The sequence below is a fragment of the Rubritepida flocculans DSM 14296 genome, assembly GCF_000425365.1.
GTDB classification, from domain to species: Bacteria; Pseudomonadota; Alphaproteobacteria; order Acetobacterales; family Acetobacteraceae; genus Roseococcus; species Roseococcus flocculans.
The window spans coordinates 1-95,665 of the sequence record NZ_AUDH01000011.1; the positions used below are offsets into that span (position 1 = coordinate 1).

87 protein-coding genes and 2 riboswitches are annotated in these 95,665 nt (G+C 73.8%); of the genes, 43 read left to right on the plus strand and 44 right to left on the minus strand.

Annotated features, from left to right (window positions below):
* Positions 1-321 (plus strand): transposase (locus H596_RS0111020; protein WP_027284943.1); only part of this gene is annotated, 321 nt, incomplete at its 5' end.
* Positions 322-328: 7 nt separating this feature from the next.
* Here the strand turns inward: H596_RS0111020 and H596_RS0111025 are convergent.
* On the minus strand, positions 329-1,303 hold the full coding sequence (locus tag H596_RS0111025; RefSeq protein ID WP_027284944.1) for a Bug family tripartite tricarboxylate transporter substrate binding protein: 975 nt from the start codon (positions 1,301-1,303) through the stop codon (positions 329-331).
* An 83-nt stretch (positions 1,304-1,386) separates the two neighbouring features.
* Positions 1,387-2,556, minus strand: a complete 1,170-nt coding sequence (locus H596_RS0111030) for an MFS transporter (protein ID WP_027284945.1) — start codon at positions 2,554-2,556, stop codon at positions 1,387-1,389.
* 280 nt (positions 2,557-2,836) lie between these two features.
* Here H596_RS0111030 and H596_RS0111035 point away from each other — a divergent pair, with 280 nt between their 5' ends.
* The 9 genes from H596_RS0111035 to H596_RS0111075 all read left to right on the plus strand — a co-directional run bounded on the left by H596_RS0111035 (position 2,837) and on the right by H596_RS0111075 (position 12,081).
* Complete coding sequence (locus tag H596_RS0111035) at positions 2,837-3,658, plus strand: universal stress protein (protein WP_027284946.1); 822 nt, start codon at positions 2,837-2,839, stop codon at positions 3,656-3,658.
* Between the two features lie 204 nt (positions 3,659-3,862).
* A complete protein-coding gene (locus H596_RS0111040) occupies positions 3,863-5,050 on the plus strand; it encodes a hypothetical protein (RefSeq protein WP_027284947.1) in 1,188 nt (395 codons plus the stop codon).
* A 15-nt stretch (positions 5,051-5,065) separates the two neighbouring features.
* Positions 5,066-5,650 (plus strand): protein-S-isoprenylcysteine O-methyltransferase, encoded by a 585-nt coding sequence (locus tag H596_RS0111045; protein ID WP_027284948.1) that lies wholly within the window; start codon positions 5,066-5,068, stop codon positions 5,648-5,650.
* A 10-nt stretch (positions 5,651-5,660) separates the two neighbouring features.
* On the plus strand, positions 5,661-6,299 hold the full coding sequence (locus tag H596_RS21130) for a hypothetical protein (RefSeq protein ID WP_051212813.1): 639 nt from the start codon (positions 5,661-5,663) through the stop codon (positions 6,297-6,299).
* A 193-nt stretch (positions 6,300-6,492) separates the two neighbouring features.
* Positions 6,493-7,377: an FAD binding domain-containing protein gene (locus tag H596_RS0111055; protein WP_027284949.1), complete on the plus strand. Its 885-nt coding sequence runs from the start codon at positions 6,493-6,495 to the stop codon at positions 7,375-7,377.
* A gap of 17 nt (positions 7,378-7,394) precedes the next feature.
* Positions 7,395-7,889, plus strand: coding sequence for a (2Fe-2S)-binding protein (locus H596_RS0111060; protein ID WP_027284950.1), 495 nt, complete (start codon positions 7,395-7,397; stop codon positions 7,887-7,889).
* Positions 7,882-10,308, plus strand: a complete 2,427-nt coding sequence (locus H596_RS21135) for a xanthine dehydrogenase family protein molybdopterin-binding subunit (RefSeq protein ID WP_051212815.1) — start codon at positions 7,882-7,884, stop codon at positions 10,306-10,308. The genes H596_RS0111060 and H596_RS21135 overlap by 8 nt, the downstream gene beginning before the upstream one ends.
* A 19-nt stretch (positions 10,309-10,327) precedes the next feature.
* Positions 10,328-11,056: an enoyl-CoA hydratase/isomerase family protein gene (locus H596_RS21140; protein ID WP_051212816.1), complete on the plus strand. Its 729-nt coding sequence runs from the start codon at positions 10,328-10,330 to the stop codon at positions 11,054-11,056.
* A 35-nt stretch (positions 11,057-11,091) separates the two neighbouring features.
* The gene (locus tag H596_RS0111075; RefSeq protein ID WP_051212819.1) at positions 11,092-12,081 is read left to right on the plus strand and encodes a Bug family tripartite tricarboxylate transporter substrate binding protein; all 990 of its coding nucleotides are present in this window, start codon (positions 11,092-11,094) and stop codon (positions 12,079-12,081) included.
* 77 nt (positions 12,082-12,158) lie between these two features.
* Here the strand turns inward: H596_RS0111075 and H596_RS21145 are convergent, their stop codons facing one another.
* The 9 genes from H596_RS21145 to H596_RS22940 form a co-directional block, all read right to left on the minus strand.
* Positions 12,159-13,091, minus strand: coding sequence for a LysR substrate-binding domain-containing protein (locus H596_RS21145; protein WP_051212821.1), 933 nt, complete (start codon positions 13,089-13,091; stop codon positions 12,159-12,161).
* A gap of 147 nt (positions 13,092-13,238) precedes the next feature.
* On the minus strand, positions 13,239-14,009 hold the full coding sequence (locus H596_RS0111085; RefSeq protein WP_027284952.1) for a response regulator: 771 nt from the start codon (positions 14,007-14,009) through the stop codon (positions 13,239-13,241).
* Positions 13,996-14,409 carry a hypothetical protein gene (locus H596_RS24145; protein ID WP_027284953.1) on the minus strand — a complete coding sequence of 138 codons (414 nt, stop codon included), beginning with the start codon at positions 14,407-14,409 and terminating at the stop codon, positions 13,996-13,998. Before H596_RS24145 ends, H596_RS0111085 begins: the two co-directional genes overlap by 14 nt.
* Positions 14,406-15,161, minus strand: coding sequence for an HD-GYP domain-containing protein (locus H596_RS22930; RefSeq protein WP_051212823.1), 756 nt, complete (start codon positions 15,159-15,161; stop codon positions 14,406-14,408). Before H596_RS22930 ends, H596_RS24145 begins: the two co-directional genes overlap by 4 nt.
* A 122-nt stretch (positions 15,162-15,283) precedes the next feature.
* On the minus strand, positions 15,284-15,976 hold the full coding sequence (locus H596_RS0111100; protein ID WP_027284954.1) for a response regulator transcription factor: 693 nt from the start codon (positions 15,974-15,976) through the stop codon (positions 15,284-15,286).
* Positions 15,964-18,963 (minus strand): ATP-binding protein, encoded by a 3,000-nt coding sequence (locus H596_RS22935; protein WP_169579865.1) that lies wholly within the window; start codon positions 18,961-18,963, stop codon positions 15,964-15,966. Before H596_RS22935 ends, H596_RS0111100 begins: the two co-directional genes overlap by 13 nt.
* Positions 18,964-19,000: 37 nt before the next feature.
* Positions 19,001-19,450, minus strand: a complete 450-nt coding sequence (locus H596_RS24150; RefSeq protein WP_027284955.1) for a hypothetical protein — start codon at positions 19,448-19,450, stop codon at positions 19,001-19,003.
* A gap of 48 nt (positions 19,451-19,498) precedes the next feature.
* Entirely contained in the window at positions 19,499-20,575 is a 1,077-nt protein-coding gene (locus tag H596_RS0111115; RefSeq protein WP_027284956.1) for a glycosyl hydrolase family 8, read from the minus strand.
* Positions 20,576-20,757: 182 nt separating this feature from the next.
* Positions 20,758-22,584 (minus strand): hybrid sensor histidine kinase/response regulator, encoded by a 1,827-nt coding sequence (locus H596_RS22940; RefSeq protein WP_051212828.1) that lies wholly within the window; start codon positions 22,582-22,584, stop codon positions 20,758-20,760.
* Positions 22,585-22,896: 312 nt separating this feature from the next.
* Here H596_RS22940 and H596_RS21165 point away from each other — a divergent pair, with 312 nt between their 5' ends.
* Positions 22,897-24,897 (plus strand): amidohydrolase, encoded by a 2,001-nt coding sequence (locus H596_RS21165; protein WP_051212830.1) that lies wholly within the window; start codon positions 22,897-22,899, stop codon positions 24,895-24,897.
* Positions 24,898-24,943: 46 nt separating this feature from the next.
* Here H596_RS21165 and gshB read toward each other — a convergent pair whose 3' ends face one another.
* Genes gshB through H596_RS0111140 form a run of 3 tightly spaced genes read right to left on the minus strand, consistent with a single transcriptional unit; the run spans position 24,944 to position 27,991 of the window.
* Positions 24,944-25,903 (minus strand): glutathione synthase, encoded by a 960-nt coding sequence (gshB, locus tag H596_RS0111130; protein WP_037301013.1) that lies wholly within the window; start codon positions 25,901-25,903, stop codon positions 24,944-24,946.
* Positions 25,904-25,933: 30 nt separating this feature from the next.
* Positions 25,934-27,454: a 2,3-bisphosphoglycerate-independent phosphoglycerate mutase gene (gene gpmI, locus H596_RS0111135; RefSeq protein WP_027284958.1), complete on the minus strand. Its 1,521-nt coding sequence runs from the start codon at positions 27,452-27,454 to the stop codon at positions 25,934-25,936.
* Positions 27,455-27,481: 27 nt separating this feature from the next.
* Positions 27,482-27,991 carry a TetR-like C-terminal domain-containing protein gene (locus tag H596_RS0111140; protein ID WP_027284959.1) on the minus strand — a complete coding sequence of 170 codons (510 nt, stop codon included), beginning with the start codon at positions 27,989-27,991 and terminating at the stop codon, positions 27,482-27,484.
* A gap of 51 nt (positions 27,992-28,042) precedes the next feature.
* Between H596_RS0111140 and H596_RS0111145 the strand changes: the two genes are divergently transcribed.
* A complete protein-coding gene (locus H596_RS0111145; RefSeq protein WP_037301015.1) occupies positions 28,043-28,399 on the plus strand; it encodes a DUF2306 domain-containing protein in 357 nt (118 codons plus the stop codon).
* 155 nt (positions 28,400-28,554) lie between these two features.
* On the opposite strand, the gene H596_RS0111150 is transcribed toward H596_RS0111145, so the two are convergent.
* On the minus strand, positions 28,555-30,096 hold the full coding sequence (locus tag H596_RS0111150) for an MmgE/PrpD family protein (RefSeq protein ID WP_027284961.1): 1,542 nt from the start codon (positions 30,094-30,096) through the stop codon (positions 28,555-28,557).
* A 128-nt stretch (positions 30,097-30,224) separates the two neighbouring features.
* On the opposite strand from H596_RS0111150, the gene H596_RS0111155 reads away from it, so the two are divergent.
* The 6 genes from H596_RS0111155 to H596_RS0111180 all read left to right on the plus strand — a co-directional run bounded on the left by H596_RS0111155 (position 30,225) and on the right by H596_RS0111180 (position 35,307).
* Positions 30,225-31,598 carry a dihydroorotase gene (locus tag H596_RS0111155; protein ID WP_027284962.1) on the plus strand — a complete coding sequence of 458 codons (1,374 nt, stop codon included), beginning with the start codon at positions 30,225-30,227 and terminating at the stop codon, positions 31,596-31,598.
* Positions 31,598-32,221, plus strand: a complete 624-nt coding sequence (locus H596_RS24845; protein WP_027284963.1) for a CatB-related O-acetyltransferase — start codon at positions 31,598-31,600, stop codon at positions 32,219-32,221. Before H596_RS0111155 ends, H596_RS24845 begins: the two co-directional genes overlap by 1 nt.
* Before the next feature lie 90 nt (positions 32,222-32,311).
* On the plus strand, positions 32,312-33,280 hold the full coding sequence (locus H596_RS0111165; protein WP_027284964.1) for an MBL fold metallo-hydrolase: 969 nt from the start codon (positions 32,312-32,314) through the stop codon (positions 33,278-33,280).
* A 202-nt stretch (positions 33,281-33,482) separates the two neighbouring features.
* Positions 33,483-33,989: a YcgN family cysteine cluster protein gene (locus H596_RS0111170; protein WP_027284965.1), complete on the plus strand. Its 507-nt coding sequence runs from the start codon at positions 33,483-33,485 to the stop codon at positions 33,987-33,989.
* Entirely contained in the window at positions 33,986-34,921 is a 936-nt protein-coding gene (locus tag H596_RS0111175; protein WP_027284966.1) for a dihydrodipicolinate synthase family protein, read from the plus strand. Before H596_RS0111170 ends, H596_RS0111175 begins: the two co-directional genes overlap by 4 nt.
* Positions 34,921-35,307 (plus strand): cupin domain-containing protein, encoded by a 387-nt coding sequence (locus H596_RS0111180; RefSeq protein ID WP_156910095.1) that lies wholly within the window; start codon positions 34,921-34,923, stop codon positions 35,305-35,307. The genes H596_RS0111175 and H596_RS0111180 overlap by 1 nt, the downstream gene beginning before the upstream one ends.
* 169 nt (positions 35,308-35,476) lie before the next feature.
* Here the strand turns inward: H596_RS0111180 and H596_RS0111185 are convergent, their stop codons facing one another.
* From H596_RS0111185 to H596_RS21175, 12 genes are all read right to left on the minus strand, one after another.
* Complete coding sequence (locus H596_RS0111185) at positions 35,477-36,805, minus strand: TldD/PmbA family protein (protein ID WP_027284968.1); 1,329 nt, start codon at positions 36,803-36,805, stop codon at positions 35,477-35,479.
* Positions 36,802-38,067 (minus strand): M16 family metallopeptidase, encoded by a 1,266-nt coding sequence (locus tag H596_RS0111190; RefSeq protein ID WP_027284969.1) that lies wholly within the window; start codon positions 38,065-38,067, stop codon positions 36,802-36,804. Before H596_RS0111190 ends, H596_RS0111185 begins: the two co-directional genes overlap by 4 nt.
* A gap of 16 nt (positions 38,068-38,083) precedes the next feature.
* Positions 38,084-39,490 (minus strand): threonine synthase, encoded by a 1,407-nt coding sequence (thrC, locus tag H596_RS0111195; protein WP_027284970.1) that lies wholly within the window; start codon positions 39,488-39,490, stop codon positions 38,084-38,086.
* A 34-nt stretch (positions 39,491-39,524) separates the two neighbouring features.
* Positions 39,525-42,413, minus strand: coding sequence for an aminomethyl-transferring glycine dehydrogenase (gene gcvP, locus H596_RS0111200; RefSeq protein WP_027284971.1), 2,889 nt, complete (start codon positions 42,411-42,413; stop codon positions 39,525-39,527).
* Positions 42,410-42,784, minus strand: coding sequence for a glycine cleavage system protein GcvH (gcvH, locus tag H596_RS0111205; protein ID WP_027284972.1), 375 nt, complete (start codon positions 42,782-42,784; stop codon positions 42,410-42,412). The genes gcvP and gcvH overlap by 4 nt, the downstream gene beginning before the upstream one ends.
* Before the next feature lie 12 nt (positions 42,785-42,796).
* Entirely contained in the window at positions 42,797-43,882 is a 1,086-nt protein-coding gene (gene gcvT / locus H596_RS0111210; RefSeq protein ID WP_027284973.1) for a glycine cleavage system aminomethyltransferase GcvT, read from the minus strand.
* 35 nt (positions 43,883-43,917) lie between these two features.
* A riboswitch (glycine riboswitch) is annotated at positions 43,918-44,033 on the minus strand.
* Positions 44,034-44,136, minus strand: a riboswitch (glycine riboswitch).
* 109 nt (positions 44,137-44,245) lie between these two features.
* Complete coding sequence (locus H596_RS0111215; RefSeq protein WP_027284974.1) at positions 44,246-45,301, minus strand: calcium:proton antiporter; 1,056 nt, start codon at positions 45,299-45,301, stop codon at positions 44,246-44,248.
* A gap of 42 nt (positions 45,302-45,343) precedes the next feature.
* Positions 45,344-46,501 (minus strand): MFS transporter, encoded by a 1,158-nt coding sequence (locus tag H596_RS21170; RefSeq protein WP_037301017.1) that lies wholly within the window; start codon positions 46,499-46,501, stop codon positions 45,344-45,346.
* A 30-nt stretch (positions 46,502-46,531) separates the two neighbouring features.
* Positions 46,532-47,323, minus strand: coding sequence for a competence/damage-inducible protein A (locus tag H596_RS0111225; protein WP_027284975.1), 792 nt, complete (start codon positions 47,321-47,323; stop codon positions 46,532-46,534).
* Between the two features lie 11 nt (positions 47,324-47,334).
* Positions 47,335-48,282, minus strand: a complete 948-nt coding sequence (locus H596_RS0111230) for a bifunctional GNAT family N-acetyltransferase/(deoxy)nucleoside triphosphate pyrophosphohydrolase (protein ID WP_037301019.1) — start codon at positions 48,280-48,282, stop codon at positions 47,335-47,337.
* Complete coding sequence (gene argJ / locus H596_RS0111235) at positions 48,263-49,495, minus strand: bifunctional glutamate N-acetyltransferase/amino-acid acetyltransferase ArgJ (protein ID WP_027284977.1); 1,233 nt, start codon at positions 49,493-49,495, stop codon at positions 48,263-48,265. Before argJ ends, H596_RS0111230 begins: the two co-directional genes overlap by 20 nt.
* Before the next feature lie 21 nt (positions 49,496-49,516).
* A complete protein-coding gene (locus H596_RS21175) occupies positions 49,517-50,464 on the minus strand; it encodes a peptidylprolyl isomerase (RefSeq protein WP_037301021.1) in 948 nt (315 codons plus the stop codon).
* Between the two features lie 101 nt (positions 50,465-50,565).
* Here H596_RS21175 and cnbZ point away from each other — a divergent pair, with 101 nt between their 5' ends.
* Together cnbZ and secA are read left to right on the plus strand one after the other, a co-directional pair.
* Positions 50,566-51,333 (plus strand): 2-amino-5-chloromuconate deaminase CnbZ, encoded by a 768-nt coding sequence (cnbZ, locus tag H596_RS0111245; RefSeq protein WP_027284978.1) that lies wholly within the window; start codon positions 50,566-50,568, stop codon positions 51,331-51,333.
* A gap of 95 nt (positions 51,334-51,428) precedes the next feature.
* Positions 51,429-54,152, plus strand: coding sequence for a preprotein translocase subunit SecA (gene secA, locus H596_RS0111250; RefSeq protein WP_027284979.1), 2,724 nt, complete (start codon positions 51,429-51,431; stop codon positions 54,150-54,152).
* Positions 54,153-54,159: 7 nt separating this feature from the next.
* Here secA and H596_RS0111255 read toward each other — a convergent pair whose 3' ends face one another.
* Together H596_RS0111255 and H596_RS0111260 are read right to left on the minus strand one after the other, a co-directional pair.
* Entirely contained in the window at positions 54,160-54,783 is a 624-nt protein-coding gene (locus tag H596_RS0111255) for a GNAT family N-acetyltransferase (RefSeq protein WP_027284980.1), read from the minus strand.
* On the minus strand, positions 54,780-55,568 hold the full coding sequence (locus H596_RS0111260; protein WP_027284981.1) for a cyclase family protein: 789 nt from the start codon (positions 55,566-55,568) through the stop codon (positions 54,780-54,782). Before H596_RS0111260 ends, H596_RS0111255 begins: the two co-directional genes overlap by 4 nt.
* A gap of 249 nt (positions 55,569-55,817) precedes the next feature.
* On the opposite strand from H596_RS0111260, the gene H596_RS22945 reads away from it, so the two are divergent.
* The 10 genes from H596_RS22945 to H596_RS0111310 all read left to right on the plus strand — a co-directional run bounded on the left by H596_RS22945 (position 55,818) and on the right by H596_RS0111310 (position 67,075).
* Positions 55,818-56,786 (plus strand): class I SAM-dependent methyltransferase, encoded by a 969-nt coding sequence (locus H596_RS22945; RefSeq protein ID WP_051212832.1) that lies wholly within the window; start codon positions 55,818-55,820, stop codon positions 56,784-56,786.
* Positions 56,776-58,155, plus strand: coding sequence for a glutathione-disulfide reductase (gene gorA / locus H596_RS0111270; protein WP_027284982.1), 1,380 nt, complete (start codon positions 56,776-56,778; stop codon positions 58,153-58,155). Before H596_RS22945 ends, gorA begins: the two co-directional genes overlap by 11 nt.
* 56 nt (positions 58,156-58,211) lie before the next feature.
* Positions 58,212-59,597, plus strand: coding sequence for a class II 3-deoxy-7-phosphoheptulonate synthase (locus H596_RS0111275; RefSeq protein ID WP_027284983.1), 1,386 nt, complete (start codon positions 58,212-58,214; stop codon positions 59,595-59,597).
* A gap of 4 nt (positions 59,598-59,601) precedes the next feature.
* Complete coding sequence (locus H596_RS0111280; RefSeq protein ID WP_037301023.1) at positions 59,602-60,741, plus strand: beta/alpha barrel domain-containing protein; 1,140 nt, start codon at positions 59,602-59,604, stop codon at positions 60,739-60,741.
* A 174-nt stretch (positions 60,742-60,915) separates the two neighbouring features.
* Complete coding sequence (locus H596_RS0111285; protein ID WP_027284985.1) at positions 60,916-62,580, plus strand: NAD+ synthase; 1,665 nt, start codon at positions 60,916-60,918, stop codon at positions 62,578-62,580.
* On the plus strand, positions 62,577-62,972 hold the full coding sequence (locus H596_RS0111290) for a hypothetical protein (RefSeq protein WP_245583996.1): 396 nt from the start codon (positions 62,577-62,579) through the stop codon (positions 62,970-62,972). Before H596_RS0111285 ends, H596_RS0111290 begins: the two co-directional genes overlap by 4 nt.
* Positions 62,969-64,303 carry a glutamate--tRNA ligase gene (locus H596_RS0111295; RefSeq protein WP_027284987.1) on the plus strand — a complete coding sequence of 445 codons (1,335 nt, stop codon included), beginning with the start codon at positions 62,969-62,971 and terminating at the stop codon, positions 64,301-64,303. The genes H596_RS0111290 and H596_RS0111295 overlap by 4 nt, the downstream gene beginning before the upstream one ends.
* Before the next feature lie 119 nt (positions 64,304-64,422).
* Positions 64,423-65,838, plus strand: a complete 1,416-nt coding sequence (gene cysS, locus H596_RS0111300; protein WP_027284988.1) for a cysteine--tRNA ligase — start codon at positions 64,423-64,425, stop codon at positions 65,836-65,838.
* A gap of 63 nt (positions 65,839-65,901) precedes the next feature.
* On the plus strand, positions 65,902-66,273 hold the full coding sequence (gene copM / locus H596_RS0111305; RefSeq protein WP_027284989.1) for a CopM family metallochaperone: 372 nt from the start codon (positions 65,902-65,904) through the stop codon (positions 66,271-66,273).
* A gap of 10 nt (positions 66,274-66,283) precedes the next feature.
* Entirely contained in the window at positions 66,284-67,075 is a 792-nt protein-coding gene (locus H596_RS0111310) for an RNA methyltransferase (protein ID WP_027284990.1), read from the plus strand.
* 6 nt (positions 67,076-67,081) lie between these two features.
* Here the strand turns inward: H596_RS0111310 and mltG are convergent, their stop codons facing one another.
* The 8 genes from mltG to H596_RS21195 form a co-directional block, all read right to left on the minus strand.
* On the minus strand, positions 67,082-68,044 hold the full coding sequence (mltG, locus tag H596_RS0111315) for an endolytic transglycosylase MltG (RefSeq protein WP_027284991.1): 963 nt from the start codon (positions 68,042-68,044) through the stop codon (positions 67,082-67,084).
* A 12-nt stretch (positions 68,045-68,056) separates the two neighbouring features.
* Positions 68,057-69,340 carry a beta-ketoacyl-ACP synthase II gene (gene fabF / locus H596_RS0111320; RefSeq protein ID WP_027284992.1) on the minus strand — a complete coding sequence of 428 codons (1,284 nt, stop codon included), beginning with the start codon at positions 69,338-69,340 and terminating at the stop codon, positions 68,057-68,059.
* Between the two features lie 25 nt (positions 69,341-69,365).
* Entirely contained in the window at positions 69,366-69,608 is a 243-nt protein-coding gene (locus H596_RS0111325; RefSeq protein WP_027284993.1) for an acyl carrier protein, read from the minus strand.
* Between the two features lie 192 nt (positions 69,609-69,800).
* Positions 69,801-70,985 carry a TolC family protein gene (locus tag H596_RS21185; protein WP_051212834.1) on the minus strand — a complete coding sequence of 395 codons (1,185 nt, stop codon included), beginning with the start codon at positions 70,983-70,985 and terminating at the stop codon, positions 69,801-69,803.
* Positions 70,986-70,990: 5 nt separating this feature from the next.
* A complete protein-coding gene (locus tag H596_RS0111335) occupies positions 70,991-74,113 on the minus strand; it encodes an efflux RND transporter permease subunit (protein WP_027284994.1) in 3,123 nt (1,040 codons plus the stop codon).
* A 4-nt stretch (positions 74,114-74,117) separates the two neighbouring features.
* Positions 74,118-75,239 (minus strand): efflux RND transporter periplasmic adaptor subunit, encoded by a 1,122-nt coding sequence (locus H596_RS21190; protein WP_051212836.1) that lies wholly within the window; start codon positions 75,237-75,239, stop codon positions 74,118-74,120.
* Positions 75,240-75,492: 253 nt separating this feature from the next.
* Complete coding sequence (locus tag H596_RS0111345; protein ID WP_027284995.1) at positions 75,493-76,386, minus strand: NAD(P)-dependent oxidoreductase; 894 nt, start codon at positions 76,384-76,386, stop codon at positions 75,493-75,495.
* A 5-nt stretch (positions 76,387-76,391) separates the two neighbouring features.
* Complete coding sequence (locus H596_RS21195; protein WP_051212838.1) at positions 76,392-76,841, minus strand: carboxymuconolactone decarboxylase family protein; 450 nt, start codon at positions 76,839-76,841, stop codon at positions 76,392-76,394.
* Between the two features lie 111 nt (positions 76,842-76,952).
* Between H596_RS21195 and H596_RS0111355 the strand changes: the two genes are divergently transcribed.
* From H596_RS0111355 to H596_RS0111365, 3 genes are read left to right on the plus strand one after another with little or no spacing between them, the layout of a single operon-like run.
* Positions 76,953-77,831 (plus strand): alpha/beta fold hydrolase, encoded by an 879-nt coding sequence (locus tag H596_RS0111355; RefSeq protein WP_027284996.1) that lies wholly within the window; start codon positions 76,953-76,955, stop codon positions 77,829-77,831.
* A gap of 51 nt (positions 77,832-77,882) precedes the next feature.
* Positions 77,883-78,404 (plus strand): NUDIX hydrolase, encoded by a 522-nt coding sequence (locus H596_RS0111360; protein ID WP_027284997.1) that lies wholly within the window; start codon positions 77,883-77,885, stop codon positions 78,402-78,404.
* Entirely contained in the window at positions 78,401-78,853 is a 453-nt protein-coding gene (locus tag H596_RS0111365; RefSeq protein ID WP_027284998.1) for a hypothetical protein, read from the plus strand. The genes H596_RS0111360 and H596_RS0111365 overlap by 4 nt, the downstream gene beginning before the upstream one ends.
* Here H596_RS0111365 and H596_RS0111370 read toward each other — a convergent pair.
* From H596_RS0111370 to phnC, 6 genes are all read right to left on the minus strand, one after another.
* Complete coding sequence (locus tag H596_RS0111370; protein WP_084602705.1) at positions 78,831-79,841, minus strand: glucokinase; 1,011 nt, start codon at positions 79,839-79,841, stop codon at positions 78,831-78,833. The two genes, H596_RS0111365 and H596_RS0111370, sit on opposite strands and share 23 nt — an antisense overlap.
* The gene (locus H596_RS0111375) at positions 79,751-80,701 is read right to left on the minus strand and encodes an acetamidase/formamidase family protein (protein WP_027285000.1); all 951 of its coding nucleotides are present in this window, start codon (positions 80,699-80,701) and stop codon (positions 79,751-79,753) included. The genes H596_RS0111370 and H596_RS0111375 overlap by 91 nt, the downstream gene beginning before the upstream one ends.
* Positions 80,702-80,807: 106 nt before the next feature.
* A complete protein-coding gene (gene phnE / locus H596_RS0111380; RefSeq protein WP_027285001.1) occupies positions 80,808-81,674 on the minus strand; it encodes a phosphonate ABC transporter, permease protein PhnE in 867 nt (288 codons plus the stop codon).
* A complete protein-coding gene (gene phnE, locus H596_RS0111385) occupies positions 81,671-82,576 on the minus strand; it encodes a phosphonate ABC transporter, permease protein PhnE (protein ID WP_027285002.1) in 906 nt (301 codons plus the stop codon). Before phnE (H596_RS0111385) ends, phnE (H596_RS0111380) begins: the two co-directional genes overlap by 4 nt.
* Before the next feature lie 7 nt (positions 82,577-82,583).
* Positions 82,584-83,510 (minus strand): phosphonate ABC transporter substrate-binding protein, encoded by a 927-nt coding sequence (phnD, locus tag H596_RS0111390; RefSeq protein ID WP_027285003.1) that lies wholly within the window; start codon positions 83,508-83,510, stop codon positions 82,584-82,586.
* A gap of 20 nt (positions 83,511-83,530) precedes the next feature.
* Positions 83,531-84,337 carry a phosphonate ABC transporter ATP-binding protein gene (gene phnC, locus H596_RS0111395; RefSeq protein ID WP_027285004.1) on the minus strand — a complete coding sequence of 269 codons (807 nt, stop codon included), beginning with the start codon at positions 84,335-84,337 and terminating at the stop codon, positions 83,531-83,533.
* A gap of 323 nt (positions 84,338-84,660) precedes the next feature.
* On the opposite strand from phnC, the gene H596_RS0111405 reads away from it, so the two are divergent.
* The 10 genes from H596_RS0111405 to H596_RS21200 all read left to right on the plus strand — a co-directional run bounded on the left by H596_RS0111405 (position 84,661) and on the right by H596_RS21200 (position 95,291).
* Positions 84,661-84,855: a hypothetical protein gene (locus H596_RS0111405; protein WP_027285005.1), complete on the plus strand. Its 195-nt coding sequence runs from the start codon at positions 84,661-84,663 to the stop codon at positions 84,853-84,855.
* A gap of 75 nt (positions 84,856-84,930) precedes the next feature.
* Entirely contained in the window at positions 84,931-86,559 is a 1,629-nt protein-coding gene (locus tag H596_RS0111410) for a long-chain-fatty-acid--CoA ligase (protein WP_027285006.1), read from the plus strand.
* Positions 86,560-86,681: 122 nt separating this feature from the next.
* Positions 86,682-88,295 (plus strand): ABC transporter substrate-binding protein, encoded by a 1,614-nt coding sequence (locus tag H596_RS0111415; RefSeq protein WP_027285007.1) that lies wholly within the window; start codon positions 86,682-86,684, stop codon positions 88,293-88,295.
* 108 nt (positions 88,296-88,403) lie between these two features.
* Positions 88,404-89,375, plus strand: coding sequence for a tripartite tricarboxylate transporter substrate-binding protein (locus H596_RS0111420; RefSeq protein ID WP_027285008.1), 972 nt, complete (start codon positions 88,404-88,406; stop codon positions 89,373-89,375).
* A gap of 69 nt (positions 89,376-89,444) precedes the next feature.
* Positions 89,445-89,780, plus strand: coding sequence for an NIPSNAP family protein (locus H596_RS0111425; protein WP_027285009.1), 336 nt, complete (start codon positions 89,445-89,447; stop codon positions 89,778-89,780).
* Positions 89,781-89,787: 7 nt separating this feature from the next.
* Positions 89,788-90,123: a CidA/LrgA family protein gene (locus H596_RS0111430; protein ID WP_027285010.1), complete on the plus strand. Its 336-nt coding sequence runs from the start codon at positions 89,788-89,790 to the stop codon at positions 90,121-90,123.
* Positions 90,120-90,836, plus strand: a complete 717-nt coding sequence (locus H596_RS0111435) for an LrgB family protein (protein ID WP_027285011.1) — start codon at positions 90,120-90,122, stop codon at positions 90,834-90,836. The genes H596_RS0111430 and H596_RS0111435 overlap by 4 nt, the downstream gene beginning before the upstream one ends.
* 21 nt (positions 90,837-90,857) lie before the next feature.
* Positions 90,858-91,757: an NAD(P)-dependent oxidoreductase gene (locus H596_RS0111440; RefSeq protein WP_027285012.1), complete on the plus strand. Its 900-nt coding sequence runs from the start codon at positions 90,858-90,860 to the stop codon at positions 91,755-91,757.
* Positions 91,758-92,120: 363 nt separating this feature from the next.
* Complete coding sequence (locus H596_RS24850; protein WP_037301026.1) at positions 92,121-93,326, plus strand: HlyD family efflux transporter periplasmic adaptor subunit; 1,206 nt, start codon at positions 92,121-92,123, stop codon at positions 93,324-93,326.
* Positions 93,327-93,329: 3 nt separating this feature from the next.
* A complete protein-coding gene (locus H596_RS21200; protein WP_051212842.1) occupies positions 93,330-95,291 on the plus strand; it encodes a glycosyltransferase in 1,962 nt (653 codons plus the stop codon).
* Between the two features lie 38 nt (positions 95,292-95,329).
* On the opposite strand, the gene H596_RS0111455 is transcribed toward H596_RS21200, so the two are convergent.
* Positions 95,330-95,665 (minus strand): transposase (locus H596_RS0111455; protein WP_027285014.1); only part of this gene is annotated, 336 nt, incomplete at its 5' end.

A 95,665-nucleotide genomic window follows, 5' to 3' on the forward strand; every position in this document is an offset into this window, starting at 1 on the left:
CGGGCCTATGTCGAGCAGCACCTAGCGCCCGCGCTTGCGCCCGGCGACATAGTGATCTGCGACAATCTGCGATGCCACAAGTCACCGGGCGTGCGCGCCGCCATCGAGGCGCGCGGTGCCGAACTGCGCCACCTGCCGCCCTATTCGCCCGACATGAACCCCATCGAGCAGGTCTTCGCCAAGCTCAAGAACCTCGTCCGCGCCGCCGCGCCCAGGGACATCGAGGCCTTGTGGAACACCATCGGCCAGAGCCTCGAAGCCTTCACACCGAAAGAGTGCGCAAACTACTTCGCCCACTCAGGTTATCCACGGATGATGTGAAAATGGTCTAGTCCACCGTGATGCCGCCGCGCTGCACCACCTCGCGCCAGCGGGCGATCTCGCGCTCCTGGAAGGCGGCGAACTCGGCCGGGCGGCTCGCCACCACGTCGAAGCCGAGCTCGACGAGGCGCGTCTCGATGCCGGGGCTGCGCAGCGCCGCGGTCAGCGCGGCGTGGATGCGCTCCACCAGCGGCTCGGCCATGCCTGGCGGGCCGCCATAGGCCTGCCAGGAATAGACGACGAAATCCCCGAGCCCCGCCTCGGCCGCCGTCGGCACGTCGGGCAGCATGGGCACGCGCGCCTCGCTGGTGATCATGAGCGGCCGCAGCCGGCCCGCCTGGATGTGCGGCAGCACCGCGCCGAGATTCTGGAAGGTGAGCTGCGTGGTGCCCGCCACCGCGCTGGTCATCGCCGGCCCGCCGCCGGAATAGGGGATGTGCGTGATGTCCGTCCCCGTGCGCAGCTTGAACATCTCCATGGTGAGATGATCGGAGGAACCGGCGCCGGAGGTGCTGTAGCTCGCCTGCCGCCCCGGCGCCCTGAGCCAGGCGAGCAGACCCGCGAGGTCCGTCGCCGGCACCGAGGCCGGGTGCACCACCAGCACATTGGGCGTGCGCACCGTCTGCATGATGCGGGTGAGTTGGCGCACCGGGTCGTAGTCGAGGTTCGGCCGCAGCGCGACGTTGATGGCCCAGGTGCTGATGGGCGCATGCATCAGCGTGTAGCCGTCGGGCGCGGAGCGGATGACATGGCGCGCGCCGATGCCGCCCGTGGCGCCCGGGCGGTTCTCCACGACGAAGGGCCGGCCGAAGGCCTGCTGCATGTGCTGCGCGGTGAGCCGGCCGATGATGTCGGATGGCCCGCCCGTGGCGAAGGGAACGATGATGGTGACGTTGCGGCTCGGCCAGTCGCTCTGGGCGCGGGCGGCGGCCACGAGGGCGGGGGCGGCGAGTGCCCCGCCCAGAAGGGCGCGACGATGCATGGGCGTTTCCTCCTTCCGGAAACTCTAGGCGGTTCCGCCCCGCCTGTCATAGCAGCGGCCGCTGGTATTAACCCGGTTCTCCCTCAGCGCGGATCGCGCAGCGCGGCGCGCGCCAGCGCCACCCCGCCCGCGAGTGCGAGCAGCGCCAGCGCCACCGGCAGCCCGAAGCCGGGCAGCCCGTCGAGCAGCAGCCCGGCGACCGGCGCCCCCGCCGCCCCGCCCAGCAGATAGGCGGTGTTCAGCCCCGCCATGCCCAGCGCCCGCGCCGGCCCGGCGAAGCGCTGCACGGCCCGGACCATCCCGAGCGTGTAGATCGCCCCCGCCGCCCCGCCCCAGACCGCCAGCACCGGCCAGACGCCGATGCCGGGCGCGAGCAGCGGCCAGAGCAGCGAGGCCCCCGCCACCGCCAGCGCGCAGCCCAGCAGGGCGCGGTGCGCGCCCAGCCGGTCGGCCGCCCAGCCGGCCGGATACTGCGCCAGCACATTGCCGAAGCCCGAGGCGATGACGATGGCCGCGGCCGCCCCTGCCGTCATGCCCAGCGCCAGCCCCTGCACCGGAAACACGGCGCCCGCCGCCGCCTCCAGCGCCCCGCACAGCGCCGCCGCCCCCGCCGGTGCGGCCATCACCCGCAGCACCGGCCGCGCGCGCTCCAGCGTCAGCCGCATCCGGCGCGGCATGGCGCCCGCCGGGTCGCGCAGGGGCAGACCGAGCAGCACGCCGAGGGCGAGGATCATCGCCGAGACGAAGAAGGCCTCCTGCGTCACCCCGGTCAGCAGCAGGATGGCCGGCCCGCCGCCGATCGCGGCCGAGACGAAGGTCTGATAGAGGCCGAGCGCCCTGCCCTCCTGCCCCTCCGGCGCCATGGCCGCGGCGATGGCGTCGCTCGTCGTCCAGGTCAGGCAGGAGCCGACGCCCAGCATCGCCCCGCAGAGGAACCACAGCCACAGCGGCGGCCCGAAGCCGAGCCCGAGCAGCCCCAGCACGCCGATGCCGGCGGCCAGCCGGTGCAGCGCGAAGGCCCCCCCCGCCGCCTGGGCGAGCCAGGGGGTGAGCGGGGCCGAGGCCAGGGCCGCGCCCCACACCACGGCGGCATAGAGCCCGACCAGCGCGGGCGAGGCGCCCCGCTCGGTCAGCAGGATGGCGGCGAGCGGCGTGGTCATCCACACGCCCGCGAAGGCGCAGGTGGCCGCGCCCAGGAAAAGCGCGAAGGAGGTGCGGCGCGCGCGCGGCGCCGCGAGGGTGGTGGCGGACATGGTCTCTCGGGCATGGCCGGCGGGCTCGCCGGGCGATGCCCCCTCGATCGGTGGCGGGTGGGGCGAAGGCGGCCTGCTCAGCCGCGTGTCGCCCCGCCTGGATCGGGCGCGATCCGGGCCGGGGGCAGGGCGCTGAACAGCAGGCGCGCATGCGGCGCCCCGCCTTTCCGCCCGTGTTTGCGAAGACCCGCGACCATGGCTCCAGGCTGGCGAGGCGCGCGGCGGAAGTCAAACCAGGGCTGGGTTGCGGGCCGCGCATGACGCGGGCATCGTCCGCGCCATGCTGCGCTCCATCCTCCTCGCGCTCGACGACACGCCCGGCGCGCTCGCGGCGCGCGACCTCGCCTTCGCCCTGGCGCGGGAGACCGGCGCGGCGCTGACCGCCGCCATCGTGCTCGACGCGCCCCACACGCGGGACCTGGCCGAGCCGGTGCCGCTCGGCGCCGGCGCCTTCGCCAGCCACCGCAACGCGAAGCTCGCGCAAGCCGTGGAGCAGGAGGCGGAGCAGGTGCTCGCCGCCGCCCGCGCGGCCGGGCAGGATCTGCGCTTCGAGGTGGTGCGCCGCGAGGAAGCCCCCGAGGAGGCGCTGCTCGCCGAAGGCGCGCGGCACGACCTGATCGTGATCGGGCGCGACAGCACGCTCGGCCGCGAGGCCTGCGAGGACGGGCTCTCCCCCTGCATCGAGGCGCTGATCGCCGATGGCGTGCGCCCGCTGCTGGTGGTGCCCCCCGGCTTCGCGCCGGACGCCGCCGGCCCGGTGCTGCTCGGCTACCGCGCGACGGCGGCGGCGATGCGCACGGTGCAGCTTTTCGCCCTGCTCGGCCTCGGCCGGGCGGGCGAGGTGAAGCTGCTCGACTTCAGCCCGGAAGGCCGCGCGGGCCCCGGCATCGCCGGCTACCTCGCGCGGCACGGCTGCGCCGCCAGCGCCGCGGCCGCGGAGGGCGACGAGCACGACATCCTGCTGGCCGAGGCGCGCAGCCTGCCCGCCCGCCTGCTGGTGCTGGGCGCGGAGGAGGAGGGGCGGCTCGCGCGCCTGATCCTGGGCAGCGCCACGGCGCGGCTGCTGCGCGCCGCCCCCTGCCCGGTCTTCATCCACGGCTGATACGGGCGGCATGCCGTGCCGCCCGCATCGCGCGCCGGGTTGCGCCACCCGACGCGGCAAGCCGCGTCGGGGCCCGGCGTGGCGGCTGCGCGCCACGACACGGCCTTCCAGCGGCCGCTGGCATGAGCCCCGCGACCTGATGGACGGGGCCGCCCCGCGGGGCTAGCCTTGCGTCGTTTCGCCGCCGCAGCGGCTTCATCCGCCATGAGCGCCCCGCCGCCGCCCATCCGCCGCCGCCTCCTGCTCCACGCCCCGGGGTTCGAGCCGCTGCAACCCGCCCAGCACCGCGACCGCTTCGCGCGCGCGCTCGAGCGCACGGCGCGGCTGTGGTCGCTCGCGGCCGGCTGCGGGCCGCTGCGGGAGGGCGAAACGCCCGGCGCCGCGCCGCGCTTCGCCGCCTGGGCGGAGGGGCCGGACTGGCGCTGCGAGTCCGAGATCCGGCTGCTCGCCTGGGACCACCTCATCCGCGCCGAGCTGGATCGCGGCGGGGCGGCGCTGCTGGCGCGCGGCGGGGCGGCGCTGCTCGATCTGCTGGCCAGCGGCACCCTCGCCCGCTACGCGCGCGTGCATTGGCGCTATGCGCTGTTCGCCCTCTACCCCATGGCGCTGCTCGCCTCCGGCTTCGGCGCGGCGGTGGGGACTGCCGCGGCGCTCGGCGGCGCGGGCGGGCTGATCGCGGGGGGCGCGGTGCTGGCCGGCGGCCTCGCCTGGGCGCGGCGGCGGGCCATGCTCGACGTCATGCTCGCCGACTGGCGCTTCGCCTGGGATGCGGCGCGCGGCCGGCATCCGGGCTTCCAGGCGGCCGTGGAGGGCGCGGCCCGGGAGATCGCCGCCGCCATCGGCGAGCGGCGCTGCGAGGAGGTGGTGCTCCTCGGCCACAGCCTGGGCGCGGTGTTCGCCGCGCAGGGGCTGGCGCTGGCGCTGCGCCGCGATCCCGGACTGCTGGAGCGCCCCGGCGCGCCGCGCTTCGCGCTGATCGGCCTCGGCTCCTCGGTGCTGAAGATCGCCCTGCACCCGGCGGCGGAGGCGCTGCGGCGGGACGTGGCGCAGCTCGCCGCCACGCCCGGCCTCGTCTGGCGTGAGCACGCCTCGCGGCGCGACGCGCTCTCCTTCGAGCGGGCGGAGCCGGTGGCCACGCTCGGCCTGCCGGGCCGCGGGCCGCGGCTGCGGGGCGTGCATCCGCGCGACATGGTTGACACGCCCACCTGGCGACGCATCTGCTGGCAGCCGCTGCGGATCCACAGGCAGTACGTGATGGGCAACGGGCGCCGCCATTTCCTCGACATCGGGATGATCGCCTGCGGGCCGCTGCCCGTCTCCTCCGGGCTCGACCCCGACCGCGCACTCGGCGCGGAGGGCGCGCTCGGCCGCGCGCCCGCGCCGGCGGGGTGAGGGAGGCCGCCGCGCGTGACGCCGCTCGCCGCGAAGCTGCTGCATCTCGCCTGCATGGTGGCGTGGTGGGTCATCCGCCGCCCCTTCGAGCGGAAGGTGAAGCGCAACGTCATCGCGCGCGACGGGCTGGACCTGCGCGAGCGGCTGCTGCTCTGCGTCTCCTTCACCGGGCTCGGGGTGATCCCCTTCCTCTACGTCGCGACGGGGTTTCCCGCGGCGCTGGACCAGCCCTTCTCGCCGCTGCGGGCCTGGCTCGGGGCGGCGCTCTTCCTTGGCGCGCTGGCGCTGTTCCGCGCCACGCACAAGACGCTGGGGCGCAACTGGTCGGTCACGCTCAAGCTGCGCGAGGGGCATGAGCTGATCACCTCGGGCGTGTACCGGCGCATCCGCCACCCGATGTATGCGGCCTTCTGGCTCTGGGCCCTGGCGCAGGCGCTGCTGCTGCAGAACTGGCTGGCCGGGCCGGCGGGGCTGATCGGCTTCGGCACGCTCTACGCCTTCCGCATCGGGCGGGAGGAGGCGCTGATGCGCGGCCGCTTCGGGGAGAGATGGGATGCCTATGCCGCGCGCACCCGGCGCGTGGTGCCCTTCCTGCACTGAGACGGGCCGCATGTCTTGCCGCCCGTATCGCGGCCGCTGGCCCGAGCGCCCCACGCGGCGCGCCCTGCTGCGCGCGGGCGGGCCGCTCGCCGCCGCCGCGCTGGGCGGCTGCGGCGCGCGCGTCGCCGCGCCCCCCGGCCCGCCGCGCGGCCATGCGCTGCTGCTGCGGGGCATCGCCAACCTCTCGACGGGCATGGACGATCTGGCCGAGCGCCTGGCCGCCGCGGGCTGCCTCGCCGAGGTCCACAACCACCTCGCCGCCGATGAACTGGCCGACCGCAGCCTCGCCGAGCACCGCGCGGGCCGGCTGCTGCGCCCCTTCGCCGCGATCGGCCATTCCCTCGGGGCCGATGCGGCCCTCGCGCTGGCCGGCGCGCTGGGGGCGGAGGGGGTGGAGACCGATCTCGTCGTCACCTTCGATCCGGTCTGGACGGGCACGGTCCCGCCCGGGCCGCGGCGGGTGCTGAACTTCTTCCAGGGCGCGGATGTCTGGGGCAGGCCGCTCTCGCCCGCGCCCGGCTTCGCCGGCCGGCTGGACAATGTGGATCTGCGCGCGCTGCGTGCGGTGCACCACTTCAACATCGACAAGGATCCCTCGCTGCATGCCGAGGTGCTGGCCGCGCTGCTGGCGCCCGGGCGGGGCGGCTGAGGAGCGGCGGCGCGCCGAAGCAAGGGCATCCCGGCGTTTCCGCAGCCAGGGCGCGCGGCCGTCAGCGTGAGTTTTCCTCACGCCGCGTGAGCATTACTCGTTTGCGGCGGCCCGCTCGGCCGCCTACTCCCCTGCCTCGCCGTTGGGGGAGGAAAGCGTCCATGCCACGCATCGCGCCGAGGCGCCGGGCCGCATGAAGGCGGCGCCCTTCGCCTATGTCCGGGCCGAGAGCCTGGATCACGCGCTCGATCTCCTCGCCGAGCATGGCGGCGAGGCGAAGCCCATCGCCGGCGGGCAGAGCCTCGTGCCGATGATGGCGATGCGCCTCGCCCGCCCCGCCCTGCTCGTGGACATCAACCGCCTGGGCGCGCTGAAGGGCGTCGCCATCGGCCCGCGGCGCGTCGTCATCGGCGCGGCCACCCGCCAGCGCGACGCGGAGCAGGATGCGGCGCTGCACCGCGCCGTGCCGCTGCTGCGCGCCGCGCTGGCCTGGGTGGGCCATGTGCAGACGCGCAACCGCGGCACGCTGGGCGGCAGCCTCGCCCATGCCGACCCCTCGGCCGAGCTGCCGCTCGCCGCCGCGGTGCTGGACGCCACGCTCGTCCTGGCCAGCCGCGCCGGCGGGGAGCGCCGCCTGCCCGCCGCCGGGTTCTTCCTGGCCCCGATGACCACAGCGGTCGGGGAGGAGGAGTGCCTGACCGCCATCGAGTGGCCGGTCTGGGAAGGGCCCGGCGTGGCCTGCGCCTTCGAGGAGGTCGCCATCCGTCATGGCGATTTCGCCATGGCCTCGGCCGCCTGCCAGATCCAGCGCGACGCCGAGGGGCTGTGCCGCCGCGCCGCGCTCGGCCTCGGCGGGGTGGCGGGCACGCCGCTCGCCTTCCCCGATCTCGCCGCGCGCCTCGAAGGCCGGCGCATCACCGAGGCGCTGGCGCGCGAGGTGGCGGAGGAGGCGGCGGCGCGCGCCGAGCCAGGCTCCGACACCCACGCCGATGCCGAGTACCGCCGCCACCTGGCCGCCGTTCTGCTGCGCCGCGCCCTGCTGCGGGCCGGCGCCGCGCCGGCCCGCGCCGCGGCCTGAGAAAAGGGAGCACCCGCATGCCGGCCCCGCCGCCCCCCGTCCTCGTCGAGATCACCGTGAACGGCGCGCCGCGCCGCGCCATGGTCGAGCCGCGCACCACGCTGCTCGACATGCTGCGCGAGCATCTCGGCCTCACCGGCACCCATGCGGGCTGCGAGCACGGCATCTGCGGCGCCTGCTCCGTGCTGCTGGAGGGCGAGCCGGTGCGCGCCTGCTGCATCTTCGCCGTGCAGGCGGAGGGGATGTCGGTCACCACCGTCGAGGGGCTGGCGCCCGCGCGCGGCGCGCTCTCGCGTCTGCAGGACGCCTTCTGCGAGGCGCATGCGCTGCAGTGCGGCTACTGCACGCCCGGCATGCTCATCGCCTGCCATGACCTGCTGGCGCGCAACCCGCGCCCCAGCGAGGAGGAGATCCGCGAGGCCATCGGCGGCAACCTCTGCCGCTGCACCGGCTACCAGCAGATCGTGGACGCGGTGAAGCTCGCCTCGGGGCAGGAGGCGGCGCATGGCTGAGGCGCCGCGCTTCCGCTACATCGGCCGCCGCCGGCGGGCGGTGGAGCACCGCCGCTTCGTCACCGGCCAGGGCCGCTTCGCCGCCGACATCGCGCTGCCCGGCCTGCTGCACGTCGCCATCGTCGCCAGCCCGCACGCCAGCGCGCGCATCGCGCGCCTCGACGCCTCGGCCGCCCTGGCCCTGCCCGGCGTGCACGCGGTGCTGACCGGGGAGGAGCTGCAGCCCGAGATCGAGCCCATGCTGCCCGGTGTGGACGCGCCCGAGGTGCGCCGCTTCCCCCTGGCGCGCGGCGTCGTCCGCTACGCCGGCGAATGGGTGGCGGCGGTGGTGGCCGAGAGCCGGGCGCTGGCCGAGGACGCGGCGGAGCTCGTCGAGGTGGACTACGCGCCCACCCCGCATGTGGTGGACCCCGAGGCCGCCCTCGCGCCCGGGGCGCCTCTCGTGCATCCCGCGCACGGCTCCAACGCGATCTTCCGGCGCGAGTTCCTCTGGGGCCCGGTCGAAGAGGATCTGGCGGCCTCGCCGCACCGCCTCTCCTACCGCGTGCGCTGGAGCCGCTCGGCCACCGTGCCCATCGAGACCTTCGTCTGCACCGCCTCGTGGAACGACGCGACGGGGCTGCTGGACGTCTGGGCCTCCATCCAGATGCCGAAGTTCCCCGACCTTCTGGCGCGCTGCCTGCGCCTGCCGGGCAATGCGGTGCGCGTGCATTTCGACGTGGATGTGGGCGGCTCCTACGGCGTGAAGCGCGGGCTCAAGCACGCCATCCTCGTCGGCCATCTCGCGCGCAGGCTCGGCCGGCCCGTCCGCTTCCTCGAGGACCGGCTCGAGAACATGCGCGGCGGCGACATGCAGGGGCCGGACCGCATCTTCGACGTCACCCTCGGCTTCGACGGGCAGGGCGTGATCCGCGCCATGCGCATGCGCGCGCTGGACGATGTGGGGGCCTATGCCGGGCGCTCGCCCTTCCAGCTCGGCAAGCCGGTCGGCGCCATCGTGGGGCCCTACACCATCGGCAGCGTCGCCTACGAGGCGATCTCGGTGCTGACCAACAAGACGCCGCAGGAGGCGGTGCGCGGCTTCGGCCAGGCGCCCACCAACTACGCCATCGAGACCGGGCTCGACCGCGTCGCGCGCGCGCTCGGCCTCGACCGCATCGAGGTGCGCCGGCGCAACCTGATCCCGCCCGAGCGCTTCCCCTATCTCATCCCCTCGGGAACGCTCTACGATTCGGGCGACTACGCGCGGGTGCTCGACAAGGCGCTCGCCGCCGCCCCCTTTGAGGCGCTGCTGCGCCAGCGCGAGGCGCTGCGGGCCGAGGGGAAGCTCGCCGGCATCGGCATCTCCACCTGCCTCGAACCCTCGGGCGGCAACTCCTCCTTCGAGCCGCTGTTCAACCCGAAGAACACCACCACGACCTGGATGGATTCCTGCCTGCTCCGGGTGGACCTGAACGGGGCGGTGACGGCGGTCATGGCCACCTCCTCCTCCGGCCAGGCGCACGAGACGCTGGTCTCCACCGTGGTGGGCGAGGTGCTGCAGCGCGATCCCGATTCCATCCGCGTGATCCACGCCGATTCCCTCTCCGCCCTCCCCTCCAACAGCCCGGTGGGCAGCCGCATGGCGATCATGCTGGGCGGCGCGGCCGCGGGCGCCGCCAAGCGCATCCGCGACAGGCTGCTGCGCATCGCCGCCCACAACCTCGACCTGCCGGAAGAGGCGCTGGAGTGGCGCGACGGCGCGGCCGTGCCGCGCGCGGCGCCGGAGCGCGCCCTCTCCTGGGCGCGGCTGGTGGAGATCGCGCATCGCGAGTTCCACAACCTGCCCCCCGGCATGGAGCCCGGGCTGCAGGAGGCCTTCGTGTGGGAGGTGCCCGGCGGCGGCGGGCTGCCCACCCCCGATGGCCGCATCCAGATGTATCCCTGCCACTCCTTCGAGGCGCATGTGGTGCTGGCCAGCGTCGATCCCGAGACGGGAAAGGTCGCGCTGCACCGCTACGTGGTGGGCCACGACTGCGGCGTGATGATCAGCCCCGACGTGGTGCACGGCATGACCTATGGCGGCGTCGCGCACGGGCTCGGCGCGGCGCTGATGGAGAAGTTCGCCTATTCGCCCGATGGCCAGCTCCTCTCCGGCTCCTTCATGGACTACCTGCTGCCCTCGGCGCAGGAGGTTCCGCCCATCCTCATCGTGGACCACTGCACGCCCTCGCCGCTGACGGAGTTCGGGCAGAAGGGCTCTGGCGAGGCCGGCTATCTCGGCGGGCCGGCGGCCATCGCGAGCGCGGTGAACGATGCGCTGGCGCCGCTGGGCGCCGCCCTCGATGCGCTGCCCATGACGCCCGCCGCCATCTGGCGCGCGCTGCGCGCCGCCCGCGCGGCGCAGTCCGCGCCCGTCCCCGCGCGCGAAACCGCCTGAGGAGAAGGAGAACCGAGGAATGAGCGAAGCCCTCCGCATCGTGCAGGACGGCCGGCTGCTGCGCGTCACCTTCGCGCGCGAGGATGGCGGCGTCACCGACAGCATGGCCGCCGCGCTGGCCGAGGCGCTGCTGCGCGCGCACGACACCTCCGACGCCGTGCTGCTGACCGCCGCGGGCCCGGATTTCTGCACCGGGCGCGTGCGCGACGTCCCCGGCCCGCCCGCGGCCGAGGCCTATGCGCGCCGGCCCGAATACGACGGCGTGTTCAACAGCTACCGCGCCATCCGCAACGCGCAGGTGCCGGTGATCGGCGCCATCGCCGGCCGCGCCATGGGCTACGGCACCGCGGTGGCCGCGCTCTGCGACGTCTCCTTCGCCGCCGACACGGCGCGCTTCAACATCCCCGAGATCACGCACAACGTGATGCCGACCATGGTCATGTCGGCGCTGTACGACCGGGTGAACCGCAACGCCATCCTCTGGATGGCCTATGGCGCGGAGTTCATCGGCGCGCAGCGCGCGCTGGAATACGGCATCGTCAGCCAGGTGGTCCCCGCCGCACGGCTCATGGAGGAGACGGAGCGCTTCTGCGCGACGCTTCTGGGCCGGCCGCGCCCGGCCATCCTCGGCCTCAAGGAGTATCTGCGCGTCGCCCCGCGCATGGATGACCAGGGCGCGACCGACTACGCGCGCAGCCTGCACTCCATTGTGAACACCGCGGCCGCGATGAAGCGGCCCGCGCATTGAGCGGCCCCGCCGCGATGACGGAAAGGGAGAGGAACATGTCCGGAACAAGGCTCGAGCGGCGCGGCCTTCTCGCCGCCTCCGCGGGCGCGCTGCTCGCGCCCCGCCTCGCGCGGGCGCAGGGCGCGGGCGGGCGCACCATCCGCATCGTCGTCGGCTTTCCCGCCGGCCAGGCGACCGACATCGTGGCCCGTCTCTGGGCCGAGCGCATGGCGGAAGGCGCGCGCGACGTCTTCATCGTGGACAACCGGCCCGGCCAGGGCGGCAGCATGGCGCTCGGCCAGGTGGCGCGCGCCGCGCCCGACGGCACGACCATGATGCTCGCGCACATGTCGGCGCTGGCGACCAACCCGCACCTCTACCGCAACGTGGCCTACGACACCTTGCGCGACTTCGACGCGGCGGGGCTGATGGCCGACCTTCCCTTCGTGCTGGTCTGCAACCCGCAGCTTCCGGTGCGCAACCTGGAGGAGCTGGTCCGCTACGCCCGCGCCAACCCGGACAGGCTGAGCAACGCCTCCTCCGGCAACGGCACCGTCTCCCACCTCGCGATGGAGGAGTTCAAGCGCCTGGCGGGCGGGCTCTCCATCACCCATGTGCCCTATCGCGGCAGCGCGCTGGGCGTGACCGACGTGATGACCGGCACGGTGCAGCTCGCGCTGGAGACGGCGGCCTCCACCATCCCGCACATCCAGTCCGGCCGGCTGCGCGCGCTGGCCGCGGGCACGAGCCGCCGCCTGGAGAGGCTGCCCGATCTGCCCACCTTCCAGGAACAGGGCTTCCCGGGCTTCACCGCCGTGACCTGGCTGATGGTGATCTATCCCGCCGGCGTCCCGCGCGAGCTGCTGACGCAGACCCATGCGGCCATCGAGCGCACCATGCGCGTGCCCGAGATCGAGCGGAGGCTCCTCGCCATCGGCGCCATCCCCCGCTACAGCGCGAGCCCGGACGAGGCCGCGGCCTATATGCGCGAGGAGTTCCGCCGCTGGGGCGAGGTGGTGCGCCGCAGCGGCGTGACGCTCGATTAGACCGGCTCGCGCATGGCTGGAACCGGCCATCGCGCGACGACGCGGCCGGCGGGGTTTCCCGTCGTCGCGAGGCCGCGCTATCGGGCCTCGGGCGCGGGTGCGCCCTCCGCCCAGGCCTCCATCGCGGCCTCGGTGGCGCGCCCCTCGCGCAGCAGCCAGCCGACCAGCGCCTCCACCGGCGGGGTGCGGCGCGCGGCGTGCGCCCAGTACCGCCGGCGCCGCGCGGCCAGCGCGCCGAAGGGGGCGCAGAGCCGACCGGCCAGAATGTCGTCTATCGCGAGGAAGACCGGCACCAGCACCACGCCCAGCCCCTCGGCCGCGGCCTGCAGGGCGAAGAACATCTGCTCGAAGCGCAGCGCCCCGGCGGGGCGCAGCCCCGGAACGCCGGCCGCGGCCAGCCAGTCGGCCCAGGGGTAGGGCTCGGTCGCGTAGCTGATCAGCGTCTGCCCCGCGAGGTCGGCGGGGCTGCGCAGCCGGCCGCGTTCCGCCAGCGCCGCATCGCAGACGGGCAGGATCAGCTCGGTCATGAAGGGCACGGAGACGCAGCCGGCCAGCGGCGCCTGCGCCCCGCGGATGGCCACGTCATAGCCCCCGGCCTCGAAGCGCACGGCGTCGAGGCCGGTGGTCATGCGCACCTCCACACCCGGCCGCTCGCGCTGGAAGCCCGACAGGCGCGGGATCATCCAGCGCATGGTGAAGGTGGGCGGCGCGTTCACCTGCAGGGTGCTGGGAGGGGCCGTCTCGCGCAGATGCAGCGAGGCGAGGGCGAGGCGATCGAGCGCCGCCGTCACCTCGGCCAGATAGCCCTGCCCGGCCGGGGTCAGGGAGAGCTGGGAGGGCCGGCGCAGGAAGAGCTCGGCGCCGAGCCAGGCCTCGAGCTGCGCCACCTGCCGGCTGACCGCCCCATGCGTGACGTTGAGCTCGGCCGCGGCCTTGGTGAAGCTCACATGCCGCCCGGCCGCCTCGAAGGCGCGCAGCGCGTTGAGCGGCGGCAGCTTGCGGCGCGGCACGGGCGGCGGGCCCTCCCTGCGGGGATCGGCCGGGCGCGACGGGGCGTTCGCGCCGGCCGGGCTGCGTCAAGCAAAGACCCGGACGCGCGCGCGACGCAAGCCGGCGGGGCCTTCCGGATCATGGGTGCGGCGACACCGCCGCCCGTTTCAGCCGCTCTCGCCGGGCAGCGCGAGGGACCGCATGCGCCGGGTCGCCGCGCAGGCGGCGAAGATGTCCTGCCGCCCCGCCGCGCGCTCGGCGACGCGCGCGAGGGCCGAGAGCCGGCTCGCCCCGAAGGAGGCCGCGCAGCCCGCCAGCGCATGGGCCGCCGCGCGCGCCGCGGCGTGATCCGCGGCGAGGCAGGCCGCCTCCAGCCGCTGCAGCAGCGCCGGAAGCTCCCGGGCGAAGGCGGCGCGGATCTCGGCGCGCAGTTCGTCCGGCAGGGCGTCCAGCTCGGCGCGGATGGCCTCGTCCCAGACGGGCAGTTCCTCCGCCCGGCCGATCGCCCGGCCGGCCTCGAGCACCTCGCGCACCGCCTCGCGCAGCCGCTCGGGGCGGAAGGGCGGGGCCAGCCAGCCCTCCACCCCCTCGCGCAGGAGGCAGGCCCGCTCGAGCGCCGTCCCCGATCCCGTGAGCGCCAGCACGGGCAGCCCCGCGCCCCCGGCCTGCGGCGCGCGCAGCCGGCGCAGCGCCTCCAGCCCCTCCCCGCCCTCTCTGCCGAGGCCGAGCAGCAGGGCGTCGAGCCCGCCCTCCTCCGCGGCCAGGATCGCGAGGCCGGATGCGGCGTCGCCCGCGGGCAGGGCCTCGCAGCCGGCCTGCTCCAGCAGGGAGAGCATCGCCCCGCGGCTGGCGGGGCAGGGATCCAGCAGCAGCAGGCGCGCCGTGCGCTCGGTGCGCCCGGCGCGTTCGATGGCCGCTTCGGGGTCAGCGAGGAACATCGGAGAGAACTCCCTGAGGGGGATGCCGGGCCGGGCGCGGGGGCGGAGGCGCCCAGGCCGGCGCCGCATCGGCGCGCGCCGGGGCGGCGCGCCCGGCCTCGAGCACATCGGCCAGAACCCGGCTGAACGCCTCCAGACGGCGCAGCGCCTCCGGCATCCGGGCGGGCCCCAGCGCATGCAGGGCGGCGCTGTGGCCCGGCACCGGCACGCGCAGCCCCTCCCCGACCCACCCCATGCCGCAGGCCGGCGAAGCCCCTCCGGGCCGCCACCAGCAGGCCCTGCCATCCTCCTCCCGCCACAACAGGCCGATGGCCAAGCCCGTCGCCGTCTCGGCGGCCTCCAGCAGGGTGCGGATTTGCGTGTTCAGGGCGGCCATGACGGCCTCGCGCGCCGGGCTCATGCCCAGATGGCCCGGGGTATGCCCGCGAGCACCGCGGCCAGCGCCTCGCCCTCGCCATCCTCCGGCCTCGGGGCGTCGCGCACGGCGCAGGGGTCGCCGAGGGCCGCCCGCAGCAGCCGCACGGCCTCCGGGTCGAATTGCCGGCCCGAGCAGCGGGCGATCTCCTCCAGCGCCTCCTTCGCCCGGCGCGGGGCCCGGTAGCGGCGGCCGGGCTCGATCATCGCCACGAAACTGTCCGCCACGGCGGTGAGCCGGCCGATCCAGGGGATCTCCGTCCCGGCGAGCCCGAGCGGGTAGCCCGCGCCGTCCCAGCGCTCGTGGTGGGTCAGCGCCGCATCGCAGACCGCGCCCGGAAAGCCCAGCGCGCGCAGCAGCGAGGCCCCGGCCTGCGGGTGGCGCGCCACCTCCTGGCGCTCGGCCGCCTCCAGGGGCCGCTGGCCGTCGAGGATGGCCAGCGGAAGGTTCAGCTTCCCCGCATCGTGCAGCAGCCCCGCGGCGGCCACCGTCTCGGCGTCGAGGCGGCGGTCGGGATCGAGCCGCCAGGCGGCGAGGAGGATGGTCGCCACGCGCAGCGAATGGTCTGCGGTGGGGGCGTGATGCCGGCGCAGCGCGTCCACGAGGCGCATCGCGCGGGCGGGAAGCCCCCCCGCCGGCCGCGGCCGCGGCGTGGCGAGCCTGCGCGTCCAGGCGAAGGGCGGCGGCTCCTCCGCCCCCCTCTCGCCGTCCAGACCGGAAGTGCCGAACCCGTCCATGGCCAGAGGATGGGGTGCCGCGCGCGGCAGGGCACGTTCGGAAATGTGCGGTCTTGTTCGGCGTGCGCGATGCCTGCGGCGCCCAGGCAGGCCGCGTCACTCGCCCCGCGGAGCGGCCCCCGTCATCCGATCACCAGCCGGTAGCCCCGGCCGCGGACGGAGGCGATCTCGATGCGGTCCGCGCTCAACTGCGCGAGCTTCTGGCGCAGCGAGGAGGCGAGCTGATCCACCCCGCGCTGCTGCGGCAGCAGCCGCCGGCCCAGCACGAGCTCATAGACCTCCTCGCGCTCCACCACCTGGCCGGGGCGGCGCAGCAGAAGCTCCAGCAGCCCCGCCTCGGCCGCCGTCAGCCGCAGCTCGGGGCCATCCTCCCGGGCGATGCGCAGCCGGGCCGGATCGAGCCGCACCCCGGCCACCACAAGCGGCTCGGGCGGGCCCTCCGCCGCCCGCTGGGGGCGCGGCTCCCCGCGCCGGAGCAGCGCGCGCACCCGGGCCACCAGCTCGCGCGCCGAGAAGGGCTTGCAGACGAAATCATCCGCGCCGAGCTCGAGCGCGAGCACGCGGTCCACCTCGTCGCCCTGGCCGCTGACCACCATGATGAAGGGCCCCTGCCCCGCCATCTCGCGCACGAGCTGGAGCCCCGAGCCGTCGGCGAGGCCGAGATCCACCAGAAGCACGGCCGGCTGCCGCTCGGCGATGGCGCGGCGGGCCTCGGCGAGGTTGGGCGCCTGCCGCGCGGCCAGCACCTCGCGCTGAAGCGCCCGGGCGATCAGCGTCGCGATGTCCGGCTCATCCTCGACGATCAGGATGTCCATGAGCTTCCCATTGCCGCAGCCTTCCCCGAAGGGATTACCCCTTCAGGCTCGGCATGGGCAGGGGGAAGATCGCCCGGCCGCGCGCGCCGCCCGGCGAGGAGCTGCAGCCGCCGGGCGAGATCCTGTCGCCGGAAGGGCTTCTCGAGCAGGCGCAGCCCCTCGGGCAGCGCGCCCGAGGCGTCGTAGAGCTGCGCCGCGAAGCCCGACATCAGGATGGCCGGCAGCCCCGGCAGCAGGGCCTGCGCCTCGCGCATCACCGCCGCCCCGTCCATGCCGCCGGGCAGCACCACGTCGCTGAGCAGGACATCGGGGCGCAAGCCCCCGCGCAGCAGGGCAAGCGCCGCCTCGCCCTCGGCGGCGAGGGTCGCGGAATGGCCGAGCTCGCGCAGCATGGCCGCGATCTGCTCGCGCAGCGCCGCCTGGTCCTCCACCACCAGCACATGCAGGGGCGACAGGGCCTCCGCGGCGGGCGCGTCCGGCTCGGCCGGCGCCGGCTCGGGCAGGGCGGGCGCGGCCTCGCCCGGCGCCGCGACCGCGGCCGGAAGATGCAGGATGACGCTGGTTCCACGCCCCGGGGCCGTGTCGAGCCCGATGCAGCCGCGCGACTGGCGGACGAAGCCATAGACGGTGGCCAGCCCCAGCCCCGAGCCGGCGCCGGGCGGCTTCGTGGTGAAGAAGGGCTCGAAGGCCCGTCGCGCCACCTCCGGGGGCATGCCCTGCCCGTCATCGGTCACGCTCAGCCGCAGGAACTCGCCCGGGGCGGCCTCGCTGAACTCGGCGAGCGCGGCGGCGTCGAGCGTCTCCGCCTCCAGCTCGATCCGCAGCGTGCCGCCCGCGGGCATGGCGTCGCGCGCGTTGAGGGCGAGGTTGAGCAGCGCGTTCTCGAGCTGCACGGGGTCCACCAGCGCGGGCGGCAGGCCGGGCTGCAGCCGCAGCAGCAGCCGCACGCGCTCTCCCAGGCTCTGGCGCAGCAGGGGCAGCAGATCCTCCACCAGCGCGGCCACGTCGGTGGGGACGGGCGAGAGGGGCTGACGCCGGGCGAAGGCCATCATGCGCCGGATCAGCCCGGCCGCGCGTTCGGCCGCGCCCAGGATCAGCCCGGCGGAATGGGCGAGCGGCGGCTGGTCCTCCAGCGCCTCGGCCAGCGCCTCGGCGTTGCCGATCACCACGGTCAGCAGGTTGTTGAAGTCGTGCGCCACGCCGCCCGTCAGCGCGCCCAGCGCCTCCAGCCGCTCGGCGGTGCGGCGGAGCTGCTCGGCCTCGCGCGCGATGGTCACGTCGCGCAGGAACAGGGCGAAGCCGCCGCCGCTGGGCACCAGGCGGAGCTGCGCATAGCGCCCGATGGGCAGGGCGATCTCGCGCTCCTGCCTGGCGGGGCGGGCCAGGGCGGCGGCCAGGGCCGGCCCCGCCTCGGGCAGCAGCTCCGGCAGGGCCCGGCCGAGAAGCTGGCGCGCCTCGACGCCGAGCAGCCGGGCCGCGGCGGGGTTGGCGTAGGTGAAGCGCCCGGCCCGGTCCAGGGCGCAGAACCCGTCATGGATGGTGTCGCAGATGCGCTCCAGCTCCGAGCGCGCCGCCTCGGCCTCGGCGGCGGCCGCCGAGAGGTGGGTAAGCAGCCGCCCGCGCCGCAGCGCCGCCTCGCCCAGGGCCACCACCTGCTGCAGCGCCGAACGGTCCTCCGCGCCGATGGCCCGGGCGTCGGGGCCGAACACCTCGAGCACCCCGAGATACTCCCCCGCATCGTCGCGCAGCGGCAGGCTGAGCCAGGCGGGGGGGTGCGGGCCGGCGTCCCGGCCCTCGGGCGCGCCCGTGGCGGGCTTCTCGCCATGGACGATCACATCGCCCCCGTCGCCGGGGATGAGCAGCGCGCGCACCTCCGAGGCCGGCAGCAGCCGCCGCGCGCCGCGCACGATCCGCCGCAGCGCCTCCTGCGGCTCGATCACGTCCTGCAGCCCGGCGGAGACCTCGACCAGGGTGGAGAGCCGCCGCGCCGATTGGCCCTCCGCCGCCTCGCGCCCCCTCGCCTCGGCGCGCAGCAGCCGCGCCCCCGCCAGCAGCACGACGCAGAGCAGCGCGGCGAAGGCGACGACCGCGAGGCCATTGCGCGAGAGGCCGAGCCAGAGGGCGCGGCTCGGCATGGCCACGCGCACCAGCACGGGCAGCTCCGCCACCCTCTGCCAGGCGACCAGGATCCGCCGCCCCTCGGGGCCGCCCGCGACGCTGCTCCACCCATGCGCCGGGGCGGCCGCCCAGGAGGAACCCGCCGCGGCCGGCGGCGGCACCCGCCCCGTCGGCACCACCGCGGGATCGCCGGCGTGGAGGGAGCTGGCGAGCAGGGTTCCATCGAGCCCGAGCAGCTCCGCGCTCCCTTGGCCGAGCGCGGCGATCACCCCCAGCGCATCGGCGATGTAGGCGACGGAGATGTTGGCGCCGATCACGCCCCGCGCCTCGCCGGCCGGATCGGCGAAGCGCTGCACCAGGGCGAAGATGGGCTTGCCGCGCGCGCCGCCGAGGCGGCCGAGCGCGGGCGGGGCGATCGCGAGTTCGCCCAGGGGGGCGGCCTGCGCGGCCTGGAAGAAGGGGCGCGCCGCCACGCTCGTGCCCGGCGGCACCTGCGCCGCGGAACTCGCGATCACCCGTCCCTCCGGGTCGAGAAGCCCGTAGCTGTTCACCACGTGATAATCGTCCGCGGCGCGGCGGAGCAGGGCGGCCATGTGCTTCTGCAGGGCCTCCCCCGTCGCCGCGGAGGCCAGGAACTCGTCGCGCGCTTCCGCCATGGCGGCGATGGCGGGCCGGAGGGCCCGCTCCATCTGGCGGGCGAGGGTCTGCGCCGTGCCGGCCGCGAATTCGGCCTGGCGTTCCGTCTGCCGCAGGTCGAGGGCGAGAACCAGCGCGGCCCCCGCCAGCACGGTGACGAGCAGGCACAGCGTCACCAGCAGGATGGGGCGACGCAGCCCGTTGCGGGCCGGGGGCGCGGGCGCGGGCGCCAAGCCCGGGGGCGGCGGCGCCCGGCGCGGCGGCGCCCCGTCAGGCGCCATGGCGCGGGCGCCCGCCGCCGCGCCGCCTTGCGGCCGCGCGGGAGAGGAAGCCGCGCAGCTCGCGCGCATGGAGCGGCAGCGCCAGCGCCTCGGCATGGTCCACGCCGAGCGGCGGGCCCAGGCGCCGCGCGAGCTCGAGCTCGCTCGCCGGCGCGCCGGAGACGAGCAGCACGCTGGCGCGCGCGCCGCTGCCGCCCACGAGCAGGAGCGCCTCCGCCGCGCCGCCGGTCCAGCGGCTGATCCCGGTGATGACGGCCATCGCCCCACCCTCCTCCAGAGCCGCGCCCAGCTCGCCCGGGCGAAGCTGGCGGACCCCATACCCCGCGCCGCGCACCATGACGCCGAGCGGCTGGCAGATCGTCTCGCGGTCGTCGGCGATCAGAACGAGGCCGCAGGGATCCTCCGGCGCGTCTTCCGCGAGGCGGTCACTCTGGCGCACGACAGCTCCATCCGAAGGATCGGATTTGTGAGGAAAGGTGAGGAAGGGTCAGGCGTCTTCAAGCGGGAGCCGGCGGGCCGCGGCCGCCTCGCGCGCCAGCAGGCCGAGCGCGGCGGCGTAGTAGTTCTCCGCCGCCTGCGGGCCGCGCAGCGCCACGGCCCGGCCGCTGCGCAGCCCATGGACGAGGCGGGCGATGCCCAGCGTGCCGCTCGGGGCCGGATAGGGCGCGACCTCGTCGGTGCGCAGGTCGGTCCAGGCGGGCAGCAGCCGCAGCGCGGGGTCGAGCCAGAAGCGATGCGCGGCGGCGAGCGCGGGGGCGCCGTCCTCCCCGGCCCAGGCGAGGTAGAGAGGCACGCGCACCGCGTCATAGGCGAAGCGGGGCGGAAAGCCGTGGGCGGGCGCCACCCGCCCGGCGCCGAGCGGCACCCGCACCCAGTCGGCCGGCAGGCCCCAGCGGCCGAAGCGGCACTGCTCCAGCAGATCGAGCCCGTCGCGCCGCAGCCGCGCCCAGCCCGGCTCGCCGGTCAGCCGCTCGAGCGCGGCGAAGGCGGGAAACACGTAGTAGGAGGGGTTGACCACCACGGCGTCGCGCTGGGCGAAGCCCTGCACGCCGGGCAGCAGCAGCAGGCGCCCGTTCGCCTCGCGCGTGGCGAGGCGCAGGATGTCGCGGGCGATGGCCTGGCCGGCCCGCGCGAAGTCGGGCCGGTTCCAGCGCTGCCCGGCCTCGGCGAGCGACCAGGCCAGGAACAGGTCGCCATCCGTCGCGTTGTTCGGGTCGTGCGGCGCCTCCCCGGGACGGGGCGTGAAGCGCCAGCTCATCAGCGCATCCGAGGGGCGGGCGAGGCGCTGGCGCGTCCAGGCCCACATGGCCTCGAAGGCCTCGACGTCCCCCGCGCGCTGCGCCAGCAGCATGGCGAAGCCCTGGCCCTCGCTGTGGGAGATGCCGCCGCGGCCGTCGTCCACCACACGGCCTTCGGCGCGCAGATAGCGGTGGCGGAAGGCGAGCCAGGCCGGGTCCAGCGGCTGCAGGTGGAGGTGGCGCGTGTGTCCCGGCAGCACCAGGGTGCTGAGCGGCGCCGCCGCCATCCCCGCCAGGGCCGCCCGACGCCCGATCTTCCCCGCCATCCCTCCCTCCACACAGGTTGCGGTGGGAGGTGGTTAACAAATCCATGCCGCCGGACCGTGCCGTTAAGCGTATGGAATCGTTCGGCTCTGGGGCGGATGTGGCGGAGCGGCGCGGAAGTGTCGGGAAGGCTGCGTCCTTCCGCGCCGCATTCGGGCGGCGCGCTCCGCCCCGCCCCCCGATCCTATCGCCCGAGGGCGAGGGCGGCGTCGCGCCCCTCGACGAGGGCCAGCAGGCTCTGCCGGTCGATGGGCTTGAGCAGGTGCCCGTCCATGCCCGCGGCGCGGCAGCGCTCGAGCTGTTCCGGCGCCGTATCCGCCGTCACGGCGTAGATGCGCATGCGCTGTCCCCGCCCCTCCGCCTCGCGGATGCGGCGCGTGGCCTCCACCCCGTCCATGCCGGGCATGTGCACGTCCATCAGCACCACATCCACCCCGCCCCGCGCCGCGGCGGCCACCGCCTCCGCCCCGCCCGAGGCGAGCATCACCTCATGCCCGGCGCTTTCGAGCAGGATGCGCGCGACGAGGCGGTTGGGCGCGAGGTCGTCCACCACCAGCACGCGGCGGCGCGGGCTGGGCGGAGGGGCGTCCGCCTCCCTCTCCGCCTCCGCAGGGGGCGGGCACTCCGGCAGAGGGAGCTCGACCCAGAACAGGCTGCCCCGGCCGCCCTCGCCGGCCTCGCAGCCGATGCGCCCGCGCATGGCGGAGGCCAGCGCGGCCGAGATGGCCAGGCCAAGCCCCCCGCTGCCGAACTCGTTCTCCGGGGAGGGCTCGATGCGGCCGAACTCCCGGAACAGCTCGCCCCGCTTCTCGGGCGGGATGCCGGGGCCGTTGTCCAGCACCTCGAAGCGCAGCCAGCCTTCCGGCCGCGCGCGATGCAGGCGCAGCCGAACCTCTCCGCCCTCGGGCGTGTGCTTCACGGCATTGTTGAGGAGGTTGAGCAGGATCTGGCGCAGCCGCGTCGCATCGCCCCGCACCGCGACGGGCAGATCCTCCGCCGCCTCGCCGGAGAGGGCGATGCGCTTGCCGAGCGCCGCCGGCCGCGCGAGGGCGAGGCAGCTCTCCATGAAGCCGGCCAGCGCGATGGGCCCCTCGCGGAGCTGGAGCTTGCCCGCCTCCACGGTGGCGAGGTGCAGCACGTCGTTGGCCACATCCAGCAGGTGCTGGCCCGCGCGCTCCAGCGTCACCACCTGCTGGCGCTGCTCCTCGCTCAGCCGGTCGTCGCGCACCAGGCTCTGCGCGATGCCGAGCACGCTGTTGAGCGGCGTGCGCAGCTCATGCGTCATGCGCGCCAGGAAGCGGGATTTGGCCTCGCTGGCGTCGGCGGCGGCGTCGCGGGCGGCGATCAGGCTGCGGCGCGTCCGCGCCTCGGCCCTTTCCCTCTCCATGGCGAGGAAGGCGAAGGCGAGCCCGACGAGGTGCAGCAGGGATTCGAGGGTGAGGATGGCGAACCAGGGGCCCGAGGGCAGGGCGGCACCCGCCCCGGGCAGGGGCGCCACCCAGGTCAGCGGCAGGCGCGCCGCGTAGATCGCGCCATGCACCGCGAGCAGCGCCACCGCGATCCAGCGGCTGGAGAGGGAGCGGTCCTCGGCGCGCCCCAGGGCCAGGGCCCCGGCGAAGCAATAGGCCGCCAGAATGGTGGCGACGAGCGCCACCCGGGCGTTCAGCGAGGCGTAGAAGGCCGGAACCTGGCAGGCCGCCAGCCACAGCAGCGGGCCCGCCAGCAGCGCCCAGGGCGGCGTCTCGCGGCCGGCGCTGGCGCGCGCCGCCGACAGCACCAGGCCGTAGCTCAGCAGCACCACCCCATTCGCGACGTCGATGGAGAGCCGGTCGGGGATCGCGCCGCGCGCCGCGAGGAGCAGGACGCCCAGCGCCGCCAGAAGACAGCCGAGGCCGAAGCGCCGCAGCGCCGCCGCGGAGGGCCCCGCCCGGCCGACGACCAGGAACAGCAGTCCCAGAAGGGCCGAGGTCGCGCTGCTCGTCAGCAGCAGCGTGGGGACATGGATGGACAAGCGCGGTCGAACCTCTCACAGCCCGGCATCGGCCCAGCCCCGGGGCGCGGAGCCGACGGATTGGTGCATCCGCATCATGAAGCACCAGCATGGGTTGTGTCGAGGGCGAGGTGAGGCGCCGGGATGGCCCTGCGGCGCGGCCCCTCGCGCCCTCGCCTCCCTCCGGGGCCGTTCGGCCTCGGCGGGCTTCGCGGGCGCCCGGGACGCATGCTGCGGGAAGAGGCGATCAGGCCCGCCCCTCATCTCCTTGACCGGCGCGGCGGCCGCCCGCGACGATGCGCCCCGCCGACCAACCCCGCCGGAGACGCCGCGATGCCGACCACCCGCCGCCACCTCGCCGGCGCCACGCTGGGCCTCGCCGCGGCCCGCGGGGCCTCGGCCCGGGCGCTCGGCCCGCAGGATCTGCTCGACCGCATCGCTCCCCAGCGCGAGGCCGTGATCCACCTCGCGCGCGAGGTCATCACCATGGACCCGCGCCAGCCGCGCGCCGAGGCGGTGGCCGTGGTGGGCGATCGCATCGCCGCGGTGGGCAGCCTGGCCGAGCTGCAGGCCCTGGCGGGGGACCAGCCCTTCCGCGTGGACCGCAGCTTCGAGGGAAAGGTGGTGCTGCCGGGCTTCATCGAGCAGCACGTGCATCCGGTGCTCTCGAGCCTCACCATGGTTTCCGAGGTCATCGCCATCGAGGACTGGGACACGGCCGGCGGCTTCAGCCCCGCCGCGCGCGACGAGGCGGGCTACCGCCGCCGCTTCGCCGAGGCGCTGGCCGCGCACCGGGCCCGCACGCCCGGCGCGCCCTTCATCACCTGGGGCTATCATCCGCAGTTCCACGGCCCCATCTCCCGCGCCTGGCTGGACGCGCAGGCGGGCGAGACGCCGGTGGTGGTGTGGCACCGCAGCACCCACGCCTTCCACCTCAACACCGCGCTGATGCAGCGGCTGCGGATGGACGAGGCCTTCCTCGGCAGCTTCACGCCGAGCGAGGCCGCGCAGGCCGATCCCGCCGCGGGGCACTTCTACGAGCAGGGCGCGCTGAAGCTGATGGAGCGCATCGCGCCGCTGATCGCGACACCCGAGCGGATGCGCCGGGGGCTCGAGTTCACCGTGGGCCTCTACCACCGCAACGGCATCACGACCGCCGCCGAGCCGGGCGGCTTCTACGCCAAGCCGCTGCAGGACGCGATCAACGCCGTCTATGCGCCGGATACGACGCCCTTCAACCACTACTTCATCCCCGACGGGAAATCCTTCGCCGCCATGTTCCCGGGCGATGGCGCCGCGCAGTTGCGGGAGGCGCAGAAGCCCCTGGCCTGGGGCGCGGGGCGCGTGCGCTGGCTGCCGAAGCAGATCAAGCTCCTGCTCGACGGCGCGATCTACAGCCAGCTCATGCAGATGCGCGACGGCTACACCGACGGCCACCGCGGCGCCTGGATCATGGACCCGGAGGTGTTCTCCCTCGCCTTCCAGACCTACTGGGACGCCGACTACCAGATCCACATCCACAACAACGGCGATGGCGGCCTGGACGTGCTGCTCGCCAACCTCGAGCGCGCGATGCGCCGCCGGCCGCGCTTCGACCACCGCACCACCATCGTGCATTTCGGCTTCGCCGCGCCGGAGCAGATCCGCCTCGCCGCCAGGCTCGGCTGCATCGTCAGCGCGAATCCCTACTACGTGACGGCGCTGGCGGGGCGCTACGCCGAGGTGGGGCTCGGGCCGGCGCGGGCGCGCCGCATGGTGCCGCTGCGAGAGGCGGCGGAGGCCGGCCTGCCCATCTCCCTGCACTCGGACATGCCGATGGCGCCCGCGCACCCGCTCACGCTCATCTGGGCCGCCGTCACCCGCCTGACGGCCGAGGGGACCGTGATGGGCGAGGAGCAGCGCATCCCGCTCGACCTCGCGCTGCGGGCCATGACGGTGGAGGCGGCCGCCTCCATCCGGCTGGAGAACGAGCTGGGCTCCATCACGCCCGGCAAGCTCGCCAACTTCACGCTGCTGGAGGAAAGCCCCTACGCCGTGCCGCCCGAGGCGCTGAAGGACATCCCGGTCTGGGGCACGGTGCTGGAGGGCAGGGTGCAGCCCGCCCCGCCCGGGCCGCGGCGCCGTGCCGGGCTGCCGCGGCGCCTGGCCGGCGGGGAGGCGCCATCGGGCCGCTTCGCCGGCGGGGCGGCGCTGGCCGCCGCCTGCGCGGGGCACCCTTTCTGCGTGCATCGCGGGGCGGAGGCGGCGCTGGGCTGCGGCTGCGGCGGGGATGCGTTCAGCGCGCTGATCGCCGCCGCGCTGGCGCGCGCGGGCGAGGAGGAGGGGGCGCGCTGATACGGCCGGCGGGCGCGCGGGGGGGGCTTGTCAGGCGCGCCGGCCCTCAGCCCCGCCGCGCCTCGATCGCGTCCCAGATCGCGCGTTCGAGATGCACGCCCTCGAAGCGCGCCAGCTCCTGCAGCCCGGTGGGCGAGGTGACGTTGATCTCGGTGAGATAGCCGCCGATCACGTCGATCCCCACGAAGATCAGCCCGCGCTTCCTTAGCTCGGGGCCGATGCGCGCGCAGATTTCGCGCTCGCGCTCGGTCAGCGTCGTGGGCTCCGGCCTTCCGCCGACATGCATGTTGCTGCGCGCCTCGCCCTCGGCCGGGACGCGGTTGATGGCGCCCATCGCCTCGCCGTCCACCAGGATCACGCGCTTGTCGCCGAAGCGCACGGCGGGGAGGTATTGCTGCACCACCAGCGGCTCGCGCGAGCGCTCGGTGAACATCTCGATCAGCGCGTTGAGGTTCGGATCATCGGGGCGGATGTGGAAGACGCCCGCCCCGCCGTTGCCGAACAGGGGCTTGACGATGATGTCGCCATGCTTCGCGCGGAAGCGGCGGATTTGCTGCGTGTCCGCCGTCACCAGCGTCTCGGGCATCAGGTCCGGGAAATGGGTGACGAAGAGCTTCTCGGGCGCGTTGCGCACGCTCGCGGGGTCGTTCACCACGAGGGTGTGCGGGTGGATGTGCTCGAGGATGTGCGTGGCCGTGATGTAGGCCATGTCGAAGGGCGGATCCTGGCGCATCAGCACCACGTCGGCGTCGCGCGCGAGGTCGAGCTCGACGGGCGCGCCGAAGGTGAAGTGGTTGCCCTTCTCGCGCCGCACCGTGACGGGGTGGGCCTGCGCGATGACGCGGCCCGCGTGCAGCGAGAGGTGGCGCACATGGTAGTGCCACAGCGCATGGCCGCGCGCCTGCGCCTCCAGCATCAGCGCGAAGGTGCTGTCGGCCTCGATGTTGATGGATTCGATCGGGTCCATCTGGACCGCCACGCGCAGCGCCATGCTCGCCCCCCGCATTTGCCCGGCTGATGTGGCACGCGCCGCGCGCTACGCCAACAGGCTGCGCCCGGTCATGGCCGCGGGCTGGTCGAGCCCCATCAGCGCGAGCAGGGTGGGCGCGATGTCCGCAAGCCGGCCCTCGCGCAGCACCGCGCCCTCCGGCCCGCCCATCAGCAGCACCGGCACCACATGGGTGGTGTGGGCGGTGTGCGGGCCGCCGGTCGCGGGGTCGCGCATCAGCTCGGCGTTGCCGTGGTCGGCGGTGACGAGCAGCGCGCCCCCGGCCGCCGCGATGGCGTCGGCGATCAGGCCGAGCCCCGCGTCCACCGCCTCGCAGGCGCGGATGGCGGCCGGCAGGCTGCCCGTGTGGCCCACCATGTCGGCATTGGCGAAGTTCAGCACGATCAGATCCTGCGCGCCGGAGCGGATGGCCTCCACCGCGCGGCGCGCGAGTTCGGGCGCGCTCATCTCGGGCTGGAGGTCATAGGTCGCGACCTTGGGCGAGGGCACGAGGATGCGCTCCTCGCCCGGGAAGGGGGTCTCCTCCCCGCCGTTCAGGAAATAGGTGACGTGTGGGTATTTCTCCGTCTCCGCCATGCGGAGCTGGCGAAGCCCCGCGGCGCTGACCACGGCGCCCAGGATGTCGGCCATGGATTGCGGCGGGAAGAGCGTCGCCATCCAGGCGTTCAGCTCGCGCGAATACTCCGTCATGCCGAGTGCCGCGGCGAAGCGCGGCGCGCGGGGCCGGGCGAAGCCGGCGAAGCCGGGGTCGAGCAGCGCAGCGAGGATTTCCCGCACCCGGTCGGCCCGGAAATTGAAGCAGAGCACGCCGTCGCCGTCCTTCATCCCGGCATGGCCGGGCAGCACGGTGGCGGGCATGAACTCGTCCGTCACGTCGCGCGCATGGGCGGCGGCGAGCGCGGCCTGGGCGCTGGCCGCCGCCTCGCCCTCGGCGAGCACCATGGCGCGCCAGGCCTTCTCCACCCGCTCCCAGCGGTTGTCGCGATCCATCGCCCAGTGGCGGCCGATGAGGGTGGCAAGCCGCGTGCGCGAGAGGCCCGAGAGCCCCTGCTCCACGGCGGCGAGCGCGGCGGGGGCCGAGCGGGGCGGCGTGTCGCGCCCATCCGTCAGGGCGTGCAGCGCGACGGGGATGCCTGCATGGTCCAGCAACCGCGCCAGCGCCACGCCATGGTCCTGGTGGCTGTGCACGCCGCCGGGCGAGACGAGGCCGATGAGATGCGCCGTGCCGCCGCTCGCGCGCAGCGCCGCGATGAAGGCCTGCAGCGGCGCCATGCCGCCGAGCTCGCCCTGCGCGATGGCCGCGTCGATGCGCGGCAGATCCTGCATCACCACGCGGCCGGCGCCGATGTTGAGGTGGCCCACCTCGCTGTTGCCCATCTGCCCCGGCGGCAGCCCGACATCGAGGCCCGAGGTGCGCAGGAAGTTGCGCGGGCAGGCGGCCCAGAGCGCGTCGAAGCGCGGGGTGCGGGCGAGCGCCACCGCATTGTCCTCCGCCTCGGTGCGATGGCCCCAGCCATCGAGGATCACGAGCATGACGGGCTTCTTCATGCAGCGCGGATTAGGCCGGAAACGCCCTCATGTCAGCAGCCGGGCCACCACCGCCTCGGGATCCTCGGCGGGGATGGCGCCGTCCAGCAGCAGATGGGCGAGGCCGTGCACCAGCGCCCAGGCGCGCAGGGCCGCCTCGGGCGAGGGGGCGGCGGCGTTCAGCGCGGCGAAGGCCGCCCCGGCCGCCTCGGACAGCGGCGGTCGCCCGCCCGCCCGGCGCAGCAGCGGGCCGAACATCAGCCGGAATCGGCCCGGGCGGGCCAGGGCGAAGCGCACATAGGCGGGGCCCATCTCGGGGAGAGGCTTGCCGGCCAGGGCAGCGCCGAACTCGGCGAAGTGCCGGGCGGCGAGCGCGGCCAGCAGCGCCTCCTTGTCCGCGAAGTGGCGATAGGCGGCGGTGGCGGAGACGCCGGCCATGCGCGCGGCCTCGCGCAGCGAGACGGCGCCATCTCCGCCCTGGTCGAGCAGCGCGTCGGCGGCGTCGAGCAGGGCCGAGCGCAGATCGCCGTGGTGGTAGGGCTTCTCGGATGTTGACATTGCTCACATCAGGGGTATGTTGATGGCGTCAACATAGACGGGCCCGCCGCCATGTCCATGATCCATCTCCATCTCGCCGCCTCGCTCCTGGCGCTGGGGGGCATCCTTGCGGTGCTGGCGCTGCCCAAGGGGCGCCTCGCGCATCGTCTCATCGGGCGGGGGGCGGCGGCGATGCTGCTCCTCTCGGCGATCTCCTCCTTCGAGATCGCCTCGCGCGGGCATCTCTCGGCCATCCACATCCTGTCGGTGGTGACGCTGGTGAATGTGCCCTTCGCCATCTGGGCGGCGCGCACGGGGCGCATCGCCACGCACCGCAGGGCGATGCTGGCCAATGCGGGCGGGCTGGCGGTGGCGGGGCTCTTCGCCACCTTCGCGCCGGGGCGTTATACCAGCGGCCGCTTGCTTTGACCGCTGAAGCTGCGGCGCGGCCGCTGGTATGTCTTTGTTTTGGCACGCCGCCGCCCACCAACCCGGCGTGCGAGATACGTCCGGCGTAGCCGCCGGCCGTATTACCCTACGGTCTGCTGTTCGGGGCGGCGTGAACCCGCCGCCCCGTGCCGCGCTCAGAAGATGCCCGGCTTGCTCTCGGCCAGCGTGCCCTTCGGCAGCGCGACGTTGAGCGCGGAGAGCTCGCCCGCCTTGAGGCTCAGCACGTTCTCCGCCGCCTCGATGAAGCGGTTGGCCTCGCGCGTCGTGATGATCCCCTCGGTCAGGGTGCGGAACTTGCGGATGTAGTCCGCCCGGCCGAAGGGCTTCGCCCCGCGCGGGTGCGCGTTGGCCACGCCGAGCTCGTCCACCTTCGTCGTGCCGTCCTTGAACAGGATTTCCACCCGCCCGCCGAAGGCCAGCGTGTCGGGATCCTTGGAGTGGTAGCGCTCGGTCCAGGCCGGATCCTCGCGCGTCTCGATCTTGTTCCAGAGCCGCACCGTGTCGGGGCGCGAGGCGCGCTTGGGCGTGTAGCTCTCGACATGGTGCCAGAAGCCGTCCTGCAGCGCCACGGCGAAGATGTACATGATCGAGTGGTCGAGCGTCTCGCGGCTCGCCTTCGGGTCCATCTTCTGCGGGTCGTTCGCCCCGGTGCCGATCACGTAATGGGTGTGATGGCTGGTGTGGATGGTGATCTTCTCGATGCTGTCCCAGTCCGTGATGCCCTCGCGCATGCGGAAGGCGAGGTCGATCAGCGCCTGGCTCTGGTACTCGGCCGAGTGCTCCTTGGTGTAGCTGTCGAGGATCGCGCGCTTGGGCTCGCCCGGCGCGGGCAGCGGCACGTTGTAGTACACGGGGTCATAGACGGTGTTGCGCCCGAATTTCTCCGCCTGGGTGCGGCCCGCGAGCACCCAGGCGATCACGCTGTCCTCGCCCTCGTAGATGGGCGAGGGCGCGCCCTCGCCGCGCATGCAGCGGTCCACCGCCTCGACGGCGAGCTTGCCCGCATGCGCCGGCGCATAGGCCTTCCAGGAGCTGATCTCGCCCTTGCGCGACTGGCGGAAGCTGATCGAGGTGTGCAGCGCCTGCTGCACGGCCTGGAAGATCACCTCCTGCTTCAGCCCGAGCAGCGTGCCGATGCCCGCCGCCGCCGCGGGGCAGAGATGGGCGATGTGGTCCACCTTGTGCTCGTGCAGGCAGATCGCGCGCACCAGGTCGATATGGATCTCGTAGGCGGTGGCGAGGCCGCGGATCAGGTCGCGCCCCGAACGCCCCATCGCCTGCGCCACCGCCAGCACGGGCGGGATGTTGTCGCCCGGGTGCGAGTAGTCGGCGGCGAGGAAGGTGTCGTGCATGTCGAGCTCGCGCACCGCCGTGCCGTTCGCCCAGGCCGCCCATTCCGGGCTGACCGTGGTGCCGGAGGCGACGCCGAACACCGTCGCCCCGCCCTCCTTCTTGCGGTGGCCGAGGGCCATGCCGCGCGCGGAGACCACGGGCCGGCGGTTGATCGCCGCGATGGCCACCGCGGCGTTGTCGATGATGCGGTTGATGATCATCGCCGCCACTTCCTTCTCCACCGGAACCTTGTCGGTGGCGACGCCCGCGATCTTCCAGGCGAGCTGATCCTCGCGCTTGAGCAGCGCCTTGGAGGGGTGGACCTTCACGGGGTGCATCTGCATGGCCAGCGCCTTCCTCATGCCTCCGGCGCTTGGCGAACCCGCCGCCCGCGCCTAGCCTCTGATTTCATACGACGGCGCGCATCCTATCGGGCGCGGCCGGCATGTCCACTCGGCGGGGGGCGGCGCGCATGGCGTTCGATCTGGTGGTGCGCGGGGATCTGGTTCTGGGCGAGCGGATCCTCGAACGGGGCTATGTGGCGGTGAAGGGCGGGGCCATCGCGGCCATCGGCCAGGGCGCGCCCCCCGCGGCGGACGAGACGGCCGACCATTCGGGCATGCTCGTCTTCCCCGGGCTGGTGGACGGACACATGCACACCTCGAGCAGCACCGGCTGGCCGGGCATCGAGGGCGCCTCCATGTCCGCCGCCGCCGGCGGCGTGACCACCTGCGTGGACATGCCCTACGACGTGCCGCGCCCGGTGACGGACGCCGCGATCCTCGCGGAGAAGATCGAGCACGTGAACCGCCTCTCCCATGTAGACATGGCGCTCTACGGCACGCTGCGGAAGGACGGGAACGTGGAGGACGTGGCGGGGCTCGTCGCCGGCGGCGTCTGCTCCTTCAAGCTCTCCACCTACGAGTACGACCCCGTGCGCTTCCCGCGCATCGACCACCCGACCATGCTGCGCGCCTTCGCCGAGATCGCGAAGACGAACCTCATGGTCGCGATCCACAACGAGGACCAGGAGCTCGTCGAGAAGCTCACCGCCCAGGCCCGCGCGGCAGGCCGCACCGACCCCATCATGCATTGCCGCACCCGCCCGCCCATCACCGAAAGCATGGCGGATCTCGAGATCTTCGAGATGGCGCTGGAGACGGGCTGCCACGTCCACATCGCCCATTCCTCGCTGGCGCGCGGCTTCGCGCTGGCGGAGATGTTCCGCAACCAGGGCGCGCGCACCTCGGGCGAGGCCTGCATCCAGTATCTCTGCATGACGGAGGAGGACCTGATCCGCCTCGAGGGCTTCGGCAAATGCAACCCGCCCTTCCGCACCAGGGAGGAGGTGGAGCGCATGTGGGCGGCGCTCACGGCCGGCAAGATCGCCTATGTCTCCACCGACCACGCGCCCTGGCCGCGCGAGCGCAAGCTCTACGCCGGGGACATCTTCGCCGTCGGCGCCGGGCTGACGGGGCTGCAGAGCTTCGCGCCGCTGATGTTCACCCTGCTCGAGGAGCGCGGCCTGCCGCTCACCCTCATGGCCTCGCTCTGCGCCGAGCGCCCGGCGCGCTTCCACGGCCTCTTCCCGAAGAAGGGCGCGATCCGCATCGGCTGCGACGCCGACCTCATGGTGATGGAGCGCGGCGCCTTCCGCTTCGACGCGACGAAGATCCAGGACCGCGAGAACGCCCGCTGGTCGCCCTATGACGGCATGGCGATGCGCGCGCGCGTGGCCGCCACCTATCTGCGCGGCGCGCGCATCTGGGACGGCGAGCGCGTGCTGGCCAGGCCCGGCACGGGCCGCTTCGTGCCGCGCCAGCATGGGGAGTGCTTCCTGGGCTGATGCCGCCGGACCCGCTCGCCCGCACCCCCATCCCCGGCGCGCCGCGCCTCGCCTTCCTGCGCGCGGTGGTGGACCACCCGCAGGTGGAGGTGGGCGATTTCACCTATTACGACGACCCGGACGGGCCGGAGCATTTCCTGGCCCGCTGCGTCTCCTACCTGTTCGACTTCATCGGCGATCGGCTGGTCATCGGCCGTTTCTGCATGATCGCCACGGGCGTGCGCTTCCTGATGAACGGCGGCAACCACGACGCGCGCGGCGTCTCGGCCTACCCCTTCGGCGCCTTCCCCGGCTGGCGCGGCGCGCCGCCGCCCGAGGGCGAGCTGCGCGGCGACACGGTGCTGGGCCATGACGTGTGGGTGGGGGCGCACGCCACGATCCTGCCCGGCATCACCATCGGCAGCGGCGCGATCATCGGCGCGGGCAGCGTGGTGACGCGCGCGGTGCGGCCCTATGCCGTCGTCGCCGGCAACCCGGCGCGTGAAGTCCGTCGCCGCTTCGACGACGCGACGGTGGCCGCGCTGCTCGACATCGCCTGGTGGGACTGGCCGGCCGAGAAGATCGAGCGGAACCTGGGCGCCATCCTCGGCGCCGATCCGGCGGCGCTGCGCGCGGCGGCCTGACGCCCCTGCCCATGCGAGGGGTTTTCGTTGCGCCCCTGGCGTCCGCCCATGGCATACCCATCTGCGCAAGGGTCCAGGGAGAGACGCCCCATGAACACCGATCGCCGAGGCCTGTTCGCCGGTTCCGCCGCCGTCGCCGCCGCGCTGGCCCTGCCCGCCGCCGCGCAGCAGGCCGCCGCGCCGCCCGCCCCCGCGCAGGCGCCGGGCTTCTACCGCTTCAAGCTGGGCGGCTTCACCGTCACCACCGTGCATGACGGGTTCTTCCGCCGCCCCGTGGAGGGCTTCGTGCGCGGCGTGCCCACCGCCGAGGTGCAGGCGCTGCTCGCCGAGGCCTTTCTGCCGGGCGATCAGCTCACCATCCCCTTCACCATCACCTTCGTCGAGACGCCCCGCGGCCTCTATGTCTTCGACGCCGGCACCGGCGCGCAGATGGCGCCCACCGCCGGGCAGATGGCGGCCAATATGCGCGCCGCCGGGCTCGACCCCGCGCGGGTGACCGGGGTGATCGTCAGCCATTTCCATGGCGACCACATCACCGGCCTCACCACCGCGCAGAACGAGCGCGCCTTCCCCAACGCCGAGATCATCGTCCCCGCCGCCGAATGGGCCTGGTGGAGCGATGATGCGAACGCGGCGCGCAGCCCGGAGGGCCAGCGCCCCAACTTCGCCAACACCGCCCGCCGTTTCGGCCCCTACCAGGGCCGCATCCGCCAGGTGCGCGACGGCGAGGAGGTGGCGCCCGGCATCCGCGCCGTCTCCGCGCATGGGCACACGCCCGGGCACACCGTCTATCACGTCGCGGACGGGGCGGATCAGATGATGTTCCTCGCCGACCTCACGAACCGGCCGGAAATCGGCGCCCGCCGGCCGGACTGGCAGATCGTCTTCGACTTCGACGGCGAGGCGGCCGCCGCCACCCGCCGCCGCGTCTTCGACCGGGTGGCGAGCGAGCGCATGCGCGTGACGGGCTACCATTACATGTTCCCCTCCACCGGCTTCATCGCGCGGGAGGGGCAGGGCTTCCGCTTCGTCCCGGCCGACTGGTCGAGCCAGGTCTGATGCGGGCGGCATGCCATCATGCCGTCCGTATCGCGCGCAGGGTTGACGGGCTCCCATCGAAGCCGTGCTTCGATGGGACCGGGCGTGGCGGCTCAGCGCCAGAACAATGGCATGCCAGCGGCCGCGCCGCCGTCTCATGAGGCAAGAGAGCGGCCGCCGGGGTGAGGCTGCCCAGCGGCGCGGATGGCGCTACAATGGCCGCGTGCCCGCCTCCCCGCCCTTCTGGCAGACCACGCCGCTCGAGAAGATGACGCGCGCGCAGTGGGAGAGCCTCTGCGACGGCTGCGGGCGCTGCTGCCTGCACAAGATCCGCGACGAGGAGACGGGCCGCGTCCACCACACCGAGGTGGCCTGCCGCCTGCTCGACCTCTCCACCGCCCGCTGCGGCGACTACGCGCACCGCAAGGCCCGCGTGCCGGACTGCATCCGCCTCACCCCCGCGCGGCTGCGCAAGATGGACTGGCTGCCGCCCACCTGCGCCTACCGCCTGCTCGCCGAGGGGCGGGACCTGCCGGCCTGGCACCCGCTGCGCTCGGGCGAGGCGGGGAGCGTGGCGCGCGCGGGCGTCTCCGTCGCGGGCCGCGCGGTGAGCGAGCGCGAGGCCGGCGCGCTCGAGGATCACGTCGTCGCATGGCCCGCGCGCTGGCCGCGGCGCGCCGGCGAGAAGCCCCCTTTTCTGCCCACTCCCTTGCAAGGAAACGCCCGATGAAGGACGCGCTCTACGGCGGGATCAACGCCGCGGTGCTCACCGCGATGAACCCCGACCTCTCGCCCAACCTCGACCGCATGGCCGCCCACGCGAAGTGGCTGCTGGCGAATGGCTGCAACGGCCTCGGCATCCTCGGCACCACGGGCGAGGCCAACAGCTTCGGCCTGCATGAGCGCATGGCGATCCTCGAGGGGCTGATCGCGCGCGGCGTGCCGGCCGCGGCGATGATGCCGGGCACCGGCTGCGCCAGCCTGACCGACACGGTGGAGCTGACGCGCCACGCCCGCGCGCAGGGCTGCCGCGGCGTGCTGCTGCTGCCGCCCTTCTACTACAAGAACCCCAGCGATGACGGGCTCTTCGCCTATTTCGCGCAGGTGGTCGAGCACGTGGGCCCCGGCATCGCGCTCTACCTCTACCACTTCCCGCAGCAATCGGCCGTGCCCTTCAGCCTCTCCCTCATCGGCCGGCTGCTCGACGCCTTCCCCGGCGTGTTCAAGGGCGTGAAGGACAGCTCGGGCGACTACGCGAACATGAAGGCGATGATCGACGCCTTCGCCGCGCGCGGCTTCGAGGTGTATTCGGGCAGCGACGAGTTCGTGCAGCGCATCCTCGCCGATGGCGGGGCGGGCTGCATCACCGCCGCCTCCAACGCCAACAGCCATTGGGGCGGCATCGTCTATGCGAAGCGCACGGGGCCGGAGGCCGACGCCGCCCAGGCCATGCTGACCGCCACCCGCAAGGCCGCGACCAGCGTGCCGCTCATCCCCGGCCTGCGCGAGATCATCGCGCGCAGCACCGGCGACGATGGCTGGCGCACCATCCGCCCGCCGCACCTGCCGCTCTCGCCCGCCGAGGGCGACAAGGTCTGGGCCGCCTGGCAGGCCGCGGGCGCGCTGCCGCTGCCGGGCATGATGAAGCAGGCGGCGGAGTGATGCGCCCGGCACCCGGGCCGGGCGCATCGGCGCGCGGGGTTGGTGGGGCGGCCGCGCGCGAGAACGACTCCGCCCGGGAGCCGCTGCGCTGCCGTGCGCCCGCGGTGGCGACGGTGCAGGTGGAGGACGACAAGGTCCGCGTCACGCGCTGGGACTTCGAACCCGGCGCGGAGACGGGCTTCCACCGCCATGGCTGGCTCTATGTGGTGGTGCCGGTGCATGACGGCACGCTGCACATCGAGTTCCCGGACGGCACGCACACGAAGGCGGAGCTGAAGGCGGGAGTCGCCTACGCGCGCCCCGCCGGCGTGGAGCACAATGTCGTCAACGGCGGGCCCGCGCCGCTCAGCTTCGTCGAGACGGAGGTCAAGGCCTGGCCCGGGTGACGGGCCTCATACCAGCGGCCGCTTGCTTTGACCCGTGCGGCAGCGGCGCAGCCGCTGGTATGCCTTTGTTTCGGCGCGCAGCCGCCACGCCGGGTCCCATCGAAGCAAAGCTTCGATGGGGGCCCGTCAACCCTGCGCGCGATACGGTCGGCATGACATGCCGCCCGTATCACGCCCCCGCCAGCGTCATCGCGTCCACGCGCAGGGTGGGCGCATCCGTGCCGCGCCTGAACTCGAGATCGTTCGCCGCGTGCAGCATGCGGAACATCTCGGGCAGCTTGCCCGCGATGGTGATCTCGCCCACCGGCTCGGCGAGGGCGCCGTCGCGGATCATGAAGCCCGCCGCCCCGCGCGAGTAGTCGCCGGTGACGCCGTTCACGCCCATGCCGATGAGCTCGGTCACGTAGAGCCCCTCGACGATGTCGCTCATCAGCTCCCGCGGGGTGACGTAGCCGGCCTCCAGCCAGAGGTTGCTGGGGGCGGGCGCGGGCGGGCCGCCCGTGCCGCGCGCGGCGTGGCCGGTGGTGGCGCGGCCGAGCTGCGCCGCGCTGCGGCTCTCCATCAGCCAGGTGGTCAGCACCCCGTCCTCGACCAGGGCGCGGCGGCGGCCCGGCTGGCCCTCGCCGTCGAAGGGGCGGGAGCGCGGGCCGCGCGGGCGCAGCGGGTCGTCCCAGACATACATCCCGCGCGGCAGCACGGGCGTGCCCAGCGCGTCCTTCATGAAGGAGGTGCCGCGGGCGATGGCCGCGCCGTTGATCGCGTTCGCCAGATGCCCGAGCAGCGAGGCCGCGACGCGCGGGTGATAGACCACCGGCAGCCGCGCCGATTTCGGCCGGCGCGGATGGAGGCGCGCCACCGCCTGCTCGCCCGCGCGGCGGCCGATCAGCGCCGCGTCCTCGAGCTCGGAGAGATGCGTGCGGCTCGCATAGTCGTAGTCGCGCTGCATCGCCGTGCCCTCGCCCGCGAGCGCGGTGGCCGAGACGCTGTGGCTCGAGCGCGCGTATCCCCCGAAGAAGCCGCGCGAGGTGGCGAGCGCGCGGCGCGTGCGCGCCCAGCCGGCGCTGGCGCCCTCGCTGTTCGTGACGCCGGGCACGGAGAGCGCCGCCTCCTCCGCCGCAGCGGCCCGGGCCAGCAGCGCCTCGGCGCAAGGCTCCTGGCCGTCGTCGAGCTCGAGCGGGCGCGGATCCATGGGCGGCGGCGCGTCGAGGATCATCGCGAAACGGTCCTCCGGCACCACGCGGGCCATGGCGACGGCGCGCTCGGCGAGTGCGGCGAAGCCCGCGGGGTCCGCGTCGGTGCCGCTGACGACCGCGACGCGGTGGCCAACGAAGACGCGCAGCCCGAGGTCCACGGCCTCGGAACGCTCGATCTGCTCGACGGCGCCGAGGCGGCGCTGCACGGAGAGCGAGGCGGAGTGCACCAGCAGCGCATCCGCCTGGTCCGCCCCCGCGCGCTTCGCCGCCGCGAGAAGGGCGGAGAGCCGGTCCGCGTCGGTCATGCCGCGAGCTTCTCCGCGATGGCCTCAAGGCGCGGCACCCGGCCCACCGGGCCGAGCGCGGCCAGGGTGGGGCGCGCGCGGAACAGCCGGGCGGCGGCGCGCTGCACGTCCTCGACCGTGACGGCGGCGATGCGCGCCTTGGTCTCCTCGATGGGGATGACGCGGCCGTGGATCTGGATCTGCCGCGCGATCTGCTCGCAGCGCGAGCCGGTGGATTCGAGCGACATCAGCAGCGAGGCGCGGAGCTGCGCCTTGGCGCGGTCCAGCTCCTCCTGCGTCACGTCGCGCTGCACGCGGCGCAGCTCCTCCACCGCGACGGGAACGAGCTCGGCCGCCTGCTCCTCGCCCGTGCCGGCATAGAGGGCGAAGACGCCGCTGTCCTCATAGGGGTGGGCGAAGGAGTAGATGGAATAGACGAGGCCGCGCTTCTCGCGGATTTCCTGGAACAGCCGCGAGGACATGCCGCCGCCGAGCAGGGTGGAGAGCAGCAGCACCGCGTAGTGGTCGGGGTCGGCGTAGTGGGTGGAGGGGAAGCCCAGCACCATGTGCACCTGGTCCAGCTCGCGCTCCTCGCGGTGCTCGCCGCCCTGGTAGCGCGCGGGCTCCGGCGCGGGCGGGGCGACGCGGGGAAGGTCCGCGAAATGGCGCTCGACCAGGGCCAGGATCTCCTCGTGCTCCAGCGCGCCGGCGGCGGCCACCACGATCTGCGAGGGGCCGTAATGCCGCGCCATGTAGCCGGTCAGCGCCTCGCGGGGCATGGCGCGGATCACCTCCTCGGTGCCCAGTGTCGGGCGGCCCATGGGCTGGCCGGGGAAGCAGGCTTCCTGGAAATGGTCGAAGATGATGTCGTCGGGCGTGTCGTTCGCCTGGCCGATCTCCTGCAGGATCACGCCGCGCTCGCGCTCCAGCTCCTCGGGCACCAGGGTGGAATGGCAGAGGATGTCGCCGATGATGTCGGCGGCGAGGGCCACATCCTCCTTCAGCACCTTGCAGTAGTAGGCCGTCTGCTCGCGCGCGGTGTAGGCGTTGATGTGCCCGCCCACATTCTCGATCTCGCGCGCGATGGCCGCCGCGTCGCGCCGCGCGGTGCCCTTGAAGGCCATGTGCTCGAGGAAATGCGAGGCGCCGTTCTCGGCCGCGCTCTCGTGCCGCGTGCCGGCATGGACATAGGCGCCGATGGAGACGGTCTCCACGCGCTCCATGCGGTCGGTGACGACGATGAGGCCGGAGGGGAGCTTCGTGAGGCGGAGGGTGTCGGACATGGCGCGGATATGGCCCTCAGGCGGCGTTGCGCAAAGCATGGGCGCGCACGAAGCCCTGCACGGCGGCGAGGTCGTTCGGCAGCACGGCGAGCCGCTCCTCGCGCGCGTAGAGGTCGGCCAGCGCGGGCGGCAGCGGCGGGCGCAGCCCCGTGGCGCGCTCCACCGCGTCCGGGAACTTGGCCGGATGCGCGGTGGCGGCGGTGACGACGGGGATGCCCGGATCGGCCGGCGCATGGGCGCGGGCGGCGGCGAGGCCCACCGCCGTGTGCGGGTCCGCGAGGTAGCCGGCCTCGGCGTGCCAGCGGGCGATCTCGGCGAGGGTGGCGTCATCGTCCAGCGCGAAGCCGGCGAAGTCGGCGCTGGCCGCGCGCCAGGCGGCGTCGGGCACCGGCATGCGGCCGGTGGCGCGGAAGTCGCGCATGATGCGCGCGGTGGCGGCGGCGTCGCGGCCGAGCAGCTCGAAGAGCAGGCGCTCGAAGTTGGAGCTCACCTGGATGTCCATCGAGGGGGACAGCGAGGGCTCGACGGGGCGCACGCTCATGTCGTTCGCCGCGAGGAAGCGCGCCAGGATGTCGTTGCGGTTCGACGCCACGATGAAGCGCGCGATGGGCAGCCCCATGCGCCGCGCCGCCCAGGCGGCCAGCACATTGCCGAAATTGCCGGTGGGCACAGAGACGGCCACCTCGCGCTCCGGCGCGCCGAGGGCGAGGGCGGCGGCGGCGTAATAGGGGATCTGCGCCACGATGCGCGCCCAGTTGATGGAGTTCACGGCGGCCAGCCGCATCTCGGCGCGGAAGGGCGCGTCCACGAACATGGCCTTCACGAGATCCTGGCAGTCGTCGAAGCTGCCCTCGATGGCGAGGTTCGCGACATTGGGGGCCAGCACCGTCGTCATCTGCCGGCGCTGCACCTCGCTGGTGCGGCCCCTGGGGTGCAGGATCACGATGTCCACCGCGGCACGATCCCGGCAGGCCTCGATGGCCGCGCTTCCCGTGTCGCCCGAGGTGGCGCCGACGATGGTGATGCGCTCGCCCCGCTTCGCCAGCACATGGTCGAAGAGCCGGCCGAGAAGCTGCAGCGCCACGTCCTTGAAGGCGAGCGTCGGCCCGTGGAACAGTTCCAGCGCGAAGTCGCGCGGGCCGAGCTGCACCAGCGGCACGGTGGCGGGGTGCCGGAAGCCGGCATAGGCGGCGCGCGTCAGCCCCTGCAGATCCTCGAGGGAGAGGGCGCCGCCCGTGAAGGGGTGGATGAGGCGCGCGGCGAGCTCGGCGTAAGGCAGGCCGCGCAGCGCGCGCCACTCGGCGGCGCCGAGGCTCGGCCAGGATTCCGGCAGGAACAGCCCGCCATCCTCGGCCAGGCCGGCGAGCAGGACATCCTCGAAGCCGCGGGGCGCGGCCTCGCCACGGGTGGAGATGTAGCGCATGGGGCGGGAAGCTAGCGCCTCCCGCCCGCCGCGCCTACTCCGCCGCCTGCAGCGTGGCCACCGCCGCGTATTCCTCCAGCGGCGCGCAGGTGCAGACGAGGTTGCGGTCGCCGTACACGTTGTCCACGCGCTTCACCGGCGGCCAGTATTTCTGCGCCTTGACCCAGGGCAGCGGGAAGGCGGCCTGCTCGCGCGAATAGGGGTGGGTCCACTCGCTCGCCGTCACCTCGGCCGCCGTGTGCGGGGCGTTCTTCAGCGGGTTGTCCGCGCGGTCCATCCTGCCCTGCTCGATGGCGCGGATTTCGGCGCGGATGCTGATCATCGCCTCGATGAAGCGGTCGAGCTCCGCCTTGGTCTCGCTCTCCGTGGGCTCCACCATCAGCGTGCCGGCCACGGGCCAGGACATGGTGGGCGCGTGGAAGCCGTAGTCCTGCAGGCGCTTGGCGATGTCCTCCACCAGCACGCCGCCGCCCTGCTGGAAGCCGCGGCAGTCGAGGATGCACTCATGCGCCACCATCCCGTTCCCGCCGCGGTAGAGGATGGGGTAGTGGTCGCGCAGCCGCGCGGCCATGTAGTTGGCGTTGAGGATCGCCACCTGCGTCGCGCGCGTCAGCCCCTCCGCGCCCATCATGCGGATGTAGGCGTAGCTGATGGGCAGGATGGCCGCACTTCCGAAGGGCGCGGCGCTGACCGGGCCGAAGCCCGTGGCGGGCCCCGCCTCGGGCAGCAGCGGGTGGTTGGGCAGGAAGGGCGCGAGATGCGCCGCGACACCGATCGGCCCCACGCCCGGCCCGCCCCCGCCATGCGGGATGCAGAAGGTCTTGTGCAGGTTGAGGTGGCACACATCCGCGCCGATGGCCGCCGGCGAGGTGAGGCCCACCTGCGCGTTCATGTTCGCGCCGTCCATGTACACCTGCCCGCCATGGGCGTGGATCACGGCGCAGATCTCGCGGATCTGCTCCTCGAACACGCCATGGGTGGAGGGGTAGGTCACCATCAGCGCGGCGAGGTTGGGCCCGTGCTTCATCGCCTTCTCGCGCAGGTCCGCGAGGTCCACGTTGCCGTCGCGGTCGCAGGCCACCACCACCACCTGCATCCCCGCCATCACCGCCGAGGCCGGGTTGGTGCCGTGCGCGGAGGAAGGGATGAGGCAGATGGTGCGGTGCCCCTCGCCGCGCGCGCGGTGCCAGGCGCGGATGGCGAGCAGCCCGGCATATTCGCCCTGGCTGCCCGCATTGGGCTGCAGCGAGACGGCCGCGAAGCCCGTCACCGCGCACAGCCAGGATTCGAGCCGGCGGATCAGCTCGATGTAGCCCTGCGCCTGCTCGACGGGGGCGAAGGGGTGGATTTCGGCGAAGCCCGGGAAGGTGATCGGGATCATCTCCGCCGTGGCGTTCAGCTTCATGGTGCAGGAGCCGAGCGGGATCATCGAGCGGTTGAGCGCGATGTCCTTCTCCTCCAGCTTCTTCATGTAGCGGAGCATGGCGTGCTCCGCGTGGTGGCTGTTGAACACCTCGGCGGTGAGGAAGGCGCTCTGGCGCAGCAGCCCGGCAGGAATGCCGCCCGCCGCCTCGCCGATCTCCCCGCCGAAGAGGCGGCAGAGCGTGGCGAGTTCCTCGCGCGTCACCGTCTCGTCCAGGGCCACGGCGACGCGCGCCTCGTCCACGCGGCGGAGGTTGAAGCCCGCCTCCAGCGCCGCGGCCATGATGGCCTCCGTGCGCGCGCCGGTCTCGATGCACACCGTGTCGAAGAAGGCCTCATGCGCCAGCGCGAAGCCGGCCGCCTTGGCCGCGCCCGCCAGCGCGCGCGCCTGCAGCGCCACGCGGCGCGCGATGCGCTTGAGTCCTTCCGGCCCGTGCCACACCGCGTACATGGAGGCCATCACCGCCAGCAGCACCTGCGCGGTGCAGATGTTGGAGGTGGCCTTCTCGCGGCGGATGTGCTGCTCGCGCGTCTGCAGCGCGAGGCGCATGGCGGGCGCGCCCGCCGCGTCCACCGAGACGCCGACGAGCCGGCCGGGCAGGCTGCGCTTCAGCGCGTCCTTCACCGCGATGAAGCCGGCATGCGGCCCGCCATAGCCGAGCGGCACGCCGAAGCGCTGCGAGGAGCCCACCACGATGTCCGCGCCCATCTCGCCGGGCGGCGTCACCAGCGTCAGCGCCAGCAGGTCCGCCGCGACGATGGCGAGCGCGCCGGCCGCATGGGCGGCAGCGATCTCCGGCGCGATGTCGCGCAGCGCGCCCGTGGTGCCGGGATACTGCGTCAGCACCGCGAAGGGCTTCTCGGCGGCCACGGTGGCGGCCAGCGCGGCGGGCTCGGCGAGGACGAGCCGGATGCCCACGGGCTCGGCGCGCACGCGCACCACCGCGATGGTCTGCGGATGCAGGTCGGCCGCCACCACCAGCACGTCGCTCTTTCCCTTGTGGGCGGAGTGCGCGAGGGTGACGGCCTCGGCCGCCGCCGTGCCCTCGTCGAGCAGCGAGGCGCCCGCGACGGGCAGCCCCGTCAGGTCGCAGATCATGGTCTGGAAATTGACCAGCGCCTCCAGCCGGCCCTGCGCGATCTCGGCCTGATAGGGCGTGTAGGCGGTGTACCAGCCGGGATTCTCGAGGATGTTGCGCAGGATCACCGGCGGCGTGTGCGTGCCGTGATAGCCCATGCCGATCAGGCTGCGCTTGCGGATGTTGCGCTCGGACAGCGCGCGCAGCTCCGCGATGGCCGCGGCCTCGTTCACCGGCGCGGGCAGGGCGGAGAGCTCCACGCCGCGGATGGCGGCGGGCACCGTCCTCGCCACCAGCTCCTCCAGGTCGCGGCAGCCCACGGCCTTGAGCATCTCGGCGATCTCGGCCTCGGAGGGGCCGATGTGGCGGCGGATGAACTCGCCCCGATCCTCCAGGGCGAGCAGCTCCTCGGCGAGCGTCATGCGAGCGTCTCCAGGAAGGCGGCGTAGGCGTCGGCGTCCATGAGGTCGTCCGGCAGGGGGCCGCTCGGGGCGATCTTGAAGAACCAGCCCTCGCCGGTGGGGTCGCTGTTGATCCGGCCCGGCTCCTCCGCCAGGGCGGCGTTCACCTCCACCACCTTCCCGGCGATGGGGGCATAGACGTCGGAGGCGGCCTTCACGCTCTCCACCACCGCCACGGCCTCGCCGGCCTCCACCTCGCGGCCCAGTTCCGGCAGATCCACGAACACCACGTCGCCCAGCGCGTTCTGCGCGTGGTCGGTGATGCCGACGACGGCCACATCGCCCTCCAGGCGCAGCCACTCATGGTCCTTGGTGAACTTCAACGCGCTCATGGGGGCTCTCCTTCAGCGGGCGTAGCGGTGCGGGTGGAAGGGAAGGGGCGCGACGCGGGCGGGCAGCGCCTTGTCGCGCACGATGAGGTCGAGCGGCGCGCCGTCGGCGGCGTGGTCGCGCGCCACATAGCCCATGGCGACGGGGCCGTTCACCGAGGGGCCGAAGCCGCCGGAGGTGACCTCGCCGATCTTCGCGCCGCCGGCGCGGATCTCCGTGTGGGCGCGGGCAGGCTGGCGGCCCTCGGGGCGGATGCCGACGCGCAGCCGCGGGGGGCCCTTGTCCAGCGCCTCGCGCACCGCCTCGGCGCCGCGGAAGTCCCACGCCATGCGCCGGCGCTTGCCGATGGACCAGGTGAGCGCCGCCTCGACGGGGTTCGTCGTCTCGTCGAGGTCATTGCCGTAGAGGCAGAGCCCCGCCTCCAGCCGCAGCGAATCCCGCGCGCCGAGCCCCGCGGGCATCACCCCCGGCATGGCCAGCAGCGCGCGCGCCAGGGCCTCCGCCCGCTCGGCCGGCACGGAGATCTCGTAGCCGTCCTCGCCTGTGTAGCCGGAGCGCGAGGCGATCACCTCGATGCCCGCGATGGTCATGGGCGCGATGCCCATGAAGGTGAGGTCGCTCGGGATCAGCGCCGCCACGCCAGGGCCCTGGAGGGCGAGCAGCGCGCGGTCGGGCAGCGGGCGCAGCCGCACGCCGGCGGGCAGCACGCTCTCGATCAGCGGGAAGTCGAGGTGCTTGCGCGAGGCGTTGACGACGAGGAAGAGCCGCTCGCCCAGATTGGCGAACATGAAGTCGTCCACGATGCCGCCATGCTCGTTCAGCAGCAGCCCGTAGCGCTGGCGGCCGGGCTTGAGGCCCTGGACATCGGCGGGCGTGAGCGCCTCCAGCGCCGCGGCCGCGCCCTCTCCCACCAGCTCGGCCTGGCCCATGTGCGAGACGTCGAACAGCGCGGCGGCGCTGCGGCAGTGCAGGTGCTCGGCCATGATGCCGGCCGGGTATTGCAGGGGCATGCTGTAGCCGGCGAAGGGCACCATGCGCGCGCCCAGCTCGCGGTGCAGGGCATCGAGCGGCGTGGTGTGGAGCGTCTCGGTCGCGGTCACGATTCCCCCTGCCGCGCGGGCGGCGGTTGCGTTCGTGACCCCCCTCTGTCCCGTGACCTGAGAGATTCAGCGTTGCTCCCGGCGAGGGGAGCGCGCCTTACTCCTTCGGTGCCGCGCCCGCCTTGCGGGAGCGCGGGCTTTCCAGAGTGCCCTGTCGCGCGCGGCCCTTCTGCCTGAGCGGTTCCGGGGGCCGGTTGCGCCTTCGGCGACCGGGGCCCTGTGGCAGGGCCCCGATTCTCTCCCGCACGCGATGCGCAGGCGCGCCTCTTCTGCCCCCGGATCGTGACCATGGCAAGGCGCATCTGGCCTCGCCGCCCCGCCTCGCGGCGCGTTCCGCCCAGCCGCGCGGCAGGCTGCCCGGCTTCAGGGCAGGAAGGAGAACATCACGAAGGCCGAGAAGATGGCGAGGTGCACGATGCCCTCCAGCACCGTCGTCCGCCCGGTGTTGAGGGTGACGGCGAGCATCAGGAAGGTGGTGGCGAGCAGCACCACCATGGCCTGGTCCAGCCCGAGATGCAGCGGCTGCCCCGTCCAGAGCGCCACCACCGCCACCGCCGGGATGGTCAGCCCCACGCAGGCCAGCACCGAGCCGAGGGTGAGGTTCAGCGCGGTCTGCAGATTGTTGCGGGCGGCGGCGCGGATCGCCGTCAGCCCCTCGGGCAGCAGCACCAGCAGCGCGATGGCGACACCCACCAGCGGCAGCGGCAGCCCCGCGCCGCGCACCGCGCCCTCCAGATAGGGCGCGAGCTGCTTGGCGAGCAGCACCACGCAGGCGAGCGCCACCAGCAGCAGCGCCGTGGCGCCCAGCGCCACCGGGCCCGAAGGCCGCGCGGCGCCGCCCGCCAGCTCGTGGTCCGCCACGAAATCCGCCCGGTGCCGCACGAGCTGCACGTAGAGGAAGGCGATGTAGAGCCCGAAGGAGACGAGCGCGACGTAGAGGAGCTGCGGCGCGGAATAGACCGGCCCCGCCGCGCTGGTGGTGAAGTTGGGCAGCACCAGCGTCAGCGCCGCGAGGGGAATGAGCACGGCGAGGAAGGCGTTGGAGGCGGGGGTGCGGAAGCTCTGCTCGAAATGCCGCCGCCCGCCGAGCAGCAGGCACAGGCCGAGCACCCCGTTCAGCGCGATCATCAGCGCGGAGAAGATGGAATCCCGCGCCACCGTCGGCTCCGCGCCGCCGAGCATCATCGAGACGATCAGCCCGGCCTCGATCACGGTGATGGAGACGGCGAGCAGCAGGCTGCCCAGCAGCGCGCCCAGGCGGCGCGCCACCGTCTCGGCGTGGTGCACCGCGGCGAAGACGCAGCCGATCAGCCCCGCCGCCACCAGCAGCAGAGGCACCGAGCCCTTGGCCGCCACCTCCACCGCGCCCAGCGCCGGGAAAGCCACCGCCCACCACGGAAACGCCCTGCCGCCCGCCATGCCTCTTCCCCTCCCGCCGCCTGCCGGTGCGCGGCGCGCCTGTCAGCCCGTTTCCTGCCGCCGCCCCATCACGAGGCCGAGCAGCAGCAGCCCGCAGGCCGCCAGCAGCAGCCCCGCCTCCAGCCCGAAGCCCCAGCGGATCGCGCCCATCAGCGGCGGGCCCATCGCCTGTCCGAGGAAGAAGTGGAAGGCGTGCAGCGACACGGCCGAGGCGCGCGCCTGCGGGGCCACCTCCGTCACGCGCGTCTGCAGGGAGTTGTGCAGCATGAAGAAGCCGGTGCCGACGAAGAGCCCCGCGGCCACGAAGATCGGGGCGGAGGGCGCGAGCGCGAGCCCCGCGAGGCCGCCACCCGCCAGCGCGCCGCCCAGCCGCATCATCCGCCGGGGGCCCAGCCGCGCCACCAGCAGCGGGGCGCAGCCGGCATAGAGGAAGCCGCCGCAGCCGAAGGCGGCCAGGGTGAAGCCGGCCTCGCGCGTCCCGCCCATCCCGGTTTCGAGGAGATGGTTGGCGACATAGGGAAAGCCTCCGAACACCAGCATCCCCTCGATGCCCACCGCCCAGTAGAGGGCGAGGGCCGGCCGGTGCGTCAGCAGGAAGCGGTAGCGCGCCACCGCATCGCCGAAGCTCAGCCGGCCGCGGAGATCGGGCACGCGGTCGCGCAGCAGCGGCAGCACCGCGAGCGCGGAAAGCGCCCCGCAGAGCAGCATCAGCCCGCGCCAGCCGATCGCGGGCTCCAAAAGCCCCGCCATCACGCCGCCCGCCATCTGCCCCGCAATGGCGCAGGCGAGGAAGCGGCTGATCGCCACCTGGCGCTCCGCGAGCGGCACGCGGTCGCCGAACAGGGCGAGGGTGACGGGGAAGATGCCGCCGCCCGCCGCGCCGGTGGCCATGCGCAGCAGCAGCAGCACGAGCAGCGTGGGCGCCAGCGCCGAGGCCGCGAGGAAAAGCGCCTGGAAGGCGAGGGCGAAGACGATGACGCGCCGCTTGCCCAGCGCATCCGCCACCGGCCCCAGCACCGGCTGCACCAGCGCGAAGGGCAGGGCGAAGGCGGTGGCCAGCAGCGCCACCCGCGCCGGCTCCTGCGCGAAATCGAGCGCGAGCACGGCCACCAGCGGGTCCGCCACGCGGGTGGCGATGGCTGAGGCGAAGCCCGCCAGCGCGAAGGTCAGGACGAGGCGGCTGTGCGGCGCGCGGGACATCTCGCCTCGGCGGGGGGTGGGATTTCCGCCTCAGCCGGCCGGCGGCGGCTCGCCCTGCACGGGCTCGGCGCCCATGCCGCGCAGCATCTCGGTGATGGCGGCCGCCGCCGCCTCCGCCTGGCTCGCGGAGGTGCCCTTGGCCACCAGCGCCACGCCGCCGCCCGCGAAGCCCTGCGGCCCATGGGCGCGGTAGAAGGGATAGCTGCCGATCTCAAGCGCCGGGAAGCGCGCCTGGATGGCCTCGAGCTGCGCCGCGATGTTCCCCTCGTAGACGCCCAGCGCATGCACGGTGCGCGAGACGACCGGCACGCCGCCCTTCAGCGAGGGCGCCAGCGCCTCGAACATGGACTGCATGATGCGCGGCACCCCCGCCATCACATGCACATTGCCCATGGTGAAGCCGGGTGCGGAGGTCATCGTGCAGCGGATGGGCACAGCCCCCAGCGGCAGGGTGGCCATGCGCAGCCGGGCGGCGTTGAACTCCACGGGCGGGTCGCGGCGCGCGTAGTCCTCGGCCATCAGGGCGCGCGTCTCCTCGTGCACCACCCAGGGCACGCCGAAGGCCTCGGCCACGCATTCGCTGGTGATGTCGTCATGCGTCGGGCCGATGCCGCCGGTGGTGAACACGTGGTCGTAGCGCGCGCGCACCTCGTTCAGGGTGGCGACGATGGTCTCGCGCACATCCGGGATCACGCGCGCCTCGCGCAGCGGGATACCGAGCTCGCCGAGGCGTGTGGCGAGGTATTGCAGGTTCGCGTCGCGGGTGCGGCCCGAGAGCACCTCGTTGCCGATGATCAGCAGGCAGGCGGTGGGGTTGCTCATGGCGTGCGAGCCTAGAGGAAGTCGCGCAGCAGCGCGACCAGCGGCAGATCGGCCGGCGGCATGGGGTAGTCGGCCAGCCGCGCGGGCGCCACCCAGGCGAGGGTCTGGCCCTCGCGCGCGGTGACGCGCCCCTGCCAGCGGCGGCAGATGTAGAGCGGCATCAGCAGATGGAACTCCGCATAGCCGTGCGAGGCGAAGAAGAGCGGCGAGAGGCAGGCGCTCTGCGTCTCGATGCCCAGCTCCTCGCGCAGCTCGCGGATCAGCGCGGCCTCGGGCGTCTCGCCCGCGCCGATCTTGCCGCCCGGGAACTCCCACAGCCCCGCCATGGCCTTCCCCGGCGGGCGCTGCGCCAGCAGCACGCGCCCATCGGAGTCCACCAGCGCGCAGGCGACGACGAGCAGCAGGGGCTTCGGCGCCGCCGGGGCGGGCGCCGCCTCGCGCAGGAAGCGGATCACCGGCATGTTGCGGTTGCGCGAGAGGTAGGGCTGCACCGCGCGCCCCGCCTCGGCGAAGCCGAGATGCCGCAGCACGGCGTGGGAGGCGGCGTTGTCGGTCAGCGCGCTCGCCTCCACGCGCGTCACGCCGAGATGGCGCTGCGCCCAGTCGAGCAGCCCCGCGGCGGCCTCGCGGGCGATGCCCTGGCCCCAGTGTTTCCGCCCGATCCAGTAGCCCAGCTCCGCTCCCGCGCCGCGGGCCAGCGTGAGGCCGACGCAGCCGACCAGCGCGCCCCCCTGGGTGATGGCGAGGTGATAGGCCTCGCCGCGGGCGATCTGCGCGCGGGTGGCGGCGATCCATTCGAGCGCGAGGCCGTCGCGGTAGGGGAAGGGCACGCGCGCGAGGTTGCCGGCCACCGAATAGTCGTTCACCAGCCGCGTGACCTCCGCGGCGTCCTCGGGCTCCAGCGGGCGCAGCAGCAGCCGCGCCGTGACGATGGGCAGCTCAGCTCCGGTAGCTGCCATTGATGTCGATGTAGCCGTGCGTCAGGTCGCAGGTCCAGACGGTGGCCTTGCCCCGGCCGAGGCCGATGTCCACCGTGATCTCCACCTCGCGCCCCTTCATGTGCGCGACGACGGGCGCCTCGTCGTAGCCGGGGACGACGCCGCCCTCCCGAGCCATCCACACGCCGCCGACGGCCACCGAGAGGCGGTCGCGGTCCGCGGGTTCGCCGGCCTTGCCCACGGCCATGACGATGCGGCCCCAGTTCGCGTCCTCGCCGGCGATGGCGGTCTTCACCAGCGGCGAGTTGGCGATGGACATGGCGATGCGGCGCGCGGAGGCCGCGCTGACCGCGCCGGTGACTTTGACGGTGACGAGCTTCTGCGCGCCCTCGCCGTCGCGCGCCACCATCAGCGCGAGATCGTGCAGCACCTCGCCCAGGGCGCGCGCGAAGTCCCGCAGCAGGGCGGGGGGCGAAGCGGCGGTGACGCGCGGGTGCTTCGCCTGGCCGGTGGCGAAGAGCAGCACCGTGTCGGAGGTGCTGGTGTCGCTGTCCACCGTCACGCAGTTGAAGCTGGCGTTCACCCCCTTCGCCAGCAGCCTCTGCAGCACGGGGGCGGGGATCTTCGCGTCGGTGGCGAGGAAACAGAGCATCGTCGCCATGTCCGGCGCGATCATGCCGCTGCCCTTGGCGATGCCGTTGATCGTCACCTCCGCATCGCCGATGCGCGCCGTGCGCGTCGCGGCCTTGGGGAAGGTGTCGGTGGTCATGATGGCGCGTGCGGCGGCGGCCCAGCGGTCCTCGGCGAGCGCGCCGAAGGCGCCGGGCAGCGCGGCCAGCAGCCGCTCCGTCGGCAGCTTCTCGCCGATCACGCCGGTGGAGGCGAGGAACACCTCGCCCGGCTTGCAGCCGACCAGTCCGGCCGCCGCCTCGGCGGTGCGCGCGCAGGCCTCCTGCCCGGCCTTGCCGGTGAAGACGTTGCTGTTCCCCGCATTGACCACGAGCGCGCGGGCGCGCCCGCCCTTCAGCACCGCGCGGCACCAGTCCACAGGCGCCCCGGGGCATTTGTTGCGGGTGAACACGCCGGCCACCGTGGTGCCGGGGGCGAAGCGGAAGACGGTGACGTCCTCCCGGCCCTTGTAGCGGATGCCGGCGGCGGCGGAAGCGCATTCGGCGCCCGCCAGCGCGGGCATCTCGGGCAGCGGGAGGGCAAGGGGCGAGACGGGATGGGCCATGGCGTGTCGGTCTTGCGGAACTCAGCGGCGCTGGGCGGGGGCGGGCGCGCGCGCGGGCGGCGGCGGCTCGGGCTGCGGCGCGGCGGGGGCCGCCTCGGCCGGGGGCTCGACGCGCTCGATGCGGGCGGCGGCGCGCACGCGCTGCACGGCGGCGGCCACCTCCTCCTCGATGGCCTGCTGGCGCAGCGCCTCGCGGCTGTCCTCGAAGCTCGGCCCGCGCGAGACGCGGCGCTCCTCCACCCGGATCACGTGCCAGCCGAACTGGGTGCGCACCGGGGCGGGGCTCACCTGGCCGGGCTGGAGCGCGAAGGCGGCGGCGGCGAATTCGGGCACCATGTCGCCGCGGCGGAAGAAGCCGAGATCGCCGCCGTTGCGCGCCGCGGGGTCGGTCGAGCGGCGGCGCGCCACCTCCTCGAAGCTCGCGCCGCGCTGGATTTCCTGGAGGATGGCGCGCGCCTCCTGCTCGCTGGCGACGAGGATGTGGCGCGCGCGCACCTCCTCCTCCGGCGCCCGGCCGGCCTGCTCGCGCTCGAAGCGCGCGCGCAGCGCCTCCTCGGTCAGGCGCGGCAGCACCTCGCGGCGCAGCAGCGCGTCGCGCAGCTCGTTCTCCTCGAGCTGGCGCATGCGGCGGCGCAGCTCCTCCTCGCGGTCCAGCCCCGCGGCGCGGGCGGCCTGGACCATGGCGCGGTCGGTGATGGCGCGGTCCACGAGCTGCTCGAACACCTGGGGCGGCAGCATGGCGCGCAGCATGGCGGGCGGCACGGCGCGCAGCTCGGGCGGCATGGCCTCGGCGGCGGCGGCGATCACCTCGTCGAGGCGGATCTCCTCGCCGTTCACGCGGGCGATCACGGGGTTGGCCTCCGCCCCCGGGGCGGGCGCCGCGGGCGCCGGGCCCTGCGCGGCCGCCGGGGCCGGCCCGAGCAGCGTGGCGGAGGCGAGCAGGAGGGCGGCGAGCGGCAGGCGGGCCATCGGCGGGGAATCCATCAATCCGGCCGGACAATGGCCGATGCCCCGCGCCCCCACAACCCGCCGCGCTTGACGCGCGGCCCCCGCGGCGGAACCCTGGACGCATGGGCACCCAGATCATGGCGGCCGGCGGCTACCGCTACATCCCGGCCGTGTTCCAGTATTCGGGCGGCGTGGCGGCCGAGCCCGGCTTCCGGCTGGAGCGCGCGCGCTTCGCCGAGCCGGTGCCGCTCGCCGAGGGGTTCGCGCGCATCAAGGCGCATCTCGCCGCGCTCGGCCGCCCGCCCGCCGCCTTCGCGCAATGCGAGCTGCGCAGCCCCGAACCCTTCACCGAGGCCGGCTTCGCCGCCTTCAACCGCCTCTATGTCGGCGTGCTGCAGGAATGGGGCATTGTGCAGGGTGGGGAGAACCCGGTGGCGCGCAGCAATGTCTGCCCCGAGATCGCGCCCCCCTCCGAGCCCTGCTTCCACGCCTTCAGCTACACGGTGGAGGATGCGAACGCCCCGCCCAGCTTCGTCGTGGCCGGCAGCGGCGAGGCGCGCGAGGGCGGCGCGAGCTACCGCGAGAGCGTGGTGGCCTGGGGCGACACCTCGCCCGCCGGCATGCGCCTGAAATGCGACTATGTGCTGGGCGAGATGGAACGCCGCATGGGCGCGCTCGGCTTCGGCTGGCGGGACACCACGGCGGTGCAGGCCTACACGGTGTTCGACTTCGCGCCGCTCTTCCTCGAGATGTTCGTCCGCCGCGGGGCGGCCCGCCATGGGCTGACCTGGCAGCCCTGCCGCCCGCCCGTCCAGGGCCTGGATTTCGAGATGGATTGCCGGGGCGTGAGCCGGGAACTCGTGCTGCCCGCGTCACGCGGCCGCGGTTGACCCCCCTCGGGGCGGGTCCTATCTCTGCCGGACTGACCCGCGCGGCCCCGCGCCCCGCCGCGATTCCGCCGCGCTCCGGAGAGATCCTCGCCCCCATGTTCGCCCGTCTCGCCCGTGCCCTGTTCGGTTCCGCGAACGACCGCGCGCTCAAGCGCTACCAGGCGCGCGTGCCCGCGATCAACGCCTGGGAGGAGAAGCTCGCCCCCCTCTCGGATGAGGCGCTGCGCGGCAGGACGGAGGAGTTCCGCGCCCGCCTCGCCCAGGGCGCCACGCTGGACGATCTGCTGGAGGAGGCCTTCGCCACGGTGCGCGAGGCGGCGAAGCGCGTGCTCGGCCTGCGCCATTTCGACGTGCAGATGATCGGCGGCATGGTGCTGCACGAAGGCAAGATCGCCGAGATGAAGACCGGCGAGGGCAAGACGCTCGTCGCCACCCTTCCCGTCTATCTCAACGCGCTGGCCGGCAAGGGCGTGCATGTCGTCACCGTCAACGACTACCTCGCCAAGCGCGACGCGGAGTGGATGGGCGAGGTCTATGGCTTCCTCGGCCTCAGCACCGGCGTGATCGTGCACGGCCTGACCGACGACCAGCGCCGCGCCGCCTACGCCTGCGACATCACCTACGGCACGAACAACGAGTTCGGCTTCGACTACCTGCGCGACAACATGAAGTACCGGCTGGAGGACATGGTCCAACGGCCCTTCGCCTACGCCATCGTGGACGAGGTGGACAGCATCCTGGTGGACGAGGCGCGCACGCCGCTCATCATCTCCGGCCCCACCGACGACACCTCCGACCTCTACCGCCGCGTGGACGCGGTGATGGCCGAGTTCGTGAAGGATCCCGAGCGCTTCGAGAAGGACGAGAAGCAGCGCACCGTCGCCATGACCGAGAAGGGCGGCGAGGACATCGAGCGCATGCTGCGCGAGGCCGGGGTGCTGACCGAGGGCGACCTCTACGACCCCGTGAACGTCAGCCTCGTGCATCACGTCAACCAGTCGCTGCGCGCGCATGTGCTGTTCAAGCGCGACGTGGAATACGTGGTGCGCAACGACAAGATCGTGATCATCGACGAGTTCACCGGCCGCATGATGGAGGGCCGCCGCTACTCGGACGGGCTGCACCAGGCGCTGGAGGCGAAGGAGCACGTCACCGTCCAGCCGGAGAACCAGACGCTCGCCTCCATCACCTTCCAGAACTACTTCCGCCTTTATCCCAAGCTCGCCGGCATGACGGGCACGGCCGCCACCGAGGCGGACGAGTTCATGGAGATCTACAAGCTGGAGGTGGTCGAAATCCCGACCAACGTGCCCGTCAGGCGCGTGGACCAGGACGACGAGGTCTATCGCACGGCGGCCGAGAAGTACGAGGCGGTGATCAAGCTCATCGGCGAATGCCAGGCGCGCGGGCAGCCCTGCCTCGTGGGCACCACCAGCATCGAGAAGAGCGAGCTGATCTCCTCCCTGCTCAAGCGGCGCGGCATCGCCCACAACGTGCTGAACGCGCGCTACCACGAGCAGGAGGCGGGCATCATCGCCCAGGCCGGCCGGCCGGGCGCGGTGACCATCGCCACGAACATGGCCGGCCGCGGCACCGACATCAAGCTGGGCGGCAACGCCGAGATGCTGGCCCGCGCCGAGGCCGGCGCCGACGAGGGCCCCGCGTACGAGGCAGCTCTGGCCCGCCACAAGGCCGAGGTGGAGGCCAACAAGGCGAAGGTGATGGAGGCCGGCGGCCTCTTCGTCATCGGCACCGAGCGCCACGAGAGCCGGCGCATCGACAACCAGCTCCGCGGCCGCTCCGGCCGCCAGGGCGACCCCGGCGCGAGCCGCTTCTTCCTCTCCCTGGAAGACGATCTGATGCGCATCTTCGGCAGCGACCGCATGGGCGGGATGCTGCAGAAGCTCGGCCTCAAGGAAGGCGAGGCCATCGTCCATCCCTGGATCAACAAGGCGCTGGAGAAGGCGCAGAAGAAGGTCGAGGCGCGCAACTTCGACACGCGCAAGAACCTGCTGAAATACGACGACGTGATGAACGACCAGCGGCGCGAGGTGTATTCCCAGCGCCGCGCCTTCATGGAGGCCGATGACCTCAGCGAGACCATCGCCGAGATGCGCCGCGAGACCATCGGCGCCATGGTGGACCGCGCGATCCCGGAGAACGCCTATCCCGAGCAGTGGGATCTTGCGGGGCTGGAGCGCCGCGTGAAGGAGGTGCTGGGCCTCGACCTCCCCATCGCCGCCTATGCGCAGGAGGAGGGGATCGACGAGGTGCAGGTGCGCGAGCGCATCGAGGCCGCGGCCGATGCCGCCGCCGCCGCCAAGGCGGCGAATATCGGCCCCGAGTTCATGCGGATGGTCGAGAAATCGGTGCTGCTGCAGGTCTTCGACCAGGTGTGGAAGGAGCACCTCCTCCAGCTCGATCACCTCCGCCAGGGCATCGGCCTGCGCGCCTATGGCCAGCGCGACCCGCTGAACGAGTACAAGCGCGAGGCCTTCGCGCTGTTCAACAACATGCTGGAGGAGCTGCGCGAGCGCGTCACCTCGCTGCTGCTGCGCGTGGAGTTCGCCGCCGACGCGCCCCCGCCCCCGCCCGAGCCGGTGCGGGTGATGGACATGCGCCACCCCTCGCCGGAGGAGGCGGCATCCGCCTTCGAGCCGGCCCCGGCCGGGGGCGGCTATGGCCTCGCGGTGGCGCCCGCGCGCACGGCCACCGAGGTGGACCCGAACGACCCCGCCACCTGGCACCGCACGCCGCGCAACGCGCCCTGCCCCTGCGGCTCGGGGAAGAAGTACAAGCACTGCCACGGCAAGGGGTGAGCGGCGCTCACCCGCGCAGCGGGATGCACAGCCGCTCGTAATCCCCCGCCGTCGCCATCAGCAGCCGGCCGAGGGAGAACGGGCGCGCCGTCATCGGCCGCGCCCCCATGCGGCGGAACAGCGCGGCCGAGGCAGGCGCGCGCACCTCGGCCTCCAGCCGGTCGAGCCCGCGCGCCGCGGCCCAGGCGGATGCGGCGAGGAGCAGCGCGCCCCCCACCCCGTGCGGCGGGAAGCGCGCGCGGCCGCGGAAGGGTTCCAGCACGTCGATGCCGTACACATAGGCCCCGCCCGGCAGCGCGCGGGAGCGCGCCTCGATGGCCGAGAACACGAGGAAGGCGTGAAGCCCCCGCCGCCAGCCATAGCAGCGCCGGAAATCGGCGAAGCCCGGCGCGAAGGGCCCGCGCCCGCCGAGCTTGAGGCTGAGATAGCCCGCGAGCTCCCCCTCCACCGTCGCGGCCAGGAAGCACTCGGGGCGGATGCGCGGCCGGAACAGCGCCTGGCGCTGCGCCGCATCGCCCAGCAGCGCGGAAAGCCCCGCCCGGCCCGTGGCCGCGAGGTCGAGCACGCGCTCGGCCAGCGGCCCGGGCGTGAGCGGCGCGACCTCCACGCGCATGGCCGCCGCCGCGCTCACTCCTCGAGGATGGCCACGGCCCGCGTCCAGCCCGCGCTGCCGCGATGCACCTTCACGGGGAAGCAGGCCACCAGGAAGCCGTCGGGCGGAAGCTGGTCGAGGTTGGCGAGCTTCTCCAGGTGGCAGTAGCCGATCTCGCGCCCCGCCCGGTGTCCTTCCCAGATCAGCCCGGCATCGCCGGTTTCGGCCACGCGGCGCTTCGTGTGGCTGAAGGGTGCGTCCCAGGACCAGCCATCGGTGCCGGTGACGCGCACGCCCTGCTCGAGCAGCCACAGCGTCGCGGCCTTGCCCATGCCGCAGCCGCTGTCGATGTAGTCGGCCTCGCCGTAGCGGCTGCCGGCGCGGGTGTTGACCAGCACGATCTCCAGCGGCTTCAGCACATGGCCGATGCGCTCCAGCTCGCGCTGCACGTCCTCGGGCGTGCAGACGTAGCCGTCCGGCTTGTCGCGGAAGTCGAGCTTCACGCCGGGCTGGAAGCACCAGTCGAGCGGGACTTCGTCGATGCGCCAGGAGGGCTCGCCGCCCGGCGTGAACCGCTCGTTCATGCGCGAGAAGAAATGATAGGGCGCGTCGAGGTGGGTGCCGTTGTGGGTGGAGATCCGCACGCGCTCGATGGCGGCGTATTCGCCCTCGGGCAGGGCCGAGACGGGCACGCCCATATAGCCGGCCATCTCGGGGGCGCTCATGTGGTGGTCCACATACTCGATCTCGGGCAGCATATGGGGCGGGTCGCTGGCGATTCCCGCCTTGAGGGAGACCGAAATATCGATGATTCGTCGCGGCATGGAGGCTTCCTTCCCCTTTCCGGCCGGGACGCTACAGCGCATCCGCCCGCCTTGTCCCGACCCCGGCCGCGCCCCGCGCCGGGCAGCCCCGCCGCGCTGGGGGGCTGACGCCCGCCGCCCCCGGCCCCAGATGCGCGACGCATGAGCGGCGTCAGCAGGATCGGAGGCGCGCTGAGCGACCTTCTGGGCGGGTGGCGGGGGCGCGGGCGTCGCGCTGCCCGCGCGTCGAGGCCCGAAAAGGCCGCGGCCGTGGCCGCACCCGCGCCCCCGGTGCCGGAGGATTCCGCGCCGCGGCCCCCCGCACGGCGGCGCATCGCCACCATCGCGGAAATGCACGCGGCCATCCGCCGGCTTCGGGAGGATCTGGCCCATGATCCCGTGGCGCTGGGGGCCGCCATGGCGGAGCTGGAGCTCGAGCCGCCGCCCGTCTGCGCCGAGCTGCGCGCGCTCGATCCCCTCGGCCCCGACTACGCGGCGCGCGCCTTCGCCCTGATGGCCGAATTGCGCGGCGCGCATGGCTTCAGCGCGCGGCGGGACGAGCGCATCGGGCATTCGCTGGCGGACCGCGATCTCTGGACCGGCCTCTCCCCCTGGGATCATCGCTCGCCGGCCTTCCTGGCCGAGATGTTCGAGTGCTACGCGGCCATGCTGCGCGAGATCGGCGCGCCGCCGGGCGCGCGGGTTCTCGAGTATGGCCCGGGCACGGGGCAGTTCCTGCTCTTCCTCGCGCGCATCGGCTACCAGTGCCACGCGGTGGACGTGGAGCCCGAGTATCTGCGGGTGATTCGCGCTCAGGCGCGCGCGATGCGCCTTCCGGTGCGGCTGGAGCGCGGCCTTTTCGGCGAGGGCTTCGCCGGCGAAAGCTTCGACGCCATCATCTTCTTCGAGGCCTTCCACCACGCGCGCGACTTCATGGGCCTGCTGCGCCACCTGCGCGGGCGGCTCAACCCCGGCGGCCGGCTGATCCTCTGCGGCGAGCCGATGGTGCCCGACGGCATGGTGGACGGCCCCGTGCCCTATCCTTGGGGCCCGCGGCTCGATGGCATGTCCATCGAGGCGATCCAGCGCGGCTGGACCGAGCTCGGCTACCAGGCGGGCTTCCTGCTCACCGCGCTGCAGCGCGCGGGCTGGGCGCCGCGGCTGGTGGCCCACCCCACCACTTTCCGGGCCCACATGATCGTCTCCACCGTCGCCGAGGACGCCGCCGATGCCGCATGACTTCGACCTTTTCGTGATCGGCGGCGGCTCGGGCGGCGTGCGGCTCGCGCGCATCGCCGCGGGGCATGGCGCGCGCGTCGCGATCGCCGAGGAGCGGTTCTGGGGCGGCACCTGCGTGAATGTCGGCTGCGTGCCGAAGAAGATCATGGTCAACGCCGCCGAATACGGCATGTGGGCCGAGGACGCGGCGGCCTTCGGCTGGCGCATCCACAAGGGCGGGCATGACTGGGCGAAGCTCGCCGCTGCGCGCGACGCCGAGGTGGCGCGGCTGTCGGGCATCTACGCCCGGCTGCTGGAGGGCGCGGGGGTGACGCGCTTCGACGCGCGGGCCCGTTTCCTCGACGCCAACACCCTCGATGTCGGCGGCCGGCGCGTCAGCGCCACGCGCATCGTCGTCGCCACGGGCGGACGGGCCACGCGCCTGCCCATCCCGGGCGCGGAGCTCGGCCTGATCAGCGACGACCTCTTCGCCCTGCAGGCGCTGCCGCGGCAGGTGGCGATCCTCGGCGCGGGCTACATCGCGCTGGAGTTCGCCTGCCTGCTGCACGGGCTGGGGGCGGAGGTGGAGGTGTTCCACCGCTCGCCCCAGGTGCTGCGCGGCTTCGACGAGGATCTGCGCCAGGCGGTGGCCGAGGGCATGGCGGCCCAGGGAATCCGGCTGGAGGGCGGGGTGAACGCCACGCGCCTCGCGCCGCTGCCCGGCGGGCGGGTGCTGCTCTCCCTCTCCAACGGCGCGGCGCGGGAGGTGGACGCGGTGTTCTTCTGCACCGGCCGCGCGCCCAACACCGAGGGGCTGGGGCTGGAGCAGGCGGGGGTGGCCGTCGCACCCTCCGGCGCGATTCCGGTGGACGAGGACCACGCCACCAACATCCCCCACATCTACGCCATCGGCGACGTGACGGACCGGCTGAACCTCACCCCCATGGCCACCGCCGTCGGCCATGCGCTGGCCGACACGCTGTTCGGCAACACCCCGCGCCGCGCCAGCTACGAGAACGTGCCCACCGCCATCTTCACCTCGCCGCCCGCCGCCACGGTCGGGCTCTCGGAGGAGGCGGCGGCGAAGCGCGGCCCGGTGGACATCTACGTCACCCGCTTCACGCCCATGCGCCACACCATCAGCAGGCGCGAGGGCCGGCGCACGCTGATGAAGCTCGTGGTGGACCAGCGCACGCAGCGCGTGCTGGGCGCGCATATGGTGGGCGAGGACGCGCCGGAGATCATGCAGGGCATCGCCATCGCCGTGGTGATGGGCGCGACCAAGCAGGATTTCGACCGCACCATCGGCATCCATCCGACCGCGGCGGAGGAGTTCGTCACGCTGCGCACGCGCACCCGGGTCGCGGGCGCGGCGGAGGCGGCCGAGTAGCCATCGGCCGCGCCCTGCCTTAATCTCGCCGCGTTCGTTTCACTGGAGCAGCGACCATGGCGCGCGACTGGCGCCCCGATTCCTGGCGGCAGATGCCCATCCGGCAGGTGCCCGAATACCCCGATCCGGCCGCGCTGGCGGCGATGGAAGCCAAGGTCGCGACCTTTCCGCCGCTGGTCTTCGCGGGCGAGTGCGAGCGGCTCAAGGCCGCGCTGGCCGAGGCCGGCCGCGGCCAGGCCTTCGTGCTGCAGGGCGGCGACTGCGCCGAGAGCTTCGCCGACTTCAACGCCAACACCATCCGCGACACCTTCAAGGTGCTGCTGCAGATGGCCGTGGTGCTGACCTTCGGCGCCGGCATGCCGGTGGTGAAGCTCGGCCGCATGGCGGGGCAGTTCGCGAAGCCCCGCTCCTCCGACGTCGAGACGCGGGAGGGGACGACGCTGCCCTCCTATCGCGGCGACATCATCAACGGCGCCGAGTTCACGCCCGAGGCCCGCGTGCCCGATCCGCGGCGGATGGAGTTCGCCTATCTGCAATCCGCCGCCACGCTGAACCTGCTGCGCGCCTTCGCCACCGGCGGCTTCGCCGACCTGCACCAGGTGCACCGCTGGAACCTCGACTTCGTGGCGCGCAGCCCGCTCGCGGACCGCTACGAGGGCCTCGCCTCGCGCATCGACGAGACGCTCTCCTTCATGGCCGCCTGCGGCATGAACAGCGACAACGCGCCGCAAATCCGCGAGACGGCCTTCTACACCAGCCATGAATCCCTGCTGCTGCCCTACGAGCAGGCGCTGACGCGCGAGAGCAGCACGCATCTGGGCCGCACCTATGCGTGCTCGGCGCATTTCCTCTGGATCGGCGACCGCACGCGGCAGCCCGACGGCGCGCATGTGGAGTTCCTGCGCGGCGTGGCGAACCCCATCGGCATGAAGGTCGGCCCCTCCATGGACCCGGCCGAGCTGGTGCGGCTGACGGAAATCCTCAACCCGCGCAACGAGCCGGGCCGCCTCACCCTCATCTCCCGCATGGGCGCGGAGAAGGTGGAGGCCAAGCTGCCGCCGCTGGTGCGCGCGGTGCGGGCGGCCGGGCGCGAGGTGGTGTGGCTGTGCGATCCGATGCACGGGAACACCACCACCCAGAACGGCTTCAAGACGCGCAGCTTCGAGGCGATCCTGGAGGAGGTGCGCCGCTTCTTCGACGCCATGGCGGCCGAGGGCGCGGTCGCCGGCGGCGTGCATGTGGAGATGACGGGGCGCGACGTGACGGAATGCGTGGGCGGCGCGCAGAGGCTCACGGCGGCCGATCTCGCCTCCAACTACGCCACCTTCTGCGACCCGCGGCTGAACGCCGAACAGTCGCTGGAGCTCGCCTTCCTCATCGCCGAGGAGCTGAAGGCCAATCGCGCCCGGCCCGAGCGCCTGCCCGCGCGGGCGGCGCAGTAGCGCGATGGGCGAGGCGGAGATCGCGGCGCGGACGGACAGCTACTTCAACCGCACGCGCCGGATCGTGGAGAAGTTCGGCGATGCGCGCGTCACCTACGCGGTGTTCCTGCGCCGCCCCGTGGTCTGCGCCCCGCGCCTCGCGCTCGAGTTCCTGCAGGGCGTCTCCCGCGCGCGCGGCACGCCCTTCGAGCTCGACCTGAAATACGCCGAGGGCGAATGGGTCGGCGCGGGCGATCCGCTGCTCTACATCACCGGCTCCTTCGCCGCGCTCGCGGATCTGGAGACGCTCTACCTGCAGAAGCTCGGGCCCGCCTGCGTGGCCGCGCACAACGCCTATCAGATGTGCCTCGAGCTGCCGCAGACCGCCTTCCTCGCCATGGAGGCGCGGCACTGCGCGGGCCATGAGATGCAGGAGATGATGGCCTATGCCGCCTCGGTGGGCAGCGCGGCGGCGCGGCGCGAGGGGGCGCGCGGCTTCATCGGCAACGCAAACGACGCCACCGCCCACTGGTTCGGCGAGGCGCGCGGCCGCGGCACCATGCCGCACGCGCTGATCGGCTACGCCGGCGGCACGGTGCGCGCGGCCGAGATGTTCCACGAGACCTTCCCGGACGAGGACATGACCGTTCTCGTGGACTATTTCGGCCAGGAGGTGACCGACAGCCTCGCCGTCTGCCGCCGCTTCCCCGAGATGGCGGCGGCGGGGCGGCTCGCCGTGCGGCTCGACACCCATGGCGGGCGCTTCCTCGAGGGGCTCGACCCGGCGGAGAGCTACGCGGTGCTCGAGCGCCACGCCCCCGGCGCCATCCGCCGCTACCGCAGCGAGACGGAGCTGCGCCATCTGGTGGGCACCGGCGTTTCGGCCGCCGCGGTGTGGCGCATGCGCGAGGCGCTGGACGAGGCCGGCTTCCCGAAGGTGCGCATCGTCGCCTCCTCCGGCTTCAACGTGCAGAAATGCCGCGTGATGGCCGAGGCGCGCGCGCCGCTGGACGTGGTGGGCACGGGCAGCTTCATCCCCGAGATCTGGAGCGAGACCTACGCCACCGCCGACATCGTGGAGTACGACGGCGTGCCGCGCGTGAAGGTCGGGCGCGAGTTCCTGCTGCGCAGGAACGGCCAGCGCCGCGGCGGGAATGGCGGGTGATGCGGCCGGGCCAATGGCCCGCCGCATCGCGCAAGCCGGCTTGGCGGGCGGCGGCGTGCCGGAACGATGCCATGCCGGCGGCCGCGCTGCAGCCTCGGCGGCCAACGCAAGCGGCTGCCGCTACGGGGCCGCGCCCGCGTTGACCGGCCGCCCCGCGCTGCCTAGGTGCTGCCCATGACCGACCGCCTCCGCATCGCGCTCGCGCAGATGAACCCGCATGAGGGCGCGCTGCGCGCCAACGCCGCGAAGATCCGCGCGCTGCGCGCCGAGGCCGCCGCCCGGGGCGCGGATCTGCTGGTGACGCCCGAGTTCTCCATCGCCGGCTACCCGCCCGAGGATCTCGTGCTCAAGCCCGCCTTCCGCGCCATGTGCGAGGCCGAGATCGAGGCGCTCGCCGCCGAGACGGCCGATGGCGGCCCGGGCGTCATCGTCGGCGGCCCATGGAAGGAGGGCGAGAAGCTCTACAACGCCGCCTTCCTGCTCGATGGCGGGCGCATCGTCGCGCGCCGTGCGAAGCACGAGCTGCCGAACTACGGCGTCTTCGACGACAAGCGCGTCTTCGACGCGGGCCCCGCGCCGGGCCCCGTGGCGTTCCGCGGCGTGCGCCTCGGCCTGATGATCTGCGAGGACTGGTGGTTCCCCGCCGTCTGCGAGACGCTGGTGGAGAGCGGGGCGGAGCTGCTCATCGCCATCAACGGCTCGCCCTTCGAGCTGGACAAGGGCGAGCGCCGCATCGACCTCGCCGTGGCGCGGGTGGTGGAGACGGGGCTGCCCTTCGTCTTCCTGAACCAGATCGGCGGGCAGGACGAGCTGGTGTTCGACGGCGCCTCCTTCGTGCTCAACGCCGACCGCGCGCTGGCGCTGCGCCTGCCCTCCTTCGCCGAGACGCTCGCCGTGACGGACTGGACGCGGGAGGCCGGGGAGTGGCGCTGCGCGCCGCAGCCGCTGGCGCAGCCGCTCGGCCATGAGGCGCAGATCTACGCGGCGATGATGCTCGGCCTGCGCGACTATGTGGAGAAGAACGGCTTTCCGGGCATCGTGCTCGGCCTCTCGGGCGGGATCGATTCCGCCCTCTCCGCCGCCGTCGCCGCCGATGCGCTGGGGCCGGAGCGCGTGCGCGCGGTGATGCTGCCCTCGCCCTACACCAGCGCCGAGAGCCTGGAGGACGCGGCCGCCTGCGCGCGGCTGCTCGGCATCCGCTACGACACGGTGCCCATCGGCCCGGCGATGGAGGCCTTCCACGGCATGCTCGCGCCGCTCTTCGGCAACCGCCCGCCCGACATCACGGAGGAGAACATCCAGTCGCGCATCCGCGGCGTGACGCTGATGGCGCTCAGCAACAAGTTCGGCGAGATGCTGCTGACCACCGGCAACAAGAGCGAGATGAGCACCGGCTACGCCACCATCTACGGCGACATGTGCGGCGGCTATTCCGTGCTGAAGGACGTGTACAAGACCGATGTCTTCGCCGTCAGCCGCTGGCGCAACGCGCATGTGCCGCCGGACGCGCGCGGCCCCGCAGGCCCCGTGATGCCCGAGCGCGTGATCACCAAGCCGCCCAGCGCCGAGCTCAAGCCCGGCCAGAAGGACCAGGACACGCTGCCGCCCTATGATGTGCTGGACGCGATCCTGCAGGGCCTCGTCGAGGAGGAGCTCTCGGTCGAGGAGCTGGTGGCGCGCGGGCATGAGCGCGCGCTGGTGCTGCGCGTCTGGCGCATGCTCGACCGCGCGGAATACAAGCGCCGCCAGGCCCCGCCGGGCGTGAAGATCGGCCGCCGCGCCTTCGGGCGCGACCGGCGCTACCCCATCACCAACGGCTTCACGGGGCTGATCGCGTGAGCATCGAGGGGCGCGACATCCTGGGCGGGGCCGAGGGCGTCTCGGTCGCCATCCGCGACCTCTCCGGCGCGAACGGCGCGGAACCCATCGAGGTGGTGCGCGGCTTCACCTCGCTCGCCCACGCCAACGCCTTCGCGCGCCGGCGCGTGCGCGACTCCATCGAGCTCTGCCGCGCCCCGGGCATGACGGCGGAGCAGCTCCGCGACGCCTGGTTCGCCTTCGGCGAGGACGCGGTGGTGCAGGGCGCGGCCGAAGGCGCCTGGACCAGCGCGAGCGAACTCGCCGCCTTCCTCGCCACGCGCTGCCGCGATGCGGAGGAGCGCAACTGGCGCGTGCTCGATCCGCGCAACGACGCGAACGAGGACGAGGACGAGGACGAGGAGGGGGCATGAAGCTCCGCTTCGCGCCCTCGCCCACCGGGCATCTCCATGTCGGCAACGCGCGCATCGCGCTCGCCAACTGGCTGATGGCGCGCCGGCACGGCGGCGAGATGTGGCTGCGCCTGGACGACACGGACACCCAGCGCTCCCGCCCCGAATACGCCCAGGCCATCGAGGAGGATCTGCGCTGGCTCGGCCTCGACTGGGACGGGATGCTGCGCCAGAGCGACCGCCTCGCCCTCTACGCCGCCGCGGCCGAGAAGCTGAAGGCGGGCGGCCACCTCTACCCCTGCCTGGAGAGCGAGGAGGAGCTGGCCTTCAAGCGCGAGCAGGCGCGCCGCCAGGGCCGCCCGCCCATCTACGACCGCGCCGCGCTGCGCATGACGGCCGAGCAGCTCGAGCGCGCGCGCGCCAACGGCAAGACGCCCTACTGGCGCTTCAAGCTCTCCGGCCGGACGGTGGAGTGGGAGGACGGCGTGCTGGGCCGCCGCGCGGTGAAGCTGCCCGCCCTGTCGGACCCCGTGCTGATCCGCGCCGATGGCAGCTTCCTCTACACCTTCACCAGCGTGGTGGACGACCTCGAGATGGGCGTCACCCATGTGGTGCGCGGCGAGGACCACGTGACCAACACGGGCATCCAGCTCGACATCCTGGCCGCGCTGGGCGGGGCGGAGGGGGCCATCCGCTTCGCGCATCTGCCGCTGCTGACGGATGCGGATGGCGGGCCGCTGTCCAAGCGCATCGGCTCGCTCTCGCTGCGGCAGCTGCGGCGCGACGGCATCGAGCCCGCGGCCATCACCGGCTATCTCGCGGGGCTCGGCACCTCGCGCGATCCCTACCCGGCCGCGCCGCGGGCGCTGGTGGAGGGGTTCGAGCTCTCGGCCGTCTCGCACGCCTCGCCGCGCTTCGATCCGCGACAGATGCTCGCGCTCAACCGCCGGCTGCTGCACGCCATGCCCTTCGAGGCCGCGCGCCCCCGCCTGCCCGAGGGCGCGGGGCCCGAGTTCTGGGAGGCGGTGCGCGGCAATCTCGACACGCTGCCCGAGGCGCGCCACTGGTGGGAGGTGGTGCAGGGCCACATCGCCCCCGTGCCGCAGCCCGAGGCGCGGGAGTTCCTGCGCGCCGCGCGCGAGGCCCTGCCGCCCGAGCCCTTCGACGCCGCCACCTGGCCCGCCTGGACCGAGGCGCTGAAGGCCGCCACCGGCCGCAAGGGCAAGGCGCTGTTCCTGCCGCTGCGCCTCGCCCTGACCGGCGAGGAGCAGGGGCCGGACCTCAAGGCGCTGCTGCCGCTCATCGGCCGCGCGCGGGCGCTGGCGCGGCTCGATCAGGCCATCGCCGCTTGACGCGCCGGCCCGCCCGGGCGCATCACCCGCGCATGGCCGAACGCCCCGCCTGTCGCCGCCGCTGACGCCGCCGCGCGCCCCGCGCGCCCCCCCGCCCCTGGCCTGACGGACCGGCCCCGATGACCACACTCCGCTTCCACAACTCGCTGACGCGCCGCGAGGAGGATTTCGCGCCGCTCGATCCCGCCCATGTGCGGATGTATGTCTGCGGCCCGACGGTCTATGACCTCGCGCATCTGGGCAATGCGCGCCCGGTGGTGGTGTTCGACGTGCTGGCGCGGCTGCTGCGCCGCCTCTACCCGCGCGTGACCTATGTGCGCAACATCACCGACGTGGACGACAAGATCAACGCGCGCGCGAGAGAGACGGGCGAGCCCATCTCCGCCATCACCGCGCGCACCACGGCGGATTTCCACCGCGACATGGCGGCGCTGAACTGCCTCCCGCCCGATGTGGAGCCCACCGCCACCGGCCACATCCCGCAGATGATCGCGCTGATCGAGAAGCTCATCGCGCGCGGCCACGCCTATGCGGCCGAGGGCCATGTGCTGTTCCGCGTGGCGTCCTTCTCCGATTACGGCGCGCTCTCCGGCCGCAGCCCGGAGGAGCTGCTGGCCGGGGCGCGCGTCGAGGTCGCCGCCTACAAGGAAAACCCCGGCGACTTCGTGCTGTGGAAGCCGAGCGACGCCGACACGCCGGGCTGGGACAGCCCCTGGGGCCGCGGCCGGCCCGGCTGGCACATCGAGTGCAGCGCCATGTCCTGGACGCATCTGGGCGAGTGCTTCGACATCCATGGCGGCGGGCATGACCTGCTCTTCCCGCACCACGAGAACGAGGTGGCGCAGAGCCGCTGCGCCTTCGGCACGCGCTTCATGGCGCACACCTGGCTGCACAACGGCATGCTGCTGGTGAACGGCGAGAAGATGTCGAAGTCGCTCGGCAACTTCCTCACCGTGCAGGACATCCTGGCCAAGGGCCCCTGGGCGGGCGAGGCCTTCCGCCTGCTGCTGCTGCGCACGCATTACCGCGCCGCGCTCGACTACAGCGACGCCGCGCTCGGCGAGGCGAAGGCCGAGCTGGACGACCACTACGCCATGCTCGCGCGCCCCGCCCCGGAGGCCGAGGCCCCGCGCGAAATGGTGGACTGGGTGCTCGCCCCGCTCGCCGATGACCTCAACACGCCGCTCGCGCTCGCGCGGCTGCGGGATTTGCGCACGCTGGAGAACGTGGCCGGCGTGGGCGGCTCGGCGGCGGCGGTGCATGCGCGCACCCCCCGGCCCTGGACGCCCGCCCCTGGCGAGGCGCGCGCGGCGCTGCGCGAGGCGGCGGGCGTGCTCGGCCTGCTCGCGCAGGATCCGCTCGCCTGGCGGCAGGGTGGGGTGGACGCGGCGGCAGTGGAGGCCGCCATCGCCGCGCGCCTCGCCGCCCGCAAGGCGCGCAACTGGGCCGAGGCCGACCGCATCCGCGACGCGCTGAAGGCCCAGGGCATCCTGCTGGAGGACGGGCCCTCCGGCACCACCTGGCGGCGCGCTTGACCCTCCCATGGCGGCAATGCCCAGACTTCGCGGCGGCCTGATCCAGCGCCAGGGAGAGACGCCATGAACCGCCGCACCGCCCTTCTCGCCGCCGCCACCGCTGCCGCGGGGCCCGCCCTCGCCCAGTCGCCGCATGGCGGGCATGGCGGCCATGGCGCGCGGGGCGCCGCGAACGAGCCCGCCAGCACGCGCGAGTTCCGCGAGGCCAATGCCCGGATGCACCGCGCCATGGACATCCGCTTCACCGGCAACGCCGACCGCGACTTCCTGGCCGGCATGATCCCGCACCATGAAGGCGCGATCGAGATGGCGCGCATCGTGCTGCGCCATGGGCGCGACCCCGAGGTGCGCGCGCTGGCCGAAGCGATCATCCGCGAGCAGGAGCGGGAGATCGCGCAGATGCGCGCCATGCTCCAGCGCCTGCCGCCACGATGAGGCCGGGACGGTGAGGGAAGAGGGCGCCGCACCGCTCGTCCCGCCGCCCGGCGAGACGCCCATCGTGGTGCTCGTGCGCCCGCAGCTCGCCGACAACATCGGTGCGGCGGCGCGCGCCATGGCCAATGGCGGGCTGTTCCACCTGCGCCTCGTCGCGCCGCGCGACGGCTGGCCCCAGCCCCGCGCCTGGGCGGCGGCGAGCGGGGCGGACCGCATCCTCGACGCCGCCACGCTGCATGCCAGCCTGGACGAGGCCATCGCCGACTGCCAGCGCGTACTGGGCACCTGCCCGCGCCCGCGCCACGTCATCACGCCGGTGCTGACGGCGCGCGGCGCGGCGGCGGAGCTGCGCGACGCGACGGCGCGCGGCCTGCGCTGCGCCCTGCTCTTCGGCCCCGAGCGTGCCGGGCTGGAGGCGGAGGATCTCGCGCGCGCCGATGCGCTGGTGCGCTACCCGCTGAACCCGGCCTTCTCCTCGCTCAACCTCGCCCAGGCCGTGATGGTGATGGCTTATGAGTGGTGGACCAGCGCCGACGCGACGCCGCCGCGCGTGCTGCAGACGCACAAGACCCGCGTGGCGACGCGCGAGGAGCTGGAGAACTTCATGGGCCACCTGCTGGCCGAGCTCGACGCCTGCGGCTTCCTGCGCAACGAGGCGAAGCGGCCCGGCATGGTGCGCAACCTGCGCCACTGGTTCACCCGCGGCGAGGTGACGGAGCAGGAGCTGCGCACCCTGCACGGCGTGGTGGCCGAGCTCTCGCGCGGGCGGATGCGGCGCGGGAGGCCGGAGAAGGAGGGGTGATCCCCCCTATCGCGTCAGCGCCCGCCAGCGCGCCACGTTGCGGTTGTGCTCCTCCAGCGTGCGGGCGAAGGCGTGGCCGCCCGTGCCGTCGGCCACGAAATAGAGGAAATCCGTCGCCTCCGGGCGCACCGCCGCGCGCAGCGCCTCCCGCCCCGGCGAGGCGATGGGGCCCGGCGGCAGGCCGCGGTTGCGGTAGGTGTTGAAGGGATGGTCCCGCTCCAGATCGGCGCGCGTCAGCGGCCGGTCCAGCGGCATCCCCTGGCCCACCGCATAGGCCACGGTGGGGTCCGACTGCAGCGGCATGTTCCGGCGCAGCCGGTTGACGAAGACGCCGGCCACCAGCCCGCGTTCCGCCGCCACCCCCGTCTCGCGCTCGATGATGGAGGCGAGGATCAGCGCCTCGCGCGGGGAGGCGAGGGGCAGGTTGGGCGCGCGCTGCGCCCAGGCCTCGGCCAGCGCCTGGTCCATGGCGGCGATGGCGCGGCGCAGCACCGACGCGCGCGTGTCGCCGAAGGCGAAGGCGTAGGTCTCGGGCAGCACCGCGCCCTCGGGGAAGGGCGGGAGATCGCCCGTCAGCCCCTCGGTGCGCTCGATCAGGGCGGCGATCTGCCGCGCGGTCAGCCCCTCGGGGATGGTGAGGCGGCGCAGCACCGGCCGGCCTTCGCGCAGCACGCCCAGCACCTCGCGGATCGAGGCCCCGGCGGGGAAGAGGAACTCCGCCGCGCGCAAAGGCCCCTCGCCGCGGGTGAGATAGGCGGCCAGGGCGAAGAGCCGCGCGTCGCGGATCACCCCGCGCTCGCGCAGCACGGCGGCGATGGTCTCCGTCCCGCCGCGCGGGATCACCACCTGGGCGGGCTCGGCCAGCGGGCCCGGCGCGGTGACGGCGCGCCAGACGAAAAAGGCCGCGCCCCCGAGGAGCGCGGCCGCGAGCAGGACCAGCGCCCCGACCAGGCGGAGCGCCCGGCGCATCGGCTCAAGCCCTCACGGCGCGCCCCGGAAGATCACCGAGGCGTTGGTGCCGCCGAAGCCGAAGCTGTTGGAGAGCGCCACACGGATGGGCCGCTCCTGCGCCGTCTTGGCCACGCGGTCGATCGGGCTCTCGCGCGAGGGGTTCTCGAGGTTGAGGGTGGGCGGGGCCACCCCGTCGCGCACCGCGAGGATGGAGAAGATGCCCTCCACCGCCCCCGCCGCGCCGAGCAGATGCCCCGTGGCCGACTTGGTGGAGGACATGGCGAGCCCCTTCGCCGCATCGCCCCAGAGGCGCTCCACGGCGGCGAGCTCGATGTCGTCGCCCATGGGGGTGGAGGTGCCGTGCGCGTTCACGTACTGCACATCGGCCGGCGAGAGGCCGGCGCTGCGCAGCGCCGCCTTCATGGCGCGGTAGCCGCCATCGCCGTCCTCGGCCGGGGCGGTGATGTGGTGCGCATCGCCCGACATGCCGTAGCCGATGACCTCGGCGTAGATCTTCGCCCCGCGCCGGCGCGCGTGCTCGTATTCCTCGAGCACCAGCACGCCCGCGCCCTCGCCCATCACGAAGCCGTCGCGGTCCCGGTCCCAGGGGCGGGAGGCGGCCTGGGGCCGGTCGTTGAAGCCGGTGGAGAGGGCGCGCGCGGCGCAGAACCCGCCGATGCCGAGCTCGCAGATCGCCGCCTCGGCCCCGCCGGCCACCATCACATCGGCGTCGCCCAGCGCGATGAGCCGCGCCGCATCGCCGATGGCGTGCACGCCCGTGGCGCAGGCCGTCACCGCCGAGTGGTTCGGCCCCTTGAAGCCGTAGCGGATGGAGACCTGCCCGGAGGCGAGGTTCACCAGCGCCGAGGGGATGAAGAAGGGCGAGAGGCGCCGCGTGCGGCCATTGGCCACCAGCGCCCCGGCCTCCTGGATCGTCTCGAGCCCGCCGATGCCCGAGCCGATCATCACGCCGGTGGCGCGGCGGCCCTCCTCGTCCTCGGGCGCCCAGCCGCTGTCCTCGATGGCCTCCGCCGCCGCCACCCAGGCGAGGTGGATGAAGCGGGCCATCTTCTTCTGTTCCTTGACCGGAATCCACTCGTTGAGGTCAAGGCCGTGCTCCGCCTTGCTGCCGTGCGGCACCTGCCCCGCGATCTTCGCGGGCAGATCCTTCACGTCGAAGGACTGGATGGCGGAAATGCCGCTCTCGCCGTTGATCAGCCGCTTCCAGACATGCTCGACCCCGAGCCCGAGCGGGCTCGCGATCCCCATGCCGGTGACGACGACGCGGCGCGGCGCGAAGCCAGGCGCGAACACGTGCTGAAAACCCGGTGGAGCCGCGTCAGGCCGAGGCCTGCTGCTTCTCGATGAACTCGATCGCGTCCTTCACGGTCTGGATCTTCTCCGCCGCGTCGTCCGGGATCTCCACGCCGAAGGCCTCCTCGAAGGCCATCACCAGCTCGACCGTGTCGAGGCTGTCCGCGCCGAGGTCGTCAATGAAGGAGGCTTCCGGCGTCACCTTCGCTTCTTCCACGCCGAGGTGCTCCACGACGATCTTCTTCACCTTGTCGGCGGTCTCGCTCATCACGTCTCTCCTGCTGGCGCGGGCCCTTCGCCCGGGCCGAATCCTCCCGCCCGGGATGGCCGGCGGGTTACCATGAATGACCCGCGCGCCACTAGGCCGCCCCGCGCCCGCTGTCCAGACGGCAGGGCGGGGTTTCGGGCCTTCGGCGGCATCACGGGGCGTTTCGGCCGGTAACGGGGCCGGCCCCGCGCCTCACGGCAGCACCCCCCGCGCCTGGTTGAGGCGCGAGCGGGCGCGCTGGGCGGCGATGGCCGCGCGCCCCTCCTCCTCCGCCGCCTCGAGCCGGAGCTGGCGCACGCGGAACAGCTCGAAGGCCCCGGTCTCGCCGGCCCGGAAGGCGCGCAGGGCGATGGCCTCCTGCTCCCGCGCCACCGCGAGCCGCTCCCGCGCCAGGCGGGCGGCGGTCTCGGCGGCGCGCAGCGCGGCCTCGGCCCGGGCGCGCTCCGCCTCCACCCCGCGCCGGGCGAGGGCGAGTTCGGCCGTGGCGCGCGTCACCTCGCTCTCGGCCTCGGCCCGGCGGGGGGCGTTGCGCGCCTCGGTGGCGAGCGGCAGGCGGAAGCGCAGCCCGAGGCTTGCGGAATCCGCCGTGCCGAGCCCCGCCTCCTGCCGGCCGAAGACGCCGAGCTCGGGGTTGTCGCGCGGGGTGGCGGCCACCAGCCGGCGGCGCGCCTCCGCGGCGGCGAGCTGCGCCTCGGCCGCCAGCAGCGCGGGGTGGGCGGCGGCGGCGCGCGGCGCCTCGGCCGGCAGGTCGGGCGCGAGGCCCCCGGTCAGGGCGCGATAGGCGGCCAGCGCCTGCTGCGCCGCCGCCTCGGCCTGCACCAGGGCGAGCTCGGCGGCCAGCGTCTCGTTGCGCGCCAGCAGCGCCTCGCTCGGCGGGATGTCGCCCAGCGCGGCGCGGCGCTGCACGTCGCGCGCGATGTCCCGCGCGGTGGCGAGCCGCTCGCGCGCGAGCTGGGCGGCGCGGCGCGCCTCCGCCGCCTCCCACCAGGCCTCGCGCAGAAGGCCGGCCAGCTCCAGGCGGCGCAGCGCCAGGCGGCGGTCCAGCTCCGCCACCGCGGCCTCCACGCTGCCGGCGAGGGCGCCGCGCTGTCCGGGCAGCCAGAGCGGCGCGCTCAGCTCGGCGTCCCACTCGCGCAGCTCGCGCGGGCCGCGCGTGTCGGCGCGGAAGCTGCCCGAGAGGGCGGGGGCGCCGGCGATGGGGGTGCGCACCGCGACGCCGCGCGCGGCCGCGGCCTCGCGCTGCGCCTCCAGCGTGCGGAAGCCGGCGTCCAGGGCGAGCGCGGCCTCCAGGTGCCGCGCCAGCGGGTGGGGCTGCGCCAGCGCCGCGCCGGGCGGCGCGGCCAGCAGCGCGAGGGCGAGAAGCAGGATCGCACGCATCGCCCTCACTCCGCCGCCCGGGGCTGCGCCGCGCCGGCGCGCGCGCGCGGCAGGGCGAAGCGTTCGTAGAGGATGGGCAGCAGCACCAGCGTCAGCACCGTCGCGGTGACGAGGCCGCCGATCACCACATAGGCCAGCGGCCGCTGGATCTCGCTGCCCGGCCCCGTGGCGAACAGGAAGGGCACGAGCGCGAGCGCGGCGATGGAGGCCGTGAGCGTCACCGGCGTGAGCCGCCGCTTCGCGCCCTCGCGCACAGCCTGGGCGAGATTGAGCCCCTGCTCCGCGATGAGGCGGTTGATGTAGCTCACCAGCACCACCCCGTTCAGCACCGCGATGCCGATGAGGCAGAGGAAGCCCACCGAGGCCGGCACCGAGAGGAACTCGCCCGAGGCCCACAGCGCCAGCACGCCGCCGATCAGCGCGAAGGGCACGTTGCAGAACACCAGCGCCGCCTGCCGCAGGCTGCCGAAGGTGAGGTGGAGCAGCAGGAAGATCGCCCCCAGCGCCACCGGCACCACGACGGAGAGCCGCGCCATGGCGCGCTGCTGGTTCTCGAACTGCCCGCCCCAGGAGATCTCGTAGCCCTGGGGCAGCCGCACGCGCGCGGCCACCGCCGCCTGCGCCTCGGCCACGAAGCCGCCCGTGTCGCGCCCGCGCACATTGGCGAGCACGGTGGCGAGGCGGCCGCCCTGCTCGCGGATCACCTGCACCGCGCCCTCCTCCTCGCGGATGTCGGCCACCTGCGAGAGCAGCACCGTGCCGCCCTGCGGCAGCGCGATGGGCACGCGCGCGAGATCGGCGGCGGAGCGGCGCAGCGCCTCCTCGCCGCGCAGCAGCAGGGGGATGCGCCGCTCGCCCTCCAGCACCGTGCCGATCTGCCGCCCGTCCACCCAGACGCGCAGCGTCTCCTGCACCTCCGAGGCGTTGAGGCCGACGCGCCCGGCCGCCAGGCGGTCCACCGTCACGGTGAGGTATTTCATGCCCTCGTTGCGCAGCGCGAAGACGTCGGCGTGGCCCTCGATGCCGCGCAGCGCCTCCGCCACCTCGCGCGCGAGGCGGTTCAGCTCCGGGATCTCGGGGCCGAAGATCTTCACCACCACGTCGCCGCGCGCGCCGATGATCATCTCCTGCACGCGCATGTCGATGGGCTGGGAGAAGGCGAAGCTGATGCCGGGCACGCCGGCCAGCACCTCGCGGATCGCCTCCAGCACGAAGGGCATGCCGCCGCGCCGCGCCTCGGGCCGCCACTCGGCGAGGGGCGCGAGGGTGAAGAACATGTCCGTCTCGTTCAGCCCGACGGGATCGAGCCCCAGCTCGTCCGCGCCCGCGCGCGCCATCACGCCGCGCAGCTCCGGCACGCGCGCCATCAGCTCGCGCGCCACGCGCATGTCGGTCTCCACCGCCTCCTCCACGCCGATGGTCGGATGCTTGCGCAGGGTGACGACGGGCGTGCCCTCGTCCATCACGGGGATGAAGATGCTGCCAATCTGGGCGAAGGCGAGGCCGGCGGCGATCAGCCCCGCCCCCGCCGCGCCCCCCACCTTCAGCGGATGCCGCAGCGCCCATTCGAGGAAAGGGTCGTAGAGCGCGTGCAGCCGGCGCACGAGCCAGGGCTCGCCGCCCGCGCCCGGCTGGAGGAGGAAGGCGCAGAGCACCGGCACCACGCTCAGCGCCAGCAGCAGCGCGGCCACCAGCGCGAAGGCGATGGTGAGCGCCACGGGCCCGAACAGCCGCCCCTCCAGCCCCTGCAGCGAGAGCAGCGGCACGAAGACCGCGACGATGATCACCACGCCCGAGGCGAGCGGCGACGCCACCTCGCGCGCCGCCTCGGCCGTCAGGCGCAGCCGCTGGGTGAGGCCCGGCCGCGCGCCGTGCAGCGCGTGGAACCGGTGCGCGACGTTCTCCACCACCACCACCGCGCAATCCACCAGCAGCCCGATGGCGATGGCGAGCCCGCCGAGCGACATGATGTTGGCGGACAGCCCCCACCAGCCCATCACGCCGAAGGTGATCAGCACCGCGAGCGGCAGGCTGAGCGAGACGACCAGCGCGGCGCGGACATTGCCGAGGAACAGCAGCAGCAGCACCACCACGAGGGCGATGGCCTCCAGCAGCACCTTCTGCACCGTCCAGACCGCCTTCCCGATCAGCTCCGCGCGGTCGTAGAAAACGACGAGGCGCACGCCCTCGGGAAGCTGCCGCTCGATGGCGGGGATGCGCGCGCGCGCGCCCTCCACCACCTCGCGCGCATTGGCCCCGCGCAGGCCGAGCAGCAGGCCCCAGACCGCCTCGCCCTCGCCGTCGCGCGTCACCGCGCCGTTGCGGGCCAGCGCGCCGAAGCGCACGTCCGCCACGTCGCCTACGCGCACGACACGGCCCTCGCGGTTCGCCAGCACGATGGCGCGCACGTCGTCGAGCGTGCGGATGCGGCCTTCGGCCCGCACCAGCAGCGCCTCCTCGCCGTCGCGGATGCGGCCGGCGCCGTCGTTGCGGTTGTTGCGCTCCAGCGCCTCCTCCAGCATGGCGGTGGTGATGCCGCGCGCGGCCATGGCCGCGGGGTCGGGCACCACCTCGTAGGTCCGCACCTGGCCGCCCAGCACGTTGACGTCCGCCACCCCCGGCACGGCGCGCAGCGCGGGGCGCACCACCCAGTCCATCAGCGTGCGCGCGTCGGAGGGCGTGAGGTTCTCGCCCTCCAGCGTGAACATGAGCATCTCCGCGAGCGGCGTGACGATGGGCGCGAGCCCGCCCTGCACGCCCGGCGGCAGGTCGTCCATCACCTGCTGCAGCCGCTCGTTCACCTGCGCGCGGGCCCAGAAGATGTCCGTGCCCTCGCTGAACTCGAAGGTCATCAGCGTGACCGAGAAGCGCGTGACGGAGCGCATGAAGACGAGGTTCGGGATGCCGCGCATCGCCGTCTCGACCGGCGCGGTGACGCGGCGCTCCAGCTCCTCGGGCGTGAGGCCCGGCGCGCGCATAGAGACGAGCACCTGCGTCGGCGCCACGTCGGGGAAGGCGTCGATGGGCAGGGCGCGGTAGGACTGCACGCCCCAGGCCATCAGGCCCAGCGCGGCGACGAGCACGAGCAGGCGCTGGCGCAGCGCCGTGTCGATCAGCGTTCCGAGCATCGTCTCAGCCCAGATCCGCTTCCGCCAGCTCGGCCAGCAGCGCGAGCATGCCGCGCACGGCGATCTGGTCCGTCGCGGCGAGGCTGGCGCGGATGGAGGTGAACTGCGCCGTCTCGTTCAGCACGGTGACGGGGCGCGCGGCGAAGCCCTGCGGCGTGCGCACGAACACCCAGCTCCGCTCGCGGTGGCGCACCACGGCGCCCGCGGGCACGCGCCATTGCGGCGTGCCGTTCGCGCGGAGCTGCAGCGCCACCGTCACGGCCTGGCCGGGGCGCAGCGCCTCCACGCCGCGGCTCACCTCGGCCACGGCCGTCACGCTCTGGGTGGCCGCGTCCGCCGTGCGGCCCACGCGCAGCACATGGCCTTCCGCGCCCTGCGCGGGCACCAGCACGCGCGCGTTCTCCACCAGCGCCGCGGCGCGCGCGAGCGGCACCTGCACGTTGATCCAGAGCACCGAGAGGTCGCCGATGGTGAGCAACGGCGCGGCCTGGCTCACGCGCTCGCCGGGCGTGGCGGCGCGGCCGAGCACCACGCCCGCGATCGGGCTCGTCACCGTCAGGGCCTGCTGGATGCGGCGGGTGCGCGCGAGTTCCGCGATCTCGTGCTCGCTCATGCCGAGCAGGCCGAGCATCTGCGTGCGCTCGTCCAGCGCGGCGGCGGCGGCGGTGTGCTCGGCGCGGGTGACGATGAGGCGGCGCTCGGCGATCACGCGCTCGCGGTAGAGCTGCTCGTCGCGGCGCAGCTTCTCGGCGGCGAGGTCGTGCTGGGTGCGCGCCTCCAGGAACAGGCGCTGCGCCTCCACCAGCTCGGTCGAGCGCAGGCGCGCCACGGCCTGGCCGGCGCGCACGCGCTCGTCCGGCGCCACGTGGATCGCCTCGACGAGGCCCGCCGCCGGGGCGGCCACCACGCGCAGCTGTGCAGGCGGCACCACGACGCTGCCGGGCAGCGTCAGCTCGGAGGGGCCCGTCTCCGGCTCGGGCCGGCCGAGTTCGATCCCGCCGGCGCGGAGCTGCCGGTCATCGAGGCGGATCGCCACCTCGGCGGCGCCCGGCTGCGCCAGCGCGGGCACGGCGAGGGCCGACAGGAACAGGGGCGCGCACATGCGGCGCGCGAGGAGGGGCCTCATCGCGAATCTCCAGCATCGCTTCATGTGGAGAGCGCACGGCTCAGCGCCCCGGGGCCCGGGCGCGCGCCCGGGACATCGGCTCAACAGGCCCCTTGCAGGCGGGGCGTGTCGCTTGCCCGCGATCTCCAGCGCCGGCCGACACATGACATCTACGTCATGCGCCGCGCAGTTCAAGCCCGGCGTTGTGCGGCGCACTACCGCGCCGGGGCTTGATCCGCGCTGAACTGTTGCTGAAACGAAGCTGAATCGGCTGTCATGTGTTCCCGCCGGCGAGCACCTGCCCCGCCAGCCGCTCGGCGAGCTTCGCCATGGCCGTGTGGTCCTCGCCCGGGCCGAGATGCGCGGCGGCCGCGGCCCAGAGCTCGCGCGTCAGCGCGGCGAGCGGCGTGGGCACGCCGGCCTCCTTGCCGACATCGAGCGCTATGGAGAGATCCTTCACCATCAGATCCAGCGCGAAGCCGCTGTCGAAGCGGCGCGAGAGCACGAACTGCCGGAACTTCTTCTGGGTGGAGTTGTTCATCCCCGTGGAGGCGTTCAGCACATCCACCATCAGCCCGGGCTCCAGGCCGAACTTCTGGCCGATGAGCAGCGCCTCGATGCCGATGAGGAAGCCGCCGGCGCTGACCAGGTTGTTCAGCGCCTTCATCGCCTGGCCCGCGCCGACGGGCCCGCAGCGGTGGATGGAGCTGCCCATGGCGCGCAGGATCGGCTCCGCCGCGTCGAGGTCCGCGGCCTCGCCGCCGGCCATGATGGCGAGCTCGCCCGTCTTCGCGCGCGGCACGCCGCCGGAGACCGGGCAATCCACCATGCGGATGCCGTGCAGGGCGAGCATCCGCGCGATCTCGCGCGTGCGCGAAGGGTTGCCCGAGGTCATGTCGATGAACAGCGCGCCGGCGGGCAGGGCGCCCGCTGCGGCCTCGGCCACCATCGCCACCTCGCGGCTGGTGGGCAGGATGGTGATGAGCGCCTCCGCGCCCGCGCAGGCCTCGGCCACGCCATGCGCGGCCCGACCGCCGATCTCGGAGACGAAGCGCGCCACGCGCTCGGGCGAGAGGTCGCTCACCGCGACCTCGTGGCCCGCGCGGACGAGGTTGGCCGCCATCGGCCAGCCCATGTTGCCGATCCCGGCGAAGGCGAGGCGCGCCATGGCGGCTACTTCTTCGCCTTCTTCTTCGCGGGCTTCTCCTCCTCCGCCTTCTTCGCGGCCTTGGGCTTGATCGCGCCTTCGGCGAGCAGCACCTCGTGCGTCGCCTTGAAGGCGTCGAGCGCGGCGGGGATGCCGGCATAGGCGGCGGCGTGGCAGAGCGTGGCGCGGATTTCCTCCACGCTCACGCCGTTGTTGAGCGCGCCCTTCACGTGCAGCTTCACCTCGGGGATCTTGCCCATCGCCGTGAGCATGGCGAGGTTGATGATGGAGCGCGTCTTGCGGTCCAGCGTCGGGTCGCCCCAGGCCATGCCCCAGGCCCAGCTCGTCGTGATGCGCTGGAAGGCCATCATGAAGTCGTCGGCCTTCTCGAGGCTCGCGTCCACATATTCGGCGCCCAGCACCGCGCGGCGGATGGGCAGCCCCTTGTTGAACAGCGCGTCGTCGTCCTGGGCCATGGCGCTTCCTCCTTGTCGGGCGTGGCGGGCGAAGCCTGCGGCGGGCGCGCGAGGCGGTCAATCGGGCGGCGGGCGCTTCCCCCCGGCGCCGCGGGGTGCCAGCATCGGCCCATGTTCTTCGAGGGCTTCCGCCTGGAGACGCGCGAGGCGAACGGCATCGCGCTGCGCCTGCGCCGCGGCGGCGCGGGCCCTCCCCTTCTGCTGCTGCACGGCAACCCGCAGACGCACGCCATGTGGCACCGCCTCGCGCCCGCGCTGGCGCGGCGCTTCACCGTCATCGCGCCCGACCTGCGCGGCTACGGCCTCTCGGCCAAGCCGCCGGTGAGCGCCGACCATGCCGCCTATGCCAAGCGCGCGATGGCGCAGGACATGGCGGCGCTGATGCGCGGCCTCGGGCATCCGCGCTTCGCCGTCGTCAGCCATGACCGGGGCGCGCGCGTGGCGCACCGCCTCGCCCTCGACCATCCGGAGGCGGTGGAGCGGCTCTGCGTGATGGACATCGTGCCCACGCTGCACCACTTCGAACATGCCGACATGGCCTTCGCCATGGGATACTATCACTGGTTCTGGCTCGCGCAGCCGCACCCGCAGCCCGAGCGGCTGATCGGGCAGGATGTGGAGCTCTGGTTCGACATCCACACGAGCCGCGAGCCGAAGGACAAGGGCTTCTTCCACCCCGAGGCGCGGGCCGACTACCTGGCCGCGCTGCGCGCCCCCGGCACGGTGGCCGCGATCTGCGAGGACTACCGCGCCGCCGCCACCATAGACCTCGCCCATGACCGCGAGAGCCGCGCGGCGGGGCGGCGCGTCGCCTGCCCGCTGCTCGCGCTGTGGGGGCGCAAGGGGAAGATCGGGCAGTGGTATGATCCCCTCGCCGTCTGGCGCGCCTATGCCGATGGCCCCGTGACCGGCCATGCGGTGGAGAGCGGCCACTACCTGGCCGAGGAAGCGCCGGAGGAGGTGCTGGCCGCGCTCGACGCCTTTCTCTGACGCGGTGCGGCGCCGCTTGTCCCGCGCCGCCCGCGGGGCCAAGTGCGGGGAATGAGCACCCGCTTCCAGCGCCGCATCCCCGAGGGCGAGGACCGCGAACGCCTGATCTGCGGCGATTGCGGCTTCATCGCCTACGAGAACCCCAAGATCGTCGTCGGCGCGGTGGTGGGCGAGGGCGGGCGGGTGCTGCTCTGCCGCCGCGCCATCGAGCCGCGCCGGGGCTTCTGGACCCTGCCCGCCGGCTATCTCGAGATGGGCGAGACGGTGGAGGAGGGCGCCGCGCGCGAAGCCTGGGAGGAGGCGCGCGCGAAGCTTGCGCTGGAGGGAATCCTGGGAGTCTACTCCATCGCGCGAATCGGGCAGGTGCAGGTGATCTTCCGCGCGCGCCTCGCCGAGCCGGGCTTCGCCCCGGGGCCCGAGAGCCTCGAGGTGCGGCTGTTCGAATGGGGAGAAATCCCATGGGACGAGATCGCCTTCCCCTCCGTGCGCTGGGCGCTCGCGGCCTGGCGCGAGGGGCGCGCCGCCGTGGCGGGCAACCCGCCCGAGGATGCGCGGGGCATGGCGGGGCTGTGAGGGCCGCGCTGGCGCTGCTGCTCGCCCTCGCCGCCGCCCCGGCCCTGGCGCAGAACGCGCCGCCGCCGCCCCGCGTCGGCGACGCGCCGCGCGCCCAGGCCCAGGCCCAGCCTCAGCCCCGCCCGCAGGCCCAGGCCAACCCCGCGCCGCGTCCGCGCCCCACGGACCCGCGCGACCGCGCCTTCATGGGAGGCGGCATGGTCGGCACGCCCGATTACGGGAACGCCCCGGCGCAGCGGCGGGTGGAACTTGCGCCGCGCCCCAATCTCGACATGGAGGGCCCGCGCGGCCCCGCCCCGAGCATGGACCCGAGCCTCTCGCCCACCATGATCAATCCCCGCCTGCCCAGCCGCGGCGCGGCGGCCGATGGCGCGATCAACCAGCGCGAGCAGCGCCTGCTGCAGACCCCCGCGCCCGGCGCGCGCCTCAGCGTGCCGATGAGCTGGTAGCGGCCAGCACAGCGAGGCCGAGCAGCCCCGGCTCGGGGTGCGCGATGCGCCGCACCGGGATGCGGGCGAGGTAGCCCGCCATGCGCGGCTTCGCGTCGAAGCGCGCGAGGAAGGCCGCGCGGTCGCAGAAGGGCAGCAGCCGCGCGAGCGCGCCGCCCGCGAGGTGCACGCCGCCGCGCGCGCCGTGCATCAGCGCCGCATCGCCGCAGAAGCCGCCCAGCGCGCGCCAGAACAGGGCGATGGCGGCGCGCGGCAGCGCCTCGCCGCGCGCCGCCGCCTCGGCCAGCGCGGCGGCGCTCGCGGGCGGGGGCGGCAGCCTGCGCAGGGCGGCCAGCGCGGCGGCGAGCCGGGGCAGCCCCTCGCCGCTCAGCAGATCCTCCTGCGAGACGGGCCCCTGGCGCGCCCGCAGATGCGCGAGCAGCGCCTCCTCCTCCTCGTCATGCGGGGCGAAGGCGGCATGCCCGGCCTCGGTGGCGGTGACCCCGCCCGCATGGCGCACGGCGAGGCCGAGCCCGGTGCCGGCGGCGATCACCAGGGCCGGCGCCTCCGGCACGGGTGTGCCCGTGCGCCAGTGTTCCACCTCCTCCGGCGCAAGGGCGGGCAGCGCCCAGGCCATGGCCTCGAGGTCGTTCAGCAGCCGCACCTCGGCAAAGGGCAGGGCGGCGGCCTCCACCACCCAGGGCGCGTTGGTCAGCGCCGCGCGGCCCGCCTCGACCGGCCCCGCCACCGCGCAGAAGAAGCGCGGCGGTGCGCCGAGCCGCGCCCGCGCCAGGGCCAGCGCGTCGTCGAAGCGCGGATGCTCGGCCACGCGCAGCGTCAGCGCCTCGCCGGGGCGGCCGCCCTCGGCCCGCGCGAAGCGGGCGTGTGTGCCGCCGATGTCGGCGAGGAGCGCCGGCGTCAGAACAGCAGGCCCTTCTTCAGCAGCCCGTGCACGCCCTTCTCGCCGTTCACCGTCTGCGTCACGTGGAAATCCACCGCCAGCGAGCAGAACTGGTAGGCGTCGGCGGCGCTAAGGTTGGTGCGCGAGGTGATGAAGCCGATCATCTCGCGCAGCGCGCGCTTCATCGCCTCGTCGAGGTCCTCGTGCATGCCCATGGAGATGTAGTGCGTCGCCGTCTCGGCGCGCGGGTAGGCGAGGTTGCCGCCCTTCTCGACAGTCAGGCGGAAATGGCCCGTGAGGCACATCTCCAGCGCGTTGATGCACACCTCGCCATCGCCCTGCACGCCGTGGCCGTCGCCGGCGCTGAACAGCGCCCCGGGGACATGGACGGGCAGGTAGAGCGTGGCGCCCTCGCCGATCTCCTTGTTGTCGAGGTTGCCGCCATGCGCGCGCGGCTCCTTGGTGCTGATCGGGCCCCATTCGGCGGGCGGGGCCACGCCCATCACGCCGAAGAAGGGGCTGAGCGGCAGCGCCACGCCCGGCCCCACGGGCACATGGCCCACGCGCTTCTCGCGGTCCACCGGGATGTGGAGCATGCGCTTGTAGGGGAAATCCTCCGGCAGCGTGCCGCCGAGCGGGCGGAAGCCGCAGAAGCCCCAGTCGCAGCCGAGCTCGATCTTCTCGATGTCCACGCGCAGCGTGTCGCCCGGCATGGCGCCCTTCACCGCCACGGGGCCGGTGAGGATGTGCGGGCCGAGGCGCGGCGGGTTGGCCGCGTGGATGGCGGCCAGCGCCGGGGGCACCTTCAGGCCCGAGGAGGGGTCGGGCATCGCCTCCGGCCCGCCGGAGACGCATTCGAGCACCACGAGGTCGCCGCTCTCGACCTCGATCAGCGGCGCGTAGCTCGCGTCGAAGCTGCCCCAGCGGATGGTCTCGGGCGTGGCGGGGATGCGGTGGGTGGCGGGCATGGGTCGCTCCTCGGTTCGCCCGCGATGAAAGGCAAGCGTGCGCCAAGGTCAATCGCCGCGGCGGGAGAGAGAGGCGGCGGGCCGCGCCGCGCCGCCCAATCCCGCGTCAGGCCGCCCGGCCGATGAGCCGCCGGCGCAGCGCGCCCGAGAGAAGGTCGATCACCGCCACCATCACCAGGATCAGCACGACGATGAAGGAGACGGCCTGCCATTCCAGCGTGCGGATCATCTCCGCCAGCACCAGCCCGATGCCGCCCGCACCCACGATGCCGATGATGGTGGAGGAGCGGACATTGCTCTCGAAGAAGTAGAGCACCTGGCCCGCGATCACGGGCAGCACCTCGGGCAGGATGCCGAAGCGCACGCGGTGCAGCCCGGAGCCGCCCGCGGCCACCACGCCCTCCTGCGGCTTGCGGTCGGCCGCCTCGATGGCCTCGGAGTAGAGTTTCCCGAAGATGCCGATGTCGCCCATCATGATGGCGAGCACGCCCGCGAAGGGGCCGAGGCCCACCACGCTCACCCAGATCAGCGCCCAGATCAGCGCGTCGATGCCGCGCAGCCCGTCGAGGCCGCGGCGCGTCAGGAAGCGCAGCGCCTGGTTCACCGTGGCGTTGCGCGCGGCGAGGAAGCCGAGCGGGAAGGCGATGGTCGCGGCCAGCAGCGTGCCGAGGAAGGCGATGGCCAGCGTCTCGGCCAGCGCGCGCAGCACGCCCGCCACGCTGGCGCCCTGGGTGGGCGCCGGCGGCACCATGAGGGTGAGGAAGTGCAGGAGCTGCCCGAAGCCCGAGAGCAGGCGCGAGGCGTCGATGTCGAGCCGCCACACCCCCAGCGCGAAGAGCCCCGCCATGCCGAGCAGCACCGCCACCGTGGCGAGGCGCGAGGGCGTGAGGGGCCGGAACTGCGCCGGATGCGCGGCGCGCAGCACGGGCAGGCGGGCGCGCGCGGCCTCGCGAAGGGGCTGGGTCGCGCTCATCGGCCGGGCTCCTTCCCGATCAGGCGCCGGCGCAGCCAGCCCGTGCCGAGGTCGATCAGCGTGACGGTGAGGATGATCAGCACCAGCAGCGCCGCCACGTCGTTGTAGTAGAATTTCCGCACCGCCTCGACGAGGTCCTGCCCGATGCCGCCCGCGCCGACGAAGCCCAGCACGGCGGCGCCGCGCACATTCACCTCGAAGCGCAGCAGCGCGTAGCTCAGGAAACCCGGCAGCACCTGCGGCACCACGGCGAAGCGCGCCATCTGCGTCCAGGAGGCGCCGGCGGCGGTGGCGCCCTCGACGGGCTTCATGTCGATGTTCTCCACCACCTCGGAGAAGAGCTTGCCCTGCGCGCCGAGCGAGTGGATGGCGATGGCCAGCACCCCCGCGAGCGGCCCCAGCCCGAAGGCGATCACGAAGATCAGCGCGAAGACGATCTCGGGCACGGTGCGGCAGAACTCGAGGCCGCGCTTCACGACCCAGCGCAGCGTCGCGGAGGGCACGATGTTGGCCGCCGAAAGCAGGCCGAAGGCGAAGCCGCCCAGGCATCCGAGGAGCGTGCCCACATAGGCCATCAGCAGCGTGTCGCCGAGCTGCGGCAGCCATCGGTGCAGGCCCCAGAACCACTCGGCCGGGTCCATCCAGACCCATTGCCCGGCGCGCTCGCCCGCCTCCAGCGTGAGGATGCGGCCGAAATAGCCGAAGAACTCTCCGCCGCGCTCCCACAGCACGGCCGGCTTCACCTCCGCGACCCAGGCGGCGAGCAGCGCAAGGCCGAGCAGCACGAGGAGGGAGAGGAGCAGGCGCCGCCGCTCCGCCGCGCGCACGGCGGCATAGCCGGCGCGGAGCGGCTCCAGCCGCTCCGCCGGCAGGCGGGGCAGGGCGGCGGCGCGCGCGCTCATCGCGCCGTCAGCTCCGCTGGCGGCGCAGGCCGTCCACGAAGCGGTTCAGCTCGATGATGGGGTTGAACGCCTCGTTGTTGGTGGGCGCCCAGCCGCGCGACTGCCCGTCCGTCACCCGCTGGAAGGCCTCGGGGTCGCGCTGGGGCATCTCGAACATCGCGGTGCGGATCGCGGCCTTCAGCTCCTCGGGCAGGGCGCGCAGATAGGCGTGCGGCGAGTTCACGATCTGGTCGGAGCGGAAGACGATGCGGAAATCGTCGTAGCGCGCCATGCCGCGGCGCTCCATCCGGCGCAGGTTGCTCTCCTGCTCGTCGTTCCACCAGTTCGCGGCCACGTCCACCGTGCCCTGCTGCAGCGCGATCACCGCGTTCTCGTGGCTCCCGGTATAGACCACGCGGCCGAAGAACTGCTCGGGGTTGATGCCCATGCGATGCAGGGCGAAGCGCGGCACCGTGTTGCCCGAGGTGGAGTTGGGGTCCACCAGGCCGAGGTTCCGCCCGCGCAGGTCCTGGATGCTCTGGAAGGGCGAGTTCGCCCGCACGTAGAACACGGAATAGTAGCCGAGCGAGCCGTCGCGGTTGATGTCGTAGGCGAAGGCCTCGATGGGCGCGCCCGTCATCAGGGCGCGCGCGAAGGCGGCGGGGCCGAAGAAGGCGAGGTGGATGTTGCCCGCGCGCGTGCCCTCGATCACCGCGGCGTAGTCGTTGGCGATGCGCAGCGTCATCCGCACGCCGAGCTCGCGGGACATGTAGTCCACGAAGGGCGTGTAGCGCTCGGTCACGCCGCGGGCGTTCTCGGCCGGCACCACGGCATAGACGAGCTCGGGGAAGCGCGCGCGCCAGGCGGGCGCGGCCCCCGGGGCGTTCTGCGCGGCGGCAAGGCCGGGCAGCGCCAGCAGCGGCGCGGCGCCGATCAGGTGGCGGCGGTGCATCATCGTGGTCTCTCCGTCTGGGGTCAGGCGAGGGCTTCGGCGGGGCGGTCCCGGCCGGGATCGGGGGCGGCCTCGGCGGGGCCGAAGGCCTCGGCGGCCTCGAGGCCGTAAAGCTCGTTGGCGACGGCGTCCGTCAGCGCCTCGGGCGGGCCGTCGAAGACCAGCCGGCCCGCTGCAAGGCCCACCAGCCGCTCGCAATAGTTCCGCGCGAGGTCGAGCGAGTGGAGGTTCACCAGCACGGTGATGCCGTAGCGCCGGTTGATCTCGGCCAGCGCCTCCATCACCAGCAGCGAGTTGCGCGGATCGAGCGAGGCGACGGGCTCATCGGCCAGGATCAGCCGCGGCTCCTGCACCAGGGCGCGGCAGATGGCCACGCGCTGCTGCTGGCCGCCCGACAGGCTCTCCGCGCGCTGCGCCGCCAGCGCGCCCATGTCGAACTGCTCCAGGGCGGAGAGGGCGATCGCCTTGTCCTCCTCCGGCCAGAGCCGCAGCAGCGAGCGCCAGAGCGGCACATGCCGCACGCGCCCCACCAGCACGTTGGTCAGCACGTCGAGGCGGGGGACGAGGTTGAACTGCTGGAACACCATGGCGCATTCGCGCCGCCACTCGCGCAGCGCGGCCCCGCGCAGCGCCGTCACCTCCTGGCCCTCGAAGAGGATGCGGCCCTCGCTCGGGTCGGTCAGGCGGTTGATCATCCTGAGCAGGGTGGATTTGCCCGCGCCCGAGCGCCCGATCACGCCGACCATCTGGCCGGCCGGGATGCTCAGGCTCACCGCGTCCACGGCCGTCTTGGCGCCGAAGCGCCGCGTCAGTCCCTCGATCTCCAGCATGGTCCCCGCCCGTTCGACGCGCGGGCCCTTAGCGCCCCGGCGATGACGCGCGGATGACAGTTGCGCGAAAGCCGTGTGGCGCTTGCGCACGCCGCCGGGCGGCGTAGCCTGCCCTGCGAAGAACCGAGGAAGCGCCATGCACCGCCGCCCCCTGCTTGCCGCCCCCCCTGCCGCCGCGCCCGCATGGCCGAGCAGGGCGTGGACATCGTGACCGACGACGCCCAGATGCTGCGCGACCTTATGGCGCGGGAGACGGCCCGGTGGGGCGAGCCGATCCGCGCCGCCAACATCCGCCCCGAATAGACGACACCGGAGTGACGCCCATGCGTGCCCCTCTCGCCGCCCTCCTCGCCGGCCTCCTCCTCGCCGGCTGCGGGATGATCGATTCCAGCCCCGGCGCCTCGGGCTTCCCCGACACGGCGCTGGGCCCGCCCGGCTTCCGGCGCGGCGAGATGCGCACCGACGGCACCATCATCCTGGACCGCGAGCTGCCGGTGCGCCCGATCCGGGCGAACTGAGCCGCCCCGGCGGTTGCGCCGACCCTCCGCCGCGCCATACTCCCCGCCCAGAAGAACGGACAGGGGAGGACAACCATGCGCGGCCTCATGCAGGAGCACCCGCTCCTCGTCTCCTCGCTGCTCGAGCATGCGGCGAAGCACCATGCCGGCGCCAAGGTCGTCTCGGTGGACGCGGCGGGCGCGGTGACGCGCGGCACCTGGCGCGACGTGGCGCATGACGCGAAGCGGCTGGCCCAGGCGCTGGCCCGCCGCGGCGTGGGGCCCGGCGAGCGCATCGCCACGCTGGCCTGGAACACCCGCGCGCACCTTGCCGCCTATTACGGCATCTCGGGCATGGGGGCGGTGCTGCACACGGTGAACCCGCGCCTCTTTCCCGACCAGATCGCCTACATCCTGCAGGACGCGGAGGACACGCACCTCTTCGTGGATCCCTCGGTGCTGCCCGTCGTCACCGCCATCGCGGACCGGCTTCCCCCCTCGCTGCGCGCGGTGGTGCTGATGGGCCCGGTGGAGGCGCGGCCGGCCCTGCCCGTCGAGGTGCTGGAGATGGAGGCGCTGCTCGCCGCCGAGGACGGCGCCTACGAGTGGCCCGTGCTCGACGAGCACGAGGCGAGCGCGCTCTGCTACACCTCGGGCACCACGGGCATGCCGAAAGGCGTGCTCTACTCGCACCGCTCCACCGTGCTGCACGCGATGGCGGCCATCGCGCCCGATGTCTTCGCCTTCTCGGCGCGCGACGTGGTGATGCCCGTGGTGCCGATGTTCCACGTCAACGCCTGGTCCATCCCCTATGCGAGCGCGATGGTCGGCGCCTCGCTGGTGCTGCCGGGGCCGCGGCTCGATCCCGCCTCGCTGTTCAAGCTGTTCGAGGAGGAGCGCGTCACCTTCTCCGCCGGCGTGCCGACCATCTGGACCATGCTGCTGCAATGGCTGCGCGCCGAGCCCGCGCGCCGCTTCGCGCGCCCGCCGCGCCTCGTGGTCGGCGGCACGGCGCTGCCGCTGCCCGTCACCGAGGGGTTCCTGAAGGAATACGGCGTCTCCATCGTGCACGCCTGGGGCATGACGGAGATCAGCCCGCTCGGCTCCACCAACGTCCGCAAGGCCGAGAACGCGGACTGGGACGACGAGCGCTTCCTGCCCTATTCGCGCAAGCAGGGCCGCCCGCAGTTCGGCGTGGATTTCCGCGTGCGCGACGCGGAGGGCAACGAGATCCCGCACGACGGCGTGGCCTTCGGCGAGCTGGAGGTGCGCGGCCACTGGACGGCCGGCGCCTACTTCAACCGGCCCGATGATCCGGCCTTCACCGAGGATGGCTGGTTCCGCACCGGCGACGTGGTGACGGTGGACGAGCTCGGCAGCATCGAGATCGTGGATCGCGCGAAGGACGTGATCAAATCGGGCGGCGAGTGGATCAGCTCCATCACGCTCGAGAACCTCGTCCTCGCGCACCCGGACGTGCAGCTCGCCGCCGCCATTCCCGTGCACCACCCGAAATGGGACGAGCGGCCGCTGCTCGTCGTGGTGCGCAAGCCGGGCACGGACCCCAGCCCCGAGAGCATCCTCTCCGTGCTCGAGGGCAAGATCGCGAAGTGGTGGATGCCCGACGCCGTGGAGTTCGTGGACAGCCTGCCGCTGACCGCCACCGGCAAGCTGTGGAAGGCGGAGCTGAAGCGGCAGTTCAAGGACTACCGCCTGCCCGGCTGACGGGCGGGCTGCCCGCGCGGCGCGCAACCGCCGCGCCGCGCCGCGCGATACGGCGCGCAAGGGCGCTGGACGCGCCCGCCGCGCGGCTGGTTCGATGGCGGCTCCGGACAGGGAGAGGCTCCATGAGATTCCCGCTCAAGTGGCTCGGGCTCGGCGTCGCCGCCGCGCTGCTCGCCACCACCGCCCAGGCGCAGCAGCGCCCCGGCGAGCGCGTGCTGCGCATCGCCATGACCGCGGCCGATGTGCCCACCACCACGGGCATGCCCAACAACGGCTTTGAGGGGATGCGCTTCCTCGGCTACCCGGTCTTCGAGGGGCTGATCCTGTGGGATCTGAGCCAGGCCGACCGCCCCGCCGGGCTGCGCCCCGGCCTCGCGGAATCCTGGCGCCAGGACCCGAACGACCCGCAGACCTGGCTGTTCACGCTGCGCGAGGGCGTGCGCTTCCATGACGGCACGCCCTTCACCGCCGATGCGGTGATCTGGAACCTCGAGCGCTACTTCAACAACCAGGCGCCGCAGTTCGAGGCGCAGGGCTCCGCCATCACCCGCGCGCGCATCCCCATCATGGAGCGCTACTGGAAGGTGGACGAGCGCACGGTGGCGATGCGCACCACCCGCGTTGCCTCCTACTTCCCCTTCATGGCGGTCTACATCCTCTTCACCAGCCCGCAGAGCTTCGAGCAGGGCGGGCGCGACTGGGCGCGGGTGGCGGCGCTCCCGCCCGCGGGCACCGGGCCCTTCCGCCTCTCCCGCTTCGTGCCGCGCCAGTCGGCCGAGCTCTCGCGCAACGACCAGTACTGGGACCGCACGCGCATCCCGCGGCTCGACCGCGTGGTGCTGCTGCCCATGCCCGAGGCGACGACGCGCCTCGCCGCGCTGCGCTCCGGCCAGGTGGACTGGATCGAGGTGCCGCCGCCCGACGCCATCCCCTCGCTGCGCCAGGCGGGCTTCCAGGTCACCACCGGCAGCTACCCGCATGTCTGGCCCTGGTTCTTCCAACTCGGCGGCGAGACGCCCTTCCGCGACGTGCGGGTGCGCCAGGCGCTGAACTACTGCGTGGACCGCGCGGGGCTCGTGCAGCTCCTCAACGGCACGGCGGAGCCGAGCGTGGGCTGGCTCAAGCCCAATGACCCGAATTTCGGCAACCCGCAGAACCGCTACACCTACGACTCCGCGCGCGGCCGCGCGCTGCTGGCCGAGGCGGGCTTCACCGCGCAGCGCCCGCTCAGCTTCAAGGTGATGATCTCCACCTCCGGCTCGGGCCAGATGCTGCCGCTGCCGATGAACGAGTTCCTGCAGCAGAACCTGCGCCAGGCCTGCGGCGTGAACGTCACCTTCGAGGTCACGGAGTGGAACACGCTGCTGCAGGCCACGCGCAGCCCGCCGGGCGCGCCGGTGCTGGCGGGCTCGCTGGCTCTCAACCCCTCCTCGCCCTCCTCCGACCCCTCGGTGATGGCGCGCTACTTCCTGCAGGCCTTCACGCCGCCCAACGGCTTCAACTGGCCGCAGTGGAACGACCCGCAGTTCGAGGAGGCCTTCGCCGCGCTGGAGCGCGCGACGAACGAGGCGGAGTTCAACCGCGCCTATGCCCGCGCGCATGAGCGCATCGTGGACAACCCGCCCTGGCTGTTCATCGTGCACGACCTCAACCCGCGCGCCATGAGCCGGCGCGTGCGCGGCTTCACCTCCGTCCAGTCCTGGTTCCAGGACCTGGTGCCGGTGGACCTGCAGTAGCCCGGTGAGGCGCGCGGGAGACGGGGCGTTCCCTCCCGCGCGCGTTCCGTTCTAGCCTTCTCCCCGGAAGCCGGCCGCAAGGCGCCGGCCCACGGGGAGAAGAACGTCATGCTCACGCGCCGCAGCGCCCTCGCGCTCAGCCTCGCCGCGCCCGCCGCGGCCCTCGCCCAGCCCGCCTGGCGCCCCGACCGCAGCCTGCGCGTGATCGTGCCCTTCGCGCCCGGCGGCGCGACGGACGTGATCGCGCGCGTGCTCTCCGAGGCGATGGGGCAGATCCTCGGCCAGAGCGTCGTCATCGAGAACCGCGCGGGCGGCGCGGCGGGGCTCATCGGCTCCGAGGCGGTGGCGAAATCCGCGCCCGACGGCCACACGCTGCTGATCCACTCCAACGCGCATGTCATCGCGCCGAGCCTCGTCGCGCGCATGCCCTATGACGTGCTGAACGATTTCGCGGCGGTGGCGCATCTGGGCGTGGTGCCGCAGGTGCTGGTGGTGAACCCGGGCGTGCCCGCGCGCAACATGATGGAGCTGATCGCCTGGCTGCGCGCCAACTCGGGCCGGGTGAACTTCGCCTCGGCCGGCATCGGCAGCGGCAACCACCTCGCCTCGGAGGTGTTCCGCGCCGCGGTGCCGGGCGTGGAGATGGAGATGGTGCAGCACCGCGGCGGCGGCCCGGCCATGCAGTCGGTCATCGCCGGCAACGCGCACATGTGCGTGGACCCCATCTCCTCGGCGCTGCCGCACATCCGCGCGGGCACGGTGCGCGGCATCGCGGTGGCGGGGCGCGAGCGCGCGCCCATCCTGCCCGAGCTGCCCTCGGCCGCCGAATCCGGCCTGCCCGCCTGGGACGCGGCGGCCTGGTTCGGCGCCTTCGCCCCCGCGCGCACCCCGGCCGCCGCCGTCGCGGCGCTGAACGCGGCCTTCAACCAGGCGATGGACCGGCTCTCGGCCCGGCTCGGGGAGCTCGCGGTGGTGCGCCAGCCCGCCTACGCCACGCCGGCCGCCTTCGACGCCTTCGTGAGGGCCGATCTGCCGCGCGTCGCGGCCATCCTGCAGCGCGCGGGGGTGCGGCCGGAATAGCGCCCGCCCCATTGCGCGCCGCCGCCGGAGGGGCGATCACATGCCCCTCAGCCGAGGAGGAACCGCCCCGTGATCGTGGACATCCGCATCTACACCTGCCTGCCCAACCGCATGCCGGCCTTCGTGAAGCTCTACGAGGAGAAGGCCTGGCCGCTGCAGCTCAAGTATCTGGAGAACTGCCTGGGCTGGTACACGACCATCGAGGGCGAGCTGAACACGGTGGTCCATCTCTGGGGCTACAAGGACCAGGCCGACCGCGAGGCGCGCCGCAACGCCATGGCCGCCGACCCGGCCTGGGGCGAGTATCTACGCCTCGCCGCCGAGGGGGGCATGCTGGTGAAGATGGAGAACCGCATCGCCCGCCCCACCGGCTTCTTCACCGCCTTCCGGGAAGCGAAGGGCTGAGCGGCGCGTGATCGGCGGGCTGGCCGCGCTGCTGCTCTGCCAGCTCGCCGGCGAGATGCTGGCCCGCGCCCTCGCGCTGCCCGTGCCCGGGCCGGTGCTGGGCATGGCGCTGCTGCTGGCCGCGCTGCTCGCCCGCCGCGCCATCCCGCCCGCGCTGGAACGCACGGCGGACGGGCTGCTCGCCCATCTCGGCCTGCTCTTCGTGCCGGCGGGGGTGGGGGTGGTGATGCACCTCGACATCCTGGCGCAGGATGCGGCGCCCATCGGCCTCGCCATCCTGGGCGGCACGCTGGTCGCCATCGGGCTGACGGGCCTGATCGCCGCGCGGCTGCTGCGGCGATGAGCGCGCTGACCGAGCTCTGGGTCTATCTCTCGCGCGAGCCGCTGGCGGCGCTGACGGCCACGCTCTGCGCCTGGTGGGTGGCGCTGCGCGCGCAGGCGCTGGCGCGGGCGCACCCGCTGGCCAACCCGGTGCTGCTGGCGGTGGCGCTGCTGGCGGGGCTGCTGCTCGCCGCGGGGGTGGACTACCGCGCCTATTTCCAGGGGGCGCAGTTCGTCCATTTCCTGCTCGGCCCGGCCACCGTGGCGCTGGCCGTGCCGCTCGCGCGGCAGTGGGAGGCGGTGCGCGCCGCGCCGCTCGCCATCCTCGCCGCCATCGGGGCGGGCAGCCTCTTCGCCGCGGCCTCGGGGCTCGCCCTCGCCGCCGCCTTCGGCGGGGGGCAGGCGCTGGCGGCGAGCCTGGCCCCGCGGGCCGTCACCGCCCCCGTGGCGATGGGCGTGGCCGAGGCGCTGGGCGGGCTGCCCGGCCTCACCGCCGTCATCGTCATCTGCTGCGGCGTGACCGGCGCGGCGCTCGGGCCGCTGGTGCTGAATCTTCTCGGCGTGCGGGACATGCGCGCGCGCGGCCTCGCCCTCGGCACGGCGAGCCACGGCATCGGCACGGCGCGCGCGCTCTCCGTCAGCGCCGAGGCGGGCGCCTTCGCCGCCCTCGCCATGGGATTGAACGCGCTGGGCACGGCGCTGCTGCTGCCGCTGCTCTGGCGGCTGCTTGCCTGACCAGGATCGAGAGGACCCCGCATGACCCGCATCGAACCCCCTGCCCGCGTCGCCTTCATCGGCCTTGGCATCATGGGCGCGGCGATGGCCGCCAACCTCATGAAGGCGGGCTTCGCGCTCGACATCTCCTCGCGCAGCCGCGGCAAGGCGGAGGCGCTGGAGGCCGCGGGCGCGCGCTGGCGCGACACGGGGGCCGAGGCGGCGCGCGAGGCCGCCATCATCGGCCTCTGCGTGCCCGACACGCCCGATGTCGAGGCCGCGCTCTTCGGCCCCGGCGGCGTGGCCGAGGGCGCGCAGCCCGGGGCGGTGGTGATCGACTTCTCCACCATCTCCGCCAGCGCCACCCGGGACTTCGCGCAGCGCCTCGCCGAGCGCGGCGTGACGCTGCTGGACAGCCCCGTCTCCGGCGGGCCGCAGGGCGCGATCGACGGCACGCTCACCTGCATGGTGGGCGGCGACGCCACGGCCTTCGCGCGCGCCGGGGCCTTCTTCGCCGCGGTGGGGCGGACGGTGACGCATCTCGGCCCTTCGGGGGCGGGGCAGCTCTGCAAATCGGCGAACCAGCTCATCATCTGCGCCACCCTCGCGGCGGTGAGCGAGGCGCTGGCCCTGGGCCGCAAGGCCGGGCTGGACGTGGAGGCGATGCGCACCGCCCTCTCCGGCGGCTCGGCCGATTCCTTCGTGCTGCGCAACCACGCCAAGCGCGTGATCGCGGGCAACTTCACCCCGGGCTTCCGCGCGGAGCTGATGCGCAAGGACATGCGCCTCGCCGTGCAGGCCATCCGCGACCATGGCGTGTTCGGCCCGGCGAGCAACATGGCCGCGCCGCTGCTCGAGCTGCTGGTGAACCGCGGCGGCGCGAAGCAGGATGTGGCCGCGCTGGGCCGGCTGATCGCGGAGCTCTCGGGGCTGGAGGGGTGATGCGGGCGGGCCGGCCGCCATTGCGCGAGAGAAGGCGGCCGCTGGCGTGAGGCCGGCGCCGGGCCGGCGATCTCTCGCCGGCCCGGGGCCTGCTTGGTGGTCCCTCCCGGCGCGGACGGGCCCGCGCGCTGCACGCGGTGCGATCCGCAACGGGCGGGGCCGGCGCGCCTTCCCGGCCACGCTGCCTCCCCAAACGCGGAAAGCGTATCGGTTCGGGGGTGGGGTTACAACCGCGTCATTTCGGATCGACGGCGAAACGTCTGGCGTTGCAGCACGGGCGTTGCGGCGGATCATTCCCGCGCGCGAGGATTCTCCTTACCGTGGAAGCTGCAACCGCTTGCCAGAGGGCTCCGGCGCGCCGCCGTGGACACGATCCCGCCGAAAGACGTGGCGCTCGTCCGCCCCGAGGCGCCGAAGAAGCCGCCGCCCCCGCCCGCGGGGCCGGGCCTTTCGGGCCGCCTCGCGCGCATCGGCTTCGCGCTCGCGGTGCTCGGCACCACGCTGTGGTTCCTCTACGACCGCTACTTCGTCGTGCAGACGCAGACGGCGGTGCTGGCCGGCCCCGCGCTGACTTTGCGCTCGCCCATCGAGGGGCGGGTGGAGATGCATCCGCACGCCCCCGGCGCCTGGTTCGGCCAGGCCGCCCCGGTGGCCACCATCGTCAATGACCGCGTGGACGACCAGCGCCACAACGAGGTGCGCGCGCTGCTCGACGCGGCGGAGGGCGAGGTCGCCGCGCTCATCGCCCGGCTGGAGGCGACGCGCGTGCTGCTCGCCGCCGCCGCCGGCACGGCCGAGAGCTTCCGCCGCACCCGGCTCGAGCAGCTCCGCGCGCGCATCGCCGAGGCCGAGGCCAGCCGCCGCGCCGCCGAGGCCCGGCTGCGCGAGGCCGAGATCGCCGCCGCGCGCGGCGAGCGGCTGCTGCGCCAGGGCGTGGGCACCGCGGCGCAGGTGGACATCCTGCGCCGCGACCTCACCGTGGCGCGCGACACGCTGGCCGGCGCGGAGGAGCGCGTGGCCTCGCTGCGCGCCGAGGAGGAGGGCGCGCGGCTCGGCATCTTCGCCACCGACAACGCGACCGACCGCTCCATCTCCCAGCAGACGGCCGACCGGCTGAACCTCGTCCTCGTCGAGATCGAGACGCAGCTCCAGGACCGGCGCGCCCGGCGCGACGCGCTGCGCCGCCAGGCCGAGGCCGAGGCCGAGCGCCTGCGCCGCTTCCAGAGCGTCACGCTGGAGGTGCCCGAGCCCGCGCTGCTCGCGCGGCTGCTGGTCCAGCCCGGCGAGATGGTGCGCGCGGGGCAGGAGGTGGCGCGGCTCATCGCCTGCGCCAACCCGCTTGTCACCGCCGACCTGGACGAGCGCGCCTTCCGCCGCATCCACATCGGCCAGCGCGCGGAGTTCCAGCCCTTCGGCAGCGAGGAGCGGCTGGAGGCGGAGGTGGTGCTGCGCCTCGCGCCCAACCTCACCACCGGCGAGGCGCGCGGCGTGCCCCAGGCCATCCTGCGCCTGCTCAGCCCCGATGCGGGCTGCGAGCCGGGGCGGCTCGGCCGCGTGCGCTTCCACTAGCCGATGGACCCGATCGCCGAGGCCTTCCTGCCGGCGCTCGTGATCCTGTGCCTCGGCGCCTTCCTGCCCTTCATCCGGCCCGACCAGCCGCTGGCGCGCTGGCTCGGCGCCTGGCTCACCATCCTGCTGCTGCTGCGCTACCTCTGGTGGCGCGCGACGGAGACGCTGCCCAAACCCTCCTGGGATCCGCTCGACATCGCGGCGCTGCTCTTCTTCGCGGTGGAGGTGGTGGGCAGCGTCGCGGGCGTGCTGCTGCTGCACGTGCTCTCCCGCACGAAGGACCGCAGCGCGGAGGCGAGCGCGCACCCCGTCGAGACGCATCCGGGCGGCCCGCCGCTGATCGACCTGCTGATCCCCACCTACAACGAGCAGGAGGAGATCCTCTACCGCACCATCATCGGCGCGCTGGCGCAGGATTATCCGCGCTTCCGCGTCTGGGTCTGCGACGACGGCAAGCGCGAGTGGCTGCGCCGCATGTGCGAGGAGCTGGGCGCGCACTACCGCATCCGCGGCGACAACAGCCATGGCAAGGCGGGCAACATGAACGCCACCGTGCAGCACCTGATGACGCTGCCCGAGCCGCCCGACCTGATCGGCGTGCTGGACGCGGATTTCGTGGCCACGCCGCTCTTCCTGCGCCGCGCCGCCGCGCTGTTCCACGACCCGCGCGTGGGCCTGGTGCAGACGCCGCAGCACTTCTTCAACCCCGACCCGATCCAGCTCAACCTCGGCGAACCCGCCCGCGTGCCGGACGAGCAGCGCTTCTTCTTCGACGTGATCCTCGCCTCCAAGGACGCGCACGGCACCGCCTTCTCCTGCGGCACATCCTCCATCGTGCGGGCGGACTGCCTGCAGGCCATCGGCGGCTTCCCCACCGAGAGCGTGACGGAGGACATCCTGCTCTCCATCAAGCTCACCGGCATCGGCTACCACACCGCCTATCTGAACGAGCCGCTGACGGCGGGGCTCGCGCCCGAGGGGCTGCAGGAATACCTCACCCAGCGCGGGCGCTGGTGCCTCGGCACCATGCAGATCGTGCGCACGCCCTGGGGGCCCTTCTCCACCGGCGCGAGGACGCCGCTGCTGATGCGCCTGCACACGCTGGACACGGTGCTGTTCTGGACGGTCTCGCCCATCCTGCGGCTGCTCTGCCTCATCATGCCGATGCTCTACTGGTGGACGGGGCTCGTCGTCGTGAAGACGGACCTGCACGGCCTGATCAGCCACCTCGGCCCCTACTGGCTGTGCTGCGTGATCTATCTGGGCTGGGTGAGCCGGGGCACCAACGTGCCCATCCTCTCCGACGCGATGTCGCTGCTGGTGATGCGCGAATCCATGCGCGCCAGCGCCATCGGGCTGTTCGGCAGCAGGAACCAGAAGTTCAAGGTCACCGCCAAGGGCGCGACGCGCGACCGCACCGTGGTGCAGTGGAGCCTCGCCGGCTGGTTCCTCGCCATCGCCGCGCTCACGCTCGCGGGGATGCTGCTGCGCGCCGTCACGGGGCCCATCGCCGGCACGCCGCCCGATGCGGAGGCGATGAACCTGTTCTGGAGCGTCTACAACATCGTGATGCTCGCCGTGGCGGCGCTGATGTGCGTGGAGGCGCCGCGCTACCGCCGCGAGGAGCGCTTCCATGCCGACGAGCCCGCCACGCTGCGCGCGCGCGGGGCTGCGCACGCGGTGCACCTCGATGACCTCTCGCAGCTCGGCTGCCGGCTGAGCTTCGCCGCCGCCCCGCCGCTCGCCCCGGAAGAGCGCGTGGTGGTCGAGATCGAGGAGGTGGGCCCGGTGCCCGGGCGCGTGCGGCGGCTGGGCCCGCGCGAGGCGCGCATCGTCTTCGAGGCGGACGCCGCGCAGCGCGCGGCGCTGGTGCGCAAGACCTTCTCCGGCCGCTACCGCCACTCCGTCTCGGCGCTGCGGCCGACGGAGTTCATGGGCATCCTCTGGCGCCGCGCCTTCGGCTGATCCGGAGACTTCGCGCCGCCCGTATCATACGCGCGGCATCAGAACCTGACCTGCGCGTAGGCGCGTGAGGCGATGCTGGTGATGCGCTCGGGCTGATCGGCGAGCCAGTTCCAGGCGTCGCAGGCGGCGTCGACGATGGTGTCGTCGCTGTCGAACACGCGGTTGCTGAGCTTGTTGGAGCGCAGGAAGGCCCAGATGTTCTCGACCGGGTTCAACTCGGGCGCGTAGGGCGGCAGCAGCAGCGGCGTGACGTTGGCGGGCAGCTTCGGATCGGGCCCGCGCTGGTGCCAGCCCGCGCCGTCCATGACGACCACCGCATGCGCGCCGGGCGCGACCTGCCCGCTGATTTCGGCGAGGTGCAGGCTCATGGTCTG

Coding starts and splice junctions, on each gene's coding strand:
- H596_RS21175 (WP_037301021.1), bottom strand. CDS start 50,464: ATGGCCCGCCTGCCGCTCGCCGCCCTCCTGCTCGCCTCCGCCACGCTG.
- H596_RS0111115 (WP_027284956.1), bottom strand. CDS start 20,575: ATGGCGGGGAAGATCGGGCGTCGGGCGGCCCTGGCGGGGATGGCGGCG.
- H596_RS0111185 (WP_027284968.1), bottom strand. CDS start 36,805: ATGACCGACGCGGACCGGCTCTCCGCCCTTCTCGCGGCGGCGAAGCGC.
- cnbZ (WP_027284978.1), top strand. CDS start 50,566: ATGGGCACCCAGATCATGGCGGCCGGCGGCTACCGCTACATCCCGGCC.
- H596_RS21170 (WP_037301017.1), bottom strand. CDS start 46,501: ATGTCCCGCGCGCCGCACAGCCGCCTCGTCCTGACCTTCGCGCTGGCG.
- thrC (WP_027284970.1), bottom strand. CDS start 39,490: ATGCGCTACATCTCCACCCGTGGCGAGGCCGCGCCCCGCGGCTTCGAG.
- H596_RS0111165 (WP_027284964.1), top strand. CDS start 32,312: ATGAACACCGATCGCCGAGGCCTGTTCGCCGGTTCCGCCGCCGTCGCC.
- H596_RS0111440 (WP_027285012.1), top strand. CDS start 90,858: ATGACCCGCATCGAACCCCCTGCCCGCGTCGCCTTCATCGGCCTTGGC.
- H596_RS0111285 (WP_027284985.1), top strand. CDS start 60,916: ATGACCGACCGCCTCCGCATCGCGCTCGCGCAGATGAACCCGCATGAG.
- H596_RS0111155 (WP_027284962.1), top strand. CDS start 30,225: ATGGCGTTCGATCTGGTGGTGCGCGGGGATCTGGTTCTGGGCGAGCGG.
- H596_RS0111415 (WP_027285007.1), top strand. CDS start 86,682: ATGAGATTCCCGCTCAAGTGGCTCGGGCTCGGCGTCGCCGCCGCGCTG.
- H596_RS0111355 (WP_027284996.1), top strand. CDS start 76,953: ATGTTCTTCGAGGGCTTCCGCCTGGAGACGCGCGAGGCGAACGGCATC.
- H596_RS21190 (WP_051212836.1), bottom strand. CDS start 75,239: ATGAGGCCCCTCCTCGCGCGCCGCATGTGCGCGCCCCTGTTCCTGTCG.
- H596_RS0111180 (WP_156910095.1), top strand. CDS start 34,921: ATGCGCCCGGCACCCGGGCCGGGCGCATCGGCGCGCGGGGTTGGTGGG.
- H596_RS0111225 (WP_027284975.1), bottom strand. CDS start 47,323: ATGAGCAACCCCACCGCCTGCCTGCTGATCATCGGCAACGAGGTGCTC.
- secA (WP_027284979.1), top strand. CDS start 51,429: ATGTTCGCCCGTCTCGCCCGTGCCCTGTTCGGTTCCGCGAACGACCGC.
- gpmI (WP_027284958.1), bottom strand. CDS start 27,454: ATGAAGAAGCCCGTCATGCTCGTGATCCTCGATGGCTGGGGCCATCGC.
- cysS (WP_027284988.1), top strand. CDS start 64,423: ATGACCACACTCCGCTTCCACAACTCGCTGACGCGCCGCGAGGAGGAT.
- H596_RS0111275 (WP_027284983.1), top strand. CDS start 58,212: ATGGCGCGCGACTGGCGCCCCGATTCCTGGCGGCAGATGCCCATCCGG.
- H596_RS0111435 (WP_027285011.1), top strand. CDS start 90,120: ATGAGCGCGCTGACCGAGCTCTGGGTCTATCTCTCGCGCGAGCCGCTG.
- H596_RS0111025 (WP_027284944.1), bottom strand. CDS start 1,303: ATGCATCGTCGCGCCCTTCTGGGCGGGGCACTCGCCGCCCCCGCCCTC.
- H596_RS0111085 (WP_027284952.1), bottom strand. CDS start 14,009: ATGTTCCTCGCTGACCCCGAAGCGGCCATCGAACGCGCCGGGCGCACC.
- phnE (WP_027285002.1), bottom strand. CDS start 82,576: ATGAGCGCGCGCGCCGCCGCCCTGCCCCGCCTGCCGGCGGAGCGGCTG.
- H596_RS21130 (WP_051212813.1), top strand. CDS start 5,661: ATGTCTTGCCGCCCGTATCGCGGCCGCTGGCCCGAGCGCCCCACGCGG.
- H596_RS0111325 (WP_027284993.1), bottom strand. CDS start 69,608: ATGAGCGAGACCGCCGACAAGGTGAAGAAGATCGTCGTGGAGCACCTC.
- H596_RS21185 (WP_051212834.1), bottom strand. CDS start 70,985: ATGCGTGCGATCCTGCTTCTCGCCCTCGCGCTGCTGGCCGCGCCGCCC.
- H596_RS0111230 (WP_037301019.1), bottom strand. CDS start 48,282: ATGGCAGCTACCGGAGCTGAGCTGCCCATCGTCACGGCGCGGCTGCTG.
- H596_RS0111035 (WP_027284946.1), top strand. CDS start 2,837: ATGCTGCGCTCCATCCTCCTCGCGCTCGACGACACGCCCGGCGCGCTC.
- H596_RS0111215 (WP_027284974.1), bottom strand. CDS start 45,301: ATGGCGGGCGGCAGGGCGTTTCCGTGGTGGGCGGTGGCTTTCCCGGCG.
- H596_RS0111280 (WP_037301023.1), top strand. CDS start 59,602: ATGGGCGAGGCGGAGATCGCGGCGCGGACGGACAGCTACTTCAACCGC.
- H596_RS0111360 (WP_027284997.1), top strand. CDS start 77,883: ATGAGCACCCGCTTCCAGCGCCGCATCCCCGAGGGCGAGGACCGCGAA.
- H596_RS21135 (WP_051212815.1), top strand. CDS start 7,882: ATGGCTGAGGCGCCGCGCTTCCGCTACATCGGCCGCCGCCGGCGGGCG.
- H596_RS21195 (WP_051212838.1), bottom strand. CDS start 76,841: ATGGCCCAGGACGACGACGCGCTGTTCAACAAGGGGCTGCCCATCCGC.
- H596_RS24845 (WP_027284963.1), top strand. CDS start 31,598: ATGCCGCCGGACCCGCTCGCCCGCACCCCCATCCCCGGCGCGCCGCGC.
- H596_RS0111060 (WP_027284950.1), top strand. CDS start 7,395: ATGCCGGCCCCGCCGCCCCCCGTCCTCGTCGAGATCACCGTGAACGGC.
- H596_RS0111140 (WP_027284959.1), bottom strand. CDS start 27,991: ATGTCAACATCCGAGAAGCCCTACCACCACGGCGATCTGCGCTCGGCC.
- H596_RS21165 (WP_051212830.1), top strand. CDS start 22,897: ATGCCGACCACCCGCCGCCACCTCGCCGGCGCCACGCTGGGCCTCGCC.
- gcvH (WP_027284972.1), bottom strand. CDS start 42,784: ATGAGCGCGTTGAAGTTCACCAAGGACCATGAGTGGCTGCGCCTGGAG.
- H596_RS0111420 (WP_027285008.1), top strand. CDS start 88,404: ATGCTCACGCGCCGCAGCGCCCTCGCGCTCAGCCTCGCCGCGCCCGCC.
- H596_RS22930 (WP_051212823.1), bottom strand. CDS start 15,161: ATGGACGGGTTCGGCACTTCCGGTCTGGACGGCGAGAGGGGGGCGGAG.
- H596_RS0111295 (WP_027284987.1), top strand. CDS start 62,969: ATGAAGCTCCGCTTCGCGCCCTCGCCCACCGGGCATCTCCATGTCGGC.
- H596_RS0111040 (WP_027284947.1), top strand. CDS start 3,863: ATGAGCGCCCCGCCGCCGCCCATCCGCCGCCGCCTCCTGCTCCACGCC.
- argJ (WP_027284977.1), bottom strand. CDS start 49,495: ATGGCCCATCCCGTCTCGCCCCTTGCCCTCCCGCTGCCCGAGATGCCC.
- H596_RS0111190 (WP_027284969.1), bottom strand. CDS start 38,067: ATGTCCGACACCCTCCGCCTCACGAAGCTCCCCTCCGGCCTCATCGTC.
- phnD (WP_027285003.1), bottom strand. CDS start 83,510: ATGATGCACCGCCGCCACCTGATCGGCGCCGCGCCGCTGCTGGCGCTG.
- gcvP (WP_027284971.1), bottom strand. CDS start 42,413: ATGACGCTCGCCGAGGAGCTGCTCGCCCTGGAGGATCGGGGCGAGTTC.
- gshB (WP_037301013.1), bottom strand. CDS start 25,903: ATGCGGGGGGCGAGCATGGCGCTGCGCGTGGCGGTCCAGATGGACCCG.
- H596_RS21200 (WP_051212842.1), top strand. CDS start 93,330: ATGGACCCGATCGCCGAGGCCTTCCTGCCGGCGCTCGTGATCCTGTGC.
- H596_RS0111335 (WP_027284994.1), bottom strand. CDS start 74,113: ATGCTCGGAACGCTGATCGACACGGCGCTGCGCCAGCGCCTGCTCGTG.
- H596_RS0111410 (WP_027285006.1), top strand. CDS start 84,931: ATGCGCGGCCTCATGCAGGAGCACCCGCTCCTCGTCTCCTCGCTGCTC.
- H596_RS0111345 (WP_027284995.1), bottom strand. CDS start 76,386: ATGGCGCGCCTCGCCTTCGCCGGGATCGGCAACATGGGCTGGCCGATG.
- H596_RS21140 (WP_051212816.1), top strand. CDS start 10,328: ATGAGCGAAGCCCTCCGCATCGTGCAGGACGGCCGGCTGCTGCGCGTC.
- mltG (WP_027284991.1), bottom strand. CDS start 68,044: ATGCGCCGGGCGCTCCGCCTGGTCGGGGCGCTGGTCCTGCTCGCGGCC.
- gorA (WP_027284982.1), top strand. CDS start 56,776: ATGCCGCATGACTTCGACCTTTTCGTGATCGGCGGCGGCTCGGGCGGC.
- copM (WP_027284989.1), top strand. CDS start 65,902: ATGAACCGCCGCACCGCCCTTCTCGCCGCCGCCACCGCTGCCGCGGGG.
- phnC (WP_027285004.1), bottom strand. CDS start 84,337: ATGCTGGAGATCGAGGGACTGACGCGGCGCTTCGGCGCCAAGACGGCC.
- H596_RS0111375 (WP_027285000.1), bottom strand. CDS start 80,701: ATGCCCGCCACCCACCGCATCCCCGCCACGCCCGAGACCATCCGCTGG.
- H596_RS0111030 (WP_027284945.1), bottom strand. CDS start 2,556: ATGTCCGCCACCACCCTCGCGGCGCCGCGCGCGCGCCGCACCTCCTTC.
- phnE (WP_027285001.1), bottom strand. CDS start 81,674: ATGAGCGCGACCCAGCCCCTTCGCGAGGCCGCGCGCGCCCGCCTGCCC.
- H596_RS0111145 (WP_037301015.1), top strand. CDS start 28,043: ATGTCCATGATCCATCTCCATCTCGCCGCCTCGCTCCTGGCGCTGGGG.
- H596_RS0111260 (WP_027284981.1), bottom strand. CDS start 55,568: ATGCCGCGACGAATCATCGATATTTCGGTCTCCCTCAAGGCGGGAATC.
- H596_RS0111175 (WP_027284966.1), top strand. CDS start 33,986: ATGAAGGACGCGCTCTACGGCGGGATCAACGCCGCGGTGCTCACCGCG.
- H596_RS0111100 (WP_027284954.1), bottom strand. CDS start 15,976: ATGGACATCCTGATCGTCGAGGATGAGCCGGACATCGCGACGCTGATC.
- H596_RS0111075 (WP_051212819.1), top strand. CDS start 11,092: ATGTCCGGAACAAGGCTCGAGCGGCGCGGCCTTCTCGCCGCCTCCGCG.
- H596_RS0111405 (WP_027285005.1), top strand. CDS start 84,661: ATGCGTGCCCCTCTCGCCGCCCTCCTCGCCGGCCTCCTCCTCGCCGGC.
- H596_RS24145 (WP_027284953.1), bottom strand. CDS start 14,409: ATGAGCCCGGCGCGCGAGGCCGTCATGGCCGCCCTGAACACGCAAATC.
- H596_RS0111150 (WP_027284961.1), bottom strand. CDS start 30,096: ATGCAGATGCACCCCGTGAAGGTCCACCCCTCCAAGGCGCTGCTCAAG.
- H596_RS0111055 (WP_027284949.1), top strand. CDS start 6,493: ATGAAGGCGGCGCCCTTCGCCTATGTCCGGGCCGAGAGCCTGGATCAC.